95 protein-coding genes, 2 tRNA genes, 2 pseudogenes and 1 riboswitch (1 of these 100 running past the window's edge) are annotated in these 115,343 nt (G+C 62.4%); of the genes and pseudogenes, 31 read left to right on the top strand and 68 right to left on the bottom strand.

Annotation, left to right across the window (positions count from 1 at the left end):
- From livM to ACK59Z_RS04420, 3 genes are all read right to left on the bottom strand, one after another.
- A protein-coding gene (gene livM, locus ACK59Z_RS04430) for a high-affinity branched-chain amino acid ABC transporter permease LivM (protein ID WP_108191650.1) crosses the window boundary here: on the bottom strand, window positions 1–1,075 show its 5' portion. 227 nt of this gene lie to the left of the window's left edge; the window shows 1,075 of its 1,302 coding nt (coding positions 1–1,075); the start codon lies at window positions 1,073–1,075; the stop codon falls past the left edge of the window.
- Window positions 1,076–1,077: 2 nt separating this feature from the next.
- Window positions 1,078–1,992, bottom strand: coding sequence for an ABC transporter permease subunit (locus ACK59Z_RS04425; protein WP_003249590.1), 915 nt, complete (start codon window positions 1,990–1,992; stop codon window positions 1,078–1,080).
- Between the two features lie 154 nt (window positions 1,993–2,146).
- On the bottom strand, window positions 2,147–3,283 hold the full coding sequence (locus ACK59Z_RS04420; protein WP_019752617.1) for a branched-chain amino acid ABC transporter substrate-binding protein: 1,137 nt from the start codon (window positions 3,281–3,283) through the stop codon (window positions 2,147–2,149).
- 511 nt (window positions 3,284–3,794) lie between these two features.
- Between ACK59Z_RS04420 and pncB the strand changes: the two genes are divergently transcribed.
- Window positions 3,795–5,000: a nicotinate phosphoribosyltransferase gene (gene pncB, locus ACK59Z_RS04415; RefSeq protein WP_064613810.1), complete on the top strand. Its 1,206-nt coding sequence runs from the start codon at window positions 3,795–3,797 to the stop codon at window positions 4,998–5,000.
- A gap of 3 nt (window positions 5,001–5,003) precedes the next feature.
- Window positions 5,004–5,831 (top strand): ammonia-dependent NAD(+) synthetase, encoded by an 828-nt coding sequence (gene nadE, locus ACK59Z_RS04410; RefSeq protein WP_003249583.1) that lies wholly within the window; start codon window positions 5,004–5,006, stop codon window positions 5,829–5,831.
- Window positions 5,832–5,933: 102 nt separating this feature from the next.
- On the opposite strand, the gene azu is transcribed toward nadE, so the two are convergent.
- Window positions 5,934–6,383: an azurin gene (gene azu, locus ACK59Z_RS04405; protein WP_003249580.1), complete on the bottom strand. Its 450-nt coding sequence runs from the start codon at window positions 6,381–6,383 to the stop codon at window positions 5,934–5,936.
- Window positions 6,384–6,733: 350 nt separating this feature from the next.
- Here azu and ACK59Z_RS04400 point away from each other — a divergent pair, with 350 nt between their 5' ends.
- The gene (locus ACK59Z_RS04400; RefSeq protein ID WP_003249578.1) at window positions 6,734–7,321 is read left to right on the top strand and encodes a TIGR00730 family Rossman fold protein; all 588 of its coding nucleotides are present in this window, start codon (window positions 6,734–6,736) and stop codon (window positions 7,319–7,321) included.
- 137 nt (window positions 7,322–7,458) lie between these two features.
- On the opposite strand, the gene ACK59Z_RS04395 is transcribed toward ACK59Z_RS04400, so the two are convergent.
- Window positions 7,459–9,759: a YgiQ family radical SAM protein gene (locus ACK59Z_RS04395; RefSeq protein WP_003249577.1), complete on the bottom strand. Its 2,301-nt coding sequence runs from the start codon at window positions 9,757–9,759 to the stop codon at window positions 7,459–7,461.
- A gap of 178 nt (window positions 9,760–9,937) precedes the next feature.
- Window positions 9,938–10,120 (bottom strand): annotated as a pseudogene (locus ACK59Z_RS04390) (DUF3077 domain-containing protein); the annotation flags it as partial.
- A gap of 630 nt (window positions 10,121–10,750) precedes the next feature.
- Here ACK59Z_RS04390 and ACK59Z_RS04385 point away from each other — a divergent pair.
- The gene (locus ACK59Z_RS04385) at window positions 10,751–11,905 is read left to right on the top strand and encodes a YcaO-like family protein (RefSeq protein ID WP_003249575.1); all 1,155 of its coding nucleotides are present in this window, start codon (window positions 10,751–10,753) and stop codon (window positions 11,903–11,905) included.
- A gap of 1 nt (window position 11,906) precedes the next feature.
- On the top strand, window positions 11,907–13,562 hold the full coding sequence (locus ACK59Z_RS04380) for an ATP-binding cassette domain-containing protein (RefSeq protein ID WP_047604666.1): 1,656 nt from the start codon (window positions 11,907–11,909) through the stop codon (window positions 13,560–13,562).
- Window positions 13,563–13,586: 24 nt separating this feature from the next.
- Here the strand turns inward: ACK59Z_RS04380 and dnaB are convergent, their stop codons facing one another.
- From dnaB to rnr, 7 genes are all read right to left on the bottom strand, one after another.
- Window positions 13,587–14,984: a replicative DNA helicase gene (gene dnaB / locus ACK59Z_RS04375; RefSeq protein WP_003249571.1), complete on the bottom strand. Its 1,398-nt coding sequence runs from the start codon at window positions 14,982–14,984 to the stop codon at window positions 13,587–13,589.
- 113 nt (window positions 14,985–15,097) lie between these two features.
- Window positions 15,098–15,544 carry a 50S ribosomal protein L9 gene (gene rplI, locus ACK59Z_RS04370; protein WP_003249568.1) on the bottom strand — a complete coding sequence of 149 codons (447 nt, stop codon included), beginning with the start codon at window positions 15,542–15,544 and terminating at the stop codon, window positions 15,098–15,100.
- Window positions 15,545–15,564: 20 nt separating this feature from the next.
- Window positions 15,565–16,428, bottom strand: coding sequence for a hypothetical protein (locus tag ACK59Z_RS04365; protein ID WP_409292473.1), 864 nt, complete (start codon window positions 16,426–16,428; stop codon window positions 15,565–15,567).
- 33 nt (window positions 16,429–16,461) lie between these two features.
- Entirely contained in the window at window positions 16,462–16,692 is a 231-nt protein-coding gene (gene rpsR, locus ACK59Z_RS04360; protein ID WP_003249563.1) for a 30S ribosomal protein S18, read from the bottom strand.
- A gap of 28 nt (window positions 16,693–16,720) precedes the next feature.
- Window positions 16,721–17,146 carry a 30S ribosomal protein S6 gene (rpsF, locus tag ACK59Z_RS04355; RefSeq protein WP_003249557.1) on the bottom strand — a complete coding sequence of 142 codons (426 nt, stop codon included), beginning with the start codon at window positions 17,144–17,146 and terminating at the stop codon, window positions 16,721–16,723.
- Window positions 17,147–17,436: 290 nt separating this feature from the next.
- Window positions 17,437–18,183: a 23S rRNA (guanosine(2251)-2'-O)-methyltransferase RlmB gene (gene rlmB / locus ACK59Z_RS04350; protein ID WP_010955473.1), complete on the bottom strand. Its 747-nt coding sequence runs from the start codon at window positions 18,181–18,183 to the stop codon at window positions 17,437–17,439.
- Window positions 18,180–20,753, bottom strand: coding sequence for a ribonuclease R (rnr, locus tag ACK59Z_RS04345; RefSeq protein ID WP_003249552.1), 2,574 nt, complete (start codon window positions 20,751–20,753; stop codon window positions 18,180–18,182). Before rnr ends, rlmB begins: the two co-directional genes overlap by 4 nt.
- A 272-nt stretch (window positions 20,754–21,025) precedes the next feature.
- Between rnr and ACK59Z_RS04340 the strand changes: the two genes are divergently transcribed.
- From ACK59Z_RS04340 to ACK59Z_RS04325, 4 genes are all read left to right on the top strand, one after another.
- Window positions 21,026–21,112: transfer RNA gene (locus tag ACK59Z_RS04340), tRNA-Leu, on the top strand.
- Between the two features lie 88 nt (window positions 21,113–21,200).
- Window positions 21,201–21,287 (top strand) — tRNA-Leu (locus tag ACK59Z_RS04335).
- A gap of 243 nt (window positions 21,288–21,530) precedes the next feature.
- Complete coding sequence (locus ACK59Z_RS04330) at window positions 21,531–22,544, top strand: extracellular solute-binding protein (RefSeq protein WP_003249550.1); 1,014 nt, start codon at window positions 21,531–21,533, stop codon at window positions 22,542–22,544.
- The gene (locus ACK59Z_RS04325) at window positions 22,544–24,109 is read left to right on the top strand and encodes an iron ABC transporter permease (RefSeq protein WP_003249548.1); all 1,566 of its coding nucleotides are present in this window, start codon (window positions 22,544–22,546) and stop codon (window positions 24,107–24,109) included. Before ACK59Z_RS04330 ends, ACK59Z_RS04325 begins: the two co-directional genes overlap by 1 nt.
- 84 nt (window positions 24,110–24,193) lie before the next feature.
- On the opposite strand, the gene ACK59Z_RS04320 is transcribed toward ACK59Z_RS04325, so the two are convergent.
- From ACK59Z_RS04320 to ACK59Z_RS04255, 14 genes and pseudogenes are all read right to left on the bottom strand, one after another.
- Window positions 24,194–24,661, bottom strand: coding sequence for a DUF2867 domain-containing protein (locus ACK59Z_RS04320; protein WP_004577528.1), 468 nt, complete (start codon window positions 24,659–24,661; stop codon window positions 24,194–24,196).
- 184 nt (window positions 24,662–24,845) lie between these two features.
- The gene (locus tag ACK59Z_RS04315; protein ID WP_374755435.1) at window positions 24,846–25,550 is read right to left on the bottom strand and encodes a methyl-accepting chemotaxis protein; all 705 of its coding nucleotides are present in this window, start codon (window positions 25,548–25,550) and stop codon (window positions 24,846–24,848) included.
- 201 nt (window positions 25,551–25,751) lie between these two features.
- Window positions 25,752–25,964, bottom strand: a pseudogene (locus ACK59Z_RS04310) (methyl-accepting chemotaxis protein); the annotation flags it as partial.
- A 1,157-nt stretch (window positions 25,965–27,121) separates the two neighbouring features.
- Window positions 27,122–28,414: an adenylosuccinate synthase gene (locus tag ACK59Z_RS04305; protein WP_003249542.1), complete on the bottom strand. Its 1,293-nt coding sequence runs from the start codon at window positions 28,412–28,414 to the stop codon at window positions 27,122–27,124.
- 56 nt (window positions 28,415–28,470) lie between these two features.
- Window positions 28,471–29,658, bottom strand: a complete 1,188-nt coding sequence (locus ACK59Z_RS04300) for an ATP phosphoribosyltransferase regulatory subunit (protein ID WP_003249540.1) — start codon at window positions 29,656–29,658, stop codon at window positions 28,471–28,473.
- 301 nt (window positions 29,659–29,959) lie between these two features.
- On the bottom strand, window positions 29,960–30,829 hold the full coding sequence (hflC, locus tag ACK59Z_RS04295) for a protease modulator HflC (RefSeq protein ID WP_003249538.1): 870 nt from the start codon (window positions 30,827–30,829) through the stop codon (window positions 29,960–29,962).
- Complete coding sequence (hflK, locus tag ACK59Z_RS04290) at window positions 30,829–32,010, bottom strand: FtsH protease activity modulator HflK (RefSeq protein ID WP_003249536.1); 1,182 nt, start codon at window positions 32,008–32,010, stop codon at window positions 30,829–30,831. The genes hflC and hflK overlap by 1 nt, the downstream gene beginning before the upstream one ends.
- A gap of 96 nt (window positions 32,011–32,106) precedes the next feature.
- Window positions 32,107–33,408: a ribosome rescue GTPase HflX gene (gene hflX / locus ACK59Z_RS04285; RefSeq protein WP_003249534.1), complete on the bottom strand. Its 1,302-nt coding sequence runs from the start codon at window positions 33,406–33,408 to the stop codon at window positions 32,107–32,109.
- A 12-nt stretch (window positions 33,409–33,420) separates the two neighbouring features.
- Complete coding sequence (hfq, locus tag ACK59Z_RS04280; protein ID WP_003249532.1) at window positions 33,421–33,681, bottom strand: RNA chaperone Hfq; 261 nt, start codon at window positions 33,679–33,681, stop codon at window positions 33,421–33,423.
- Window positions 33,682–33,775: 94 nt separating this feature from the next.
- Window positions 33,776–34,747, bottom strand: a complete 972-nt coding sequence (gene miaA, locus ACK59Z_RS04275; protein WP_004577530.1) for a tRNA (adenosine(37)-N6)-dimethylallyltransferase MiaA — start codon at window positions 34,745–34,747, stop codon at window positions 33,776–33,778.
- 1 nt (window position 34,748) lies between these two features.
- Window positions 34,749–36,647: a DNA mismatch repair endonuclease MutL gene (gene mutL, locus ACK59Z_RS04270; protein WP_409292471.1), complete on the bottom strand. Its 1,899-nt coding sequence runs from the start codon at window positions 36,645–36,647 to the stop codon at window positions 34,749–34,751.
- On the bottom strand, window positions 36,647–38,077 hold the full coding sequence (locus ACK59Z_RS04265; RefSeq protein ID WP_003249525.1) for an N-acetylmuramoyl-L-alanine amidase: 1,431 nt from the start codon (window positions 38,075–38,077) through the stop codon (window positions 36,647–36,649). Before ACK59Z_RS04265 ends, mutL begins: the two co-directional genes overlap by 1 nt.
- 11 nt (window positions 38,078–38,088) lie before the next feature.
- Complete coding sequence (tsaE, locus tag ACK59Z_RS04260) at window positions 38,089–38,562, bottom strand: tRNA (adenosine(37)-N6)-threonylcarbamoyltransferase complex ATPase subunit type 1 TsaE (protein WP_003249523.1); 474 nt, start codon at window positions 38,560–38,562, stop codon at window positions 38,089–38,091.
- On the bottom strand, window positions 38,550–39,410 hold the full coding sequence (locus tag ACK59Z_RS04255; RefSeq protein ID WP_003249520.1) for an NAD(P)H-hydrate dehydratase: 861 nt from the start codon (window positions 39,408–39,410) through the stop codon (window positions 38,550–38,552). Before ACK59Z_RS04255 ends, tsaE begins: the two co-directional genes overlap by 13 nt.
- Window positions 39,411–39,475: 65 nt before the next feature.
- On the opposite strand from ACK59Z_RS04255, the gene queG reads away from it, so the two are divergent.
- Window positions 39,476–40,540 carry a tRNA epoxyqueuosine(34) reductase QueG gene (gene queG, locus ACK59Z_RS04250; protein ID WP_004577534.1) on the top strand — a complete coding sequence of 355 codons (1,065 nt, stop codon included), beginning with the start codon at window positions 39,476–39,478 and terminating at the stop codon, window positions 40,538–40,540.
- 140 nt (window positions 40,541–40,680) lie between these two features.
- Here the strand turns inward: queG and ACK59Z_RS04245 are convergent, their stop codons facing one another.
- Together ACK59Z_RS04245 and orn are read right to left on the bottom strand one after the other, a co-directional pair.
- Window positions 40,681–41,292 carry a trimeric intracellular cation channel family protein gene (locus tag ACK59Z_RS04245; RefSeq protein ID WP_003249516.1) on the bottom strand — a complete coding sequence of 204 codons (612 nt, stop codon included), beginning with the start codon at window positions 41,290–41,292 and terminating at the stop codon, window positions 40,681–40,683.
- 91 nt (window positions 41,293–41,383) lie between these two features.
- Window positions 41,384–41,926, bottom strand: coding sequence for an oligoribonuclease (gene orn / locus ACK59Z_RS04240; protein ID WP_003249514.1), 543 nt, complete (start codon window positions 41,924–41,926; stop codon window positions 41,384–41,386).
- A gap of 151 nt (window positions 41,927–42,077) precedes the next feature.
- Here orn and rsgA point away from each other — a divergent pair, with 151 nt between their 5' ends.
- Window positions 42,078–43,109 (top strand): small ribosomal subunit biogenesis GTPase RsgA, encoded by a 1,032-nt coding sequence (gene rsgA, locus ACK59Z_RS04235; protein WP_003249512.1) that lies wholly within the window; start codon window positions 42,078–42,080, stop codon window positions 43,107–43,109.
- A 307-nt stretch (window positions 43,110–43,416) separates the two neighbouring features.
- Here the strand turns inward: rsgA and motB are convergent, their stop codons facing one another.
- Both motB and motA read right to left on the bottom strand, forming a co-directional pair.
- A complete protein-coding gene (gene motB / locus ACK59Z_RS04230; protein ID WP_003249509.1) occupies window positions 43,417–44,457 on the bottom strand; it encodes a flagellar motor protein MotB in 1,041 nt (346 codons plus the stop codon).
- 3 nt (window positions 44,458–44,460) lie between these two features.
- Complete coding sequence (gene motA / locus ACK59Z_RS04225) at window positions 44,461–45,312, bottom strand: flagellar motor stator protein MotA (protein ID WP_003249507.1); 852 nt, start codon at window positions 45,310–45,312, stop codon at window positions 44,461–44,463.
- 130 nt (window positions 45,313–45,442) lie between these two features.
- Here motA and ACK59Z_RS04220 point away from each other — a divergent pair, with 130 nt between their 5' ends.
- Genes ACK59Z_RS04220 through asd form a run of 3 tightly spaced genes read left to right on the top strand, consistent with a single transcriptional unit; the run spans window position 45,443 to window position 48,705 of the window.
- Window positions 45,443–46,978 carry an HDOD domain-containing protein gene (locus ACK59Z_RS04220; protein WP_003249505.1) on the top strand — a complete coding sequence of 512 codons (1,536 nt, stop codon included), beginning with the start codon at window positions 45,443–45,445 and terminating at the stop codon, window positions 46,976–46,978.
- 44 nt (window positions 46,979–47,022) lie between these two features.
- Entirely contained in the window at window positions 47,023–47,832 is an 810-nt protein-coding gene (locus ACK59Z_RS04215) for a rhodanese-like domain-containing protein (protein ID WP_185279771.1), read from the top strand.
- 9 nt (window positions 47,833–47,841) lie between these two features.
- On the top strand, window positions 47,842–48,705 hold the full coding sequence (asd, locus tag ACK59Z_RS04210) for an archaetidylserine decarboxylase (protein ID WP_003249501.1): 864 nt from the start codon (window positions 47,842–47,844) through the stop codon (window positions 48,703–48,705).
- A 76-nt stretch (window positions 48,706–48,781) separates the two neighbouring features.
- Here asd and serB read toward each other — a convergent pair whose 3' ends face one another.
- The gene (gene serB, locus ACK59Z_RS04205; RefSeq protein WP_003249498.1) at window positions 48,782–49,996 is read right to left on the bottom strand and encodes a phosphoserine phosphatase SerB; all 1,215 of its coding nucleotides are present in this window, start codon (window positions 49,994–49,996) and stop codon (window positions 48,782–48,784) included.
- Window positions 49,997–50,130: 134 nt separating this feature from the next.
- Here serB and ACK59Z_RS04200 point away from each other — a divergent pair, with 134 nt between their 5' ends.
- Window positions 50,131–51,588 (top strand): AhpA/YtjB family protein, encoded by a 1,458-nt coding sequence (locus ACK59Z_RS04200; RefSeq protein WP_108191655.1) that lies wholly within the window; start codon window positions 50,131–50,133, stop codon window positions 51,586–51,588.
- Window positions 51,589–51,850: 262 nt separating this feature from the next.
- Here the strand turns inward: ACK59Z_RS04200 and ACK59Z_RS04195 are convergent, their stop codons facing one another.
- From ACK59Z_RS04195 to ACK59Z_RS04155, 9 genes are all read right to left on the bottom strand, one after another.
- Entirely contained in the window at window positions 51,851–52,561 is a 711-nt protein-coding gene (locus ACK59Z_RS04195; protein ID WP_003249494.1) for a membrane integrity-associated transporter subunit PqiC, read from the bottom strand.
- A gap of 172 nt (window positions 52,562–52,733) precedes the next feature.
- The gene (gene parC, locus ACK59Z_RS04190) at window positions 52,734–54,992 is read right to left on the bottom strand and encodes a DNA topoisomerase IV subunit A (RefSeq protein ID WP_003249492.1); all 2,259 of its coding nucleotides are present in this window, start codon (window positions 54,990–54,992) and stop codon (window positions 52,734–52,736) included.
- A gap of 10 nt (window positions 54,993–55,002) precedes the next feature.
- A complete protein-coding gene (locus ACK59Z_RS04185; RefSeq protein ID WP_003249490.1) occupies window positions 55,003–55,521 on the bottom strand; it encodes a TIGR02281 family clan AA aspartic protease in 519 nt (172 codons plus the stop codon).
- Entirely contained in the window at window positions 55,518–56,504 is a 987-nt protein-coding gene (locus ACK59Z_RS04180; protein ID WP_019752632.1) for an esterase-like activity of phytase family protein, read from the bottom strand. Before ACK59Z_RS04180 ends, ACK59Z_RS04185 begins: the two co-directional genes overlap by 4 nt.
- Entirely contained in the window at window positions 56,501–58,405 is a 1,905-nt protein-coding gene (parE, locus tag ACK59Z_RS04175; RefSeq protein ID WP_003249486.1) for a DNA topoisomerase IV subunit B, read from the bottom strand. Before parE ends, ACK59Z_RS04180 begins: the two co-directional genes overlap by 4 nt.
- A 35-nt stretch (window positions 58,406–58,440) precedes the next feature.
- On the bottom strand, window positions 58,441–59,049 hold the full coding sequence (locus ACK59Z_RS04170; RefSeq protein ID WP_003249484.1) for a YqiA/YcfP family alpha/beta fold hydrolase: 609 nt from the start codon (window positions 59,047–59,049) through the stop codon (window positions 58,441–58,443).
- Window positions 59,050–59,290: 241 nt separating this feature from the next.
- Window positions 59,291–60,091 (bottom strand): 3',5'-cyclic-AMP phosphodiesterase, encoded by an 801-nt coding sequence (gene cpdA, locus ACK59Z_RS04165; protein ID WP_409292466.1) that lies wholly within the window; start codon window positions 60,089–60,091, stop codon window positions 59,291–59,293.
- Window positions 60,092–60,176: 85 nt separating this feature from the next.
- Window positions 60,177–60,629: a DUF1249 domain-containing protein gene (locus ACK59Z_RS04160; protein ID WP_003249480.1), complete on the bottom strand. Its 453-nt coding sequence runs from the start codon at window positions 60,627–60,629 to the stop codon at window positions 60,177–60,179.
- Window positions 60,620–61,237: an NUDIX domain-containing protein gene (locus ACK59Z_RS04155; protein ID WP_003249478.1), complete on the bottom strand. Its 618-nt coding sequence runs from the start codon at window positions 61,235–61,237 to the stop codon at window positions 60,620–60,622. The genes ACK59Z_RS04160 and ACK59Z_RS04155 overlap by 10 nt, the downstream gene beginning before the upstream one ends.
- A gap of 185 nt (window positions 61,238–61,422) precedes the next feature.
- On the opposite strand from ACK59Z_RS04155, the gene ACK59Z_RS04150 reads away from it, so the two are divergent.
- Window positions 61,423–62,169 (top strand): RsiV family protein, encoded by a 747-nt coding sequence (locus ACK59Z_RS04150; protein WP_003249476.1) that lies wholly within the window; start codon window positions 61,423–61,425, stop codon window positions 62,167–62,169.
- On the opposite strand, the gene cytX is transcribed toward ACK59Z_RS04150, so the two are convergent.
- Window positions 62,138–63,421, bottom strand: coding sequence for a putative hydroxymethylpyrimidine transporter CytX (cytX, locus tag ACK59Z_RS04145; protein ID WP_003249474.1), 1,284 nt, complete (start codon window positions 63,419–63,421; stop codon window positions 62,138–62,140). The two genes, ACK59Z_RS04150 and cytX, sit on opposite strands and share 32 nt — an antisense overlap.
- Window positions 63,422–63,586: 165 nt before the next feature.
- Window positions 63,587–65,467, bottom strand: a complete 1,881-nt coding sequence (gene thiC / locus ACK59Z_RS04140; RefSeq protein WP_003249473.1) for a phosphomethylpyrimidine synthase ThiC — start codon at window positions 65,465–65,467, stop codon at window positions 63,587–63,589.
- 153 nt (window positions 65,468–65,620) lie between these two features.
- A riboswitch (TPP riboswitch) is annotated at window positions 65,621–65,727 on the bottom strand.
- 160 nt (window positions 65,728–65,887) lie between these two features.
- On the opposite strand from thiC, the gene ACK59Z_RS04135 reads away from it, so the two are divergent.
- Window positions 65,888–67,321 (top strand): TolC family outer membrane protein, encoded by a 1,434-nt coding sequence (locus ACK59Z_RS04135; protein WP_003249472.1) that lies wholly within the window; start codon window positions 65,888–65,890, stop codon window positions 67,319–67,321.
- A gap of 114 nt (window positions 67,322–67,435) precedes the next feature.
- Here the strand turns inward: ACK59Z_RS04135 and waaA are convergent, their stop codons facing one another.
- Window positions 67,436–68,707: a lipid IV(A) 3-deoxy-D-manno-octulosonic acid transferase gene (gene waaA, locus ACK59Z_RS04130; protein ID WP_003249462.1), complete on the bottom strand. Its 1,272-nt coding sequence runs from the start codon at window positions 68,705–68,707 to the stop codon at window positions 67,436–67,438.
- Between the two features lie 11 nt (window positions 68,708–68,718).
- Window positions 68,719–69,609 (bottom strand): LysR family transcriptional regulator, encoded by an 891-nt coding sequence (locus tag ACK59Z_RS04125; protein WP_003249460.1) that lies wholly within the window; start codon window positions 69,607–69,609, stop codon window positions 68,719–68,721.
- A gap of 86 nt (window positions 69,610–69,695) precedes the next feature.
- On the opposite strand from ACK59Z_RS04125, the gene ACK59Z_RS04120 reads away from it, so the two are divergent.
- The 4 genes from ACK59Z_RS04120 (at window position 69,696) to ACK59Z_RS04105 (ending at window position 73,128) form a co-directional block, all read left to right on the top strand.
- A complete protein-coding gene (locus ACK59Z_RS04120; RefSeq protein ID WP_004577390.1) occupies window positions 69,696–70,028 on the top strand; it encodes a multidrug efflux SMR transporter in 333 nt (110 codons plus the stop codon).
- An 88-nt stretch (window positions 70,029–70,116) separates the two neighbouring features.
- Window positions 70,117–71,292, top strand: coding sequence for an FAD-binding oxidoreductase (locus ACK59Z_RS04115; RefSeq protein WP_003249456.1), 1,176 nt, complete (start codon window positions 70,117–70,119; stop codon window positions 71,290–71,292).
- The gene (locus tag ACK59Z_RS04110) at window positions 71,289–72,101 is read left to right on the top strand and encodes an aldo/keto reductase (protein WP_003249454.1); all 813 of its coding nucleotides are present in this window, start codon (window positions 71,289–71,291) and stop codon (window positions 72,099–72,101) included. Before ACK59Z_RS04115 ends, ACK59Z_RS04110 begins: the two co-directional genes overlap by 4 nt.
- A 58-nt stretch (window positions 72,102–72,159) precedes the next feature.
- A complete protein-coding gene (locus ACK59Z_RS04105) occupies window positions 72,160–73,128 on the top strand; it encodes a metal ABC transporter ATPase (RefSeq protein WP_409292463.1) in 969 nt (322 codons plus the stop codon).
- Window positions 73,129–73,209: 81 nt separating this feature from the next.
- Here ACK59Z_RS04105 and hldE read toward each other — a convergent pair whose 3' ends face one another.
- The 3 genes from hldE to ACK59Z_RS04090 all read right to left on the bottom strand — a co-directional run bounded on the left by hldE (window position 73,210) and on the right by ACK59Z_RS04090 (window position 77,761).
- On the bottom strand, window positions 73,210–74,631 hold the full coding sequence (gene hldE / locus ACK59Z_RS04100) for a bifunctional D-glycero-beta-D-manno-heptose-7-phosphate kinase/D-glycero-beta-D-manno-heptose 1-phosphate adenylyltransferase HldE (RefSeq protein WP_003249449.1): 1,422 nt from the start codon (window positions 74,629–74,631) through the stop codon (window positions 73,210–73,212).
- Between the two features lie 130 nt (window positions 74,632–74,761).
- Window positions 74,762–76,570, bottom strand: coding sequence for a lipid A export permease/ATP-binding protein MsbA (gene msbA / locus ACK59Z_RS04095; protein ID WP_003249447.1), 1,809 nt, complete (start codon window positions 76,568–76,570; stop codon window positions 74,762–74,764).
- A 15-nt stretch (window positions 76,571–76,585) separates the two neighbouring features.
- On the bottom strand, window positions 76,586–77,761 hold the full coding sequence (locus ACK59Z_RS04090; RefSeq protein ID WP_004576601.1) for an O-antigen ligase: 1,176 nt from the start codon (window positions 77,759–77,761) through the stop codon (window positions 76,586–76,588).
- A gap of 100 nt (window positions 77,762–77,861) precedes the next feature.
- Between ACK59Z_RS04090 and ACK59Z_RS04085 the strand changes: the two genes are divergently transcribed.
- Window positions 77,862–78,467 (top strand): hypothetical protein, encoded by a 606-nt coding sequence (locus ACK59Z_RS04085; protein ID WP_003249444.1) that lies wholly within the window; start codon window positions 77,862–77,864, stop codon window positions 78,465–78,467.
- Window positions 78,468–78,470: 3 nt separating this feature from the next.
- On the opposite strand, the gene ACK59Z_RS04080 is transcribed toward ACK59Z_RS04085, so the two are convergent.
- The 9 genes from ACK59Z_RS04080 to putP form a co-directional block, all read right to left on the bottom strand.
- Window positions 78,471–79,562 carry a glycosyltransferase gene (locus tag ACK59Z_RS04080; protein WP_409292461.1) on the bottom strand — a complete coding sequence of 364 codons (1,092 nt, stop codon included), beginning with the start codon at window positions 79,560–79,562 and terminating at the stop codon, window positions 78,471–78,473.
- 37 nt (window positions 79,563–79,599) lie between these two features.
- The gene (locus ACK59Z_RS04075; RefSeq protein WP_033725379.1) at window positions 79,600–80,373 is read right to left on the bottom strand and encodes a glycosyltransferase family 2 protein; all 774 of its coding nucleotides are present in this window, start codon (window positions 80,371–80,373) and stop codon (window positions 79,600–79,602) included.
- Window positions 80,374–80,438: 65 nt separating this feature from the next.
- The gene (locus ACK59Z_RS04070; RefSeq protein WP_003249439.1) at window positions 80,439–81,395 is read right to left on the bottom strand and encodes a glycosyltransferase; all 957 of its coding nucleotides are present in this window, start codon (window positions 81,393–81,395) and stop codon (window positions 80,439–80,441) included.
- Between the two features lie 48 nt (window positions 81,396–81,443).
- Entirely contained in the window at window positions 81,444–82,847 is a 1,404-nt protein-coding gene (locus tag ACK59Z_RS04065; protein WP_108191658.1) for a PIG-L deacetylase family protein, read from the bottom strand.
- The gene (locus tag ACK59Z_RS04060) at window positions 82,844–83,740 is read right to left on the bottom strand and encodes an antimicrobial resistance protein Mig-14 (protein WP_108191659.1); all 897 of its coding nucleotides are present in this window, start codon (window positions 83,738–83,740) and stop codon (window positions 82,844–82,846) included. The genes ACK59Z_RS04065 and ACK59Z_RS04060 overlap by 4 nt, the downstream gene beginning before the upstream one ends.
- Complete coding sequence (locus ACK59Z_RS04055; RefSeq protein ID WP_108191660.1) at window positions 83,740–84,870, bottom strand: glycosyltransferase; 1,131 nt, start codon at window positions 84,868–84,870, stop codon at window positions 83,740–83,742. The genes ACK59Z_RS04060 and ACK59Z_RS04055 overlap by 1 nt, the downstream gene beginning before the upstream one ends.
- Entirely contained in the window at window positions 84,854–86,611 is a 1,758-nt protein-coding gene (locus ACK59Z_RS04050) for a carbamoyltransferase (RefSeq protein WP_003249431.1), read from the bottom strand. The genes ACK59Z_RS04055 and ACK59Z_RS04050 overlap by 17 nt, the downstream gene beginning before the upstream one ends.
- A 192-nt stretch (window positions 86,612–86,803) precedes the next feature.
- Window positions 86,804–87,640 (bottom strand): 23S rRNA (adenine(2030)-N(6))-methyltransferase RlmJ, encoded by an 837-nt coding sequence (locus ACK59Z_RS04045; protein ID WP_003249430.1) that lies wholly within the window; start codon window positions 87,638–87,640, stop codon window positions 86,804–86,806.
- A gap of 106 nt (window positions 87,641–87,746) precedes the next feature.
- Window positions 87,747–89,225 carry a sodium/proline symporter PutP gene (putP, locus tag ACK59Z_RS04040; protein WP_003249420.1) on the bottom strand — a complete coding sequence of 493 codons (1,479 nt, stop codon included), beginning with the start codon at window positions 89,223–89,225 and terminating at the stop codon, window positions 87,747–87,749.
- Between the two features lie 355 nt (window positions 89,226–89,580).
- Between putP and putA the strand changes: the two genes are divergently transcribed.
- Entirely contained in the window at window positions 89,581–93,534 is a 3,954-nt protein-coding gene (putA, locus tag ACK59Z_RS04035; protein ID WP_409292457.1) for a trifunctional transcriptional regulator/proline dehydrogenase/L-glutamate gamma-semialdehyde dehydrogenase, read from the top strand.
- A 564-nt stretch (window positions 93,535–94,098) separates the two neighbouring features.
- On the opposite strand, the gene ACK59Z_RS04030 is transcribed toward putA, so the two are convergent.
- A complete protein-coding gene (locus ACK59Z_RS04030; protein WP_108191662.1) occupies window positions 94,099–94,782 on the bottom strand; it encodes a hypothetical protein in 684 nt (227 codons plus the stop codon).
- A 142-nt stretch (window positions 94,783–94,924) separates the two neighbouring features.
- Here ACK59Z_RS04030 and ACK59Z_RS04025 point away from each other — a divergent pair, with 142 nt between their 5' ends.
- The 7 genes from ACK59Z_RS04025 to yccS all read left to right on the top strand — a co-directional run bounded on the left by ACK59Z_RS04025 (window position 94,925) and on the right by yccS (window position 106,144).
- Window positions 94,925–96,727 carry an acyl-CoA dehydrogenase gene (locus tag ACK59Z_RS04025; protein ID WP_409292455.1) on the top strand — a complete coding sequence of 601 codons (1,803 nt, stop codon included), beginning with the start codon at window positions 94,925–94,927 and terminating at the stop codon, window positions 96,725–96,727.
- 31 nt (window positions 96,728–96,758) lie between these two features.
- Window positions 96,759–98,201 (top strand): TldD/PmbA family protein, encoded by a 1,443-nt coding sequence (locus ACK59Z_RS04020; protein ID WP_409292453.1) that lies wholly within the window; start codon window positions 96,759–96,761, stop codon window positions 98,199–98,201.
- Window positions 98,201–99,520, top strand: coding sequence for a TldD/PmbA family protein (locus tag ACK59Z_RS04015; protein WP_409292451.1), 1,320 nt, complete (start codon window positions 98,201–98,203; stop codon window positions 99,518–99,520). Before ACK59Z_RS04020 ends, ACK59Z_RS04015 begins: the two co-directional genes overlap by 1 nt.
- Window positions 99,521–99,629: 109 nt before the next feature.
- Window positions 99,630–101,057 carry a multidrug transporter subunit MdtD gene (gene mdtD / locus ACK59Z_RS04010; RefSeq protein WP_003249408.1) on the top strand — a complete coding sequence of 476 codons (1,428 nt, stop codon included), beginning with the start codon at window positions 99,630–99,632 and terminating at the stop codon, window positions 101,055–101,057.
- 112 nt (window positions 101,058–101,169) lie between these two features.
- Window positions 101,170–102,507: an ATP-dependent RNA helicase DbpA gene (gene dbpA / locus ACK59Z_RS04005; protein ID WP_230065385.1), complete on the top strand. Its 1,338-nt coding sequence runs from the start codon at window positions 101,170–101,172 to the stop codon at window positions 102,505–102,507.
- Between the two features lie 121 nt (window positions 102,508–102,628).
- Window positions 102,629–103,810 carry an NAD(P)/FAD-dependent oxidoreductase gene (locus ACK59Z_RS04000; protein ID WP_014859625.1) on the top strand — a complete coding sequence of 394 codons (1,182 nt, stop codon included), beginning with the start codon at window positions 102,629–102,631 and terminating at the stop codon, window positions 103,808–103,810.
- Between the two features lie 150 nt (window positions 103,811–103,960).
- Entirely contained in the window at window positions 103,961–106,144 is a 2,184-nt protein-coding gene (gene yccS / locus ACK59Z_RS03995) for a YccS family putative transporter (RefSeq protein ID WP_003249401.1), read from the top strand.
- A gap of 18 nt (window positions 106,145–106,162) precedes the next feature.
- Here the strand turns inward: yccS and ACK59Z_RS03990 are convergent, their stop codons facing one another.
- The gene (locus tag ACK59Z_RS03990) at window positions 106,163–106,900 is read right to left on the bottom strand and encodes an ABC transporter substrate-binding protein (RefSeq protein WP_003249400.1); all 738 of its coding nucleotides are present in this window, start codon (window positions 106,898–106,900) and stop codon (window positions 106,163–106,165) included.
- Between the two features lie 153 nt (window positions 106,901–107,053).
- On the opposite strand from ACK59Z_RS03990, the gene ACK59Z_RS03985 reads away from it, so the two are divergent.
- Window positions 107,054–107,506: a GNAT family N-acetyltransferase gene (locus ACK59Z_RS03985; protein ID WP_108191666.1), complete on the top strand. Its 453-nt coding sequence runs from the start codon at window positions 107,054–107,056 to the stop codon at window positions 107,504–107,506.
- 116 nt (window positions 107,507–107,622) lie between these two features.
- On the opposite strand, the gene ACK59Z_RS03980 is transcribed toward ACK59Z_RS03985, so the two are convergent.
- The 9 genes from ACK59Z_RS03980 to ACK59Z_RS03940 form a co-directional block, all read right to left on the bottom strand.
- Window positions 107,623–107,919: a helix-turn-helix domain-containing protein gene (locus tag ACK59Z_RS03980; protein WP_003249396.1), complete on the bottom strand. Its 297-nt coding sequence runs from the start codon at window positions 107,917–107,919 to the stop codon at window positions 107,623–107,625.
- 12 nt (window positions 107,920–107,931) lie between these two features.
- Window positions 107,932–108,432: a M48 family metallopeptidase gene (locus ACK59Z_RS03975; protein WP_003249394.1), complete on the bottom strand. Its 501-nt coding sequence runs from the start codon at window positions 108,430–108,432 to the stop codon at window positions 107,932–107,934.
- A gap of 39 nt (window positions 108,433–108,471) precedes the next feature.
- Window positions 108,472–110,598 carry a bifunctional diguanylate cyclase/phosphodiesterase gene (locus ACK59Z_RS03970; RefSeq protein WP_108191667.1) on the bottom strand — a complete coding sequence of 709 codons (2,127 nt, stop codon included), beginning with the start codon at window positions 110,596–110,598 and terminating at the stop codon, window positions 108,472–108,474.
- Window positions 110,599–110,810: 212 nt separating this feature from the next.
- Window positions 110,811–111,875, bottom strand: a complete 1,065-nt coding sequence (gene fba / locus ACK59Z_RS03965) for a class II fructose-bisphosphate aldolase (RefSeq protein WP_003249389.1) — start codon at window positions 111,873–111,875, stop codon at window positions 110,811–110,813.
- Window positions 111,876–111,975: 100 nt separating this feature from the next.
- Window positions 111,976–112,305: an MliC family protein gene (locus ACK59Z_RS03960; RefSeq protein ID WP_004576614.1), complete on the bottom strand. Its 330-nt coding sequence runs from the start codon at window positions 112,303–112,305 to the stop codon at window positions 111,976–111,978.
- A 160-nt stretch (window positions 112,306–112,465) separates the two neighbouring features.
- Window positions 112,466–112,717 (bottom strand): hypothetical protein, encoded by a 252-nt coding sequence (locus tag ACK59Z_RS03955; RefSeq protein WP_003249384.1) that lies wholly within the window; start codon window positions 112,715–112,717, stop codon window positions 112,466–112,468.
- Window positions 112,717–113,880, bottom strand: coding sequence for a phosphoglycerate kinase (locus ACK59Z_RS03950; protein WP_409292447.1), 1,164 nt, complete (start codon window positions 113,878–113,880; stop codon window positions 112,717–112,719). The genes ACK59Z_RS03955 and ACK59Z_RS03950 overlap by 1 nt, the downstream gene beginning before the upstream one ends.
- A gap of 12 nt (window positions 113,881–113,892) precedes the next feature.
- Window positions 113,893–114,954 carry an erythrose-4-phosphate dehydrogenase gene (gene epd, locus ACK59Z_RS03945; protein ID WP_004576615.1) on the bottom strand — a complete coding sequence of 354 codons (1,062 nt, stop codon included), beginning with the start codon at window positions 114,952–114,954 and terminating at the stop codon, window positions 113,893–113,895.
- 190 nt (window positions 114,955–115,144) lie between these two features.
- Window positions 115,145–115,343 (bottom strand): transketolase-like TK C-terminal-containing protein (locus tag ACK59Z_RS03940; protein WP_409292444.1); only part of this gene is annotated, 199 nt, incomplete at its 5' end.

Below are 115,343 nucleotides of genomic sequence, written 5' to 3'. Positions count from 1 at the left end.
ACTCGAAGAAGGTGAATGAAGACGGGTTGACGAAACCCTGGTAGGTGGCAAAGAACACCCCGGCCAGGCCGGCGGTAGAGGCGCCAAGGGTAAACGCCGAGAGCTTGACCAATACGTGGTTCAGGCCCATCGAACGGCAAGCGATCTCGTCTTCGCGCAGCGCTTCCCAGGCCCGGCCGACCGGCATGCGGGTCAGGCGGTGCTTGATGTACAGCACCGCCAGTACGACCATGAACAGCACCGCATAGATGAACACGAACTTGAGGTTGGCGTTGTATTCGAAGCCGAAGAACTCATGGATCGGCACCCCACCGTCCTTGGCGCGGCGGCCGAACTCCAGGCCGAAGAAGGTTGGCGATGGCGCCGGCATGCCGTTGGGGCCACCGGTGAACGACAGCCAGTTGTTCAGCACCAGGCGAATGATTTCGCCAAAGCCCAGGGTCACGATCGCCAGGTAGTCACCGTGCATCCGGAGCACCGGGAAGCCCAGGATGCACCCCGCCAACGCCGCCGCGATGGCCGCCAGCGGCAGCACGCTCCAGAAGCCCAGGCCAAGGTATTGGTACCCCAGCGCCAGGCCGTAGGCACCGATGGCGTAGAACGCTACATAACCCAGGTCGAGCAGGCCGGCCAGGCCCACCACGATGTTCAGGCCCAGGCCCAGCAGTACGTAGATCAGGCCAAGAATGACCACGGTCAGCAGGTACTTGTTGGCGAAAATCGGGAAGACGATGGCAATCACCACCAGCGCCGGGATGATGTAGCGTAGCCGCGACACATAGTTCGGCGCGCGCACATGCACGCCCGAGCCGCCACTGTCGAAGCCCTCGAGCATGCGCCGCCCGGCAGCGGTCTGCACGTACAGGCTGAGCAGGAAACGCCCGAGCATCACTCCGCCGACCAGCCAGGCAACCCGACGAGGTTCGGCGTTGAAGGTATAACCGTCGAGCACCACGCCGACGATCGGGCCGAAGACAATCAGCGCCAGCAAGCCGGCAACGATGGTCTCGAGCAGGCTGCGCTTGAGATCGAAACCTTTGGTTTCAGAGGCAGAGGCAATTTTGGCAATCGACATGTTCACACCTTAGCCACGAGCGGGCGACCCAGCAGGCCTTGTGGGCGGAAGATAAGGATCATCACCAGCAGCGAGAAGCTGAACACGTCCTTGTAGTCGGAGTTGATCAGGCCGGAGAACAGCGACTCGGAAATACCCAGGATGATCCCGCCGAGCATCGCGCCAGGCAGCGAGCCGATGCCACCGAGCACAGCGGCGGTGAACGCCTTGATACCGATGATGAAGCCGGCGTAGAAGTCGAAGGTGCCGTAGTTCATGGTGATGAGCACGCCGGCCAGGGCGGCCATCACTGCACCGATGACGAACACGTAGGAGATTACCCGGTCGGTGTTGATACCCAGGATCGAGGCCATCTTGCGGTCTTGCTGGGTAGCACGGCACATGCGGCCGAGCTTGGTGTACTTGATCACGTAGGTCAGCAGGCCCATGCCGACAAAGGCCGCCACCAGGATGAAGATCTTGGTATAAGTCAGTTGCACGAAGCCGGACCCGACTTCGACACGCATAGCACCTTCCAGTAGGGTTGGCACGCCTTGCTGGCGGGCGCCCTGGCTGATCTGTGCGTAGTTCTGCAGGATCAGCGAAATGCCGATGGCACTGATCAGCGGTGCCAGGCGGGTGGAGTTACGCAGCGGTTTGTAGGCGATGCGCTCGATGGTGAAACCATAAACGCCGGTGACGACGATGGTGAACAACAAGGTGCCCAGCATCAGCAGGGGGAACGATTCGACACCGAAGTAAGCCAGCAATGCCAGGCTGATCGCCGCGAGGTAAGCGGAGATCATGTACACCTCGCCGTGCGCGAAGTTGATCATGCCGATAATGCCATAGACCATTGTGTAGCCGATGGCGATCAGGCCATAGACCGACCCGAGGGTCAGGCCGTTGACCAGTTGCTGCAGGAAAATACCATCCATAACGCAATCTCACCTGATTGAGATTGCACGAGCGCCGACCACGGCGCGGGCCACCTGTGCGGGGCCCTCGCAGCGCAGAACTGTGCAGATCTACGAATAAAGACAGGTACCGCGGGGCTTGGGCCCGAGCAACCGCCCGGGCCGCGGGCCGTTGTTATTTTTGTTTTTCCAGCTGGTGGTATTTACCGGTCTTGTCCCACTGGTAGACCACGTAGTCGGACACGGTCAGGTCGCCCTTGCTGTCCCACTTCTTCTCACCCATGACGGTCTGCACCGGGTTGGCCTTGAGCCACTTGGCAGCGTCTTCGCCCTTGTTCGACTTCGCGCCATTGAACGCGGCAGCCAGAGCCTGCAGCGAAGCGTAGGCGTACAGGGTGTAGCCCTCAGGTTCGGTGCCCGCCTTGCGGAACTCCTCCACCACCGCCTTGCTGTCTGGCAGCAGGCGCGGGTCGGCACCGAAAGTCATGTACACACCGTCAACGTATTGCGCGCCGCCGGCGGTAGACACCAGCTCGTCGGTGACGATGCCATCATCGGACATGAACTTGACGTCCTTCAGGCCCTGCTCGCGCAGCTGGCGTACCAGCGGGCCGGCTTCCGGGTGCAGGCCGCCGAAATAGACCACGTCGGCACCGGTAGAGCGGATCTTGGTGACCACAGCGCTGAAGTCTTTCTCGCCCCGGGTGAGGCCTTCGTACAGCACAGGCTCCACGCCGCGTTTCTTCAGCTGAGCCTTGGTCGCGTCAGCCAGGCCTTGGCCGTAGGTGTCCTTGTCGTGCAACACCGCGACCTTCTTGCCCTTGAGCACGTCGACGATGTAGTCGCCAGCGACGATACCCTGCTGGTCGTCACGGCCGCACATGCGGAACATGGCGCTCAGGCCGCGCTCAGTGACCTGTGGGTTGGTGGAGCCTGGGGTGATGGCGATTACGCCCGCCTCGTCATATACCTCGGACGCCGGGATCGTGTTGGAGGAACAGAAGTGGCCCACTACGCCGATCACCTTGTCCTGGTCGACCAGTCGGTTGGCCACGGCCACGGCTTGCTTCGGCTCACAGGCGTCATCGCCTTTGACCAGGACGATTTTCTCGCCATTCACGCCACCGGCGGCGTTGATCTTGTCGGCCGCTGCCTGCGCACCTTTCATGTACTGCTCGCCAAACGCTGCGTTGGCACCGGTCATTGGGCCCGCTACACCGATCTTGACGTCGGCCTGAACATACGAAGAAACACCCAGCGCCGTAGCTACGGCCAGAGCCAGGAAACCTTTCTTGTAAAACGTCTGCGACATGAGGTGGTGCTCCTAGAGTTTTTTTGGTTGGCACTACAACTACTCAGCCCTGTGCTCAGAGCAAGGGCCGTGCCATCGGTTTTGTCTTCCGGGAAAACACACTGTGCAGGGTGCCTGTAGGCGACGGGCGGCCTTTTCTTTATTGAGCGTGCAACCGTCTGCCACGCGGCAGGCGCCACCACACGTACAGACAAGGAGCAACCGTCGAGTGCCATCATTGCAACCCTGGCAAGTGTTTACGTGCAACCGCCCTGTAACAGCGGACGTCACCGAACTGCACACCGCTGGTGCGCGACTGCTACAGGCGGCACCGTTTCAAGGCTAGCTGGTGCACGGAAAAACACCTCTGTTTTGGCTGTTTCGGCCTCTTCGCGGGCACGCCCGCGCCTAAAATAGGAACAAGGCCCCGCACCGTGTAGGGGCGGGCTTGCCATGAAGAGGCCGGAACAGCCACACAAGGGGTAAAAGGCTGGCACAATGGCCGCCAATCGCCGCTTCCGGAGCCCCCTTGATGAGCGAAAGCGCATTCGCCGAGCGCATCGTGCACAACTTGCTCGACACCGACTTCTACAAACTCACCATGATGCAGGGAGTGCTGCACAACTACCCGGACGCCGACGTCGAATGGGAATTCCGCTGCCGCAACGGTGAGGATCTGCGCCCCTACCTCGGCGAAATTCGTAATGAGCTCGAACGGCTTGGCGACCTCACCCTGGACGATGGCCAGCTGGCCTTCCTCGAACGCATCAGCTTCCTCAAGCCCGACTTTTTACGCTTTCTGCGACTGTTCCGCTTCAACCTGCGCTACGTGCACGTCGGCATCGAAAACGACCAGCTGTTCCTGCGCCTGAAAGGTCCGTGGCTGCATGTGATCCTGTTCGAAGTGCCGCTGCTGGCCATCATCAGCGAAGTACGCAACCGCAATCTGCACCCGCACATGCGCCTGGCCGAGGCGCGGGATCAGTTGTACCGCAAGTTTGACTGGCTGCGTGCACATGCCAGCGACGACGAGCTGGCCGAACTGCAGGTGGCCGACTTCGGCACCCGCCGGCGCTTTTCCAGCCGCGTGCAGGAGGAAGTGGTAAGGGTGCTGCGCGACGACTTCCCCGGCCGTTTTGTCGGCACCAGCAACGTCGACCTGGCATGGAAACTGGATATCAAACCGCTGGGCACCATGGCCCACGAGTGGATCATGGCCCACCAGCAGCTCGGCCCCCGGCTGATCGACAGCCAGATCGCCGCGCTGGACTGCTGGGTACGCGAGTACCGCGGCTTGCTCGGCATCGCCCTGACCGACTGCATCACCATGGATGCCTTCCTCGGCGATTTCGACCTGTACTTCGCCAAGCTGTTCGACGGCCTGCGCCATGATTCGGGCGAGCCGGTAGCCTGGGCGGAAAAGGCCATTGCCCATTACCAGAAACTGGGTATCGACCCGATGACCAAGACCCTGGTGTTTTCTGACGGCCTCAACCTGACCCGCTCGCTGGAAATTTTCCGCGCCCTGCGCGGCCGCATCAACGTCAGCTTTGGCATCGGCACCAACCTGACCTGCGACATCCCTGGTGTGGCACCCATGAGCATCGTGCTTAAAATGACCGACTGCAACGGCGCGCCGGTGGCCAAGATCTCTGACGAAGCCGCCAAGACCCAGTGCCGCGACGAGAACTTCGTCGCCTACATGCGTCACGTATTCAAAGTCCCCAGCAAGGAGTAACCCATGCAAGCGGTTCAGCAAGAGATTGCCCAGGCGCTGAAGGTACAGCCGCCGTTCGCCGACGCGGCAGCGCTCGAGGCCGAAGTCGCCCGACGGGTGGCGTTCATCAAGGACTGTCTGGCCAATGCTCGACTCAAGACCTTGGTGCTGGGCATCAGCGGTGGCGTCGACTCACTGACTGCCGCCCTGCTCGCCCAGCGCGCCATCAACGAGCTGCGCGCCGAGACCGGCGACAAGGCCTACACCTTCATTGCCGTGCGCCTGCCGTACCAGGTACAGCATGACGAGCATGACGCCCAGGCATGCCTGGATGTGATCAAGGCAGATGAAGTTCACACGGTGGATATCGCCCCGGCAGTGCGTGCATTGGCAGCTGAAGTGGCGGCGTTGAAGAATGGCTCGCCGACGTTGGTGGACTTCGTGGTTGGCAACGTCAAGGCACGTACCCGAATGGTCGCCCAGTACACCATCGCTGGCGCCCGCGCAGGTCTGGTGATCGGAACCGACCACGCCGCCGAGGCGGTGATGGGCTTCTTTACCAAGTTTGGTGATGGTGCCTGCGACCTGGCGCCGTTGAGTGGGCTGGTGAAGAATCAGGTGCGGGCGATTGCGCGCAGCTTCGGTGCGCCGGAGTCACTGGTGGAAAAGGTGCCAACGGCCGACCTGGAAGACCTGGAGCCGGGCAAGCCGGACGAGGCGTCACATGGCGTGACCTACGCGCAGATCGATGCCTTCCTGCATGGGCAGCCGGTTGACCAGGCAGCGTTCGACATCATCGTCGCCACCTACCGCAAGACCCAGCACAAGCGCGAACTGCCGTTCGCTCCTTGATAAGTGGCCTGCAGGAGCGGGTTCACCCGCGAATACGAGGGTGAACCCACCGACGCATTCGCGGGTGAACTCGCTCCTGCAGGGTTCGCCGTCAGCCTTTGATTACTTGACGATGACCTTGCCTTTCATCATCGAGATGTGGCCCGGGAAGGTGCAGAAGAAGCTGTAGTCACCACCGGCTTCCAGCTTGGAAGTGTCGAACTTCACTTCGGTTTCTTTCTCAGGCGCGCCGATCATCTTGGTGTGGGCGATGATCGCGGCGTTGTCAGCCTTCAGGTAGTCCTTATCCAGACCCTGGCTCATGCCTTCGGTGGCAATGGCCTGCATGTCGGCAGTCTTGCTGATCACCAGGTTGTGGCCCATGACGTTCTTCGGCAGGTTGCCAGAGTGGGTCAGTTTGACGGTGAATTCCTTGCAGCTCTTGTCGACAGTGAATTCCTTGCTGGTGTAGGACATCTGGTCAGTCGAGTCGACAGTGACCGAGCATTCGGCTGCGAAGACAGAAGCGCTGGCGAGGGTCAGCAGGGATACCGCTACAGCTTTCGCAAACATCATGAATCTCCTTGGCAGGGTTTTATCAATTGCGAGACTGCCTGAAACCGTTCAGCCCCTTGCTGATATGGGTCAAGGGGGGTGTCAAGCGGTCAGCCAGTAGAATTGTTCAATGGATTGTATACAACCAATCTAAGGGCACATCATGCCCTTTTATTAGACGATGGGACAACCTCTCATTTAGGAGCAATACCAAATGCCCATCTCCAACTTCCTCAATAGCCTGCTCGCTGCCTACGCCCACGGCGCCACAGGAGCCATCTGCGAATTCTCCCGACCAGAATGAACCCGGCCTTGGAAGCGACGGGCATGCGCCGTACCCTGTGCGCCTGAGTGACAGGAGATGAGCAATGCCCGTACGTTCCGTTTGTGTGTTCTGCGGCGCCAGCATGGGCGCCAACCCTGCCTACCGTGAAGCAGCCGTCGCGCTAGGCCAGGCCATTGCCCGCCGTGGCTTGACCCTGGTGTATGGCGGTGGCGCGGTCGGCTTGATGGGCGTGGTGGCCGACGCGGCCATGGCGGCCGGCGGCGAAGTGGTCGGGATCATTCCGCAGAGCCTGCTGGACGCTGAAGTCGGCCACAAAGGCCTGACCCGCCTGGAAGTGGTGGATGGCATGCATGCGCGCAAGGCCCGCATGGCCGAGCTGAGCGATGCCTTCATTGCCTTGCCGGGAGGGCTGGGTACGCTGGAGGAACTGTTCGAAGTGTGGACCTGGGGGCAACTGGGCTATCACGCCAAGCCACTCGGGCTACTGGATGTGAACGGTTTCTACGACAAGCTGGGCGGGTTCCTCGACCATATCGTCGAAGAAGGCTTCGTGCGCCCGCAACACCGGGCGATGTTACTGCTGGGGCAGCAGCCGGACGAGCTGCTGGACGGGATGGACAGCTTTGTGGCGCCGGTCGCGCCTAAGTGGGTCGACAAGCAGCCTGATTGAAGCTGAGACTTTTGGGACCGCTTCGCGGTCCTTTCGCGACACAAGGCCGCTCCCACAAAAGCACTGCGTACAGCCGATCAATATGGGAGCGGCCTTGTGTCGCGATGGGCTGCAAAGCAGCCCCAATAGTCGATCAGTTAACGCGGAATGACAGGCTGACGCGGCTTCTTGTTGCCCTTGCCGCCCTTGCTCGCCTCTTTGCGCTCCTTGGCCGCCTGCTGGTTGCGCGCAAACGCTTCGGCCTTGGCCTTCTCGCGCTTGTCCCACGGCTTGCTGCCATCGCTGCCACGCGGCGGCAGGCCGGTGTGCTGGGTCAGGATCTTCTGGTCCTTGCCCACCTTGTGGCTCCCCGCCGGGGTCGAGTTCTTGCGGCGCGCGCTCTGGTAGCTGTCGGTCTGCGGCTGGTGCGCCGGAATCAGCTGGTGCTTGCCCGGCCCGATCAGGTCGGCGCGCCCCATACGCTGCAGCGCTTCACGCAGCATCGGCCAGCCCTTCGGGTCGTGATAGCGCAAGAACGCCTTGTGCAGACGGCGTTGCTCGTCGCTCTTGACGATCTCCACCCCTTCGCTCTTGTAGGTCACCTTGCGCAGCGGGTTCTTGCCTGAGTGGTACATGGCCGTAGCCGAGGCCATTGGCGACGGGTAGAACGCCTGTACCTGGTCGGCACGGAAGCCATTGCCCTTCAGCCACAGGGCCAGGTTCATCATGTCTTCGTCGGTGGTACCGGGGTGCGCGGCAATGAAGTACGGGATCAGGTACTGCTCCTTGCCCGCTTCTTTCGAGAATTTCTCGAACATGCGCTTGAAGCGGTCATAGGTGCCGATACCCGGCTTCATCATCTTGTCCAGCGGGCCACGCTCGGTGTGCTCCGGGGCAATCTTCAGGTAGCCGCCAACGTGGTGGGTGACCAGTTCCTTGACGTACTCCGGTGATTCCACCGCCAGGTCGTAGCGCAGGCCGGAAGCAATCAGGATCTTTTTCACACCCGGCAAGGCACGGGCCTTGCGGTACAGCTCGATCAGCGAGCTGTGGTCGGTATTGAGGTTTTCGCAGATACCCGGGAATACGCACGACGGCTTGCGGCAGTGCTTCTCGATTTCGGGGCTTTTGCAGGCGATGCGGTACATGTTGGCAGTCGGCCCGCCAAGGTCCGAGACCACGCCGGTGAAGCCCGGCACCTTGTCACGCATCTCTTCGATTTCGTGCAGGATCGACTCGTGCGAGCGGTTCTGGATGATGCGGCCTTCGTGCTCGGTGATCGAGCAGAAGGTACAGCCACCGAAGCAGCCACGCATGATGTTCACCGAGAAACGGATCATCTCGTAGGCCGGGATGCGCTCCTTGCCATAGGCCGGGTGCGGCACACGGGCGTAAGGCATGCCGAACACGTAGTCCATTTCCTCGGTGCTCATGGGGATGGGTGGCGGGTTGAACCACACATCCACTTCACCATGCTTCTGCACCAGCGCGCGGGCGTTGCCCGGGTTGGTCTCCAGGTGCAGCACGCGGTTGGCATGGGCATAGAGCACCGGGTCGTTACGCACCTTTTCGAACGATGGCAGGCGGATCACCGACTTTTCCCGGGTCACGGCCGGGCTGTCGAGAATTTGCACCACCTTGGCTTCGTTCGGGTCTTCCTGGTCGCCCTTGGCCTGCTCGATGGCGCAGGCCTGGGTGTCCTGGGTGTTCACGTACGGGTTGATGATCTTGTCGACGCGCCCCGGGCGGTCGATACGGGTGGAGTCGATCTCGTACCAGCCCTGCGGGGTATCGCGGCGCACGAAGGCGGTGCCGCGCACGTCGGTGATGGTCTCGATCTTCTCACCGTTGGACAGGCGCTGGGCCACCTCGACCACCGCACGCTCGGCGTTGCCGAACAGCAGGATGTCCGCGCTGGCGTCGATCAGGATCGAGTGACGAACCTTGTCCTGCCAGTAGTCGTAGTGGGCGATGCGGCGCAGCGAAGCCTCGATGCCGCCGAGCACGATCGGCACATGCTTGTAGGCCTCCTTGCAGCGCTGGCTGTACACCAGGCTGGCACGGTCCGGACGGCTGCCGGCCAGACCACCCGGGGTGTAGGCATCGTCGGAACGGATCTTCTTGTCCGCGGTGTAGCGGTTGATCATCGAGTCCATGTTACCGGCGGCCACGCCGAAGAACAGGTTCGGTTCGCCGAGCTTCATGAAGTCGTCTTTCGACTGCCAGTTCGGCTGGGCGATGATGCCCACGCGGAAGCCCTGGGCCTCCAGCAGACGGCCAATGATGGCCATGCCGAACGACGGATGGTCGACGTAGGCATCACCGGTCACGATGATGATGTCGCAGGAATCCCAGCCGAGCAGATCCATCTCCTCCCTGCTCATTGGCAGGAAAGGTGCTGGCCCGAAGCATTCGGCCCAGTACTTGGGATAGTCGTAGAGTGGTTTGGCTGCTTGCATGTCAGTGACCGGTTCTGGTGTGCAGGGAAATCGCGGGCGCGGAATATAGCACAAATTTTGACCAAATCCGACTGGATTCGTGGGGATTGGTGGGCGGGGCGACGGTTGGGGGATGGACGTGGCAGGTGGTTGGCTTGAGGGGTGTAGTGGGGTTGCCAGGTGTTCGACAGAATCCTTGCAGCGCCTTGGCCATCGCACTCAGGTAATGGGCAGCCCAGATCATCATCGGCTTCTCATCCATCAACCCAGTGATGGTCAGTTCGCGCACATAGCCCATCAACTCCGAAGACTGCTCGCGGGCGTCTCTACACTGGATCCCGGGCTCGATGCGGAACAACGGGTGGGGTAAACCCGCTCCCACAGGTACGGTGCAACTCTTGAAGCCTATGGTGAACCTGTAGGAGCGGGTTCACCCGCGAAAGGGCCAGCCCAGGCAACACATCAACGAATCTTTACAGCAGGCCCCTGCCCCTGCATCGGGTTGTCTTCAAGAAAAGGGGATCGTGGGGTGGATCGGGGCAAGGCGATTACTCACAGGAATACCTGAGCCTGCTTACACCAATGGCGATCGCGCCCCCTGCTGAGCGATCGCAATTCCTTCAGATTTTTACTGAATGTTTAGCCTACCCCACCCTGAGAAAGTGCTAACCAGCTAATTATTGGTGCTTTTTTCTTTATCTCTTAAGAATTGTAGGAATCGACCTTCTAGTCTTAGTAAAAAATCCTACATTAACTTTCCTCAACAAATCCCGAGAAGTTCTTGAACCCCCAAAAAAACAAGTGCTACAACAATGACGCGCTGAAAGGCGCACTCAAACCAACTCTATAGGAGCACTAGCCATGGGACGTCGTCGTTCTGAAATCCACACTCTGCAGATCCCACGCGTGATGAGCTACACATTCACCGAGTCCGAGGTTGAATTTCTCAATCTTCTGTAAGTGACAAACCAGAAGGGGCTTAGCCCCTTCTGGCTCTACCAAGGAGCAGAACATGATTACCGAACGCGAGCTGAACATAGAAGAGGCCTACAACCGGCTGACAAGGCTGCATCATCACTTAGGGCTTCAATCGAAAACAGCACTATCAAAAAAGAGTAGCCTGGTCGCCACATGCCACTTATACGACAGCGCCTACAAAGAAGTTTCTTGCGGGGCAGGAAAAGGGGAACATTGCGAACTAGGAGCCCTTGCTGAGAGCCTAGAGCACTACTTCGTCGACAAGAGCACTCCACCACTCATCGAAAGCGACCAAATTTTGCAATCGATAGCCCCATTTGACGATTGGCTCCTAAAATCCATTCCCCCGGATTGCCGAATACCTTATTTCAGTCTTCAGGCATTGAACAGCTACGACGAAATAGCCATTCCCGCGATATTGATAGCACCTTCCTCCAGAAACATTGATGAAATCGAAAAAACTGCAGCGGGCTTTCTTTCCAAATACTCGACCAACTCTGGTACAGCACTTGGCTGCACGGAGAACGAGGCTCTGCTCCACGCCATCAATGAAGCTATCGAACGTCACGCACTTTCTATGTACTACCTATCACTTTGCGGCCTGACTTCCCCACCCAAACTTTACCAACCTTCGAGTTCTTTTCTGGAAGAAACATTTGCCCATGATACCGAGCTTCTCCGTCGGGCCAAAAAACTAGAAATATACTTGACGCACGACTTTTACGAAGTTTCATTTTGCATTGCTGTTTCTCGTAGTAAAAAAGAAGGTGCACTCAGCAGCATTGGCTCCGGCAGCTCCATCAACCCCTCCATTGCAATGTACCGCGCCGTAACGGAGCAGGTTCAGTGCGAGCAGCTTTCTGGGGCCACAGAAAAACAAGAAGATCTCTCTGCTGAAAAAATGCTTACTCATTCAACCCGCCTTTCAGCACTTATACACCCATGCCCCACATATGCTGTACCCGCCTTTCACCCTCCGCATACCGATCTCAGCGTGCGCGGGCAAGTCAAGCGAACACTGATCAACCTGGAAAAACATAATAAGGTCGCATTCTATCGCACACTTTATGAGCACCCGAATCTCGCTACGGTTGTTCAGGTGTTCATACCCGGACTTGAACGCTTCCACCTGATCAGATCAGGTATTCCAGTCGCGCCACAGCGTGCACTCAAAGGCATAAGGCAATGACATGCAAATCTATAGAGGAATTCTCGCCGCCCTCGGCGCGACACTGCTCCTGAAAATCACGACCGTCGTACCTGCTCTAGTCTTGGCCGACATCATTGACAACCTGGCCACCTCAGCCGCGTCTTCCCAGCTTCTGCTCGGAGCTTTCATATGCCTCGTCGCATTACAAGCCTCAATGACCCCTCTACAAGCCTGGTGCCTGGCGCGGCTTTGCCAGGAACGCGTGAAGCAACTTTCCATCCGCTGGTGCCGCGAATTGCTGGACAAGCGCTTCGAGGCCTATGGACAACTCCATGGCGGAACACTGGTAAAAGTACTGGATAGGGGCATTACTGCACAGGAGCGGTGGTTAGGCTTTTTGATTGGCTCGGCATGGCCGGTGCTAGCCGAAGCTGCAGTGCTGATAACGCTCTTCGCTTACCTGGGGGCTACTTCGGTATTGATCGGCCTCATCCCTTTGAGCCTGGCCTACCTGTGGGCCAACGATCGCCTCGTGCGCTGGCGCCGGCCACATATCGAGGCAGTGAACGCGCGCGAGGATGAACTGGCGGAACAATGGGTCGATACCTTCGCCAGCGCGGCAACGGTCAAACTGGAAAAGGCCGAGGATGCCGCAATGCTCCCGGTCAACCAGACACTTTCGCACTATGCCGACTCAGCAGTGCAGGTAGCTCACAGTGGGGGTTGGATTCAGAGCCTGCGTACCCTGTTCATAGGCCTGGGCAGTGGCGGTTTGCTCATGTGGGGTATCCATGATCAGGCTCTGGCAACACCGCAATTGAGCCTGGGCGAGCTGGTTGCTCTCTTCACCTTGGTGAGCGGATTGCTGGCAGGGGTTGCGCAACTTGCTGAGGCCTGGCGATTGCTAGACCAGTTTCGGCTAGACAAACGCAAACTCGAACACTGGCTCCAGCTCCCCTCGTTCGGCCCAGCATGCACTACTGAGGCGAAGTCCCAAGACAAGGACGCTGGCCTAAGCATCGCCCCGTGCCAGTTGAGCGCTCGAGATACTGTACAACTTCACATCGAAGAACCCTTGGTACTGCACAAAGGAGAACGGGTCGCACTGATCGGGCCCAGCGGATGTGGTAAATCGACACTTCTGCATACGCTGGCGGGAACGATATTCCCGTTGCGCAAGGATGTGCACCTGCACGGCAGGTGCCTGGCGTCGCTCGACGCTAGTGAACAATTCAGTCGATTACGACTCTGCCCTCAGGATGCGCATTTCATACCCGGCCCCCTGCCCCGCGCGGTGCTGTTCGAGCAAGCTCATGATCGCGCTCAAATCGAACGATGGCTTGAACGGTTGGGCCTGAGCAAAGACTGGTACGAACTTGATCTGGATGCACGCGCAGAATCGATATCGGGCGGCGAAGCACGCAGGCTGACGCTGCTACGCCTTCTTAATCAGCCTGGGGAATTCAATTTCTTTGACGAACCCACAGCCGGGCTCGATGCCGCGTCGGCAGAGCGTACCTGGGACCTGTTGTTCGAAGCATTTGAAGGGCGAGGGCTGATTTGCGTGACGCATGATCAGAGCGCACTGTCGCGGTTTGACCGGGTGATCACCCTGAGCGAGGGGCGGATCATCAGCCAAGGGCAAACGAACATCGCTCAGATTTCTGAGCTAGTAGGCGCACCGCAAACCTTGTAGGTGCAGCCTTGCTAGCTCAATGGGTTATTCATCATCATCGAAGTTGTACATCCCCGGCGCCAAGTTCTCGAACCGGGTGTACTTGCCGATAAACGCCAAACGCACGAAGCCGATGGGGCCGTTACGCTGTTTGCCGATGATGATTTCCGCCACGCCCTTGTGCTCGGTCTCGGGGTGGTACACCTCGTCGCGGTACACGAACATGATCACGTCGGCGTCCTGCTCGATTGCACCAGATTCACGCAAGTCGGAGTTCACCGGGCGTTTGTTCGGGCGCTGTTCCAGCGAGCGGTTCAGCTGCGAAAGGGCAATGACCGGGCAGTTGAATTCCTTGGCCAGGGCCTTGAGCGAGCGGGAAATCTCGGAAATTTCGTTGGTACGGTTGTCACCGGCCGACCCCGGAATCTGCATCAGCTGCAGGTAGTCGACCATGATCATGGCGATCTCGCCATGCTCACGGGCCAGGCGGCGGGTACGCGCGCGCATTTCCGAGGGGCTGATACCCGCTGTATCGTCGATGAACAATTTTCGGTCGTTGAGCAGGTTCACTGCCGAGGTCAGGCGCGGCCAGTCGTCGTCATCCAGCTGGCCGGAACGGACCTTGGTCTGGTCGATACGCCCCAGGGACGAAAGCATACGCATGATCAGCGACTCACCTGGCATCTCGAGGGAGAACACCAGCACCGCCTTGTCGGTCCGCAGTACGGCGTTTTCTACCAGGTTCATGGCGAAGGTGGTCTTACCCATCGACGGACGGCCGGCGACGATGATCAGGTCGGCTGCCTGCAGGCCGCTGGTCTTCTCGTCCAGGTCGGTGTACCCGGTGGAGATACCGGTGATGTCACTGTCGGAGTTGAACAGCGTATCGATGCGGTCGATGGCCATGGTCAACAGCTCGTTGACGCCCACCGGGCCGCCGGTTTTAGGCCGCGCCTCGGCGATCTGGAAGATCTGCCGTTCGGCATCGTCAAGAATCTCGGCAGCGTTGCGCCCCTGCGGGTTGAACGCGTTGTCGGCGATGTCGGTACTGATGCTGATCAGCTGGCGCAACGTGGCCCGCTCGCGAATGATCGCGGCGTAGGCCTTGATGTTGGCCACCGAAGGGGTGTTCTTGGCCAGCTCGGCCAGGTAAGCCAAACCGCCGATCTGCGAGGACAGGCCTTCCTTGTCCAACTGCTCGTGCAGGGTCACCACGTCGAATGGCTGGTTGGCGTCGGCCAACTTGTGCACAGCGCGGAAGATCAGCCGGTGGTCATGCCGGTAGAAATCGCCGTCCGACACCTGGTCCAGCACCCGCTCCCAGGCATTGTTGTCCAGCATCAGGCCACCGAGCACGGCCTGTTCGGCCTCGATGGAATGCGGCGGTACCTTCAGGGCTGCGGTTTGCAGGTCAAGCTGTTCGGAGGTGGTGATCTCGTTCATGGCCACGAAAGAATTCTGGAGGATGAAAAAGACAAAGGGCACGGCCTGTCGAAAACAGGACCGTGCCCGATGTTAACCGCCTGACTCGCAAGGAGCCAGCCAGTTAGCGCAGCTTAGGCAGCTACGACGACCACGCGTACGGTGGCTTCAACGTCGCTGTGCAGGTGCACGGCTACGTCGTATTCGCCAACCTGACGGATGGTGCCGTTCGGCAGACGAACTTCAGCCTTGGCCACTTCAACGCCGGAGGCGGTCAGGGCGTCAGCGATGTCGTGGGTGCCGATCGAACCGAACAGCTTGCCTTCGTCGCCAGCGGTGGCAGTGATGGTCACTTCCAGCTCGGCCAGTTGGGCAGCGCGGCTTTCAGCCGAAGCTTTCTTGTCAGCGGCTGCTTTTTCCAGCTCGGCACGACGCTCTTCGAACGCAGCCAGGTTGGCGGCGTTGGCAACGGTGGCCTTGCCGAATGGCAGCAGGAAGTTACGGCCGTAACCAGCCTTAACTTTTACTTTGTCGCCCAGGTTGCCCAGGTTAGCGACTTTTTCCAGCAGGATCAGTTCCATTTGGTAAAACCTCTTAACTTTTAACCTTCACCGTTCGCGGAGTCTTTCCCCGGAGGGGACTTGCGACCGCGAAAATCAATCAGGCTGTCGACAATGGCCAAAACCATCAGCAACGGATAAATCAGCTGCATGATCAGCGGTAGCGTCACGTACATCCCCACCAGCCAGAAACCGGCCAGTCGGCCCTGTGCCACCAGCCCGTGCATCAAGGCGATGCCGGCCAGCACCAGTACCAGGCTGGAAGCCGATGCCAGGATGATGAACTGCGGGCCGATAAACGGCGCCACCACCATCACTGCCAACAAGACCGCCATGGTCTGTTTCGGCAACTTCAGTTCGCGAAACTCGCGACCGAAGCCTCCAGGGTTGTACAACGCTGCCTGCCAATAGCGCGCCAGCATCAACGCCAGCACACTGAACAATTGCACCGTCACTGCTGTGGAAGCGACCAGCACAGGGCGGATCAGCTCACCGGAGAGCACCGGTTGCCCTTCGATTTGCGGCATGGCTTCGGCAAACGCCTTGGCCAGCACATCGAAGGTTTGCGCCAGCGCCAGATCAAGCACGAGGCTGAAAGCCACGGCGAACACGGCACTGGCGAGCAACACCCGGCTCCAGGGATGCTCGGCACGCAACATGGCGGCCAGGGCCAAGGCACCCGCAATCACCAGAAAGGTGATGGGATCGCCCATGACCCACACGGCCAGCCCGGCCAGCAAGCCGCCGGCGATGACCGATGTAGCATCCTTGAACCCACGCCGCAGCAGCACAAGGCTGCCGGCAGCGGCACTCAACCAGAACAGCAGCGGCAGTACCGCGCTGATGACCACCACCAGGGTGGCCTGCACACGACCGCGCATGATGAAACTTGCTAACGCTCGCATGCTAATCCCTTACTGCTTGTCGACGACCCGGTCTCAGCGGCCGTGGCTGTCGGTGTAGGGCAGCAGGGCCAGGAAGCGGGCGCGCTTGATAGCGGTAGCCAGCTGACGCTGATAACGAGCTTTGGTACCGGTGATACGGCTTGGAACGATCTTGCCGGTTTCGGATACGTAAGCTTTCAGGGTGTTGAGATCTTTGAAGTCGATCTCTTTCACGTCTTCAGCAGTGAAGCGGCAGAATTTACGACGACGGAAGAAACGTGCCATTTAATAGGCTCCTCTAAAGGTCCGTGGATTACTCGTCAGCGTTATCGCTGGAGTCGCTGTCATTGCTGTCGTCGCCTTCGGCGGAGTCAGCATGCTCAGGACGCTCGCGACGCTCACGGCGCTCGCTGCGGTTCTCTTCAGCCTTCAGCATCTCGGACTGGCCGGTAACGGCTTCGTCGCGACGGATGACCAGGTTACGGATAACGGCATCGTTGTAGCGGAAGTTGTCTTCCAGCTCGGCCAGGGCCTTGCCGGTGCATTCAACGTTCAGCATCACGTAGTGAGCCTTGTGAACATTGTTGATTGCGTAGGCCAGTTGACGACGGCCCCAGTCTTCCAGGCGGTGGATTTTGCCACCATCTTCTTCGATCAGCTTGGTGTAACGCTCAACCATGCCGCCGACTTGTTCGCTCTGGTCCGGGTGAACCAGGAAGATGATTTCGTAATGACGCATGAATGCTCCTTACGGGTTAGTAGTCTGCCAGTGAATCTGGTCAGACAAGGAGTGAATGACACTGTATGTCTTGCACGGAGGGGAGGCACATGAGCGCCTGCCAGCTCGGCAAGGGGCGCAATTGTAGAGAAGCCGGGGCGCACAAGCAAGGTGATTGGTGAATATTTGAACAGCCTGAAACATATTCACAGGCTGCGGGCCTCTTCGCGGGTGAACCCGCTCCTACAGGGGAACGCAATCACCCTGTAGGAGCGGGTTCACCCGCGAAGAGGCCGGATCAGGCCTGAGAATCAGCGCTTGACCTGACGCTGACGGACGGCTTCGAACAGGCAAACCCCGGTCGCCACCGACACGTTAAGGCTGCTGACGCTACCTGCCATCGGCAACTTCACCAGGAAGTCGCAATGCTCACGGGTGAGCCGGCGCATGCCCTTGCCTTCCGCCCCCATGATCATCACCAGTGGCCCGGTCAGGTCTTGCTGGTAGATCTCCTGCTCGGCCTCGCCAGCGGTACCCACTACCCACAGACCACGCTGCTGCAACTTCTCAAGCGTACGCGCCAGGTTGGTCACAGCCACCAGCGGAATGACTTCTGCTGCACCACAAGCCACCTTTCGCACAACCGGCGTCAACGTTGCGGACTTGTCCTTGGGCACGATCACTGCCGTGGCACCGGCCGCATCCGCGGTACGCAGACAAGCGCCGAGGTTGTGCGGGTCGGTCACGCCGTCCAGCACCAGGATCAGCGGCGGCGTTTCTGTGCGCTCAAGCAGCTCTTCGAGCATCAGTTCGCCCCACACCTGGCTCGGACTGACCTCGGCTACAACGCCTTGGTGCACACCTTCGACCCAGGCATCCATCTCACGGCGCTCGGCCTGGCCGACCGGCACGCGGTTTTCCGCGGCCAGCGCCAGCAAGGTTTCGAGGCGTGGCTCACTGCGCCCTTCCGACAGCCAGATCTGCTTGACCCGCTTTGGATGGTGCTGCAGCAATGCCTGCACGGCGTGTACGCCGTAGATCTTTTCCAGCTGACTCATGAATTGCTCTTGTTTTTGCGTGGCGCGCCGGATTTCGGCGGGCCTTTACGGTGCTTGGTCGGTTTGCCGGACGGCTTGCCACCTTTCTCCGATTTGCTGCCAGCACTGCTGCGCGCGTCGGTCATCAGCGCTTTTTTCATCTCGCGGCTTTTACGCACTTCAGCGTTTCGCTGCACAGCATCCTTGGGGAAGTACGCTTCGGACGCTTCGCTTTTGCGGCTGCGCGGCTTGGGCGTGGCTTTCGCTTCGGTTGCTGGCTGCTGCTCGGCTTTTTCGGCAACTGGCGCGGCGCCACGCTGCTTGCGGCCGATCGGTGCGGCGAGGGTCTTTTCCGACACTTCGAAGTCGATCTTGCGCTCATCCAGATCAACACGCATGACCTTGACTTCGATGGTGTCGCCCAAGCGGAAGCTGCGACCGGTGCGCTCGCCAGCCAGGCGATGGTGTACCGGGTCGAAGTGGTAGTAGTCACCTGGCAACGCACTGACGTGCACCAGGCCCTCTACATAGATATCGGTCAGCTCGACGAACAGGCCGAAACCGGTCACCGCCGTGATCACACCCGGGAAGGTCTCGCCCACGCGATCTTTCATGAACTCGCACTTGAGCCAGTTGACCACGTCACGGGTGGCCTCGTCGGCCCGGCGCTCGGTCATCGAGCACTGCTCGCCGAGTTGCTCCAGGGTGTTTTCGTCGTACGGGTAGATACGCGCCTTGGGGATGCTCATGGCGCCGGCACGCTTGACGTGCGGGGTATCGACCTTGGAGCGGATGATGCTGCGGATGGCGCGATGCACCAGCAGGTCCGGGTAACGACGGATCGGCGAGGTGAAGTGGGTGTACGCCTCGTAGTTCAGGCCGAAGTGGCCGTTGTTCTCGGTGCTGTACACGGCCTGGCTCAGCGAGCGCAGCATCACCGTCTGGATCAGGTGGAAGTCCGGGCGACCGGCGATGCTCGCCAGCAGGGCCTGGTAATCCTTCGGCGACGGGTCCTTGCCCTTGTGCAGGCTCAGGCCCAGCTCGCCGAGGAAGGCGCGCAGTTTTTCCAGGCGCTCCGGCGGCGGGCCATCGTGCACGCGATACAGGGCCGGCACGCCGTGCTTCTGCAGGAACTCGGCCGTGGCCACGTTGGCCGCCAGCATGCATTCCTCGATCAGCTTGTGAGCATCGTTGCGCACGGTCGGGCGGATTTCGGCGATCTTGCGCTCGTCGCCGAAGATGATGCGGGTTTCCTGGGTTTCGAAGTCGATGGCGCCACGTGTGTGACGCGCCTCCACCAGCACCTTGTACAGGTTGTACAGGTTCTTCAGGTCGGGCACGACTTCCTTGTATTCCTCGCGCAGCGCCTTGCCCTCACGGGTACGCGAGTGCTCGAGCATGCTGCTGACCTTGTTGTAGGTCAGGCGGGCATGGGAGTGGATCACGCCTTCGTAGAACTGGTAGTCGACCATCTGGCCGGCTTTGTTCATGGTCATTTCACAGACCATGGCCAACCGGTCGACATGCGGGTTCAGCGAGCACAGGCCGTTGGACAGCTCTTCGGGGAGCATCGGCACCACGCGCTCGGGGAAGTAAACCGAGTTGCCGCGCTGCTGGGCTTCGACATCCAGGGCAGAGCCCAGACGCACGTAGCTGGACACGTCAGCGATGGCCACGTACAGGCGCCAGCCACCGGAGAACAGACGCAGCTTGCCCAGCGGTTCGCAATAAACGGCATCGTCGAAGTCGCGGGCGTCTTCACCGTCGATGGTGACGAACGGCAGATGGCGCAGGTCGACACGCTTCTCTTTGTCCTTCTCCTCGACTTCGGAGCGGAACTTGCGTGCCTCCTTGACCACATCATTGGGCCAGACGTGCGGAATGTCGTAGCTGCGCAGGGCAACGTCGATTTCCATGCCCGGCGCCATGTAGTTGCCGATGACCTCGACCACATCGCCTTGCGGCTGGAAGCGCGGCGTTGGCCAGTGGGTGATCTTGATCTCGACGAACTGGCCGATCTTGGCACCGCCGTTACGCCCGGCGGTCACCAGCACTTCCTGCTGGATCTTCGGGTTGTCCGGGGTTACGTAACCGATGCCGCCTTCTTCGAAATAGCGGCCGACCACGCTTTCGTGGGCACGGGAGATGACTTCGACCAGCACGCCTTCACGGCGGCCACGGCGGTCGACACCGGAGACGCGGGCCAGGCCACGGTCGCCGTCGAACACCAGTCGCATCTGCGACGGGCTGAGGAACAGGTCTTCGCTGCCGTCATCGGGAATAAGGAAGCCGAAGCCGTCGCGGTGGCCGGAGACGCGACCGCAGATCAGGTCCAGCTTGTCTACCGGGGCATAAGTGCCGCGCCGGGTATAGATAAGCTGGCCATCGCGCTCCATGGCACGCAGGCGGCGGCGCAGGGCTTCGATCTGGTCTTCTTCATACAGACCGAACTCTTTTGCCAGCTCCTCGCGGGCAGCAGGTTCGCCTCGGTCGGCGAGACGCTGCAGGATCAGCTCACGGCTGGGAATGGGGTTGTCGTATTTTTCCGCTTCGCGAGCGGCCTCGGGATCGAGGGATTGCCAATCGGCCATCAGAAGGGGTTCACCTTGGGGTATATAGATATGAATTCTGGCATAGGCGTATTGAAACCGGAAATGTCTGCCTTGGACAGCCCCCGCTGCAGTGCATAAACAGCAGAAATAGGCTTGTGGAATCAACAAGTTGAATTTTTTGAATTTTTTTTCGATTGGGGGCTTTACAGCCTTGGGGAGCGTCCGTATAGTGCGCACCACAACGACGGACAACCCCGAAGTTGTAGTAGAGATGAACGACGCTGTAAAGCATCAAGTAACCTCGAATGTGTGCCCAGGTGGCGGAATTGGTAGACGCGCTGGTTTCAGGTATCAGTGACCGCAAGGTCGTGGAAGTTCGAGTCTTCTCCTGGGCACCAAGTATTTTCAAGTAGCAGATGACCAAGGATCTGTTACTACTGTGTGAAAGCGAACGATAGTCGCCTTCTGCAGATGATGTAAAGCTTTGCCCAGGTGGCGGAATTGGTAGACGCGCTGGTTTCAGGTATCAGTGACCGCAAGGTCGTGGAAGTTCGAGTCTTCTCCTGGGCACCATACAAAAACCCACTAGCTTGCTAGTGGGTTTTTTCTTGCCTGCGATTTTTGTGCCCCCTCCCCCGATACCCGCACATCGTAGGAGCGGGTTCACCCGCGAAGAGGCCCGTACAGGCAACACACGCCCAGCGCCCCCCCTTGCACCATGGTCTGACCATGAATTTCTCGTCACCCGGCCACTTGAGAAACAATTTCGTTTACCATTGTTTCCAAATATGTAGCCGTAAGCGAGGAAGTACCCGCATGACGATCCGCCCGCAACCGCTGATGCGTACCCTGGCCGCCGCAGTGCTGAGCCTGGTCATCGGCGCTCCGGCCGCCATGGCAGACGCACCGGTCACGCTGACCATGTACAACGGTCAGCACAAGGAAATCGGCGAAGCCATTGCCAAGGCCTATGAGGCCAAGACCGGCATTCACATCGACATCCGCAAAGGCAGCAGCAACCAGCTGGCCAGCCAGATCATCGAGGAAGGCGACCGTTCGCCAGCCGACATCATCTATACCGAAGAGTCCCCGCCCCTGAACAACCTGGGCGAGCTGGGCCTGCTGGCCAAGATTGACGACGCCACGTTGAACATGATGCCCAAGGAGTACGTTGGCGCCAACGGCACCTGGATGGGTATCACCGCCCGTACGCGCATCGTGGTGTACAACCCCAAGAAAGTCGACGAGAAAGACCTGCCAACCACGGTGATGGACTTCGCCAACCCTGAGTGGGAAGGCCGCGTCGGCTACGTCCCTACCAGCGGTGCGTTCCAGGAGCAGGCCGTGGCCATCCTGAAGATGCACGGGCGTGAAGCCACCGAAGAATGGTTGACCGGCCTGAAAGCCTTCGGCAAGACCTACACCAACAACATGGTCGCCCTGAAAGCCGTGGAAAAAGGTGAAGTGGCTGCGGTACTGGTGAACAACTACTACTGGTACGCGCTTGAACGCGAACGCGGCAAGCTGGACACCAAGCTCTATTACCTGGCCGACGGCGATGCTGGCAACCTGGTCACTATCTCCGGCGCAGGCGTGGTCAAGGCCAGCAAACACCCGAAGGAAGCCCAGGCCCTGCTCAACTGGATGGCCAGCGAAGAAGGCCAGCGCGTGATCACCCAGACCACCGCCGAGTACCCGCTGCACAAGGGTATGGTTTCTGACCGGGGCCTGAAGCCGTTCGACGAACTGCGCCCGCCGAAGATCTCGCCAGCTGACCTGGGCAATGCCGAGGAAGCCATCGAACTTGAGCGTGAGGTCGGCCTGCTCTGATGACTGCCGCCCTGTCCGAACCGGTGCCGGTACGCTTCGTACCGCGCCGCAAGCGCCCTTCCATCTGGGTAGTGCTGCCTGTGCTGTTCCTTGTGGCAATGAGCTTGCTGCCACTGGCTTATGTCGCCATCAAAGCCTGGGAGGCCGGCTGGCGCGAAGCTTTGCACCTGCTGTGGCGGCCCTTTGTCTGGGGGCTGATGCGCAACACCCTGATGCTGATGGTCGGGGTGACGCTGACCTGCATGGTGGTCGGCCTGGCACTGGCCTGGCTGCTGGAGCGCAGCAACCTGGCCGGCCGCCGGTTGTGGGGCGTGGTGCTGTGCCTGCCATTCGCCGTGCCGTCGTTCGTCAGCAGCTTCACCTGGGTGTCGCTAAGTTCGGACTTTGAAGGCCTGGGCGGCGCGATCATGGTCATGGCCCTGTCCAAATACCCACTGGTGTTCCTGCCCGTTGCCGCGACCCTGCGCAACCTCGACACGTCGCTGGAGGAGTCGGCACGCACCCTGGGTTGCAGCCGCTGGGGGGTGTTCAGCAAAGTCACCCTGCCGCTGCTGTGGCCGTCGATGCTCGGCGGTGCGCTACTGATTGCCCTGCATATGCTGGTGGAGTTTGGCGCATTGTCGATCCTCGGCCTGCAAACCTTTACCACGGCGATCTACCAGCAGTTCGAACTGGAGTTCAGCAACGCCAACGCGGCCATGCTGTCTGCCGTGCTGCTGGCGATGTGCCTGGCAATGCTGTGGCTGGAACTGCGGGTGCGCGGTAAAGCCCGCCATGTACGCATCGGCCAGGGCGTAGCACGCCGTGCGCAACCGGTGCGGCTGCGCGGCTGGGCGGTGCTGGCGCAGCTGTTCTGCGTGGGCCTGGCGGTGCTGGGCAGCGGCATTCCGCTGGCGATGCTCGGTTACTGGCTGAGCGTGGGTTCGTCGGCGGCATTCCCGGTGGCGGCCATCTCGAAGGCGTTGTTCACGTCGCTGTCGGTGTCGCTGGGCGGTGCCGGCTTCTGTGTGCTGCTGGCTCTGCCTATCAGCTTCCTGGTGGTGCGCTACAAAGGCCGCCTGGCGATTTGGGCCGAGCGTCTACCCTATCTGCTGCACGCCCTGCCCGGCCTGGTGATTGCCCTGACGTTGGTGTTCTTCGCCCTGCACTACGTGCCGGCGCTGTACCAGACCACGGCCTTGCTGCTGTTGGCCTATGCGCTGCTGTTCCTGCCGTTGGCGCAATCACCGGTGCGCACCGCGCTGAACAAGGCTTCGCCGACGCTGGAAGAAGCCGCGCGCACGCTTGGCGCGAGCAGCTTTGCCGCGTTCTGCCGGGTGACCTTGCCGATCATCTTCCCGGCCATGGCGGCAGCCTTTGCGCTGGTGTTCCTGGATGCCATGAAAGAGCTGACGGCTACCCTGCTGCTCAGCCCGACCGGCATGACCACCTTGGCCACCGAGGTGTGGGCACACACAGCCAACGTCGAGTTCGCGGCAGCGGCGCCTTATGCTGCGTTGCTGATCGTGGTGTCGGGGTTGCCGGTTTACTTGCTGACTACGCGGATGTATCTGAACAAGGCATGAACTTCTTCGCGGGTTTGCCCTCAGGTACAGCACCGGTCTCAGGGCCTGCGCTTTACCTGTGGGGGCTCGCCGGTGATCAGGCCATCAGATGTTACGCAGCATGCGCCGCACAATTGGCCCGTGGGCCTTGCCGACCGGCAACATGTAAAGCCGGCCGAAGGTGTTGAAGCACTGCACCGAGGTGGTCACGCCCAAGCGCTGACACCCCTCCCCCTGATCATCTAGATCCACACTCACCATTACAGCCAGATGCGTATCACGCGAGGTCAGGACCAATTGCTGGTCGCTGATGGCCTCGACAGTGAAGAAGTCCAGGCGCTCACCGACGGCTGGCACATGCGTTGGATCGCCGCGAGTGAAGCCGTGGATATCGGCGACATTGAAACGGCGTGAGATAAAGTCGCGAATGCGGAAAGCCCGGGCCAACCAGCCGGGGACGTCCGAGGTCATGGCGCAGTAGGCTTGCAGGGCGGTCATCGGGTCAGTGAGCTGTACGCTGTCACTGTGCAGGAAATTCAGGTCGGCCTGGGCAGCGATTAGTTGGGCGGACATGAGCAACTCCTTTTGTCATGTGTCGCCGACAGCATAGCAACGCCGCTCAGGCGTGGGAGCGGCCTTGTGTCGCGAAAGGGCCGCATAGCGGCCCCGGCAATTTCCGCGTTTATGCAACAAACTTGGGGCTGCTATGCAGCCCTTTCGCGACACAAGGCCGCTCCCACAAAGGACCGCGCAGGATTCAGGCCCGGAACTGGCCCAGGCTGGCCCGCAGCTGCGCCGCCAACTCGTCCAGCACCTTGCTGCTGGCCGTAGTCTGCATCACCACCTCAGCCGAACGCTCAGCCTGAGCATGGATAGTCTCCACTCGCCCACGCACTGCCTGCGCGCCATTCGCCTGCTGCTCGGCCGCACGGGTGGCCAAGCCAATGGCCGCATGCACCTGCTCCACCGCCGCCTGCACTGACTGCTGCCGACGCTCGTTGTCACGCAGCACCAGCAAGCCTTCGCTAGCCTTGAGCCCAGCCTGGCTGATGGTGGCCACAGCTTCCTTGGCGCCCTTCTGCAATGCTGCGATGTGCGCCTGGATATCGCCCGTCGAGCTTTGCGTCTTGCTCGCCAGTGCCCGTACCTCATCGGCCACCACGGCAAAACCACGCCCGGTTTCACCCGCACGGGCTGCCTCGATGGCAGCGTTCAGGGCCAGCAGGTTGGTCTGTTCGGCAATCCCGTGAATCACCGTCAGCACCACTTCGATCTGCTCGCTCTGCTTGGCCAAGCGCTCGATCACCTGAGAGCCGGCATCCACCTGCCCGGCCAGGTTCTCGATCAAACCCGCCAGTTGGGTCGAAGTGCGGCTGTTTTCATCCGTGGCCTGGCGGATATCCACCACCTGCTGCAACGCCGCCTGCATCGCATGGCTTTCGGCCTGGGCTTCGTCGGCCATGCTCGACAGGTCGCGCAGGCTCGCCGCTACTTCGTCGCGCTGCAACGCGGCGGCAGCATCGGCACCGGCATTACGCTGGGCCATCGCGCCAATCTCGACACCGGTGCGCTGCGCCACTTCACCCGCCTCGCGCACAATCGGCTGTAACTTGTCGACAAAGCGGTTCACTGCTGAGGCCATGTCGCCGATTTCATCTCGGCTGTCGAGCGGCACGCGCTTGGTCAAGTCACCTTCGCCGGCTGCCAGGTCATCGAGGGCGGTAATCAACAGGCGCAGCTTGCTCAGTACCCGTCGACCAAGCACCAGGGCCACCACCAGCAGCACCCCAAGGCCGACCAGCACCAGGCCCAGACCGATACGCCAGCGCAGCTCTGCAGCGGCATCGCGCACAGCTTGCGCGGTATTGGCCTGCATGGCGGCAGCACTGCCCTGCGCCTTCTCCAGGCGCTCACGCAGGGTTTTGCCGCTGTCGGCTGCGGCACCCACCAGGCTGTCGCCAACCAGTTGCTCACCGCTGGCAATCAGCGCCGCGAAGCGCTGGTCCAAGGCCTTGAGCTCCTGGTCGATGCCCGCCGTGGAAACCCCCATCACCACCTTGCCGATTTCTGCGCCATTGGGGTTGATCGAAGCTTCGACAAAGTACACCGCCGGGTCTTGTCGGGCGGCATTGATCACCTTGTCCAGCGCACGCTCGCCCTGGCCCTTGTCCATCAAAGCCTGGTTGATCGGGTTTTGCCGGTTCAGGTAACGGGTCAGGTGCTGGCCCTGTGCATCGTCGTAAACCACGAACAGCACGTTGGGGTTGCGCTGGGCACGCCGGGCAAAGTCGGAGAGCACTGGCACATCGTTGTCCCAGATCGCCCGCGGGGCAACCGAAGCCAGCAGTTCGGCCATGTCGTTGGCGGAGTCCTTGAGGTTCTTCTCCAGGGTGCTGCGCAGTTGCTGCTGTTCGCTTTGCAGGCGCTCCGACAACCCTGCGCTCAGGCGCTGGCGGGTACTGCTCGACAGGCCGTCGAGCCCAGAGCGCACATCTTGCCCGGCTTGCTCCAGATCGCTTGCGAGTTGGCGACTGTCATTACCCAGTCGCTCGCCAAGGTCAGCCTCCAGGGCGGTGACTGTGCTTCGGGTGAGCGCAACGGCAACCAGCACCTGCACCAAAAGAGCGATACCAAGGGCAACAAACACAGGCCGCAAGAGGCGGCTTCGTAACAGTGAGAGGATGGCAGACACGGTGTAACCCTCGTGTTTTCTGGCGCCACTATTTTGATGGCATCTACAGAAACTTCTTACAGCAAGGGTTGTGCCGTAGGCAGCGGGGAAATGCGCCAAGGTCTAGCAACGGGGTTTCGTGTGCCGGCCCATTCGCGGGTAAACCCGCGCCTACAACGGCCTGCGCCCAACCGCCGTTGTGTGCCCACACCCAACCAGTGTAGGAGCGGGTTTACCCGCGAATACGGTAGCGGCGGCAACGGTGGATTGCCGGTGGATATTGGCCAGCACAGACATGCCCACAAATGAAAACGCCGCGGCCCTTCTCAGGGCCGCGGCGTCAGATCAGCCTGGAGGGCAGATCAGGCGAACGGATGACGCAGCACGATGGTCTCGTTGCGGTCCGGGCCGGTCGAAATGATGTCGATCGGCGCGCCAACCAGCTCTTCGATGCGCTTGATGTAGTCACGCGCAGCTTGCGGCAGCTCTTCCAGGGTTTTCACACCCAGAGTCGACTCGCTCCAGCCTGGCATCTCTTCGTACACAGGCTCCAGGCCAATGTAGCTGTCGGCATCGGAAGGCGCGTCGATGACGGCACCGTTCTCGTTCTTGTAGCCAACGCAGATGTTGATGGTTTCCAGGCCGTCCAGTACGTCCAGCTTGGTCAGGCAGATGCCCGAGATGCTGTTGACGTCGATGGCGCGACGCAGGATCACGGCATCGAACCAGCCGCAACGACGGGCACGGCCGGTGGTGGAGCCGAACTCGTGGCCACGCTTGGCCAGCGTAGCACCAGTCTCGTCGAACAGTTCGGTCGGGAACGGACCGGAACCTACGCGAGTGGTGTAGGCCTTGGTGATGCCGAGGATGTAGTCGAGGTACATCGGGCCAACGCCGGAACCGGTGGAAATACCGCCAGCCGTGGTGTTGGAGCTGGTGACGTACGGGTAGGTACCGTGGTCGATGTCCAGCAGCGAGCCCTGGGCACCCTCGAACATGATGTCCTTGCCGGCGCGACGCAGGTTGTGCAGCTCGGCGGTGACGTCGAGCATCATCGGCTTGAGCTGTTCGGCGTAAGCCATGCACTCGTCCAGCGTCTGCTGGAAGTCGATGGCTGGCTCTTTGTAGTAGTTCACCAGCTGGAAGTTGTGGTAATCCAGCAGCTCACCCAGCTTGGCGGCGAAACGCTCGCGGTGGAACAGATCACCCACGCGCAGGCCGCGACGTGCCACCTTGTCTTCGTAAGCTGGGCCGATACCACGGCCGGTGGTGCCGATCTTGGCTTCGCCACGGGCTTTTTCGCGGGCCTGATCCAGGGCCACATGGTACGACAGGATCAGCGGCGCAGCCGGGGAAATGCGCAGGCGCTCGCGCACCGGTACGCCTTTCTCTTCCAGCTTGGTGATTTCACGCATCAGTGCATCCGGGGCAACGACCACGCCGTTACCGATCAGGCACTGTACGCCTTCACGCAGGATGCCGGATGGAATCAGGTGCAGAACGGTCTTTTCACCGTTGATCACCAGGGTGTGACCCGCATTGTGGCCACCCTGGTAGCGCACTACGGCGGCAGCATGTTCGGTCAGCAGATCGACGATCTTGCCTTTGCCCTCATCACCCCACTGGGTGCCCAGGACGACGACATTCTTACCCATTACATTGGTCCTCATTCACGCAAACTTGGTTGCCGGCCTGTTGCCGACGCAGAAACTCACTGGGCCAGCGGCAGAACCTGCCAGCGCCCGTCTTGCTGAATCAATTGCCGATCACAATCCGCCTCGAGAGCAGCACTCAACGGCTGGCCAGGCAGAGCCTGAACCACACGCTGGCCCTCGTTGCGCAACTGGCAGACTTGCTGCCAGAGGGCCGCATCGCCACTGTCCGGCATCCAGATGCCGCCAGTTGGCAATACGACCTCCGCTCGCCCCAGTGTGACCAGGGTCTTCAAATCCGTGGAGAAACCCGTGGCCGGGCGCGCCCGGCCAAAGTCGGCGCCGATATCGTCGTAGCGCCCGCCCTGGGCGATCGATTGGCCTTCGCCTGGCACGAACACGGCGAACACCACGCCCGTGTGATAGTGGTAACCACGCAGCTCGCCGAGGTCGAAGTACAGCGGCAGGTCCGGGTAGCGCGACGCCAGGCGATCAGCGATCGCCAGCAGGTCGTCCAGCGCCGCCAGCACGCTGGCCGGGGCGCGACCGAGGCGCACGCGGGCTTCAGCCAGTACTTCACGACCACCGCACAGCTCGACCAGGGCGCGCAGCATGTTGCCCAGGTCTTTCGGCAGGTCGGCGGTCAGCGCCTGCACTTCATCGACAGCCTTGCGTTGCATGGCGTCGAACAGCTGCTGTTCGACCGCGCCAGACAGGCCGGCGGCACGGGCCAGGCCGCGGTAAATACCGACGTGGCCCAGGTCCATGTGCACATCCGGCACATCGGCCAGTTGCAGCGTGGCGAGCATCAGGCTGATGACTTCAACGTCGCTGGTAGGGCTGGCATCGCCGTACAGCTCGGCACCCAGCTGGATCGGGCTGCGCGAGGTGGACAGGGCACGCGGCTGGGCGTGCAGCACGCTGCCGGCATAGCACAGGCGGCTCGGGCCCTCACGGCGCAGTGTGTGCGCATCGATACGCGCTACCTGCGGGGTGAAGTCGGCGCGGAAGCCCATCAGGCGGCCGGACTGCGGGTCCACTACCTTGAAGGTGCGCTGATCCAGGTCCTGGCCGGCGCCGGTAAGCAGCGACTCCAGGTACTCGATATGCGGGGTGACGACCAGTTCGTAGCCCCAACTCTGGAACAGGTCCAACACCTGGCGGCGCGCGATTTCGATGCGCGCAGCCTCAGGTGGCAGTACTTCCTCGATGCCATCTGGCAGCAGCCAGCGGTCTACCGTTGCCATTACGCCATTTCCCCTCTGGTCCGGGCGGCTTGCCAGCAGGCAAACCGTCAGAAAAGCCGGTATCGCGCACAGCAGCGGGCAGCACTGATCCCAGCGCAGCCACCGTACCCGACACCCTCAAATTGCCTTGCGAGCTGACCAAACTGTCAACCGGCGCTGTGCCAATCAACCTTGCAGACGCAAAAAAGCCGGGAAATTTCCCGGCTGCCTCATCATACACCCCTTTTCATTCAGGATGCACCCCGCCTGGTGCATTAGCTGCCAGGCGGGGTGCCGCTGCATGAAAATCAGGGCCTGAGCATCACGGTCTGCTCTTGTCCAGGTAACGGAAGAATTCGTTCTTCGGGTCCAGGACCATCACGTCGCTCTTGCTCGAGAAGCTCTCGCGGTATGCCTGCAGGCTACGGTGGAACGCATAGAAATCAGCGTCCTGGCTGTAAGCCTTGGCATAGATAGCGGCCGCTTGGGCATCGCCATCACCACGGGTTTCTTCTGCTTCGCGATAAGCCTCGGCCAGCAGCACACGGCGCTGACGGTCGGCATCGGCACGGATACCCTCAGCCAGCTCGTTACCCTTGGCACGGTGCTCGCGGGCTTCACGCTCACGCTCGGTGCTCATGCGGTCGAACACGCTGCGGTTGACTTCCTTCGGCAGGTCGATGGCCTTGACGCGCACGTCGACCACCTCGATGCCCAGTTCCTTGCTCGCCATGCGGTTCAGCGATGCAGTGATGTCAGCCATCAGTGCATCACGTTCACCGGAAACCACTTCGTGCAGGGTACGTTTACCGAACTGGTCGCGCAGGCCACTTTCCAGACGACGCGACAGACGCTCGTCGGCGATCTGCTTCATGCCGGACGTGGCGGTGTAGAAGCGTTCAGCGTCCTTGACGCGCCACTTGGCGTAGGCGTCGACCATCACCGCTTTCTTTTCCAGGGTCAGGAACCGCTGGGTAGGCGCGTCGAGTGTCATCAGCCTAGCGTCGAACCTGCGCACCTGGTTCACGTACGGAATCTTCACGTGCAGGCCTGGCTGAACATCCGCCTGGACCACCTTACCGAAACGCAGCAGTACCGCCCGCTCGGTCTGGGACACGATGTAGAAGCTGTTCCAGGCCACAATGGCCAGGACCACGGCGGCGATCAGGGCGATCAGCGATCTATTGCTCATCAGCGGCTCTCCCTAGTACGCAGCGGCTGCTGTTGCTGTTGCATGTCCTGCGCGGCACGAGCGGCCGCATCGTTAGCCGATGGCGACGCGCTGGTGGTTGGCACGGACGGCTTGCGGCTGCCTTCGACCATCTTGTCCAGCGGCAGGTAGAGCAGGTTGCTCTGCCCGTCCTTGGTTGCCACCATGACCTTGCTCGAGTTGCTGTAGACCTCTTGCATGGTCTCCAGATACAGACGCTCACGGGTTACGTCAGGTGCCTTGCGGTACTCGGCAAGCAGCTTGGTGAAGCGGTCTGCCTCACCCTTGGCGCGGGCAATGACTTCGTCGCGGTAACCATTGGCATCCTCGATGATGCGCTGGGCCTGACCACGGGCTTCCGGCACCACGCCATTGGCATAGGACTCGGCCTGGTTGCGGGCACGCTGCTCGTCTTCGCGGGCGCGGATCACGTCGTCGAAGGCTTCCTGCACTTCACGCGGGGCTGCCGCGCTCTGTACGTTGACCTGGGTAACGGTGATACCGGTGCGGTAGTTGTCGAGGAAGCGCTGTAGGCGTTCGCGGATATCCACGGCCATCTGCTCACGACCCTCGGTCAACACCTGGTCCATCGAAGTGGAACCCACCACGTGGCGCAGGGCGCTGTCGGTCGCGTGCTGCAAGCTCACCTCAGGCTGGTCGACGTTGAGCACGAAGTCCTGCAGGTTGCTGATCTTGTACTGGACGGTCAGCGGCACCTCGACGATGTTCTCGTCTTCGGTCAGCATCTGGCCCTGCTTGGTGTAGGCACGCTCACGCGTGACGTTTTCCATGTACTTGCGATCAATCGGCGGGAAGTAGATGTTCAGGCCGGGACCGACCGTCTCATAGTACTTGCCGAAGCGCAGCACAACCGCCTGCTCCTGCTCGTCGACCACATACACGGCGCTGTACAGCCAGATTGCAGCCAGCACCGCCAGGCCGATGCCCAGCAGGCCCAGGCCACCGCCCTTGCCGACATTGCGATCACCGCCGCCACGTTTCTTGCTGCCGCCGAACATGCCATTCAGGCTGTCCTGCAGTTTGCGGAAGGCCTCGTCCAGATCCGGTGGACCTTTCTTGTCACCACCGCCGCCACCGCCACCGCGGCGGCCGCCCCAGGGATCCTGATTGTTCGAGTTGCCACCCGGCTCGTTCCAAGCCATAGCGCTCTCCATCTGATAAAGCAAAGACGCGCCCACGGCGCGCCGTCCAATGCTACAGAATGCCTGTCACTGCTGCCCGGCGACCTCGACGAGCATTTATTGCAAAGTGTGTTGCTGGACAAACACTTGCGGCTCCATGCCTTCGCGGCTGACCAGGCGATTCAGTTCGACCATGGGCAGTCGCACGCTCAGCAGGCTGCGCCCTTCTTCATCATGCTCTTCACTCTGCACGGCACCCAAGGCAAAGAATTGCGCGCGCAAGCGGGCAAAACGCTGCTCCAGGCACAGGGTACCGACAAACAGATCATCCCCCAGCAACTCGGCAACCGCCTGGCCAACCAGCTCCAGGCCACGCCCATCGCGTGCCGATACCCAGACCCGTTCCGGCTTGCCATCGGCATTGCGCTGGATCTGTGGCTCGACATCTTCGAGCAAGTCGAGTTTGTTGTACACCTCCAGGATCGGCAACCCCTCGGCACCAATCTCGCCCAACACCGCCAGCACCTGCTCGATCTGCTCCATGCGCTCTGGCTCATGGGCGTCGATCACATGCAGCAACAGGTCGGAGTTGCTCGACTCTTCGAGCGTAGCCCGAAATGCCTCGACCAGCTTGTGCGGCAGATGGCGAATGAAGCCTACGGTGTCGGCCAGCACGATCGGCCCCAGGTCGTTGAGCTCGAGCCGGCGCAGGGTCGGGTCGAGGGTGGCGAACAACTGGTCCGCGGCATACACCTCGGATTCGGTCAGGGCGTTGAACAGCGTGGACTTGCCGGCGTTGGTATAACCCACCAGCGACACCGAGGGGATATCCGCGCGCTTGCGCCCGCGACGCGCCTGCTCACGCTGGCTGCGCACTTTCTCCAGGCGTGACTTGATCTGGCGTATACGCACCCGCAACAGGCGGCGGTCGGTTTCCAGCTGGGTTTCACCCGGGCCGCGCAGGCCGATACCACCTTTTTGTCGCTCAAGGTGAGTCCAGCCGCGCACCAGCCGCGTGCTCATGTGCTCCAGCTGGGCCAGTTCGACCTGCAGCTTGCCTTCATGGGTACGCGCCCGTTGGGCGAAGATATCGAGGATCAGCCCGGTACGGTCGAGCACACGACACTCGAACACACGTTCAAGGTTGCGCTCCTGACTGGGCGTGAGGGTGTGATTGAAAATCACCAGGTCTACCTGTTCGGCATGGACCAGGTCGTGCAACTCTTCGACCTTGCCACTGCCAATCAGGTATTTGGCGGAAGGCTGATGCCTTGTCACCGTGACCAGCGAGACGATGTCGGCACCGGCCGACAATGCCAACTCCTGAAACTCCTGCGGGTCTTCGCGCGCCTCAGGGTTCTGACCTTCCAAGTGAACGAGCAACGCCCGCTCACCACCACCGTGGCGCTCAAAGAACAATGCAGGCTCCTATCAGGCGTTGCCTGGCTCGCTGTCGCCGTGCTCGCTGTCGGTCGGGCTTGGCAGGCGGACCGGACGGGCCGGAACTACGGTCGAGATGGCGTGCTTGTAGACCATCTGGCTGACGGTGTTCTTCAGCAATACCACGAACTGGTCGAACGATTCGATCGAGCCCTGCAGTTTGATACCGTTGACCAGGTAAATGGATACCGGGACCTTTTCTTTTCTCAAGGTATTCAAGTAAGGGTCTTGTAGCGAATGCCCTTTTGACATATGCCGCACTCCTGTAAGGATAAATAATAGAAAATCAATAAAAACGATAAATTAGGCCGCCCCTTCGCAAGAATAGACGGCAATCAGCAGGGACTCAGCTCAATATGGAGATGGCCCCAAGGTATTTCAAGGTGCGGGACAGATTGTCGCAGGCCAGGCTGTCAAGCCAGTGCACGTCAGGCCAGCCACGCAACCAGGTGAACTGCCGCTTGGCCAGCTGCCGGGTAGCAATGATACCGCGTTCACGCATCTCATTCTCAGTCAGCTTGCCATCCAGGTAATCCCACACTTGCCGATAACCCACTGCCCGTATAGACGGCAGCCCGGCGTGCAAGTCACTTCTGGCTCGCAGCGATCGGACCTCGTCAACGAAGCCCTGTTCCAGCATCTGCGAAAATCGTAACGCAATTCGCTGATGCAAAATGTGACGATCTGTAGGAGCAATCGCCAAACTGGCGACAGTATAGGGCAAATGTCCGCCGGCGCCTGCGTCTGCGCCGCGACTTTCCGCGAATTGACGCCGACGATGAGCTGTCATGCTCTCGCCGCTCACCCGGTACACCTCCAAGGCCCGGATCAACCGCTGCGGGTCATTGGGGTGGATACGTGCCGCGGACTCCGGGTCGACTTCGGCCAACTGCCGGTGCAGCTCGGCCAGGCCCAGGGCTTCAGCCTGCGCTTCCAGTTCGGCGCGCACCGCCGCATCGGCGGCCGGCATATCGGCCAGGCCATCGATCAACGCCTTGTAATAGAGCATGGTGCCGCCGACCAGCAGCGGGATCTTGCCGCGCGCGGTGATCTCGGCCATGGCCTCCAGCGCGTCGGTACGGAACTGCGCGGCGGAATAGCTCTGCGCCGGGTCGCGAATGTCGATCAGCCGGTGCGGGTGGGCAGCGAGGACTTCTTTCGACGGCTTGGCCGAACCGATATCCATGCCACGGTACACAAGTGCCGAATCGACGCTGATCAGTTCACACGGCAGCACCGTGGTCAGTTCGATGGCAAGGTCGGTCTTGCCGGCCGCCGTCGGACCCATCAGGAATATTGCAGGGGGCTTGCCGCTCATTTCATCGACCGCGCAGGAAAAGTTTGTCCAGATCGTCCAGGCCCATCTGAGTCCAGGTAGGACGGCCATGGTTGCACTGGCCGCTGCGCTCGGTGTTTTCCATGTCGCGCAGCAGGGCGTTCATCTCGGGAATTGCCAGGCGCCGGTTGGCGCGCACGGCACCGTGGCAGGCCATGGTACCGAGCAGTTCGTTGAGATGCGCCTGAATGCGATCACTGGTGCCGTACTCCATAAGGTCGGCAAGCACGTCCTGCACCAGGCGGTTGGCTTCAGCCTGCTTGAGCAAGGCCGGGATCTGGCGAATCGCCAGGGTCTCAGGGCCCAGGCGCTGCAATTCGAAGCCCAGCCGCTGAAACCACTGTGCATGCTCTTCGGCACAGTCGGCTTCACGCTGGCTAAGGGCCAGGGTCTCCGGCACCAGCAGCGGCTGGCCACTCAGGCCCTCGCTGGCCATGGCCACCTTGAGGCGCTCGTACATTATCCGCTCGTGGGCAGCGTGCATGTCCACCAGCACCAGGCCAACAGCGTTCTCGGCCAGGATGTAGATACCCTTGAGCTGCGCCAGGGCATAGCCTAGCGGGGGAATGTCGCCTTGGCTTTCGGGCAGTGCCGTCGCAGGCGCAGCACCGGTGTCCAGCGGCTTATAGAACTCGCGGTACACCGCCTGTGCCTCTGCGGCCGGCAGCGGCTGTGAGGGACGTGGGGTGTATTGATACTGGTAACCGGCGCCACTGCCACCATTGGAAAACGACTGTTGCGGGGCTCGAGGCTGTTCAAGCACCGGCGAGGCCAGGCGCATTTCACCCTGGGGCCCGAACTCACCGGCCTGCGGGCCCGTGGGACGAACCAGCTCAGGTACGGCAGCAGGTGCGGCCAGCTGGTCTTCCGGACGTACATCGGCCAAGGCACGGTGCAAGGTGCCATACAGGAAGTCATGCACCGAGCGCCCTTCACGGAACCGTACTTCATGCTTGGTAGGGTGCACGTTCACATCGACGCCGTTGGGCTCCAGCTCCAGGAACAGCACGAACGTGGGGTGGCGGCCGTTGAACAGCACGTCCCGGTAGGCCTGACGCACGGCATGGGCGACCAGTTTGTCGCGCACTGCCCGGCCATTGACGAAGAAGTACTGCAGGTCTGCCTGGCTGCGCGAGAACGTCGGCAAGCCGACCCAGCCCCAAAGGCGCAGGCCGTTGCGCTCGACGTCGATCGGCAGTGCCTGCTCCATGAAGCCCGGGCCGCAGATGGCACCCACCCGCCGTGCACGGGCGGTTTCGTCGTGGGCCTCGTGCAGGCTGAGGATGCTCTTGCCATTGTGGCGCAGGTGGAAGCCGACATCGAAACGGGCCAGCGCCAGCCGCCGGATCACTTCCTGCAAGTGATCGAATTCGGTTTTCTCGGCTTTGAGGAACTTGCGCCTGGCCGGGGTATTGAAGAACAAATCGCGCACTTCCACCGAGGTACCGACCGGGTGCGCCGCCGGCTGCACGCGCGGCGTCATGTCACGGCCTTCGGTTTCGACTTGCCAGGCCTCACTGGCACTGGCGGTACGCGAGGTCAGGGTCAGGCGCGCCACCGAACTGATCGAGGCCAAGGCCTCGCCACGGAAGCCCAGGCTCAATACCCCTTCAAGGTCTTCCAGCTCGCGGATCTTGCTGGTGGCGTGTCGGGCCAGGGCCAGCGGCAGGTCGTCGGCAGAAATACCGCTGCCATCGTCCCGCACCTTCAGCAGTTTGACGCCGCCCTGCTCGACTTCGATATCGATGCGCCGGGCACCGGAGTCCAGGCTGTTTTCCAGCAGTTCCTTGGCTACAGACGCCGGCCGCTCGACAACCTCGCCGGCGGCAATCTGGTTGGCCAGCCGCGGGCTGAGCAGCTGAATTCGCGAACCGCCACTCATCATTGCGCGGCCAAGGTTGTGGCGGGTACATCGAGGCGCTGGCCAACCTTCAGCTCATCGGTCTTCAGGCTGTTGATGCTGCGCAGGCTGGCCACGCTGACCTGGTAACGCACGGCGAGCATTGCCAGGGTTTCGCCAGGGCGCACGGTGTGTTCACGCGGGCCGGCGGCGATCTTGCCGGTGTCACGCAGCCAGGCAATGTAGGTGCCAGGTGGTGGGTTCTGCTGGAAGTACTGGTGCACCCCAGTGCGGATCGACCGGGCCAGCGCCTGCTGGTGGCTGGAGGAGGCCAGTTTGGCTGCTTCGTTGTTGTTCGAGATGAACCCGGTTTCAACGAGGATCGACGGAATATCCGGCGACTTCAGCACCATGAACCCGGCCTGTTCCACACGCTGCTTGTGCAACGAAGTGACACGCCCCATGTTGCCCAATACCTTTTGCCCCACGTTGAGGCTGGAGCTGAGCGTAGCGGTCATCGACAGATCAAGCAGCACGCCCGCGAGCATGCGGTCCTTGTCGTCGAGGCTGACATTACCCGCACCACCGATCAGGTCAGAACGGTTTTCCGTGTCGGCCAGCCAGCGCGCCGTCTCGGAGGTGGCGCCACGATCGGACAGGGCGAACACCGAGGCGCCAAAGGCTGCGCGCGACGGGGCCGCGTCGGCGTGAATCGAAATGAACAGGTCGGCGCCTTTCTTGCGGGCGATTTCCGTACGCTTGCGCAGCGGGATGAAGTAATCACCGGTGCGGGTCAGCTCTGCACGGAAACCTTTTTCGCTGTTGATCTGACGCTGCAGCTCCTTGGCGATCTGCAACACGATGTCTTTTTCGTGCTGGCCACGCGAGCCGGAAGCGCCAGGGTCTTCACCGCCGTGCCCGGCATCGATGGCAACCACGATGTCACGCTTGCCACTGGGTACCGGTGGCAGCTTGATCGCCGGCTGGGTCGGCGTTACTGGCACCGCGGGCGTTGTCGCAGGCGTTTGTACCGGGGCCGGCGCAGGTGGCGGCGTGCTGGCCGCGATAGCGTCAGCCTCCTGGTCATACAGGTCGACCACCAAGCGGTTGCCGTACTGTGCGTTGGGCGCCAGGGTGAAGCTTTTCGGGGTAACCGACTTCTTCAGGTCGACCACAACCCGAAGGTCGGTTGGCGTACGCTGAGCCGAACGCACACTGCTTATCGGCGTGTTGGAGGTGGCCACATTCAGTGGCGCGGCCAATGTTGCGCCATTGATGTCGATGACCAGGCGATCGGGTGCGCTCAGGGTGAAGACACTATGCTGCACGGGGCCAGACAGGTCGAAGACCAGCCGCGTGTTGTCCGGTGCGCGCCACAGGCGCATGCTCTTGACTTGAGTGACGGCCAGAGCCTCAACGGTCACCGTTGTCAGCAGCAGCCCAACGATGGCGACCAGTGCGCGTATGCGCATACCTACCCCACTTACTGTTTATAGTGTTCGGCCAGTGCCACGCACCAGGCCTCGCCGCGAGCCCCCTGCGGCGAAAGGTTCAGCGAGCGTCCACTCGCTTGGGGGCTTATGGTAATGGTCAGGTCAGGCTTTGGCAAAACGCCCGCACCCTTTTGTGGCCATTCGAACAGGCACAGCGGGTCGCCCTCGAAATAGTCACGAATGCCCATGAACTCAAGCTCCTCCGGGTCGACCAGGCGATACAGGTCGAAGTGAAAGGCTCGGACCTCGCCGATTTCATAGGGTTCGACCACGGTGAACGTCGGGCTTTTCACAGCCCCAGTATGGCCCAGACCGCGGATCAGGCCACGCGACAGGGTTGTTTTACCCGCGCCCAGGTCGCCCTCAAGGAAAATCACGCCGCGACCGCCGGTCACCTCGGCCAGTGCTGCACCGAATTTGACCGTGGCCTCTTCATCGGCCAGAAACAGATTTAAGCCAGACACGCAGAATGCTCCTCCAACAACTCACGAATGACCGGCGCCAGATCACTGGCCGCCAGGCCTCTACCTTTTTTCCCAAGGCGCTCGCCGGCACAGGCGTGCAGCCACACCCCCAGGCAGGCTGCGCCCCAGGCATCCAGGCCTTGGGCCAACAGGGCTGCCAGCACGCCAGTCAGCACATCGCCCAGGCCGGCGCCGGCCATCGCCGGGTGCCCGCGCTCGCACAACGCCAGCTGCCCGCTCGGGGCTGCCACCAGTGTGCCAGCACCTTTGAGTACACAGACGCTGTTATAACGCCGCGCCAGCTTGCGAGCAGCGCCAGGGCGGTCGGCCTGCACGGCCTCAGTGGCAATGCCCAGCAGCCGCGCCGCCTCCCCCGGGTGCGGAGTAAGGATGCTGCCACTGGGCAGGGCCAGCGGGGTTCGCGCCAGCAAATTCAAGGCATCGGCATCCCACACTTGCGGCCGCTCGGCGTTGGCCACCGCCGACAACAGGCTGCAGCCCCACGCCGCCTGCCCCAGGCCGGGCCCGACCACCAGGACCGAGGCGCGCTCCAGCACACCCATCAGTTGGTTGGCCGAACGGACACCCAGGCACATGACCTCGGGCAGGCGCGCCAGGCTGGCCGACACGTGCTCGGGCCGGGTTGCCACGCTGACCAGCCCGGCACCGCAACGCAGGGCGGCTTCGGCACTGAGCAACACAGCGCCTCCGGTACCCAGGTCGCCACCGACCACCAGTACATGGCCAAAGTCGCCTTTGTGGGCATGCGCCTGCCGTGCCGGCAGGCGGGCAACCGTCACGCTGCTGAGCAATTGTGGGGCATTACTGGGGTGTTTGGTCTGCGGCATGGGGTCAAAGGCTCCAATGTCTGGCAGAATTATACGCACCTGAGCCCGTATTGCCTTGCCCATCCATGTCCGCCTCTATACCTGACCTCGCCCAACTGGCCCAATCGATCAAGATTTGGGGCCAGGAACTCGGTTTTGCCCATGTTGGCATCGCCGGGGTCGACCTTGGCGAACACGAACACCACCTGCAGCGTTGGCTCGACGCCGGTTATCAGGGTGAAATGGAATACCTGGGCGCCCACGGCAGCAAAAGGTCACATCCCGACCAGCTGATCCCCGGCACGGTACGCGTGGTCTCGCTACGTATGGACTACCTGCCCGGCGACACGCAGATGGCGCAGCGCCTTGCCCAGCCCGAGAAGGCCTACGTGTCACGCTACGCGCTTGGCCGGGACTACCACAAGCTGGTGCGCAAGCGCGTGCAGTTCCTCGCCGACCGCATCCAGGAAGCCATCGGCCCGTTCGGCTACCGCGCCTTTGTGGACAGCGCCCCGGTACTTGAAAAAGCCCTGGCCGAACAGGCTGGGCTGGGCTGGATCGGCAAGAACACGCTATTGCTCAACCGCAAGGCGGGTAGCTACTTCTTCCTTGCCGAACTGTTCGTCGACCTGCCGTTGCCGGTGGACGAAGCCACCACCAGCGAGCACTGCGGGCGTTGCCAGGCCTGCCTGGACATCTGCCCGACACAAGCGTTTGTCGGGCCCTATGTGCTGGATGCGCGACGCTGCATCTCATACCTGACCATCGAGCTGAGGGGCGCGATCCCTGTCGAGTTACGCGCAAAGATGGGCAACCGAGTGTTCGGTTGCGACGACTGCCAGATCGTCTGCCCCTGGAACCGCTTTGCCAAGCACAGTCAGGAGCAGGATTTCCAGCCACGGCATGGGCTGGAAAATACCGACCTGGCGGCGATGTTCCTGTGGGATGAACGCACCTTCCTGCGCAAGACCGAGGGCGGGCCTTTGCGGCGTGCGGGGTACGAGCGGTTCTTGCGCAACCTGGCGGTGGGGTTGGGCAATGCGCCCTCCACGATTCCAGTGATCGAGGCGCTGAAGGCCAGGCGTGACGATGAATCGGAATTGGTGCGCGAGCATGTGGAGTGGGCGCTGGCCCGACACGGAGCTCAATAGCGACCAGCCTCAGAGCATGCGCCCTCCTTGTGGGAGCGGGCGCGCCCGCGAAGCAGGCAACACAGGGAATGGCACCGGCTTCGCCGCTGTTCGCGGGCACGCCCGCTCCCACATGGGCCATGTTGCGCTTGTAAATTGCGTCACTGCTGGTCGTTGTAGTGGAACTTGGGCATTTCCCAGTGGAAGCGTATCGCCAACAGGCGCACCAGGAAGCCGCCAAACAGAGTCAGCAACATCGCCTGCTCCGCCGGCACCTTGAAATACACGCATCCCAGATAGAACCAGGCCGCCGCAAATGACACGCTGGCATACAGCTCACGGCGGAACACCAGCGGGATGTCGTTGCAGAAGATATCCCGCAGGATCCCGCCGAACACCCCGGTGATCACCCCGCTGATCGACGCCACCAGCATGCCCTGCCCCATCTCCAGCGCCGTCATGCAACCTATCAGGGTAAACGCCACCAACCCCAGGGCATCGAGCACCAGGAACAGCGAGCGAAGGCGGCGCATCATTGGCGCGATGAAAATGGTCAGCAGCGCCGCAAAACTGGTCAGCACCAGGTACTCAGGGTGCTTCACCCAGGTCAGCGGGTAGTGCCCGAGCAGCACATCACGCACCGAGCCACCCCCAAGCGCAGTGACGCAGGCGATCAGCACCACGCCAAACCAGTCCATGCCGCGACGCCCGGCAGATAGCGCGCCAGTCATGGCTTCGGCGGTAATGGCGATAAGGTAGAGCATCAACAACATGGTGCGGGTCCGTGCAGGAAAGGCGCGCAGTCTAACCAGTTGCCCAAGGCACCAAAAGGGGGCGCAGATACAATATCTGCGCCGTTTCGACTCACAGCTTGATGAAGTGCTCGCGATAGTGACGCAGTTCGGCGATCGATTCGCGGATATCGTCCAGCGCCAGGTGGGTATTGCCCTTCTTGAAGCTGTCACGCACGTCCGGCGCCCAGCGCGCGGCCAGCTCCTTGAGGGTGGAGACATCCAGGTTGCGGTAGTGGAAGTAGTTTTCCAGGTTGCGCATGTGGCGGTAAAGGAAACGACGATCCTGGCAGATGCTGTTGCCGCAGATCGGCGACTTGCCTTTAGGCACCCACTGCTCGAGGAAGGCGATGGTCTGTGCCTCGGCTTCGGCCATGCTGACCTTGCTCTCGCGCACGCGCTGGGTCAGCCCCGAAGCGCCATGGGTGCGGGTGTTCCACTCGTCCATGCGCGCCAGCACTTCGTCACTGTGGTGGATGGCGATCACCGGGCCTTCGGCCAAGGTATTGAGCTCGCTGTCGGTGACGATGGTGGCCATTTCGATGATGACGTCGCTGTCCGGATCCAGGCCGGTCATTTCCAGGTCGATCCAGATCAGGTTCTGTGGGTTTTGCATGCAGGGGCTCCTCATATAGGCGGTCATATTAGCCTAGTGGCCAAGGCACGCCCATTCACGGCACAAAGGTGAGCAGAATAGTCCAGCGGCTGGCGTGCTAAACTGCCTGCCGTTTTCAATGCCCACGCCGGGCCTCTCTTACGGTACCCTCATGGCCAAACGCCAGCTCAATCGCCGCCAAAACTGGCGGATCGAAAAAATCCAGGGCGAGCGCGCCGCTCGCGCGGCCAAACGCGAGCAGCATGCACTGCAGGAACTGGAAGGTGGCGACCTGGGGCCGGAGCAACTGGGCCTGGTGATCGCGCACTTCGGCGTGCAGGTAGAAGTTGAAGCTCAGGATGGCGAAACCGCAGGCCAGGTGTTCCGCTGCCATTTGCGCGCAAACCTGCCAGCACTGGTCACCGGCGACCGTGTCGTGTGGCGTGCGGGTAACCAGGGCATCGGCGTAATCGTGGCGCAGATGCCGCGCAGCACCGAGCTGTGCCGGCCGAACAACCATGGTCAACTCAAGCCGGTGGCAGCCAACGTCGACCTGATCGTGATCGTGTTCGCCCCGGCGCCGGAGCCGCACCCGAACCTGATCGACCGCTATCTGGTAGCGGCCGAGCACGCCGGCCTGCGCCCGCTGCTGCTGCTGAACAAAGCCGACCTGATCAACGACGAGAACGGCCCCGGCCTGCATGCGCTGCTGGAGGTCTACCGCGAACTGGGCTACCCGCTGCTGGAAGTTTCGGCACACCACGGCGATGGCATGCAGCGCCTGCAGCAACAACTCGACGGCCATATCAGCGTGTTCGTCGGCCAGTCGGGGGTGGGCAAGTCGTCGCTGGTCAACAGCCTGCTGCCAGACGCTGGCACCCGCGTCGGCGACTTGTCGGAATGGTCAGGCCAGGGTACCCACACCACCACCACGGCGCGGCTTTACCACTTCCCCAACGGCGGGGACCTGATCGACTCGCCGGGTATCCGCGAGTTCGGCCTTGGCCATGTCAGCCGCGACGACGTGGAGGATGGCTTCATCGAGTTCCGCGACCTGTTCGGCACCTGCCGCTTCCGCGACTGCAAGCATGACCGCGAACCGGGCTGCGCCCTGCTCAAGGCGCTGGAAGAGGGGCGCATCAAGCCGCAGCGCATGAACAGCTACCGCTCGATCATCGCCAGCCTGGCAGAAGACAGCTACTGAAACGCTCGAAATGAAAGTTGCCGCGCCCCCTTGTAGGAGCGGGTTTACCCGCGAATACGGTGGCGACTGCAACGGTGAACGGCGGGTGGAAATTGGCCAGCAGGTCCGGCCCTTTCGCGGGTGAACCCGCTCCTACGACGGCCTGCGCCCAATCACCGATGCGTATGTAGGAGCGGCTTTAGCCGCGAACACCGGCAACGCCGGTGCCATTCACCGCACTGGCGGCTTCGCGGGTAAACCCGCTCCTACAGTGATCGCGCCAACGTTCAGGTGGTGGGTAGCACAGTTGCCCACCCCAAAAAGCCGCTTACTGATCCTTGGCTTCATCCATCTTCAGCGTGCCATCTTCAAAGATGTTCAGCTTCTGGCGCAGCTCGCGCGGTTGCATCGGTGCCTGTTCAGTTGCCCCTGGGTCAGCCGGTGCCGAAGCCCCTGGCGCAGCACCACTGGCTGGCGCTGCAGGTGCCGTTGGCGCAGCTGGCGGTGTTTCCGGCGCACCCTGCTCACCTTCGATATTGCGCTGGGCTTTCTTGGTCAGCACGATGATGTCGATACGGCGGTTGACCGGGTTGAACGGGTCCTTGCGGTCGAACAGTGACGACGAGGCGTACCCCACGACCCGTGCCACCTGGCCGTCGGGGTAACCACCCGCCACCAGGGCACGCCGCGCGGCGTTGGCGCGGTTGGCCGACAGCTCCCAGTTACCGTACTCGCCAGTGCCAGCATACGGCTTGGCATCGGTATGGCCGCTGATGCTGATCTTGTTCGGCACCGCCTTGATGGTGTCGGCCATGGCCAGCAGGATATCTTCGAAGTAAGGCTGCAGGCGCGCGCTACCGATGTCGAACATCGGTCGGTTCTCAGCATCCATGATCTGGATGCGCAGGCCGTCCTGGGTGATCTCGAACAGGATCTGGTCCTTGAACTTCTGCAGTTGCGGGTTCTCTTCCACCTTGTTCTGCAGTTCCTGCAGCAACAGCTCCAGACGCTCGCGCTCGACCTGCTCGGCCATGGTCTCGACCTGGTCCTTGTTCAGCTGAGTGGGGGACTGCTGCGTCGGCTCGGTCTTCACTTCCGGATTGATGGTTTTGTCCGGCGCCATCTCCGGGGAACCCCCCAGGTCGATGACATAAGGCGTGCCACTCTCGGAGAAACCAATAGGGTCCTGGAAGTAGCCGGCAATGGCGATCTTCTGCTCAGGCGTGGCCGTGGACAACAGCCACAGCACCAGGAAGAACGCCATCATCGCCGTGGCGAAGTCGGCAAAGGCGATTTTCCAGGCGCCACCATGGTGGCCGCCGCCAAAGCGCTTGACGCGCTTGACGATGATGGGCTGATTGTTCTCCATGACTCAGCGACCGCGAACCGCTTGTTCCAGTTCGGCGAAGCTTGGGCGGTGCTTGGGGTACAGCACCTTGCGCCCGAACTCGACCGCCAGCGAAGGTGGCATGCCCGACGCCGAGGCCACCAGCGAAGCCTTGATCGATTCGTAGAGGTTCAGTTCTTCCTTGGCATCGTGCTCCAGGCACTTGGCCAAAGGGCCGAAGAACCCGTAAGCCGCCAGAATACCGAAGAAGGTACCCACCAGCGCCGCACCTACGTGCATGCCGATAGCCGCCTGATCGCCATCGCCCAGCGAGGCCATGGTCACCACGATACCCAGTACCGCCGCAACGATACCGAACCCGGGCATACCGTCGGCGATGCCGGTCACCGCGTGGGACGGGTGCTCCAGCTCTTCCTTCATGCTCAGCAGTTCCATGTCGAACAGGCCCTCGAGTTCGTGCGGGGCCATGTTGCCGGTGGACATGATGCGCAGGTAATCGCAGACGAAGGCGGTCATGCGCTCATCGGCCAGTACCGTCGGGTACTTGGCGAAGATCGGGCTGGCAGCGGCGTCCTCGATGTCGGCCTCGATGGCCATCATGCCTTCGCGACGGCTCTTGTTGAGGATTTCGTAAACGAGGCCCAGCACCTCCAGGTAGAAGGCATGGCTGAAGCGCGAGCCGAACATCTTCATCGACTTCTTGATGACGTGCATGGTCATGTGGCCAGGGTTGGCCTGCAGGAATGCACCAAAGGCCGCACCGCCGATGATCAGTACTTCGAACGGCTGGATCAGCGCTGCGATCTTGCCGTGGGAGAGCACGTAGCCGCCGAGCACGCTCGCGAATACGACGATGATGCCGATAATTTTAGCCATAGGTTCAAAGCACTTGCTGTCGTGGTCAGGGGAAGAGACGGGAGCTTTAAAACTCTTCTTCTACTTATCGGCAGAACTGCGCCAGACTATAGCCACTCAATGCGAAAAGCCAGTTCGGACTGATGTCAAAATGCCAATTGAAACCAAGGTGCCCACTCAGGCCCCGCGTACGCTAGAGGCCTGGGTAAAGCTGCTCGAGAGTGTTCGCATCCCCGTGCCGAAGCACAGCTACGACCGGGTCATGGCTGCCATCCACGATAGCCGTCGCTCGCTGCGCGATATCGCCGAACTGATGCAGGATAGCCCGGCACTGGTGCTGTCAGTGATGCGCGAAGCCAATCACCCCACCAATGCCAGCCTCGCCGAACCCGCCGAAAGCCTGGAAGTCGCCCTCAACCGCCTGGGCCTGGAGCGCAGCGAGCAGCTTCTCAAACGCCTGCCGGCACTGCCCGTGGAGGAAATTCCGCCGGTATTGTGCCAGTTCCAGATGATCAGCCAGCATGCGGCACAGCAGGCCAGCGGCCTGTTCGCCAGCCGCCTGGCACGGCTGTGGCAAGAGATTCACTGGGGCAGCCTGCTGTTCCTGTCGCCACTCTGGCCACTGGCACTGGCCTACCCCAAGCTGCTCGACACCTGGGAGCTGCGGGTTATCCACAAAGGTGAAGACGCCGCCCACGTCGAGGAAGAACTGTTTGGCGTGCGCATCATGGCGCTGTGCCAGACCATGGCCGAGTATTGGCGCTTGCCCCAGTGGGTCACCCAGGGTTATCGACTGCTGCTGGAAGAGCGCGAGCAACTGGCCCAGGTGCTGAATATCGCCCGCGACGAAGACCTGCTCAGCCAGCAACACCGCCTGGACGCCGAGCCCGGCCTGCGGCGCTGGTTCAACCAGCCGGCCAATACCGTACTGCTGGCCAACAACCTGGCCCTGGCGGCACAGGTCGGCTGGGACAACCCGCACCTGCTGCGCTGGCAACTGCTGACCGCGCTGTACCTGCAAACCTCGCTGGAAGATGTGCAGCAGCAGGTGCACCAGCAGGCTGCCGCCAGCGCCCGCCGCCACGCTCGGCATGCCCTGTTCCACCCGGCCGAGGCCTTGATCTGGCCGTGGCACCAACGCCGCCCTCACCCGGACATGCTGGCCCCGCCACCGCCCAGCAGCGACGACCTGGCACGCTGGCGCACGCTGTGCCAGCACCTGCTGGCCCAACCCAGCCCGTTCACCAACACCGTGCACCTGGCCACGCAGGCTCGTGAGGCCCTGCTGGCCTGCGGCATGCAACGCATCATGCTGCTTAGCCTGGACAAGGCCAGTGACTACCTGCGCGTGCAGCAAATTGCCGGCCTGCCCAAGGAGGCCGGGGCTCTGGCCCTGCAGGTATCGCAGAACAAGCTGCTGCAAAAGCTGCTGAGCCAGGCCGGGCAGTTGCGCATCACACCGGAAAACCACAGCCAGTTCTCGGCGCTGTTGCCCGCCCCGCTACGCACCTTGTTCCGCAGCGAACATGTACTGCTTCGCTCGCTGGCTGCGAACGACCAGGTGCTGATGCTGTTGGTGGCCGACCAGGGCTGCCGGCCTTTGGCCGATATCAGCGTGCAAGCCTTCGGCAAGACCGCGCAATGCATCGAGCGGGCCTTGTCGGTGTTTACCAACCGCAAGGGTTGAGCCTTGCGCTACAATCGCCCTTCTTTCCACACTGGAGACCGTGGATGACCGACTTTTCCGGCCTGCCCCTGGTGATCGAAGCTGCAGACCTGCTGCCACGCCTGGATTCGCCGCAGCTGATCCTGGTCGACCTGAGCAGCGCCAACCGCTATGTCAGCGGGCATATCCCCGGCGCGCGCTTTGTCGAAGGCAAGCGCACCCAGCTCGGCCAGCCCCCGGCGCCCGGCCTGCTGCCAGCCCTGGGCGAGCTCGAAAAACTGTTCAGCGAACTCGGCCACCGCGCCGATGCCGTGTATGTGGTGTACGACGATGAAGGCGGCGGCTGGGCCGGGCGCTTCATCTGGCTGCTCGATGTCATCGGCCACAAGCGCTACCACTACCTCAATGGCGGTATCCAGGCCTGGCCGGCAGACAAGCTGTCCACCGCAGTGCCTGCCATTGGCAGCGCCCCGGTGCACCTGCACATAGACAGCGCACCCACTGCCACCCGCGAGTACCTGCAAAGCCGCCTGGGCGCCGATGACCTGGTCATCTGGGACGCGCGCGGCCCGCAGGAATTCAGCGGCGAAAAAGTGCTGGCAGCCAAAGGCGGCCACATCCCCGGCGCGATCAACTTCGAGTGGACCGCCGGCATGGACTTCAACGACCACCTGCGCATCCGCCAGGACATCGCTGAAGTCCTCAAGCAACTGGGCATCACCCCTGACAAGGAGGTGATCACCCACTGCCAGACCCACCGCCGCTCCGGTTTCACTTACCTGGTGGCCAAGGCCCTCGGTTACCCACGCGTCAAGGCCTACGCCGGCTCGTGGGGCGAATGGGGCAACCACCCGGACACGCCTGTAGAAGTCTAAGGAACCTGCATGAAATCCCGTCTGTTCATCATCAGCCAGTACCTGCTGCCGCACCACCTGCTGTCGCGGCTGGCCGGCTGCATCGCCGAGTGCCGCGTGCGCTGGTTCAAGAATGCCTTCACCGCATGGTTCGCCAAGCGCTACCAGGTGAACATGAGCGAGGCGCTGGTCGAAGACCTGAGCGCTTACGAGCACTTCAATGCGTTCTTCACCCGCGCCTTGAAACCTGGTGCCCGTCCGCTGGACGAAACCCCGGGCGCCATCCTGTGCCCGGCCGACGGTGCGGTCAGCCAGCTTGGCCCGATCGAGCACGGTCGTATCTTCCAGGCCAAAGGCCACGGTTTCAGCGCGCAAGAGCTGCTGGGCGGTGATCCGGCCATGGCCGCGCCGTTCATGGGCGGCGAGTTTGCCACCATCTACCTGTCGCCCAAGGACTACCACCGCGTGCACATGCCGCTGGCCGGCACCCTGCGCGAAATGGTCTATGTGCCGGGCCGCCTGTTCTCGGTCAACCAGACCACCGCAGAGAATGTCCCCGAGCTGTTCGCTCGCAACGAGCGCGTGGTCTGCCTGTTCGATACAGAGCGTGGGCCAATGGCTGTGGTACTGGTCGGCGCGATGATCGTCGCCTCGATCGAAACGGTATGGGCCGGGCTGGTCACGCCGCCCAAACGTGAGCTGAAGACCTTCCGCTACGACGAAGCCAGCCGCACGCCGATCCACCTGGAGAAAGGTGCCGAACTAGGCCGCTTCAAGCTGGGTTCGACCGCCATCGTGCTGTTCGGGCCGGAGCAGGTGAAGTGGGCTGAGAGCCTGGGTGCGGGTTCTGCAGTGCGCATGGGGCAGCAGCTGGCGGCGCCTGTGCAGGCTTGATTCGAGCCATATGAAAAAGGCCCTGCATATGCAGGGCCTTTTTCGTTGGGCCGCCATGCGGCCCCGGATTCGCGGATCAGCCGCGGGCGTCGCGATCACGCAGGCCCAGCAGATACAGCACCCCGTCCAGCCCCAAGGTGGAAATCGCCTGCTTGGCCGACTGGCGCACCAGCGGCTTGGCACGAAACGCCACGCCCAAACCGGCCAGCGACAGCATCGGCAGGTCATTGGCACCATCGCCCACGGCGATGGTCTGCTCCAGTTGCAAGCCTTCGTCACTGGCCAGCTTCTTCAACAAATCGGCCTTGCGCTGGGCATCGACAATCGGCTCAACAGCCACGCCCGTCACCTTGCCATCGACCACTTCAAGTTCGTTGGCGAACACATAGTCGATACCCAGGCGCGCCTGCACCTGACGAGCGAAATAGGTAAAGCCACCGGACAGAATCGCGGTCTTGTATCCCAGGCGCTTGAGCTCGGCAAACAGGTTCTCGGCACCCTCGGTCAGGCGCAGCGATGCCCCGATCTCGTCCAGTACCCCCACATCCAGGCCCTTGAGCAGCGCCATGCGCTCTTTGAAGCTGGCGCGGAAGTCCAGTTCACCGCGCATGGCGCGCTCGGTGATCGCCGCCACCTGCTCACCCACACCCGCCGCCTTGGCCAGTTCGTCGATGACTTCGGCCTCGATCAGCGTGGAGTCCATGTCGAACACCGCCAGGCGGCGGTTACGGCGGAACAGATCGTCCTTCTGGAAGGCGATGTCGACGCTCAGCTCTTCAGCCAGGGCAAAGAAGTCGGCACGCAGGGCCTGGGCATCGCTCGGCACACCGCGCACGGAGATCTCGACGGCTGCCTTACCCTTGTCGGTTTCGGCATCCAGTGCCACCCGGGCCGACAGGCGCTCGATACGCTCGATGGTCAGGCCGTACTGGCTGATCACCGCACTCACCCGCTGCAGTTGCTCGGGAGTAATCTTACGGCTGAGCAGGGTAACGATGTGGCGCGCTTCGCCATGCCCATCAGCCCAATGCTGGTAGTCCGCCTCGGAAATCGGCGTGTAACGGGCCTGCAGGTTCAGTTCGTGGGCTTTAGCCTGCACGCTTTGCAACAGCGCGGTAGCCACTTCGTTGTCCGGGATGTCGACCAGGATGCCAAACGACAAGGTGCCGTGCATGACCGCCAGGCCGATGTCGAGGATACTCACACCGCCCTGTAGCAGGACGCCGGTGATAGCCGCAGTGAGACCGGGACGGTCCTCACCGGTGATGTTGATCAGGACGATTTCGCGCACAACCTGGCTCCGACTTCGATGAAAAATGCGCATTCTACCGATTTTCCATGACCATCGGGCGCCAACGATACTTTGCCGACAAAACCCGGCTCGCTATACTCCCCCCACTTTCATGCCATTAAGAGCCGAGCTCTGTGAACCGGCCCACGCCAGTCAAACCAGACAATTTCTTCCTGATGATCTATCGCGCCCTGAGTCAACGTCGCGTGCCGCTGGCACTGCGCATCGCCTGCACCAACATTTTCCTGGTGGCGCTGGCGCTGGTGATCTACGCCTGCGTGATGGGCCTGCAGTTCAAGCAGGCCATGCATGAGCAGGCCGATGCCTTGGGCCAGAGCCTGACCACCCAGACGGCCACATCGGCCACCGAGCTGCTGGTGTCCAATGACATCCTCAGCCTCAACGTGCTATTGGGCAACCTGGTTAAAAACCCGCTGGTGGCCCATGCCGCAATCTACAGCGTGGATAACCGCATCCTCGCCGAAGCGGGCCAGCGCCCGCGCAACAGCCTGCTGGGCGAGGCCGAAGGCCTGTACCAGACCAAAATCACGTTCCAGGACGTGACGGCCGGGCAGCTGCGCATCAGCCTGGACATGAGCCAGTTCCAGCAACCGATGCTGATCAGCCTGCAGAGCATGGGCATTCTGGCCGCTATCCTGCTGGCCCTGGCCTTGGCCCTCAGCTTGCGTCAGGGCCGCTTCATCACCCTGCCACTGCTGCAACTGCGGGTATGGCTGCGCGACCCGCAGCCCTATACCCCGGCCACCGACCGCCAGGACGAAATTGGCGACATCGCCCGCCAGCTGCATGCACGCCTGGCCCCGCCTCCGCCCCCGGAGCCGGAGCCTGAGGAAGAAGACGACGAGCAGTTCGACGACCTGCCCGCCGCTGCCCCGGCAACCAAGGCCGTACCGCGCGCCAAGGCTGCCCTGGAAGACGAGGATGACGACGAGGCCTTCGCCGGCCTGCTGGACGACGACACTGCACCCAAGGCCGCCGCAGAGGTCGAGTCCGACGAGCCGCAGTACAGCGCCGTACTTGCCGTGCAGCTGGGCTCGCAGGAGCAACTGCGTCGCCTGCCACGCACACGCCTGGCCGAGCTGACCGAGCGCTACCGCGATTGCCTGGAGCACGCAGCCTCGCTCTACGACGGTGAAACCCACACGCTGAACGACGGCAGCACCTTGGTGCTGTTCCACAGCCGCGAGTGTGGCGAGGACTACCTGACCAACGCCATTTGCTGTGGCGAACTGTTGCGCGCCCTGGGCCACGCCCTGCAGATCGAGGTAGCCGACAGCGGCATTACCCTGCAACTGCAGCTAGGCCTGGTCTTGGGCAACGACCTGCATGGGCTGGAACTGGTTGACCTGTTGATGGCCGAGAAGGTCCAGGATGCCCTGGCACTGTCGCAGCACAGCCGTAACCTGTTGCTGGTAGAGCGGCAGATCAACGATGACGCCCTCATTCGCCAGCGTGCGCGTATTCGCCCGATCGCCAGCCCCGAAGGCGCCTGCTGTGTGGAGCGACTGATGGAGCCCTACCCGTCAATGCTGGAACGGCAACTGGCACGCATGCATGAGCACCGCGCCTGACAGGCATACGCTGCATCTACAGCGCATGTCTTGAGCCAGGCTGGTTTCCTTGCGATCACGTGCCTGGCGCAAGATCCAGCCAATAGCGCCCCCCGGTAGGAGCGGGTTTACCCGCGAATACGGTGGCGGCGGCAACGGTGAACGGCGGATGAAAATTGGCCAGCAGGGCCTGCCTCTTCGCGGGTAAACCCGCTCCTACGAAGACCGGCAGATACAAAAAAGCCCGCAGCGAATGCGGGCTTTGTCGTATCTGGCCGTTTGATCAGAACCGATAAACTTCCATATCGGTGCGAATCGGCGAGGCCATCGGGATTTTGGGTTTCTCCGGCCCCTTCTTCACCTGCGTCGGTGCAGCGGGCTTTTTCGGTGCTTCTTCGGCAATCGCCGGCTGGTTGGCCAGCGGCTTCACCGCCGTGCTCAGCTGTTCCGCCAGCTTCTGCAGCAGTTGGCCCTGAGCCTGCACCTGCGACGACTCACTGCCCTCGTGCTGCTGCTCGAGGTGAATGATACGGTTGTCACGCACACGGCCACGGCGGTCAAGCAGACGCCACTGGGCATCCAGGATGGCCGGCTGGTTCTTGCCCGAGTCCAGGCGTGTAATCGACAACAGCACTTGCACGTCCGGGCTGAAGCCTGCGGTCGCCGGGGCCAGTACTACGCGTTGGCTGTCCAGGCGCCAGGCCAGTTGACGCACCAGCAGCTGGTCGATATCCGATGAAAGGCTGCCAGCCCAACGACCGTCGGTCGCCGCGCTCAGGCTGCCATCAGGTTGACGCTGCAGAAACGTCTCACGCTGAAGGTAATCGGCCACCGATACCGGGCCGAGTACCACGGCCATGCCCGCACTCTGCGACGGCTGGCCAGGATCACCACTGTCTAGCTGATACAGGGCAACCGGCTGATGCATGGTGCACCCGCCAAGGCCCAGCAGGCCAGTCATCAACAGCGCAAATGGAAGGCGCAGAAATTTCATCATCCCATCCAGGCGGCTGCCACAAGGCACACCGCAGTGATACATGTAGATTCAAACGGGCACACGGCCACGCCGGCACCGCAAGGGGCATATCATCCGCGAAATAACCGTCCGACTCCAGCATTTCTGCCCGAAACGGCGTTGAAATTGCCGTTCCAGACATTACAACCGGTTATGTCGGCACTTCCACCTGCAACCCATCGACGCGCTGGAACCCGCGTGGCAGCTTGCTGCCGCGCCGACCGCGCTCGCCCTTGTAGTGCTCCAGGTCGTCCGCCTTCAAAGACAGGGTACGCTTGCCGGCTTGCAATACAAGGGTCGCGCCTTCGGGAATCACCGCCAGATCGGTAACAAATTCTTCACGGCTGGCCACCCGGTCACCCGGCACGCCAATGATCTTGTTGCCCTTGCCTTTACCCAGCTGCGGCAAGTCGCTGACCTTGAACACCAGCAAGCGGCCTTCGGTGGTCACGGCCGCCAACCAGTCCTGCTCGCGATCAGCCACTGGACGCGGGGTCATGACCTTGGCCCCGTTGGGCAAGCTGAGCAGGCCTTTGCCGGCCTTGTTCTTGGCCTGCAGGTCTTCACCCTTGACCACGAAGCCGTAACCGGCATCCGAAGCCACCACGTACAGCGCATCGTCGTCAGGCAACAACACACATTCGAAAGTCGCCCCCGGTGGCGGCGTCAGACGTCCAGTCAGCGGCTCGCCCTGGCCACGCGCCGATGGCAGGCTGTGGGCCGCCAGCGAGTAGCTGCGACCGGTGGAATCGATAAGCACGGCAAACTGGTTGGAACGCCCAGCCGCAGCAGCCTTGAAACCGTCGCCGGCCTTGTAGGAAAGGCCAGTGGCGTCGATATCGTGGCCCTTGGCGCAGCGCACCCAGCCCTTCTCCGACAGCACCACGGTGACGGGCTCGGTCGGCATCAGCTCGTTTTCCGACAGCGCCTTGGCTTCGGCACGCGCTACGATCGGCGAGCGACGATCATCGCCATAGGTTTCGGCATCCTTGATCAGCTCGCTGCGCACCAGCTTGCGCAGTTTGGCCTCGCTCCCCAGCAAGGCCTGCAGCTTGGCTTGCTCCTTCAGCAACTCATCCTGCTCACCGCGGATCTTCATCTCTTCCAGGCGCGCCAACTGCCGCAGGCGGGTCTCGAGGATGTAGTCAGCCTGGATCTCGGTCAGCTCGAAACGTTCGATCAGGGCCTGCTTGGGGTATTCCTCAGTACGGATGATGTGGATCACTTCATCCAGGTTGAGGAATGCGGTGAGCAAACCGTCCAACAGGTGCAGGCGCCTCTCGACCTTATCCAGACGGTGCTGCAGGCGGCGACGAACGGTATTGGTGCGGAACTCCAGCCACTCCACCAAGATGGTTCGCAGGTTTTTCAACTGCGGCCGGCCGTCCAGGCCGATGATATTCACGTTGACCCGATAGGTGCTTTCCAGGTCGGTGGTAGCGAACAGGTGCTGCATCAGCTCGTCGACATCGACGCGGTTGGATCGCGGGATGATGACAATACGGCACGGGTTCTCGTGGTCCGACTCGTCGCGCAGGTCGGCGACCATCGGCAGCTTCTTGGCCTGCATCTGCGCGGCAATCTGCTCCAGCACTTTGGCCCCGGAGACTTGGTGCGGCAGCGCAGTGACGACGATATCGCCATCCTCGACGCGGTACACGGCACGCATGCGGATCGAGCCGCGGCCGCTTTCGTACATCTTGAGAATTTCAGCCCGCGGCGTGACGATCTCCGCCTCGGTCGGGTAATCCGGCCCCTGGATGTGCTCGCACAACTGCTCGATGGTTGCCTTGGGCTCATCGAGCAGTCGCACACAGGCACTGGCCACCTCTCGCAGGTTGTGCGGCGGCACGTCGGTGGCCATGCCCACGGCGATACCGGTGGTACCGTTGAGCAGGATGTTGGGCAGGCGCGCAGGCAGCACGGCCGGCTCCTGCAATGTGCCGTCGAAGTTCGGCACCCAGTCGACGGTGCCCTGGCCGACTTCGCTGAGCAGCACTTCAGCGTAGCGTGACAGCCGCGCCTCGGTGTAGCGCATGGCGGCGAACGACTTCGGATCATCCGGCGCACCCCAGTTGCCCTGGCCATCGACCAGGGTGTAGCGGTAACTGAACGGCTGCGCCATCAGCACCATGGCCTCGTAGCAGGCCGAATCGCCATGGGGATGGAACTTGCCGAGCACGTCACCGACGGTACGTGCCGACTTCTTGTGCTTGGCATCGGCATCGAGCCCCAACTCGCTCATGGCGTAGACGATGCGGCGCTGCACCGGCTTCAGGCCGTCGCCGATATGCGGCAAGGCACGGTCCATGATCACGTACATGGAGTAGTTGAGGTAGGCCTGTTCGGTGAAGTCAGCCAGCGAGCGGCGTTCTACGCCGTCCAGGCTGAGTTCCAGTGAGTCGCTCATGCGGGCCTCGTCATTTCAGGTTCTGGCGCAGCAGCATGGTGCCACCGCGCTGGGTAAATTCAAGTTGTTGCAGGGCACTCATGCCCAGCAGTACGGTGGCCCCATCCAGGCCCGGCACCACGATGGCGCGTACGTTCTGCAGGCGGATATCGCCCAGTTGCAGGCTGGTCAGGCGCGTGCGGTAACCTTCAGTACGGCCATTGGCGGTGCTCAGTAGCACCGGGCTACCGCGCTCCAGGCTCAGTTCATGAGCCAATGCCTCCGGGATCGCCACATCGGTGGCGCCGGTGTCGAGCATGAAATGCACCACCTGGCCGTTGATGGCACCATCCACCACGAAGTGGCCCTGGCCATTACTCAGCAGGCGCACTTCGATAAAGCCTTGACCATGTTCGGATTGCACCTGGCTGTTGGGATTACGCTGGCTGTCTTCCCACTGGCCGAAAAAACGCGTGGCAAGAAACAGCGCCGCCGCCCAAGCGACGATCATCAGCAACTTGCCCGCGCGCTTGCCCGGCGCCTGGCTCATGGTTTGGCGCTCCAGCCGCCTTCAGGTGCGTCGAAGCGCCAGACGACCGGGCGGGTTTCACCATCGGCACGGGCGCCGTTGTTGTTGTCCAGGCCAATCCAGGCGCCCTTGGCATCGATCACCAGTGCTTCGGCCAGGCCAAACGGCTGCGCGTAGCGCCGTGACTCGACCAGCGCATCAGCAGCGAACGACCAGCAACGCTCGACCTTGCCACTGTCGACATCACGTCGGCACACCCGGTAGGCGTTGCGTTCGAGGGTAAACAGCTTGCCCTCGAACCAGGCCAGGTCAGCGAAGTCGCGCGACAGGGCCCTGGCATTGGGCATCTGCGCGGGTTGCATTTCGACCCCCGCCTCGCTCAGCAGCACGCAACCACGCCCGCAGGTCCAGACCGACTGCTGGCGCTCGATAGCCAGCAGGCCACGGCGCTCACGCTCGGCAGCCAGCCACAGGCGGTCACCCGCGGGGTTGATCGCCAGGCCTTCGAACAGGGCATTGAAGTTCAGCAGCATGCCGCTTGCCCGGGCCTGGCGCACCATGGCCGAGTCGATCCTCAACCAGTCCGGCTCGCCTTCCAGCGGCAATTGCAGCACCGCGGCATGCGCCTCGCTGACCAGATAGAGGTTACCCGCCTGATCACAGGTGATACCTTCAAAATCCAGCTCGCCACCGCGAATGTACGATGCCGCCCAATTGCGCGACTTCAACCCCCATGGGAGGCCGCTTTCCGGGACAGCCGGCGGGGTGAAGGTCAGCGGCTGCGCGCGCCAGGTAGGGTTCTGCTGATCGAAGCGGTAGATACGGTCGTCGTCACGGTCGGACACGCCCCACAACCCGCCCCGGCATTCCACCAGCCCCGACAGGTTGCCACCGCGCATACCGTCGATCGGGTGCTCGGCTGTCATCTTCAGCTCTGGCCAGTTGCCCGCCAGGGAAGGCAGGGCAACCAGCGCCAGGCAAACGGCAAGTACTTGCCGAATCAAACCATGACCTCGGCCAGGTTGCCCTTGGTTTCCAGCCAACTCTTGCGGTCACCGGCGCGCTTCTTGGCCAGCAGCTTGTCCATCAGCTCGCAGGTGGCTTCTACGTCGTCCAGGGTCAGCTGCACCAGGCGCCGGGTGTTCGGGTCCATGGTAGTTTCGCGCAACTGCGGCGGGTTCATCTCGCCCAGGCCCTTGAAGCGTGTTACCTGCGGCTTGCCGCGCTTCTTCTCGGCCACCAGGCGGTCGAGGATGCCGTCACGCTCGGCTTCGTCGAGGGCGTAGTAGATTTCCTTGCCCAGGTCGATGCGGTACAGGGGCGGCATGGCCACGTAAACATGCCCAGCTTCGACCAGTGCCCGGAAGTGCTGAACAAACAGCGCACACAGCAGCGTGGCGATGTGCAGACCATCGGAGTCAGCGTCGGCGAGGATGCAAATCTTGCCATAGCGCAGCTGCGCAAGGTCGGTTGCCCCCGGATCGACGCCAATGGCCACGGCAATGTTGTGCACTTCCTGGCTGGCCAGGACTTCGCCACCATCTACTTCCCAGGTGTTGAGGATCTTGCCGCGCAGCGGCAGGATGGCCTGGAATTCCTTGTCCCGCGCCTGCTTGGCCGAACCACCGGCCGAGTCACCCTCGACCAGGAACAACTCGGCACGCATCGGGTCCTGGCCCGCACAATCGGCCAGCTTGCCGGGCAATGCCGGGCCCTGTGTGATGCGCTTGCGCTCGACCTTCTTGCTGGCCTTGAGGCGGCGACCGGCGTTGCTGATGGCCAGTTCTGCCAGTTGCATGCCCAGCTCGGGGTGGGCGTTGAGCCACAGGCTGAAAGCATCCTTGACCACACCGGAGACGAACGCGGCGGCTTCGCGCGATGACAGGCGCTCTTTGGTCTGCCCGGAGAACTGCGGGTCCTGCATCTTCATCGACAGTACGAAGGTGATGCGCTCCCAAACGTCTTCCGGCGCCAGCTTCACCCCGCGCGGCAGCAAGTTGCGGAACTCGCAGAACTCACGCATGGCATCCAGCAGGCCCTGGCGCAGGCCGTTGACGTGGGTGCCGCCCTGGGCGGTGGGGATCAGGTTGACGTAGCTTTCCTGAATGCTGTCGCCGCCTTCGGGCAGCCACAGCAAAGCCCAGTCAACCGCTTCCTTGTTACCCGCCAGGCTGCCACAGAACGGCTCGTCGGGCAGGCGCTGGAATTCGTTGACCGAGTCGACCAGGTAGGAGCGCAGGCCATCCTCGTAGTGCCATTCCACCTTTTCGCCGCTGGCCTTGTCCTCGAAGCTGACCAGCAGCCCCGGGCACAATACCGCCTTGGCCTTGAGCACGTGCTTGAGACGGCTGATGGAAAACTTGGGCGAGTCGAAGTACTTCGGGTCTGGGCTGAAGTACACGCTGGTGCCGGTGTTGCGCTTGCCGACCGAGCCGACCACTTCCAGCTCGCTGGCCTTGAAGCCATCGGCAAAGGTCATCTGGTATTCATTGCCGTCACGCTTGACGCGCACACGCACCTGCGTCGACAGGGCGTTGACCACCGAGATGCCCACCCCGTGCAGGCCACCGGAAAACTGATAGTTCTTGTTGGAGAACTTGCCGCCGGCGTGCAGCTTGGTGAGGATCAGCTCGACCCCGGACACGCCCTCTTCCGGATGGATGTCCACCGGCATGCCGCGGCCGTCGTCGCTGACTTCCAGCGAGTGGTCGGCATGCAGGATGACCTGCACCGAACGCGCGTGACCGGCCAGTGCTTCGTCGACACTGTTGTCGATGACTTCCTGGGCCAGGTGGTTGGGGCGGCTGGTATCGGTGTACATGCCCGGCCGCTTGCGGACCGGATCAAGGCCCGAGAGGACTTCGATGGCGTCTGCGTTATAGGCGCTAGCGCTGGGATTGGCCATAGGGTCTCGTCGTCAGTCTGGTGAATGCAAAAAAGTCAAAATACAGAAAAATCGAGCGCCGCATACTGCCCACGGGCAATGCCGGCGAAGGCCAGCAGTGCCGGCAGGCGCTCGGCGAAGCCCTGGAAGCTGTGGTCGCCACCGGCCTGGATACGCAGGGCACAAGCACGGTAATAGCGCTCGGCGTGGCGATAGTCCAGGGTTTCATCGGCGGTCTGCAGCCACACTTGATAGCGGTCGGCATCGGCCGGGGCCGCGACTTCCAGTTCGGCCAGGGCCTGAACGTGATCGTGGGTCAGCTCCCAGGTTTCACCGCTGTAATGGTTGCGCTGGGTGCCCAGGTAACCGTCGAAATGCTTGTGCGGGGTTACCGCCGGGTTGACCAGAAGGGCCTTGAGGCCATGGCGCTCGGCCAGATGGGTGGCATAGTAGCCGCCGAGCGAACTGCCCACCAGCAGTGGCGCACCCAGTTCGGCGATGGCCGCTTCGAGCTGGACCATGGCTTGCCGTGGGTGGTGGTGCAGGGCCGGCACTCGCAGCTGGTCGGCCAGGCCGAGCTGCTGCATGACTGCCTCCAGCTGACGCGCCTTGGTCGAAAGCGGCGAGCTGTTGAAGCCATGGATATAGAGGATGGAACCCGACATGCTGCCCCCGGAATCTGTGGCTTCGCGCCTGATAATGCGGGCGCAGGGACGCGCAGTGTAGCGCGTTCGCCGGGTTTTGGCGCCGCACAGGGGTTTTAGCAACACATTCTTCAACAGCTTTGAGAGTGCCGGGGGCGCTTTGCGCCCCTATCGCGACACAAGGCCGCTCCCACAGGGGTACGCGATCTCCTGTGGGAGCGGCCTTGTGTCGCGATAGGGCTGCGCAGCAGCCCCAAAATCATCAATAGCCAGGGCTATCGAAGTCGAGCTGCACCTCGAAATCCAGCGCCCGCTCCACCCCGGTTTCCAGCCGCCCGTCGGCATGCAGGCGCAACCAGCGGTACCCCGGATGCTCTTCGCTCACCTGAAAGTCTTCGCTGCGCGCCGCGAACTGAATGCAGGTCGACGGCGTGGCCAGCAGGCGCCGCCCCCCTCGGACCTCATCCCATTCCTGATGCACATGCCCCCATAGCAAAGCCCGTACCTGTGGATATCCTTCAACGATATCGAACAGCGCCTGGACATTGCGCAAACCGATCGGCGCGATCCAGGCGCAGCCGATGTCCACCGGCTGATGGTGGAAGCACACCAGGCAATGCCGCTCGCCAGCCTCTTTCAAGGCGGCTTCCAGCACGGCCAGCTGGTCATCTTGCAGAAACCCGTGGGTAGCACCGTGCACGGCGGTGTTGAGCATGACCACCCGCCACGCGCCGATATCAGTCACCGCCTGCACCAGTTCCGGCGCCACCTGCGCCATCACCTGAGCCTCGTCATGGTTGCCCGGCAGCCAGCGCGTGGGCACGGCAAACGGTGCGGTCAGCTCACGAAACGCTTCATAGGATGCCACGCTGGCATCCTGGGACAGGTCGCCCGTGCACAGCAGCAAGTCGACAAGCGGCTGCTCACGCCGCACCTGGGCCACCACGTGGCGCAGGCTGTCTCGGGTCTTGAGGCCCAGCATGCTGCCAGCCGGGTCGGCGAACAGGTGGGCATCGGTCAGTTGCACCACATGCACGGGGCGGGATTGGTCTGGCGGCGACAACGGCCATCTCCTCGAATGGATTCAGCGGGAATTATGGCTGTGCGACGGTGACGAGCAAACACCCGCAACCGACTTACGTCACAATTCAGCGAACACTTGCCAGCTCGTGGCCGCAGGCCAGGCAGTGGCTGAGCCATTCACCCAGGAACAGGTTGAGCTGGGCCTTTTCGTCCGGCTGGTGCATGGCATCGTTCGGATACGGGTAGATGCTGCGCAGGCGCCGGGTGTGTTCGGCGCTGACCACTTCGGCCATGCGCGCATCGTGATACACCTGCACTTCCAGGTGTGGCACTGGCAACCAAGGCAGGCTGTGTTCCTGGCGCACATGCAGGGTGGTGGTGTACGGGCAGGCCAGCACCACGTCGAGCACCAGCACGCCAAGCATCTGGTCACCCTGGGTCATGCCGATGCGGCGCGAGCTCTGGGTGGTGCGCATGTCGGGCAACAAGCGCATCAGCCGGGCGTAGTTGGCCTCGCAGGCTGCCTGCAGCCCGACCAGGTCGACTCGATAGCGCTCGCGCAGCAGGTTCACTTCCACATACCTCTTACTTCGTCACGGTTCAGCGCCAGCCATTGCAGGCCAATGATGGTGGCCGCATTGCAGATGCGCCCGTCGCGCACCGCCTGCAGGGCATCCTCGAACGCCCACACGCGTACGCGAATGTCTTCGCCCTCTTCCTCCAGGCCATGCAGCCCTCCCGCGCCCTCGCTGCTGCAACGGCCGAGGAACAGGTGAACGTATTCGTCACTGCCGCCGGGCGACGGGAAGTAGCGGGTCATCGGCCACAGGGCGCTGAACGTCAGGCCTGCTTCTTCTTCAGCCTCGCGATGGGCGACTTCCTCGGGCTGCTCGTCTTTGTCGATCAACCCGGCAACCATCTCGATCAGCCAGGGGTTGGCGACCTTGTCCAGTGCGCCCACGCGGAACTGTTCGATCAGCACCACTTCATCGCGCGCAGGGTCGTACGGCAGCACGCATACCGCATCGTGGCGCACAAACAGCTCGCGACTGATCTCGCGCCCCATGCCCCCGGCAAATAGCTCGTGGCGCAGGCGTAACTTGTCGAGCTTGTAAAAGCCCTGGAAGCAATTGGCCCGCTCGATGATTTCGAAGCCCTTGGGCACAGCGTTCAACGCGTCTGACATGGAAATCCTCATTACCTCAAATACTGCTTCGCGCCATCCTACTCCGCACGCCTGTTGGTTTCACCCCTTTCCAGCAACCGCTGGCGCACTCGGGACAGCAGCCCTTCACTCTGTTAGCTTAGTGGCGAACTGAAGGCCGCGCAGACGGTCAAAGGCCGACTTTTCCCTGTTCTGCAAGGATCATCATGACACTTGTCAAACTGACTTCCGTGGCCGTGCTGGCACTCGCTCTGGGCGCCTGCCAGAGCCTGTTCACGCCCAACTACCGGGCCCCGCTCGAGGTCAAGCGCGACGCCTGGGAGCATGTCAAACCCGGCTGCAGCGAGAGCGACTGCCCGCTGGTGAACATCGACATGATCCACTTCCCGGCCCTGCCCAAGCTCGACGGCATCGTCGAAAAACGCCTGCTGCAACTGACCGAAGACAATCAGCATGGCACCGCACCAGCCACCCTGCAGGCCTACGAACAGCAATATCTGGCCAGTGCCGACAAACGTAACAGCAGCTACTTGCAAGCCAAGGTACGCGAGCAGCATGACGGGCTGGTGATCATCGAGTTGTCCAGCTACCTGGACAGCGGTGGCGCCCACGGCATGCCCGGGCGCGGCTTCATCAACTATTCACGCAAACTGGACAAGGTGCTGACCCTGCAGGACATGCTGGTGCCCGGCCAGGAAGACACCTTCTGGAAAACCGTCGAAGAATCGCACCGTGCCTGGCTGATGAGCGTGGGAATGGACAAGGATGCCGAGTTCGTCAAGACCTGGCCGTTCAAGAAATCGCCGCACGTCGCCCTGACGTACGGCGCGGTAGTGGTCAAGTACGAGGTCTATGCCATCGCGCCCTATTCCATGGGCCACGTGGAACTGAAGATCCCCTACCCGCGCCTGAATGGCGTACTCAAGCCTGAACTGTTTCCCGGCCGCGGCTGAGGCTTAGCAGCCCATGCAGCACACCTGCCAGCAGCAATGCGGGCAGGGTAGCGCCCAGTTCCGGCGCCTTGGCGGCAATCAGGTGATAGGCCACCGCCCCGGCAAACCAGGCCACCAACGCCTGCCAGTGCAAGCCATTGACCTGCGCTGGCAGACGGCGTCGACGGACCACGTAGTGGTCCATCAGCACCACGCCGAACAGCGGTGCGAACACCGAGCCGATCAGCAACAGGAAGTTTTCGTACTGTGCCAGTGGCGCCAACAGGGCGATCAGGGTGCACAACACGCCGATGGCCAGCGCCAGGTGCTCGACCTTCAGCGGTAGCAGCACACCGGTGGAAACCGCCGCCGAGTGGATGTCGGCGAAGGCCTTTTCCGACTCGTCCAGCAGAATAAGCAGCAGCGGAATCCCCATGCCGGCGCCTGCCAGGGCCAGCAGCAGGGCATTGACTTCGCCACTGGCGGCGAACGCCAGCGTGTACGCCACGCCCAGGCTCATCAGCCAGGTGTTGCCGATGAAGTAGCCAACGACCGTGCCGCCGAACACATGCTTGCCATTGCGGGCAAAGCGCGAGTAGTCAGCGATCAGCGGCAGCCAGGACAGCGGCATGGCGATGACGATATCGAAGCCAACCGCCAGCGACATCGAACCATCCCCGGCACGGTTCCACAGTTCGGCCAGGTCGGCCTTGGCGAACAGGTTCCAGGTCAGCCACAGGCAAGCGCCCAGCAACAACCAGATGCCCCAGGCGCGCAGCACCTTGCGCACGAAGGCCAGTGGCCCGCTGACGGCCAGCAGGGTGGCCAGGGCACCGAAGCACAGCGTCCAGAGCATGGGGCTGTTCCAGGCACTGTCCTCACCGAACGCCCGCGCACCCAGCAAGCTGGCAGCATCGCGCATGACGATGATCTCGAAAGCGCCCCAACCCACCAGTTGCAGCAAGTTGAGCAGCGCCGGCAAGCGCGCGCCATGGCTGCCCAGGCTGAGTTTCAGGGTGCCCATGGCGGACAGGCCGGTGTCGCTGCCGATAACCCCCGCCGCACCCAGCAACAGCACACCGACACCGGTGCCCAGGGCGATGGCCAGCACGGCGCCAGCAAGGCCCAGGCCTGGCGCCAGCATGGCGCCGACCTGCAGCACCATCAGGCCGATGCCGAGGGAAAACCACAGTGAAAACAGGTCGCGAGCACCGAAGATGCGCTGCTGGATGGGGATTGGATGGTCGGGAGAGAACTGGCTGGGTGATGTCATGGTTGGCGCTCGCCGGCAATATTGTTGGTGTTCCTGGCGAGGACTTCGTCCTCGTATCGCGACGCAAGGCCGCTCCCACAAAAACCACGCAGGCTTCGAGGCTTGCGCGGTCCTTGTGGGAGCGGCCTTGCGTCGCGAAAGGGCCGCAAAGCGGCCCCAGCGTGCTTAGACTTTGTGGTACAGCTGGCTGCCTTCCTGGCGAAACCGCTCGGCCTGCTCGCGCATGCCTTGCTCGACCGTCACATCCACGGCCTCGATCTTGGCAGCGTACTCACGCACTTCCTGGGTGATCTTCATCGAGCAGAACTTCGGCCCGCACATCGAGCAGAAGTGCGCGACCTTGGCCGATTCCTTCGGCAGGGTCTCGTCGTGGAAAGCGCGGGCGGTGTCCGGGTCGAGGCCCAGGTTGAACTGGTCTTCCCAACGGAACTCGAAACGCGCCTTGGACAAGGCGTTGTCGCGAATCTGTGCACCCGGGTGGCCCTTGGCAAGGTCGGCGGCATGCGCGGCGATCTTATAGGTGATGATGCCGGTCTTGACGTCGTCCTTGTTCGGCAGGCCCAGGTGCTCCTTCGGCGTGACGTAGCAGAGCATGGCGCAACCGAACCAGCCGATCATCGCCGCACCAATGCCCGAGGTGATGTGGTCGTAACCCGGCGCGATGTCGGTGGTCAGTGGGCCGAGGGTGTAGAACGGCGCCTCGTCGCAGCACTCCAGCTGCTTGTCCATGTTCTCTTTGATCAATTGCATCGGCACGTGGCCGGGGCCTTCGATCATGCATTGCACGTCGTGCTTCCAGGCAATCTTGGTCAGCTCGCCGAGGGTTTCCAGCTCACCGAATTGCGCGGCGTCGTTGGCGTCGGCAATCGAGCCAGGGCGCAGGCCGTCGCCCAGCGAGAAGCTGACGTCGTAGGCCTTCATGATTTCGCAGATTTCGTCGAAGTGGGTGTACAGGAAGTTTTCCTTGTGGTGCGCCAGGCACCACTTGGCCATGATCGAGCCACCGCGGCTGACGATGCCGGTGACGCGCTTGGCGGTCAGGGGCACATAGCGCAGCAACACACCGGCGTGAATGGTGAAGTAGTCCACGCCCTGTTCGGCCTGCTCGATCAGGGTGTCGCGGAACAGTTCCCAGGTCAGGTCCTCTGCCACGCCGTTGACCTTTTCCAGGGCCTGGTAGATCGGCACGGTACCGATCGGCACCGGCGAGTTGCGAATGATCCACTCGCGGGTTTCGTGGATGTGCTTGCCGGTGGACAGGTCCATGACCGTGTCCGATCCCCAGCGGATGCCCCAGGTCAGCTTGGCCACCTCTTCCTCGATCGAGGAACCCAGGGCGCTGTTGCCGATGTTGCCGTTGATCTTCACCAGGAAGTTGCGGCCGATGATCATCGGTTCTACTTCCGGGTGGTTGATGTTGGCCGGAATGATCGCGCGGCCACGGGCGATTTCCTGGCGAACGAATTCAGGGGTAATTTCTTTCGGGATGTTGGCACCGAAGCTGTGGCCGGCATGTTGCTCATTCAGCAGGCCGGCGGCGCGGGCCTCCTGCAGCTTCATGTTCTCGCGGATGGCCACGTATTCCATTTCGGCAGTGATAATGCCCTGACGGGCATAGTGCATCTGCGAGACGTTGGCGCCGGCCTTGGCACGACGCGGGTTGCGCACATGGGCGAAACGCAGCTTGGCCAGCTCTGCATCGTTCAGGCGCTGCTGACCGAAGTCGGAGCTCAGGCCTTCCAGGCGCTCGGTGTCACCGCGGGCTTCGATCCACGCCGAACGCACATCGGCCAGGCCTTTGCGCACGTCGATGATCACGTCGGGGTCGGTGTACGGGCCAGACGTGTCATACACCAGCACCGGGGCGTTGGACTCGCCGCCGAAATCGGTCGGGGTGTCATCCAGGCTGATTTCACGCATGGGGACGCGGATGTCCGGGCGCGAGCCTTCGACATACACCTTGCGCGAACGCGGGAAGGGTTGCACGGACTGCTGATCGACTTGTGCCGATTCGCTGAGGTTGATCGCTTTTTCTTGTTTGGTCATCACAGGCTCTCCTGACGGCTTCCTAGCAGTGGAATGTCGGGGTGAACCTGAAACGCGCGGACGCACCCTCTTTGGGTGCAGTGCCGGACATGGGGGTGCCTGAAGCTGTAGCAGCTGTGACAATCCCGGACCTGGCACAAGAGGCTCCCCGGGAAGGCGAGCAATCTTGTTCCCTACGCAGGCGCTAACCTGATCAGGTTCAACGGGATCCGCACCTCTGCGATCTCAGCCTTTGCTTCAAGGCACCCCGACAAGAACATGCGCAGTCTAGACTGGAGTGGTCAGCAAAGCCAAGCAGGTAAATGCGCGGATGATGAAAGGCACACCGAGCGATTGTTGCCGGGTGCGCATGGCACTACACTGGCCCATCGCTCGATACTCAACAGTTCAGTAATTAAATTTCGTACAAGGATTGCCTCTATGCTGCGCAAACTCTCACTGGCGATAGCCGTGTCTTGTGCGTCCAACGGAGTGGTCTGGGCAGCGGACGTGCCTTCGACAGTCAAAACCGACCTGGTCAGCGTCTACCAGGAAGCAGTGGACAACAACGCTGACCTGGCTGCAGCACGCGCCGATTACGGGGCACGCCGCGAAGTGGTGCCGCAGGCCCGCGCCGGGTTGCTGCCAAACCTGTCGGCCGGTGCCGAGATGATGAACACCCGCACCAAGCTGGACGAGCCGTCCATGACGTCCAATCGCAGCGGCAACGCCTGGAGCGCGACCCTGGCTCAGCCGATCTTCCGCGCTGATCGCTGGTTCCAGTTGCAAGCCGCCGAAGCAGTCAACGAACAGGCAGCACTGGAGCTGTCGGCGACCGAGCAAAACCTGATCCTGCAAACCGCGCAAAACTACTTCGCCGTCCTCCGCGCCCAGGACAACCTGGCCGCCACCAAGGCAGAAGAAGCGGCCTTCAAGCGCCAGCTGGATCAGTCCAACGAGCGTTTCGACGTGGGCCTTTCGGACAAGACCGACGTGCTGCAATCCCAAGCCAGTTATGACACTGCACGGGCCAACCGGATCATCGCCGAACGCCAGGTGCAGGATGCCTTCGAGGCCCTGGTAACCCTGACCAACCGTGAGTACACCTCTATCCAGGGCGTGGTGCATAGCCTGCCGGTACAAGTGCCAACGCCCAACGATGCCAAAGCCTGGGTCGAAACCGCCGGGCGCCAGAACCTCAACCTGCTGGCCACCAACTACGCGGTTTCTGCCGCAGAAGAGACCCTGCGTCAGCGCAAGGCTGGGCATGCACCGACACTGGACGCCGTGGCCAAGTACCAGAAGGGTGACAACGACAGCCTTGGCTTCACCAACCCATCGCAACTGGGGGTGCGCTACAGCGGCGACGTCGAGCAGACCAGCGTTGGCCTGCAACTGAACATACCGATCTACAGCGGCGGCCTGACCAGCTCGCAGGTACGCGAGGCTTACCAGCGCCTGAGCCAGAGCGAGCAACAGCGTGAAAGCCTGCGCCGCCAGGTCGTGGAAAACACCCGCAACCTGCACCGCGCAGTGAACACCGATGTGGAACAGGTACAGGCGCGCAAGCAGTCGATCATTTCCAACCAGAGCGCGCTGGAAGCCACCGAAATCGGCTACCAGGTCGGTACCCGCAACATCGTCGACGTGCTTGATGCCCAGCGCCAGCTGTACACCTCGGTGCGCGACTACAACAATAGCCGTTACGACTACATCCTCGACAACCTGAGCCTGAAGCAGGCAGCCGGCACCCTGAGCCCGCAAGACCTGCAGGACCTGAAGCGCTACCTGAAACCTGACTACAACCCGGACAAGGACTTCCTGCCACCGGACCTGGCGGCAGCAGCGGCCAAGAACTTCGAGCGCAGGCCTTGAGGTAGGGGCTGGACCATTCGCGGGCTCGCCCGCTCCCACAGGGATAGCGCAGCCCTCGAGCCATGCATCCATCCTGTGGGAGCGGGCGAGACCGCGAAGGAGCCAATGCAAAAATCAGCGGATAAGCGCCCCCAGCCCCTCGAGCAATCGCTGCAGCGCCCCCTGATTGGCCCGCATCACCGCCCTGCCCGCCTCGCCCATGCGCTGGGCGTCCTGCGGCAGTTCCACCAGACGGCGCACCGCACCGGCCAGCCCGTCAGCATCATCCACCTGCTGCAACGCACCCGCCTCGCGCAGCATCGCGCTGATTTCGAGGAAGTTGAACACATGCGGCCCCATGAGCACCGGCAAGGCCAGCGCCGCAGGCTCCAACGGATTGTGCCCACCGGTCGGCACCAGGCTGCCACCGACGAAGGCAATGTCGGCCAGGGCATACAGGAACAGCAGTTCGCCCATGGTGTCGCCCAGCAATACCCGCGTTTGCGCATCGACCAGCGTGCCGGCAGAGCGGCGTACGGTGGTGAACTGCTCGCTGCACAGCGCATGCACTGCATTGAAGCGCTCGGGGTGGCGCGGCACCAGGATCAGCAAGGCATCGCCATGCACCTGCAACAACTGCCGATGCGCCTGCAGGATCAAGGCATCTTCCCCTTCATGGGTGCTGGCGGCGATCCACACAGGGCGCTGGCCGCCCCCCCACTGTTCACGCAATGCCCTGGCGCGCGGCAGCAGCTGTTCGTCGATCGTCAGGTCGAACTTGATCGAACCGGTGACTTGCACGCGCTCAGGGCGTGCACCCAGGTCACGGAAGCGCTGGGCCTCGGTTTCGGTCTGCACGGCAATCAGGCTCATCTCGGCCAGCATTGGCCGGGTAAGCCTGGCAAAGCGCCCATAGCCACGGGCCGAGCGCTCGGACAAGCGCGCATTGGCCAGCGCCACCGGAATTCCGCGCCTGGCACACTGGTGAATGTGGTTGGGCCAAAGCTCGGTTTCCATGATGATGCCCAGCTTAGGCTGCACATGATCGAGAAAACGCCCCGCCGCCCAAGGCAGGTCGTAGGGCAGGTAGCAATGCTGCACGCGTGGTTCGTTAGCGAACAGGGCGCGAATGCGTTCAGAGCCGGTAGGGGTCATGCAGGTCAGTGTGATCGGCAGCTCCGGGTAAGCCTTGAGCAAGGCACGCACCATGGGTGCGGCGGCAATGCTCTCGCCCACCGATACCGCATGCACCCAGATACCACCCTGGCGCATGGCCGGCAGCTTGAAAGCAAAGCGCTCGCCGATGCGCTGGCCATAGGCCGGCGCCTTGCGCGCGCGCAGGTACAGGCGCAGCGCAACCAGCGGCAGGCCCAGGTGAAACAGCAAGGTATAGAGAGTTCTGTTCATGGCGGCTAAGTCTACCCGATCGCGCGAAGGTGCACTGCAAAGCGCTCGGCCAGCCACTGCGCGGCCGGGCCCAGAGGTTCATCGCGGCGCCAGGCCAGCTCTGCCACCAAGGCCGGCGGCCGCCAGTCGCTGTCCAGTTCGACCATGTGCGCCTGGTAGGTCGGGTACTGCACCACATGCCGGGGTAACCAGGCCCAGCCCAGGCCGCGCATCAGCAGTTCGGCCATGGCGTAGAAACTGTCGGCACGCCATACCTGCGGGCTGATCGCCTCGCCGCCGGGGTAACCGCTTTGTTGTGGCGTGATCAGCAACTGCCGGTGGCGGGCCAATTGTTGGCGGGTGACCCGGCCTTCGCCCGCCAGCGGGTGGCCGACCGCGCACACCGTGACCATCTCCACGCTGCCCAAGGCACGGCGCTCCAAGGAAGCCGGGATGCTTTCGTGGAGGAAGAACAGGCCCAGATCGGCGCGCCGCTCCACCAGCTTGCGCGCCACATCGCCCTGGGCTCCGCTGGCCAGTTGCACCTCCAGGAACGGGTAGCGACTAGCCAGTTCGTCGAGGCTGTCGATCACCGGCTGATACGGCATGGCTTCGTCCTGCGCGACCCGCAGCAAGGCCTCCTGCCCGCGCATCAGGGCCAGGGCGCGGCCATCCAGGCGTTCGCACTGGCGTAACAATTCGCGGGCGTCTTCCAGCAAGGCGCTGCCGTTTTCAGTCAATTTCGGTTGCCGGCCGCTGCTGCGCTCGAACAGGGTGACCCCTAGGTCGGTTTCGAGCAGCGCGATGGCACTGCTGATCGCCGACTGGGCTTTGTGCTGCTCACGTGCCACCGCGGAGAACGAGCGCAGTTCTGCAACGCGCAAAAAGGTACGCAATTGTTCAAGGTTCCACTGCTCGGCCATCAACCTATCTCCCACATTGATAGGTAATGACTTTACCCCATCCAGGCAACGTCTAGAATGCCCGCTCAGTAACGGAGGATCCCGCCATGAATGCCTACACCTACCTCGCCATTGCCATCTGCGCCGAAGTCATCGCCACCGCCTCGATGAAAGCGGTGAAAGGCCTGAGCACGCCGTTGCCACTGCTGCTGATGGTGGTTGGCTATGGCATTGCGTTCTGGATGCTGACGCTGGTAGTCCGCAGCATTCCGGTGGGGATTGCCTACGCCATCTGGTCGGGCCTGGGGATTGTGCTGATCAGTGTGGCGGCGCTGGTGATCTATGGGCAGAAGCTGGATATGCCGGCAATGCTTGGCATGGCCATGATCGTGGGTGGTGTGGTGGTGATTCAGCTGTTCTCGAAGACCGCTGGGCATTGAGAGCCCGTGTGCGGGGTTCGCCGACGATAGGGCCATCTCAGGTATAGCCTGTATACTTGCCAGCTGTCCCAGTCTTCGAGGTACCGCCATGCCATCTGCCATTTCCACTGACGTGCTGATCGTCGGCGCCGGGGTCGCAGGCCTTTGGCTCAATGCCCGCCTGCGCCGCCTGGGCTACTCGACAGTGCTGGTGGAGCGCGCCAGCCTTGGCGGCGAGCAGACCATCAAGTCGCAGGGCATCATCCACGGCGGCACCAAATACGCCCTGCACGGCGCCCTGACCGGTGCCTCGGAAGCCATCGCCGACATGCCGCGCCGCTGGCGCGAGGCCTTGGCCGGCAACGGCGAACTCGACCTCGGGCGTACCCGCCTGCTCTCCGATGCCCACTACCTGTGGTCGCCGGGCACCTTGGCCGGCAACCTCACAAGCTTCTTCGCCAGCAAGGCCGTGCGCGGCCGGGTCGACCAGGTCAAGGGTGACCAGCTGCCACCGGCACTGCAGGACCGCGCGTTCAAGGGCAAGGTGTATCGCCTGGCGGAACTGGTGATCGATGTCCCGAGCTTGCTGGCCAACCTGGCCGAGCTGGCCGGCGAGTCCTTGCTGGCAGGTGAACGCATCGAACCCTTGCGTGAAGGTAATGCGTTGGTCGGCCTGCGCGTGGACGACCGGGAAATCCGTGCCCAGCGCATCGTATTGAGTGCCGGAGCCGGCACCGAAGGCTTGCTGCAGGCGCTGGGCCTGGATCAGCCGGCCATGCAAACCCGCCCGCTGCACATGGTCATGGCCAAGGGCCCGAACCTGAAACCTTTGTACGCCCACTGCCTCGGCGGCGGGCCCAAGCCGCGGGTAACGGTGACCACCCATCCGGCAGCCGATGGCCAGTGGGTCTGGTACCTCGGTGGGGACCTGGCCGAAGCCGATGGCGTGGCGCGCGAGCCTGCAGCGCAGATTGCTGCAGCGCAGAAGGAAATCGCCAACCTGCTGCCCTGGGTCGATCAGAGCCTGGTGCGCTGGGCCACACTGCGCGTCGACCGCGCTGAGCCTGCACAATCCGGCCTGGCACGCCCGGACAACGCCTTCCTTGCCGACCAGCAGCGCCTGCTGGTGGGCTGGCCAACCAAACTGGCACTGGCACCGGACTTCAGCGACCGGGTAATCAGCCACCTGGAGCGCGACGGCATTCGTCCACAAGCACAGGCCGACCTGGCCGACCTCCCACGCCCTCCACTGAGCGTACCGGCCTGGGAGCAGTTGCTGCCATGAGCCTGCCAACCCTGCACGCATTCCATCGCCCGCTGGGCAGCACCGGCCTCACGGTCTCTCCACTGGGCCTCGGCACGGTCAAGCTGGGCCGCGATCAGGGCGTGAAGTACCCCACTGGCTTCACGATCCCCGGCGATGAGGAAGCCCGCCTGTTACTGGCCCAGGCCCGCGAGCTTGGCATCAACCTGATCGACACCGCCCCGGCCTACGGCCGTAGCGAAGAACGCCTGGGCCCGCTGCTGCGCGGCCAACGTGATGAATGGGTAATCGTCAGCAAGGTCGGTGAAGAGTTCGAGGAAGGCCTGTCGCATTTCGACTTCAGCGCTGCCCACACCCGCCGCTCGGTGGAGCGAAGCCTGCGCCGGCTCGAAACCGACCGCATCGAACTGGTGCTGGTGCATTCCGACGGCAACGACCTGGCCATCCTCGAACAGCAGGAGGTCTACCAGACCCTGGCCGAACTCAAGCAGGAGGGCAAGATCCTCGGTTTCGGGCTGTCCGGCAAGACCGTCGCCGGCGGCCTGAAGGCACTGGAGCAAGGCGACTGCGCCATGGTCACCTACAACCTCAACGAACAGGCAGAACGCCCGGTGCTGGACTACGCTGCCGAACACGGCAAGGCCATCCTGGTAAAGAAGGCCTTGGCGAGCGGGCATATCTGCCTGGCCCCGGGCGTCGACCCGGTGCAGGCCAGCTTCGAGCTGCTGTTCGCCCACCCGGGTGTCAGCAGTGCTATTGTCGGCACCATCAACCCGTTGCACCTGGCCCATAACGTGGCCACCGTCGCCCGTATCCTGGGCCAGCATTGAGTTACCTCAGGCTCCCGATTCAGGGACTGGAGACTGACCCGACGCAAGGAGGAGCCTCGTGGCGCGAACGCTGATCCGCAAGAACCCGAGCAACTTCAAGACACTGCCACTGCATGTCGAGGCCACGCCCGAAGGCTTGATTTACCAAAGCATCGGCATGCCGCTGAACTTTGCCCAGACCCAGCAACGGCGCAAGGCCATCCAGTTACCCGATACACAACACTTCGTGGTCGAACTGGCCAACCTGGGCGTGTCAGTGCGCCTCACGCTGCATTGGCAGAGCCGCGATTACTGGGTACTGGTGCGTCAGCGCCGACAAGACCGTGGCGATGTGGTACTGAAACTGATTTCCGGTTATGTACCGGCGCAGGAGCTGAACCTGCCGCTGCACACGGCCGTACAGGAAGTGGCCGAGGAGTGCCTGCTGGAAACCCCGGAAGGTTGGCTGGGCGGGCGCTTCAACGACACCTGGCTGCCCATCCCCTACGCCGCCGCCCTGCACTACCGCGAAACACCCCACTTCGTGCTGGCTCCGGAGTCCGGTGCCGCACGCCCGGTGCATTGCGGCAAGCTGATGCTCCTGGAGCGCCCACGGGCCTATGTGCACCTGCCCACCGCTTCGCTACAGCTGATCTATGACATGCGCCTGCAAGTGCCCCGGGACGCCAAGAAACTCAGCTTGTTCCACGTTGACGAGCGGCTGGAGGGCGACCAACTGGTGGCGCGGCTCAACCGCAAACGCCCCGACCTGTACCTGATGCCATTGAAGGACGGCCAGCCACTGGCAGAGCTGTACACGCTGAAAAAGGATGAGCTGGTGCCGGCGAGTACGCGTGGGCTGTACCTGGCAGAAAGTTTTGCCCGGCAGGAAGGCTGGGTGGTGGCAGATGAACGGGTACGCTGGAAGGATTGGGTGAAGCAGCAGGGGTTGGTGGAAAGCAAGCCCGCAAGGGCGTCGCACTTGCAACGGTTTGGCGACAAGGCGCGAGCGCTGCTGGAGCGGGCGCGGACCTCGCTGAACAAGTGACATCCCGGGAGCTTTCGCCTGCTTGCTGGGGCGGGTAAACCCGCCCCAGCCGAGGGCCGCCGCAACGGCCCCAAGGTCAGATCAGTTCTTGCGAATTTTCTCGACAATCGCCGTGGTCGAGCTGTTCTCGACCAGCCCCAGCACCTTCACGGTGCCGCCATAGCCCTTGACGATATCAGCGCCAACCACTTGGTCGATGCCATAGTCTCCACCCTTGACCAACACATCCGGCTTGACCTGGCTCAGCAGGTTTTCCGGGGTGCCTTCCGGGAAACTGATCACCCAGTCCACCGCGCCCAAACCGGCCAGCACGGCCATACGCCGGTCAACGCTGTTGATCGGCCGGCCCGGCCCTTTCAGGCGGCTGACCGAAGCATCGTCGTTTACCGCAACGATCAGGCGATCACCCTGAGCCCGCGCCTGTTCCAGGTAGGTGACATGCCCGGCATGCAGGATGTCGAAGCAGCCATTGGTAAAGACGATCTTCTCGTTGTGCGCCCGCGCGTCATCAATGGCCAGCAGCAGTTGCTCAAGGCCCAGCACGCCGCGTTCGGAGCCTTCCTCACGCTGGATGGCCCGGCGCAGCTCAGGGGCGCTGATGGCAGCCGTACCCAGCTTGCCGACCACAATGCCCGCCGCCAGATTGGCCAGGGCCACCGCATGGGGCAGGTCCTCACCCGCGGCAATGGCTGCGGCAAGGGTGGAGATGACAGTATCGCCGGCACCGGTCACATCGAACACCTCGCGTGCCCGTGCAGGCAGGTGCAACGCAGGCTGACCAACGCGCAGCAGGGTCATGCCATGCTCGCCGCGTGTGACCAGCAGGGCGCCCAGGTCCAGGTCCTGCAGCAACTGCAAGCCCTTGGCGACCAGTTCGGCCTCATCGACGCAACGGCCAACGATGGTCTCGAACTCGCTGAGGTTCGGGGTAATCAGGCTGGCGCCACGGTAGATGGAAAAGTCCTTGCCCTTGGGGTCGGCCAGCACCGGAATGCCCTTGGCCCGCGCCGCCTGGATCAGGTTTTGGTGGTTCTTCAATGCACCTTTGCCGTAGTCGGACAGGACCAGCACCTTGACGCCTTCGAGCAGGCTGTCGACCTCCGCGCCCAGCGACAGTGGGTCGGTGGCGAACGGCTCTTCGAAATCGATACGCAGCAGCTGCTGGTGACGGCTCATGACCCGCAGCTTGACGATAGTCGGCTGGTGCGCGATGCGCTGGAATACCGAACGGACACCGGCAGCCTGCAGGCTGTTGGCCAGGCTGTCAGCAGCCTCATCCTGGCCGGTGACGCCGATCAGCGAAGCCGGCGCGCCCAGCGCAGCAATGTTCAAGGCAACGTTGGCCGCGCCGCCGGGGCGATCCTCGATTTGATCGACCTTGACCACCGGGACTGGCGCTTCAGGCGAAATACGCGAAGTACCGCCATGCCAGTAGCGGTCGAGCATGACATCGCCGACCACCAGTACCGGGGCTTGATCGAAACGCGGCATGGACAACTTCATGGGCAACCCATATGGAAATAATGAACAGGGGCAGGATATTAGCACAGGGTAGTCAATGGCTTTATGGCCAGATCATCCCTGGAAAATTCCCGTGACAATCGGGGCCATAACGGCCCCGATCAAGGAGGGTTCAGGTGATATCGGCCTTGGCCGGCTCATCCAGCCCCATGGCATGCAGACGGGCATAATGGCCATTAGCCGCAAGTAGCTCGGTGTGAGTACCGCGCTCGACCAAGCGGCCCTGGTCCATCACCAGGATCTGGTCAGCCTTCTCGATGGTCGACAGGCGATGGGCAATCACCAACGTGGTACGGCCTTGCATCACGTGGTCCAGGGCGGCCTGGATATGCCGCTCGGACTCGGTATCCAACGCCGAAGTCGCTTCGTCGAGGATCAGCAACGGCGCGTTTTTAAGCAGCGCACGGGCAATTGCCAGGCGCTGGCGCTGGCCCCCGGAAAGCAGTACACCGTTCTCACCCACTTCGGTATCGAAGCCCTTTGGCAGCCGGTCGACGAATTCCTTGGCATAGGCATCGGCCGCGGCGGCTTCGATGTCTGCGCGCGGCGCGCCGGCCAGATCGCCATACGCGATGTTGTTGGCCACGGTGTCGTTGAACAAGGTGACATGCTGGGTGACTTGCGAAACATGGCGACGCAGGTTGCGCAGGCGATAGTGCTCGATCTCCACGCCATCGAGCAGGATCTGCCCCTTGTCGTGGTGATAGAAGCGTGGAATCAGGGCCGCCAGGGTAGACTTGCCACTGCCGGAGCGGCCGACCAGGGCGATCATCTGCCCGGGCTCGGCGACAAAACTGATGTCGCTCAACACTTCACGCTCGGTACCCGGGTAAGTGAAGCTCAGGTTGCGCACTTCCAGGCGCCCTTCCACGCGTTCCTTCTCGACCGTACCAGTGTCCACTTCAGGCGCTTCGTCCAGCTGCTCGAAGATGCTTTCGGCACCTGCCAGGCCCTTCTGGATGGTCGAGCTGACTTCCGACAACTGGCGAATCGGCTTGGGCAGCAGGCCGGCAGCAGTGATATAAGCCACCAGGTCACCGGCAGTGGACTCACCGCGCAGGAACAGTACCAGGAACATCAGCGCAGCCATGGCGCTGTAGATCACCAGCTGAAGCATCGGCGTGTACAGCGAGCCGGTCTTGGTCATGCGCAGTTGCTTGTCGGTGTTGCTCTGGCTGGCCTGGCCGAATCGCTGCTGTTCGTAAGCCTCGCCACCGAAGCTACGGACCACGCGGTAACCCTGGATGGTTTCCGAGGCAACGTGGGTGACGTCGCCCATGGCTACCTGGATCTTCTTGCTCTGCTTGCGGAATTTCTTGCTGGCGATGCTGACCATAACCGCGATCACCGGCAAGATGGCGACCATCACCAGGGTCAGGTGCCAGTTCATCCAAAGCAGGTAGGCAAACAGGAACACCACGGTCAGGCCTTCGCGGATTACCACCTTGATGGCGTCGGTAGCGGCGCCGGTGACCATGGTCACATTGAAGGTAATGCGCGAAATCAGGTGCCCGGAGTTGTGGTTGTCGAAGTAGCGGTTGGGCAACACCAACAGCTTGTTGAACAACGCCACCCGCAGGTCATGCACCAGGCTCAGAGAGACCTTGGCCAGGAAGTAGTTGCCGAGGAACGAGCCCAGGCCCTGCCACGCAGCGATCAGGATGATCAGCAGCGGCACCGCCTGCAGCAATTGCAGGTCACGCAGGTAGGGGACGTTGGGGAACAATACCGCTTCGGGGTTGCTCAGCCCATCGACGAAGTACTTGAGAATGCCGGCCAGCATTGGCTGGGTCGAGGCAAAGATCACGAAACCGACAATGCTCAGCAGGAAAATGCCGACATAGGGTTTCACATAGCTCAACAGCCGGAAGTAGATCTTCAGGCTGGAGGTGTGCTCCGCTGGTCGCGGTGTTTCGGCCATTATCGAGCTCGCTGTTCAGGTTGAACCGGCAATTTTACCACAGGCGTCATTTTCGGCACGCCCCCATGGCAGCAACATGGCAAGGCCCACCGGCAGCCAGCTGATGAACCATTCGGCACGTGGCGTACCGGTGAGGCTGGCGGCATCGAACTGCATGGCCAGGGTCGAGTAGACCCAGAAGCCCAGCAGGACCTTGCCGAGCAGGGTGCCACGGGCGCGCACGATTTCGCCCAGCGTGAACAGCCACACCATTACCCACAGCAACATGCCGGGCAAGCCCATCTCAACGGCAACATGGGTGAACATGTTGTGGGTGTGATCGAAGTGCATGCCGACGGCGCTCACTTCGTAAGCAGCCCCCAGACCAAGACCAGTCCAAGGGTGCGCGGCTATCATCTGGACCACGGCATGGAAAATTTCCGGCCGGTAGGACGAGCCCCGTTGGGCGATAACGTCGTACACGGCCAAAAAGGCCAGGCCGGTGGCAAGCAGTGCCAGAACAGAGAACACCCGGCTGTGGCGGTCACGGAACCACAACGGCGCCATCACCACGGTAATCACCAGTGCCAGAACCGCACCACGGCTCTGGCTGAGCATGGCGAAGGCCCCCAGGCAAGCCAGTGCCGCCAGCCACAACACCTGCAAGCCACGCCGCCGAGGTGGCTCGTAGAGCATCAAGAGCACAGCCGAACCAATGACATAGGCCCCCAGGATGGGGTGGGATATTTCGCCGATACCCGCCAGCCTGAACAGCAGAGGCGCACGCTGCACCCCATAGAACTTGATGATGGAGACTAACGCAGCGATGGCCAGCAGCGCGCTGCCAAGCAGCAATAACTGACGAATGCGGGCTTGGCCAAGCTGGGCCAACAGCGGAAACGCCAGCAGGAACACCAGGATGTAGAGCAAGCGCTTGAGCTCGCGCATGGGCTCCTCGGCGGGCGACCATGCCAGGCTCAGGCCGCTCCAGGCCAACAGAAGCAGCACACTCCCCCACAGTGCCGGTTGCCGCCTCCAGGCTTGCACCAGCACACCTCGGGCCGACCAAGCCAATACCAGCGTTGGCAGCCATAAGAACAACACCAGACCTTGCTGATAAACCTTGTTGCTGGGTGCCAGGGCAATCGCCGCCAGGAACCAGACCAGGCCCAAACCTAACCACGCTTGTGCCCAGTTTTTTTGATACAACATCCTTTCCCCCGATGAATCAGAAACACCATCCATGGTGCTACAGCATTATTTTCGGCATTATTGCCGGTCATTTTGATCGCCAGACGACAAGGCTCTATTCATGCAATGCTCCCGGCTCACCCAGGTCGACTTCGATCAGCTGACACTCGGCGCACAGGTGCTTGAGGCAGACAGCCATGGCGCCAAAGTCTACCTGCTCACAGATGGAAATTTCCTCAAGGTTTTTCGTAGGAAGCGGCTGATTTCATCTGCACTGCTACGTCCTTACTCGCAGCGTTTCGTCGATAACGCCGCGCGCCTGGCGCAACTGGGCATCCCTACCCTCGAAGTGATCAGCCAGCACAAGCTCGACCTGCCGGGCCGCACTGCGGTGCTGTATCGCCCGCTACCTGGGCGGACGCTGCTGCAGATGTCGCGCGATGACGGCTTCAGCTGGGACACGTACCTGCCACGCCTGATCGAACTGATCCGCCAGTTGCACCGCAGCGGCGTTTATTTCCGCTCGCTGCACTTGGGCAACGTGGTGGTCACCCCCGACCAGCGTCTGGGCTTGATCGACGTGGCCGACATGCGCTTTCTGCGCCCGCCACTGTCAGCCCGCATGATTCGACGCAATGTGCAGCACATGGTGCGCTATATCGAGCGGGAAAACCTGGGCGACCGGTTCCCCCTTGCCGCCTTCGAGGCAGCCTTGCTGACACGCTGAGCGTCAACTGCGCAACAGGCTCTGCGAGCCGCTGCAGAACGCCTGCCAGGCCTGCTCCGGTGCCAGTGCCTGGCGCTGCTTCGCGGCGATCGTCGATGCACTGAGCACCGCACAGCGCTCGATCGCCTCAGCCCAGGCGCTTTCGTCGGCAACCGGCAGGTAGCCACCCGTGTCGCGCAACTGCTCGCGGAACACCTCCAGGTCGCTGCACACCACCGGTACGTCGGCCATCACCGCCTCTTGCACCACAAGCCCCAGGCCTTCGGAACGCGAAGGTACCAATAGCCAGTCGAATGCCCGATACAGCTGCTGCAGGTCTTCGCGGTGACCGCGCAGATGAACGCGCTCGGCCAGGCCCAACGCGTCGATACGCTGCTGCAGCACGGCATGCTGCGGCCCCTCGCCAATGATCGCCAGCTGCAAGCCCGGTTGCCGTGCACTGGCCCTGGCGAATGCCTCGATCAGCATTTCGAAGCCTTTGCTCTCTACCAATCGCCCTACCGCACCCAGCATCACCTCGGCGCCCTGAGGCAACTTCAGCGCCTGCCTGGCCTGGTCCCGGTTCAGCAAAGGCTCGACGAATGCAAGCGGGTCGAGCGCCATGCGCAGCGTCTGCACCGGCCTGCCCAGGTCACGCTCCAGCGACTCGGCCAACGTCTGTGATACCGCCGCGATACTCAGACGCTCGGACGGAAAACTCTGCAACAAGCGGATATCGCTGGCATGCAGACGCGTCTTGCCATGGAACAGGACCTTGGCACGTACGTGCCCGATGCGCTGCAACAACGGCAGCACCAACCGGGCGACGCCAATACCATCGAGCAGCACCACTTCTGCCCCGGCCTCGGCCAATGCCTTGCGCAAGCGCATACGCAGCCACGGGCGCAGCAAGCGCCACAAGTGCCGCCCTTTGAGCGCACGTGAGGGCATATGCCATTCCCGGGTCGAACCGAGCCCACAGCAGAGCCCGCTCCCCAGCAGCAGCCAGTTACTGATCCGGGCATCGGCACCCGCGTTCGACAAGACCTGCCGGTGCACCTTGTGGATGGACATGTACGGCGTTCCACCCGCCCACATCATATTGACGATGTTCATGGGCCCTCTCCCGCTCAAGTCAGGTGGGACAGCGACTTCATTGAACAAAAATGGTGATTCCCATGCCGATCAAGGCCCCCGCAACCAGCGTCAATGCCAGCTTCAACCGATCACGCTGACGACGCTTGGCCTTACGCTCCACTTCAATGGGCAAGGTCACGTGATTGCCGAATCCAGTGTGCAATACTGCGTCACCCTCCAAGGTGACCGCTGTCAGATTTAACTCAGCGTAGCGGCGGGAAAGCGCCTTTTCTCCAGCATAGGCGGCAAATGGCGCACAGCGCTGGTAATCGCTCAATCGGCGCAGCCCAGGGTTGAGCGAGAACGCCTGCCACTCGGCCTTGTCGGACAGCAGCGGATAGCACGGCACCCCAGCGATCACCTGGCGATCGCCCAAGTGGATGTACGGGCTGTGGATGGCCAGGTCGTGGGCATGGCTGCGCAACCACACCTGCAAGATGTTGGGACTGACATCCAGGATGGCCTGCGAGTCTTCGACAAAGCCTTGGCGATAGAATTGCCAGTCGTCTTCGCAGTGAAAAATGTACGGCGTCTTGACCTGGCTGTAAGCCAGGTCGATAGACGGCAACTGGCCAAGTTTGGGCCGGTTGACGAACACCTTGCAGTACGGCTTCCAGTGCGCCGGCACAGCGGCATGCACAGCATCGTCGCCAGAGTCTTCGGTGATGAATACCTCGCGAATGGGCGCGGTGTTGTAGCGATCGAAACTCTCAAGGGTGTCTTTGAGCAGATCGAACCGCCCACAACTGGTCACGACAAGCGTGACGTCACTCTCATTTGAAAAGCGCACCGGATTCCCTCCGCATTACGACTGTCGGCCTTCAACAACCCGCTCCTGGGCGTGAAAGCTCTTATTTAGATGCCCAGCTTCAGACGCAGCCGCTGCCACGCAGACAGTGGCGGATGGGGCCTGAGCGCAGGGCGCATGTGGTCGACGATGCTACGTCCAACTGCGCCGAAACTAAAACGGGAAACCGCCAGATGGCGGCCATTTTCTGCAATCTGCCGTGCTAGCTCGGGGTTGGCGCGCAAGCGACGGAGTTTTTCCTGAAGGGTCGGGATGTTGTCATAGAACACCACGTTGTGCATGTCTTGCAGGCCCAGCGCACGGTTCTCTTCCTCGCCCTGGTCGTATGCCAGCAACACACAGCCACAGGCCATGGCTTCGAAGTTCTTGATCATGTACTCGCCCATGCCGACATCGGCACTGACGAAGAAACGAATACGGTTGAGCGTGTTGCAGTAGTCCTCACCCGACTTGGTACGGGTTACCAGCAGGTTCTCGACCTGCCCCAACTCGTCCAGCAGTGCCTTGCGGCCACTGTAGGCCACGCTGTTGACGCTGCCGACAAAGGCCAGTTCGATATCACGCTCTCGCCCTTGGTCGGCCAGCAACTGCTCGTCATAGCCCTTGGGCACGAACACCGCGTCAAAACCTTCCTGGCGCAAGCGCTCGCTGACCATGTAGCCGGAGCTGATCACCCGTGCCCATGGCAACTGACGGTAATGAGCGCTGAACTTGCCGGTGTACTTGCACGGGATGTAGTTCTGGTAGGCGTCGTGCTCGAGAATCACCAGGTTCGGCACAGTGCGGATGAAGGCCACCTGACGGATCTCCTGCTTGAAACGCAGGAAGAACACGATGCGGTCATAACGCTCGACCTGCACTTCACGCTTGAAGTAACGGCGCAGGTTGCGCTGATCCTGGCTGGTCAGCCAGCGCAGGTCGCACTCGCAGTTGGCCGCGACGCCATCGTACAGGCGGTCAAGAATCGCCCGCTGTTCCTTCTGCACCAGAAATAGGACTTTCATTGCTTTCCTTGGGCGCTCTGCGCCTTCGCGGTCAACCATGGGGCGTGCTTACAGCTCACGCCGCCAGAACAGTTCGTGTCGGCGCACGGCCTTGCGGAAGAATTCGTTCTCCCCATAAGGCGATGGCTGTCGCCCGGCAAGCCAGCGTTGCAGCAGACGGCGCAGGCGGCGCTTGAACGGTGCCGGCGGCTGCAGGTCGTGCATCATGCCCAGGGCCATGGCCTTGTCGCGCTGGGTCGCGCAGTCCAGCACCAGGCTGCAGGGCGCCCAGGCCTGGGCAGCGCTCAATTGCGGCGGCAAAGCCACGCCATCGCCACTGTCGCCCATCGGCCAGCGGTCGTTATCGTGCAGGTGGTTGGCGTAGCACAGCAAGGTTTGTGGCTGCCAGGCCATACCTTGCAAGGCTTCCAGCACCGCCGCCTGAGCGCAGATATGGTCCGGATGGGGGTCTAGCTGCGGGTGCGGCATCACCAGCACCTCTGGCTTGGCCCGTTCCAGCAAGGCTCGCAGGTCGGCCAGCAGGTTGTGCCAGGTGGGTGCGCCATCACGGTCGCCCGGTAACGGGAACGGGTTGAACTGGCGGAACACGCGGATATCGGCCAGGTCGGCTTCACGTGAGGCCGCTGGCTGGTCGGGGGCGGCCTGCATGGCAGGCAGCTGCAGGCAAAAGTAGCCCAGCTGTATGCAATGCGACTCCGGCACCCCGGCCCAACGCGGCACGGCGATGCTGTCCCAGGCACGCAGGCGCCCCTTCAACCGCGCGGCCTCGGCCTTTGCCAGGCCCATCTGCTGGTAGTGCTCGGCCTCTATCTCACCGGCGGTCAGGGTCACCACCCAGCTTTCGTCGGCCTGGCTGTACAAACCATACGCGGCCAACTCGGCGTCGTCGGCATGTGGCGCGATCACCATCACTCGGCGCCGCTGCAGCTCGACCGAGGGGGTTATCCACAGACGCAGCTGACCCTGCAGCCGGCAATGCCGGCCGCGCAGTCGCAACGTACCGGCCTGCAGTGGCGCAGCAAGGCCGGTCAGGTTAAGGAAGCGCACCCCATCGACGCCACGCTCGAACGTTTGCCGATCGGCCTGTTCGCCAGCCAGCAGCTCGACCCGAGGGTCGAGAAAGCGCCCCAACCAGCTGCTCTTTAGCCGCAGCTCAAGCACCAGGGTTTCGTTGCCCTGCAACGTGCAATCAGCCTTGAGCCAGCCATCGTGCAGGCTGGCAGGAACCTGCCGCACCTGATCGCCGAAGTCGTAGGCATAGTCCTCACCCGGTGCGTAGAACAGGTGGTCGGCAAACCAGGCCTCATGGGCAGCCCAGAGCAGCGGCAACAACAGCAGTGGCAACCACCACCAGCTGAATACACCGAGGGCGACCAGCGCAACCAGGCCCGCCAGCAGCCCTAGGCGTTTGTTGCGCCGGTGGCGCTTGAGCAACTGCTGCTTGCGGCTCACGCTTGATACACCGGCACAGGGTTGCACCAGCGGTCCTTGTACTCACGATCAGCACGGCCGAACGAGAACCGCAGCGGCTTGTTGCGCGCCCGGGCATCTTCCCAGGCGGCCTGGGTATTAAGGAAGCTCAGCACGCTGCCTGGGCTGAAGGCCTTGGTTTCAGGGTCGACGCCGCCATTGATGTACTCGACGCTAATCCATTCCGGTGCTTCGACGCGGTACACCAGCTGGATGGCAATCGGTTTACCGTCCAGCAGCAGCACCGAGCCGATCAGCAGCTCGCGCAAGCGGTCCAGCACATCGGCCATACGCTCGGCACCGGTGGCAGGGAACCCCCAGCGGCGCAGGAACAGGTCGCAGTACATGCTGGCGATTTCCTGAGCACTGAAGTCGCTGATCGGGCGTACCACACCACCCGCTTCTTCCAACAGGCGAAGTTCACGGCGCTGGTTGTAGCGGAACTTCTTCGACAGGTCTTCAGGCGCCCGGGCCATGGCCAACTGCTCCTTCTGCGCCTTCAGGCCGCTGAAGCGGCCCTGGTTCAGTTCGGACAGGTAACGCATTGTATGGCGCAACGGCGCAGCGGCATCAGACGCCGCCGGCAGAATGATCTCGGCATTACCGAGGTCGAACAGGGCCTTCTTGCCAGCACGCTTCAGCACGTCCTTGGACAGCGCCAGATGACGCCCCCAGGCCGGGATGGCGGCTTTCAGCTCGCCAGCCTGGTGCCAGCCCAGGTAACGCACCGGGATCTGTGCCAGGTCCGCCAGTTGCTCGACCACCAGCGGATGGGTGGCAACACTGCCGCCAAAGCGCGCCCACGCCTGGGCATAAGCCTTGGCATCGATAGCTTGCCAACCGCGTTCGCGGAAGGCCTGGATACGATTGAGCATCAGGCCTGCCCCACCAACGCGCGCACCTGTGAGAGTTGCCAGAAGGCCTCGCGCACCGCCTGGTCAGAGAAACGCTCACGCAGGCGCTGCAGCATGTGCCTGGCACAGGCCTGGCGCTGCTCAGCGTCCAGTACGGCCATGTGCTTCAGGCCCTGAGCCAGCTGCGCGGCGTCGCCCAGCGGGAACAGCACGCCAACGCCCTCGACCACTTCGCGGGCACCGCCACAGGCCGTGGCCAACACCGGTACACCGGCAACCATCGCTTCGAGCAGGACCATGCCGAACGGCTCGTGATCGGAACTCAACGCGAACACGTCGAACGCCTGGAAATAACGGCGCGCATCCGGTACCTGGCCAAGAAAGTCGACTTGCCCGGCAATACCAAGTTCGGCGGCCAACGCCTTGAGCTTGGCCTCCAGGCGCCCCTTGCCGAGGATTGCCAGGCGGGCGCCAGCCGGCAGCCCCGGCAATGCCTGGGCAAAACCGCGCAACAGGGTGGCCTGATCCTTATCAGGGTGCAGGCGCCCGACATTGCCGACGATCCACGCCTGAGCATCCAGGCCCAAGGCCTGGCGTGCGTCAGCGCGCGGCACCAGGGCTGCTTGCAGGGCGTCGATGTCGATGCGGTTGTAAAGGGTCTGGATGCGTTCGGCCGGCCACTGCGGCAAGCAACGGCGCATATCGTCACGTACCGCGTCCGAAACACCCAGCAGGCTCAGACGCTTGCCGAACAGGTTCGCGAACAGGCGGCGGCCTTTGCGCTGGTAGTCGCCAAAGGCATGGTGCACACCAATCACCGGCAGGCCGGTCCCCAGCAGGGCAACGTAGATCGGCTTGAAGCGATGGGCGATGCAGAAAGCGAAATTGCGCTCGGCCGCAATGCGCCGCAATGCGCGGATGGCGCCGAGTTTCAGGCCACGCACGGCCTTGGAGCTGAACTCAAGGAACAGCACCTCGTCCGACGCACAGCCAGCCGCCACCTGCGCGTCGGCGGCGCCGGTGAGGAACACCGTAGTCACCCGGTACCCACGCCCCTGAAACAGGCTGGCGTACTGACGGGCGCAGTCCAGGAACGGCCCGTCATAGCCATGGCAGAACTGCAGGATGCGCGGTTCAGAGCGGCTGGTCATACGGGGCCGCGCCGTCCTTCACAACCAGGATGTCTTCCATGATCAGGTACTGCAGGTCCGAGCCGAAGAACATGTTCAGGGCATCGGTCGGCGAGCAGATCATCGGTTCACCACGACGGTTCAGCGAGGTGTTCAGCGACACGCCGTTGCCCGTCAGGTCTTCCAGTGCCTTCATCATGTCGTAGTAGCGCGGGTTGTACTCGCGCTTGAGCACCTGGGCACGCGAAGTGCCGTCCTCGTGCACCACTTCCGGCACGCGGGTTTTCCACTCTTCAGCAACTTCGAAGGTGAAGGTCATGAACGGCGCGGGATGGTCGACCTTGATCATCTGCGGGGCGACAGTGTCGAGCATCGACGGGCAGAAAGGTCTCCAGCGTTCGCGGAACTTGATCTGGTGGTTGATGCGGTCAGCCACGCCTTCCACGCTTGGGCAGCCGATGATCGATCGGCCACCCAGGGCACGCGGCCCGAACTCCATGCGGCCCTGGAACCAGGCAACCGGGTTGCCATCGACCATGATCTGGGCGATCTGCTGCGGCATGTTCTCGAGTTTGCGCCACTTTGGCTGGTTCGGGTGACGGGCGCAGGCGGCGATCACGTCTTCGTTGGAGTACGACGGGCCGAGGTAGACGTGTTCCATCTTCTCGACCGGAACGCCACGGGCGTGGGACACATAGGCAGCGGCGCCAACGGCAGTCCCGGCGTCGCCGGAAGCCGGCTGAACGAACAGCTCTTTCACGTCCGGACGGGCGATGATCTTCTGGTTGAGCTTGACGTTCAGCGCACAGCCGCCGGCGAAGGCCAGCTTGCCGGTTTCACGCAGGGTGTCGCCCAGGTAATGGTCGATCATCTGCAGCGCCAGTTTCTCGAACAGCGCCTGCATGCTGGCGGCGTAATGGATGTACGGCTCGTCGGCGATGTCGCCTTCGCGCTTGGGGCCCAGCCATTCGATCAGCTTTGGCGAGAAGTAGAAGCCCTTGCCCTTCTCTTTGTAACGGCGCAGGCCGATAACGTTGGCGTACTCGGTGTTGATGACCAACTCGCCGTTTTCGAAGCTGGCCAGACGCGAGAAATCATACTTGCTGGCGTCGCCATACGGCGCCATGCCCATTACCTTGAACTCGCCATCGAGCATTTCGAAGCCCAGGAACTCGGTGATGGCACCGTAAAGGCCACCCAGCGAGTCCGGGTCGAAGAATTCCTTGATCTTGTGGATCTTGCCGTTTTCGCCGTAGCCAAAGAAGGTGGTGGCGTACTCGCCCTTGCCGTCAATGCCGAGGATTGCGGTTTTTTCCTTGAAGCCCGAGCAATGATAAGCACTGGAAGCGTGGGCCAGGTGGTGCTCGACCGGCTCGATCTTGACCTTTTTCGGGTCGAAGCCCAGTTGCTCCAGGCACCAGACGATCTTCTTGCGATAGCGCTTGTAGCGACGGTTGCCCATCAGGATGGCATCGAGCGCACGATCCGGGGCGTACCAATAGCGCTTGGCATAGTGCCACCGCGCCTTGCCGAACAGGCTGATCGGGGCGAACGGGATGGCTACCACGTCGACGTCGGACGGCTTGATGCCTGCCTGTTCCAGGCAGAACTTCGCCGACTCGTAGGGCATGCGGTTCTTCGCATGCTTGTCACGCACGAAGCGCTCTTCTTCGGCGGCGGCAATCAGCTTGCCGTCAATGTACAGGGCCGCGGAAGGGTCATGGCTAAGGGCGCCGGACAGGCCAAGAATCGTCAATGCCAAGGGATTAGCCTCTTCATTCGGTAAAAATGCGCCAGCGGCCTCTTGGGCGGATGGCGGCTAAAGGGCGGGATTATAACGCAAACATTGGAGGCACACCGCCCCCTTGTAGGAGCGGGTTCACCCGCGAAGCAGGCAACGCGGTGGATGGCACCGGCGTCGCCGGTGTTCGCGGGTAAACCCGCGCCTACAGGTTTACTCGGCGATCAGCCAGTCCATGCGGTAACTGCCGGCGGTCTGTGCCAGCTCTTTGGCCAGCCATGGCAGCAGCTCCTTAAGTTCATCCTCCAGCCCCCACGGCGGGTTGGCGATGGCCAGGCCAGAGCCGTTCAGCCCCTGAGGGCTGTCCTGGTGATGCACATACAGCTCAACCCGCAACAGTTTCGGCGCGCCAGTGCTGGTCAGGTCCTGGTAATAGCGGGTCAGCGAACGCTGGTCTTTGATCGGGTACCAGATGGCCACAACCGTCTGGCGCATGCGGCCGATCGCCTCTTTCATGGCAGTGGTGCAGCGCTTGAGCTCATCGGCCTGCTCGAACGGCGGGTCGATCAGCATGATCGCGCGCTTTTCCTGCACCGGCAGCAAGGCCCGCGGCACATGCCAGCCTTCACCCAGGTGCACGGTCACGCGCGGGTCTTTTTTCATGTTTTCTTTAAGGAGCGGCCCGTCTTCGGGGTGCTTCTCGTTGAGCAGGGCGCGGTCCTGCTGGCGCATCAGGCGACGGGCCAGTTCGGGCGACCCCGGGTAGTAGCGCAGCTCGCCATCGGCATTCAGGCGCTTGATGATGCGCAGGTAGTCGTCGGCCATGGCCGGCAGGTCATCGCGATTCCACAGGCGGGCTACGCCTTCCAGGTACTCGCCGGTACGGCTTGCCTGATCGCCCTGCAGGTCGTACAGGCCGAGCCCTGCGTGGGTATCGATATAGGCGAACGGCTGCTCCTTGCGCGACATCAGGGCGATGAGGCGGGTCAGCACGATGTGTTTGAGGACGTCGGCGTGGTTGCCGGCGTGGAAGGCGTGACGATAGTTCATGGCAACTCCTGCGAAGGCGGCAAGTTTACCTTGCCTTGCAGGCGGAGTCAGGCCTGGCTGCTGATTGGCGGCACCCGCAAAGCAGGCACCGCCAATTCAACGGGTGTTACTTGTCGGCGTGATACGCCGCATCAGCTGCTTCGAAGCGCTTGACCATCGCCTGCGAAGGGCTGCCCAGCTTGCTCACCAGAACAATGGCGATGCTGGCGAACAGGAAGCCCGGGATGATTTCGTACAACCCGAGGGTGTCGAAGTTCTTCCACAGGATCACCGTCAGCGCACCCACCACGATACCAGCCAGCGCACCGTTACGGGTCATGCCTTTCCACAGCACCGAAATCAGCACCACCGGGCCGAAGGCGGCACCGAAGCCGGCCCAGGCATAGGCCACCAGGCCCAGCACGCGGTTTTCCGGGTTGGAGGCCATGGCGATGGCGATCAGGGCCACGGCCAGCACCATCAGACGGCCGACCCACACCAGTTCGACCTGCGAAGCATTCTTGCGCAGGAAGGCTTTGTAGAAGTCTTCGGTCAGGGCGCTGGAGCACACCAGCAGCTGGCAGCTCAGGGTACTCATGACTGCGGCCAGGATGGCCGACAGCAGGACACCCGCAATCCATGGGTTGAACAGGATCTTGGCCAGCTCGATGAACACACGTTCGTGGTTCTCGCTAACCGGGCCTGCCAGTTCAGGATGAGCCGAGAAGTAGGCGATGCCGAAGAAGCCAACGGCGCAGGTACCCGCCAGGCACAGGATCATCCAGGTCATGGAAATGCGGCGCGCCTTGGCGATGGACTTCACCGAATCAGCGGCCATGAAGCGCGCCAGGATATGCGGCTGGCCGAAGTAACCCAGGCCCCAGCCCATCAGCGAGATGATGCCGATGAAGGTGGCACCCTTGAGCATGTCGAAGTTCGCCGGGTTCACCGCCTCGATAGCGGCGAAGGTCTGGTCGAAGCCACCGGTGGAGATCAGCACGATTACCGGGGTCAGGATCAGCGCGAAGATCATCAGCGAAGCCTGTACGGTATCGGTCCAGCTCACCGCCAGGAAGCCACCCACGAAGGTGTAGGCGATGGTCGCCGCTGCACCAGCCCACAAAGCGGTTTCGTACGACATGCCGAAGGTGCTCTCGAACAGACGGGCACCGGCCACGATGCCGGAGGCACAGTAGATGGTGAAGAACACCAGGATGACGATGGCGGAAATGATACGCAGCAGCCCGGTATTGTCTTCGAAACGGCTGGAGAAGTAGTCCGGCAGGGTCAGCGCGTCACCGTTGTGCTCGGTCTGCACGCGCAGCCGGCCGGCCACGAACAGCCAGTTCAGGTAGGCACCCACCGTCAGACCGATGGCGATCCAGGCCTCGGACAGGCCCGCGAAGTAGATGGCACCGGGCAGGCCCATCAGCAGCCAGCCACTCATGTCGGAGGCACCGGCAGACAGCGCGGTAACCACGCTACCGAGGCTGCGACCGCCCAGAATGTAATCGGAAAGGTTGTTGGTAGCGCGATAGGCGGCGAAGCCGATCAGCACCATTGCTGCGATGTAGATCACGAAGGTGATCGTTAGTGGATTGCCCATGCGTGTGCCCTGGCGTTTGTTTTTATCATGCGCAACCACAGCGATGGCGGTTGCACCCAGGCGGCGAATGCTATGCAACAACGCAAAGAAGGTGCAACCATTTTTCTTTTGCAAGTTGCACCTACCCGTGCATTTTCCGACAAAGCCCGCTTCTTGCTCCTTTCAGGAGCAAAAAACCGAGTTTTCAGAATAAATCGCACCGAAAACGCCCCTTTTCAGGGTATGGGAATAGCTGTCGGACGAGTTGCACCTTCCACACGAAAAATTAGGGTTGCACCTGGTTGCACCCGAATTGTCCTACAGATACTCTTGACGCCAGCTTAGGCCACAACCGTGGCAATAACGAGGATAAGAAATGGCGACTACCACCCTTGGGGTCAAACTCGACGACCCGACCCGTGAGCGACTCAAAGCAGCTGCGCAGTCCATTGACCGCACGCCGCACTGGTTGATCAAGCAAGCGATCTTCAACTATCTGGAGAAGCTCGAGGGTGGCGCCACCCTGACCGAACTCAACGGTCATGTCAGCAACCTGGCCGACGATGCCGGTGAAGTCCAGGCCGACCACAGCCACCAGTGCTTCCTCGAATTTGCCGAAAGCATCTTGCCGCAGTCGGTACTGCGCTCGGCGATCACCGCGGCCTACCGCCGACCGGAGCAGGAAGTGGTGCCGATGCTGCTGGAGCAGGCGCGCCTGAGCGCGCCACTGGCCGAAGCCACCAACAAGCTGGCCGCGGGCATTGCCGAAAAGCTGCGCAATCAGAAAAGCGCCGGCGGCCGTGCCGGTATTGTCCAGGGCCTGCTGCAGGAATTCTCGCTGTCGTCTCAGGAAGGCGTGGCGCTGATGTGCCTGGCCGAAGCCCTGCTGCGTATCCCCGACAAAGGTACCCGTGATGCGCTGATCCGCGACAAGATCAGTACCGGCAACTGGCAGCCGCACCTGGGCAACAGCCCGTCACTGTTCGTCAACGCCGCCACCTGGGGGCTGCTGCTGACCGGCAAGCTGGTCAGCACCCATAACGAGACCGGCCTCACTTCCTCGCTCACCCGCATCATCGGCAAGAGCGGCGAACCGATGATCCGCAAGGGCGTCGACATGGCCATGCGCCTGATGGGTGAGCAGTTCGTCACCGGCGAGACCATTGCCGAAGCCCTGGCCAACGCCAGCCGTTTCGAGGCCAAAGGCTTCCGTTACTCCTACGACATGCTCGGCGAAGCCGCACTGACCGAGCACGACGCGCAGAAGTACCTGGCGTCCTACGAGCAAGCCATCCACTCGATCGGCAAGGCCTCGCATGGCCGTGGCATCTATGAAGGCCCAGGTATCTCGATCAAGCTGTCGGCACTGCACCCGCGCTACAACCGCGCCCAGTACGAGCGCGTGATGGAAGAGCTGTACCCGCGCCTGCTGTCGCTGACCCTGCTGGCCAAGCAGTACGACATCGGCCTTAACATCGACGCCGAAGAAGCCGACCGCCTGGAGCTTTCGCTGGACCTGCTCGAACGCCTGTGCTTCGAGCCATCCCTGGCTGGCTGGAACGGCATCGGCTTCGTTATCCAGGCCTACCAGAAGCGCTGCCCGTACGTGATCGACTACGTCATCGATCTGGCCAAGCGCAGCCGCCACCGCCTGATGATCCGCCTGGTAAAAGGCGCCTACTGGGACAGCGAGATCAAGCGTGCCCAGGTCGAAGGCCTGGAAGGCTACCCGGTCTATACCCGCAAGGTGTACACCGACGTGTCCTACGTCGCCTGCGCCCGCAAGCTGCTGGCCGTGCCAGAAGCCATCTACCCGCAGTTCGCCACCCACAACGCCCACACCCTGTCGGCCATCTACCACATTGCCGGGCAGAACTATTACCCGGGCCAGTACGAGTTCCAGTGCCTGCACGGCATGGGCGAGCCGCTGTACGAGCAAGTGGTCGGCAAGATTGCCGATGGCAAGCTGAACCGCCCGTGCCGCGTGTATGCACCGGTCGGCACCCATGAAACGCTGCTGGCCTACCTGGTGCGCCGCCTGCTGGAAAACGGCGCCAACACCTCGTTCGTCAACCGCATCGCCGACCACTCGATTTCCATCCAGGAACTGGTCGCCGACCCGGTGGCCAGCATCGAGCGCATGGGTACCCAGGAAGGCAGTATCGGCCTGCCGCACCCACGCATTCCCCTGCCGCGCGACCTGTATGGCACCGAACGGGCCAACTCGGCCGGTATCGACATGGCCAACGAACACCGCCTGGCATCGCTGTCCTGCGCCATGCTGGCCACCGCTCACAATGACTGGAAGGCTGCCCCGCTACTGGCCTGCGCCGCCAGCGAGAGCGCTGCCGCACCGGTGCTGAACCCGGCTGACCACCGCGACGTCGTCGGCCATGTGCAGGAGGCCACCGTTGCCGACGTGGACAACGCCATCCAGTGCGCACTGAACGCCGCACCGATCTGGCAGGCCACCCCACCAGCCGAGCGTGCTGCCATTCTGGAGCGCACCGCCGACCTGATGGAGGCCGAGATCCAGCCGCTGATGGGCCTGCTCATCCGCGAGGCCGGCAAGACGTTCGCCAACGCCATTGCCGAAGTGCGTGAAGCCGTGGACTTCCTGCGCTACTACGCGGTGCAGGCACGTAACGACTTCAGCAACGACGCCCACCGCCCACTGGGCCCTGTGGTGTGCATCAGCCCATGGAACTTCCCGCTGGCGATCTTCACCGGCCAGGTGGCCGCAGCCCTGGCTGCCGGCAACCCGGTACTGGCCAAGCCTGCCGAGCAAACCCCACTGATCGCCGCCCAGGCCGTGCGCCTGCTGCTGGAAGCTGGCATCCCAGAAGGCGTGCTGCAGCTGCTGCCTGGCCGCGGTGAAACCGTCGGAGCCGGCCTGGTCGGGGACGAACGCGTCAAAGGTGTGATGTTCACCGGCTCCACTGAAGTGGCCCGCCTGCTGCAGCGCAACGTCGCTGGCCGTCTGGACAACCAGGGCCGCCCGATCCCGCTGATCGCCGAAACCGGCGGCCAGAACGCGATGATCGTCGACTCCTCGGCACTGACTGAACAGGTCGTGATCGACGTGGTGTCCTCGGCCTTCGACAGTGCCGGCCAGCGTTGCTCGGCCCTGCGCGTACTGTGCTTGCAGGAAGACTCCGCCGACCGCGTAATCGAGATGCTCAAGGGCGCCATGGCTGAAAGCCGCCTGGGCTGCCCGGACCGCCTGGCCGTGGACATCGGCCCGGTGATCGATGCCGAAGCCAAGGCTGGCATCGAGAAGCACATCCAGGGCATGCGCGAGAAAGGCCGCCCGGTCTACCAAGTCGCTATTGCCGATGCTGCCGAGATCAAGCGTGGCACCTTCGTCATGCCAACCCTGATCGAGCTGGACAGCTTCGACGAGCTGAAGCGCGAAATCTTCGGCCCCGTGCTGCACGTGGTGCGCTACAACCGCCGCAATCTGGACCAGCTGATCGAGCAGATCAACAACTCTGGCTACGGCCTGACCCTCGGCGTGCACACCCGTATCGACGAGACCATCGCCAAGGTGGTGGAAACCGCCAACGCCGGCAACATGTACGTCAACCGCAACATTGTGGGTGCAGTGGTGGGCGTGCAGCCGTTCGGTGGTGAAGGCCTGTCGGGTACCGGCCCGAAAGCCGGCGGCCCGCTGTACCTCTACCGCCTGCTGTCGACCCGCCCGGCCGACGCCATCGGCCGCCACTTCCAGCAGCAGGACGGCGAAGGCAAGCCGGATCGCACCCTGCACGAACAGCTGGTCAAACCTCTGCACGGCCTGAAGGCCTGGGCCGAGAACAACCAGCTGGCCGACCTGGCCGCGCTGTGCAGCCAGTTCGCCAGCCAGTCGCAGAGCGGCATCGCCCGCCTGCTGCCTGGCCCGACCGGCGAGCGCAACAGCTACACCATTCTGCCGCGTGAGCACGTGCTGTGCCTGGCCGACAACGAAACCGACCTGCTGGCGCAGTTCGCCGCAGTACTGGCCGTTGGCAGCTCGGCGGTGTGGGTTGACGGTGAGCCGGGCAAGGCCCTGCGCGCCCGCCTGCCGCGTGAGCTGCAGGCCAAGGTGAAGCTGGTCGCGGACTGGAACAAGGATGAAGTAGCGTTCGACGCCGTGATCCACCATGGCGACTCGGACCAACTGCGCGGCGTATGCCAGCAGGTGGCCAAGCGAGCCGGGGCGATCGTTGGGGTGCACGGGCTGTCCAGCGGTGATCACCAGATTGCGCTGGAGCGCCTGGTCATCGAGCGCGCGGTGAGCGTGAACACTGCAGCGGCAGGCGGTAACGCCAGCCTGATGACCATTGGCTAATGGCTGAGGGTTGTTGAAGAAGAAGGAGAGCCTCGGCTCTCCTTTTTTATGCGTACATGTCCTGAAGCAGGGGCTGGACTAACAGGTGCTCACCAGAACGTGGTCATGCCAACGGTGACTTGGGTGTCTTCTGTTGTTACCGTTTATCCCCTGGAATTTCTCGGCTGCCTGGGCCGGTCCTTTCGCGGGTAAACCCGCTCCTACACCGGATCAGTGGCGGACACAGGTCGGTGGATGGACACAGGCCGTCGTGTAGGAGCGGGTTCACCCGCGAAGAGGCCGGACCTGCCGGCCAGTTTCTACCCGTCGTTCACCGTTGCCGCCACCACCGTATTCGCGGGTAAACCCGCGAATACACCGGATCAGTGCCGGACACAGGTCGGGGGTTGGACACAGGCCGCTGTAGGGTTTACCCGCGAAAGGACCCGTCCAGACAGACATATAAAATAGCCTTGCAGGAGGCTTCTACCCCAGCATCGTATTGTCTTCAAGGAAAGCGGAAGCGCGGTGTGGATCGGGGACTATCCGGAGCTCCCCTCCGACAGAGCTTCGGCCAAAAATTGCTCAAACCATTGGTGAAAGCGCAATCAAAGCAAACAGCTGTGCTGCCATAAGCGCAATACCCAGCAGCATCCAAAGCCAATTGGCCAGCGTGAACCGGCTGTTGGCCTTCCCTTCTTTGTCACCCGCACAGAAATTGATGCCCTTCTGCATGAACACCAGAATGATCAGCCAAGCTGCCTGAATGGCTAAGCCCGCAAAATAGGCCGGCCACAGCTGGCCTTCCAACACGACGCTGGCAACCACCCAGACAACGCAAAAACCGTAATAGCCCAGCGTGAGCCCCAGGATGGACCACGGATAGGTTTTACCTGAGTCGCGAATATGGTCATTTACCCTTCTCAATAATGGATAGATGAAGAACACTGCAAAAGCGCTTCGCCAGAACGGACTTACGCGCTCTCCCGTTTTCTCTCTATGCAGACTCCAACTTTGATAGAAGCAGTAAACCCAGTAGAAGCCCAAGGTAAAGAAATTCATTACACCAAATTTCATGGGTGAGACTACGAAGAACGGAACCTGGTTGCCGTTGGCCTCAGCCAAGTCAGCGTGGTGGGCATCACTCATCTGAAACGTTTCCTTGTGAACACCAAAACGCACATTCAAGGCCAACTGATATTCGATCCGCAGCAGTCCATTTCCGATCTGGATTGCGGGAAACGTCTCCATATTCTCCCGAGCAGGCATTACACGACCTGACCTTGCGTTGGTTTCACCAATAACCGGCAGGCTTCCCGGCGTTCTCAACCCATATCACGCAAACCTATTAACCTGTCCCCAGTCTCACCACGCTCCTACACTCGCAGCATCCCGCCTCAGGACCGCCACCATGCCCGAGACCTTGCTCAGCCCCCGCAACCTCGCCTTCGAGCTCTACGAAGTCCTTGACGCCGAAGCCCTGACCCAGCGCCCGCGCTTCGCCGAGCACAGCCGTGAAACCTTCGATGCGGCACTGACCACCGCCCGCACCATCGCCGAAAAGTATTTCGCCCCGCACAACCGCAAGGCCGACGAAAACGAACCACGCTACGTGGACGGCCGCGCCGAGCTGATTCCCGAGGTGAAGCCCGCCGTCGATGCCTTCCTCGAAGCCGGCTTCCTCAACGCCAACCGGGACTTCGAGGTCGGCGGCATGCAGCTGCCCAGCCTGGTCTCGCAAGCCTGCTTCGCCCACTTCCAAGCCGCCAACGCCGGCACCACGGCCTACCCGTTCCTGACCATGGGCGCGGCCAACCTGATCGAGAGCTTCGGCTCCGATGAACAGAAGCGCCTGTTCCTGCAACCGATGATCGAGGGCCGCTACTTCGGCACCATGGCGCTGACCGAACCCCACGCCGGCTCGTCGCTGGCCGACATACGCACCCGCGCCGAACCAGCAGGCGACGGCAGCTACCGGCTCAAAGGCAACAAGATCTTCATTTCCGGCGGCGACCACGAACTGTCGGAAAACATCGTGCACATGGTGCTGGCCAAGCTTCCGGACGCCCCGCCCGGGGTCAAAGGCATCTCGCTGTTCATCGTGCCCAAGTACCACGTAAACCCGGACGGCAGCCGTGGCCCGCGCAACGATGTGCTGCTGGCCGGGCTGTTCCACAAGATGGGCTGGCGCGGCACCACCTCGACCGCGCTGAACTTCGGCGACAATGGCCAGTGCGTCGGCTATCTGGTCGGCCAGCCGCACCAAGGCCTGGCCTGTATGTTCCAGATGATGAACGAGGCGCGGATAGGCGTAGGCATGGGCGCGGTGATGCTGGGTTACGCCGGCTACCTTTACTCCCTGGAATACGCTCGCCAGCGGCCGCAGGGCCGGCTGCCAGACAACAAGGACCCACACAGCCCGGCGGTGCCGATCATCGAGCACACGGATGTGAAGCGCATGCTTCTGGCGCAGAAGGCCTACGTAGAAGGCGCCTTTGACCTGGGCCTGTACGCCGCGCGCCTGTTCGACGACACCCATACGGCCGCTGACGAAAACACCCGCAAACTGGCGCAGGACCTGCTCGACCTGCTGACCCCGATCGTCAAATCCTGGCCCTCGGCGTTCTGCCTCAAGGCCAACGAATTGGCGATCCAGATTCTTGGCGGCCACGGCTACACCCGCGAATACCCGGTGGAGCAGTACTACCGTGACAACCGCTTGAACCCGATCCACGAAGGTACCGAGGGTATCCAGTCGCTCGATCTGCTCGGTCGCAAGCTGGCACAGCACAATGGTGCCGGCCTCAAGCAGCTGATCCGCCTGATCGCCACCACCTGCGAACGTGCCAGCCATCACCCGAACCTTGACCCACTGCGTCAGCCGCTGGAGCAACTGGCCAACCGCCTGCAGGGGGTCACCCTGGTCCTGCTCGGTGACCTCGCCCAAGGCAAAGTCGCTGATGCCTTGGCCAACTCTGCCTTGTACCTCAAGGCCTTCGGCCACTGCGTGATCGGCTGGCGCTGGTTGGAGCAGGCGGTTCACGCCGAACTTGGTCTGCTCAAGGGAACCGCTGCTGATCGCGACTTCTACCTCGGCAAGCTGCAAGCTGCGCGTTATTTCCTGACCTGGGAAGTACCGGGCTGCCATAATGAGCTGGCATTGCTCGAGGCACACGACGATACCTGCCTCGGCATGCAAGACGGGTGGTTCTAGGGGGAGCCACCGTGTACACGGAGGCATCCGCATGTTCGATTCCAGCGCCCTGCTGCGCCAGCGCTTTGCTGCGCTGCGCAGTACGGCCGAGTTGTTTTCCCTGCGCCATGTGAAACAGTCTCACCAGGCGCTTTCGGTTCGCCGCAACGTCGCCGAACCACCCTTCTTCAGCCAGGATGAGGGCGCCATGCTCACCGTGCGGGTCAATGGCGTGGAGGCCTACGCTGCCACCGCCGACCTGTCCCAGGCTGGCCTGCAGCGCGCCCTTGAGCAAGCCGAGGCGCTGGCGCGGCAGATCGCCCGGCACAGCCTGCTGGACCTGCGCGAACACGCCGTAACCAGTGCACGCCACGACCATGTTTCGCCCAACTTCGACCAACCCGTGCCCAGCCTCGCCGACTGCCTTGGCCTGCTCGCCGCCGAATCGGCCAGCGTGCCCAAGGACAGCCGTTTGGTGGACTGGCAGGCCAGCCTGGGGCTGAGCCTGGTCGAGCAAACCTACCTGAACTCGGCCGGCGCCGAACTGCGCCATGCCCAGCGCTTCCTGTTCCCGGGCCTGGGGGTGACCGCCAGCGACGGCCAGGACAGCCAAAGCCGCAGCCTGGGCCGCGACAACTTCGGCCAACAGGGTGGTTTCGAGATCATCGAGCGCTGCGGCCTGGTCGGCGCGGCCAGCCGGGTGGCCGACGAAGCACTGCAACTGCTGCTGGCACCGAACACCCCCAGTGGCCCGCGCGACCTGCTGTTGATGCCGGACCAGATGATGCTGCAGATTCACGAATCCATCGGCCACCCGCTGGAGATGGACCGCATTCTCGGCGACGAGCGCAACTACGCCGGCACCAGCTTCGTCAAAGCCAGCGACTTCGGCCACCTGCAGTACGGCTCCAGCCTGCTGAACGTGACCTTCGACCCGACCATTGGCGAAGAGCTGGCCAGCTACAGTCATGACGACGACGGCACCCCGGCCAGCAAAGCATTCCTGATACGCGACGGCCTGCTGCTGCGCCCGCTGGGTGGCGCGCTGTCGCAGTTCCGCTCCGGCCTGGACGGCGTGGCCAACAGCCGTGCCTGCGGCTGGAACCGCGCGCCGATCGACCGCATGGCCAACCTCAACATCGAGCCGGGCGACCAGTCTTTCGAGCAACTGGTCGGAGGCATCGAGCAGGGCATCCTGATGCGTACCAACCGTTCCTGGTCCATCGACGATGCGCGCAACAAGTTCCAGTTCGGCTGCGAATGGGGCCAGTTGATTGAAAATGGCGAGCTCAAGGGCATCGTCAAGAACCCCAACTACCGCGGCATCTCCGCGCAGTTCTGGCGCAACCTGTCGGCGGTTGGCGACCACAGTACCTTCCAGGTGCTGGGCACGCCCAACTGTGGCAAGGGCGAACCCAATCAGGTGGTGCGGGTCGGCCACGCCTCGCCGGCCTGTGTGTTCCGCCAGATCGATGTATTCGGAGGAGACGCCTGATGAAGCACGCGTTCGAAACCCTGGTCGGGGAGGTGCACGCCGCCCTTCAGGCGGGCGAGCAGTTCACCCTCGGTTACAGTGCCGAGCAATCGCAGTTCGTGCGTTTCAACCATGCCAAGGTGCGACAGGCCGGCGAAGTCAGCCAGGCCAGCGCGCAACTGCGGCTGGTGCGCGATGGGCGCCAGGCGGAGCAGCAGGTAACCTTGAGTGGCGACCTGCAACTGGATCGCCAGCGCCTGAACGTTGCGCTCGAGCAGCTGCGCCAGACCTTGCCGCTGCTGGCACTCGACCCTTACCTGCGCCTGGACGAAAACGCCTGGCACAGCCATAGCCTGCAGGAACACCCCCTGCCCGCACTGAACGAAGTACTGGCCCTGCTTGAGCGTGAAGCAGGTGACCTGGACCTGGTCGGCATCTACGCCGCCGGCCCGGTATGCCGCGGCTTCGCCAGCTCGTTCGGCGCCTTCGGCTGGCACCAGGCCAACAGCTTCAACGTCGACTGGAGCCTGTTCCACGATAATGGCCAGGCAGTGAAGGCCAACTATGCCGGCCAGGCCTGGAGTGCCGACGACTTCACCGCACGCCTGCGCCAAGCACGAGAGCAGTTGGGTTTCCTCGGCCGCCCGGCAGTTACCCTCAAGCCCGGCACCTACCGCGCCTACCTTGCACCTGCGGCCATGGACGAAGTCGCCGGCATGTTGTGCTGGGGCGGCTTTTCCGCGCAGGCCCTGGCCACTGGCAACAGCGCTCTGCAGCGCCTGTACAACGGCGATGCACGGCTTAGCCCGCTGGTCAGTTTTACCGAGCAGGTCAGCGGCTCGCTTAGCCCGGCATTTTCCGATGAAGGTGCGCCGCGCCTGGATGTGCCGCTGATCCAGCAAGGCGAGGCCCGGCAGCGGTTGATCAGTGCGCGCAGTGCGGCCGAGTTCGAGCTGCAGGCCAATGGCGCCGACGGCTACGAGTCGCCCTGTGCGCTCAGCCTGGCGCCGGGCAATCTGGCCAGTGCGCAGATCCTTGAGCGTCTAGGCACCGGGCTGTACATCAGCAACCTGTGGTACCTGAACTACTCAGACCTGCCAGCGGCGCGCATGACCGGGCTGACCCGCTTCGCCACTTTCTGGGTAGAAGACGGGCAGATCCAGGGGCCGGTGAGTACCATGCGCTTCGATGACAGCTTGTACAGCTTGCTGGGCAGCCAGCTGGAGGACCTGACCCAAGAGCGCGAGATGATCCTGTCGACCAATACTTATGGACAGCGCAGTACCGGGTCGAGTCATTTGCCCGGGGCACTGGTCAAAGGCCTGACCCTGACATTGTGACTGGACTTGCCGGCCCTTTCGCGGCTAAAGCCGCTCCTACAAGGAACGCGTAACCCTTGTAGGAGCGGGTTTACCCGCGAAAGGGCCGGCACTGACAAACGAGGACGTCATGCCCGAACGCACCCCGCTGGACCCCGTCACCGCCCGCTGGATCCCTTGGGTGGTGGCCATCGCCTTCTTCATGCAGTCCCTGGACGGCACCATCCTCAACACGGCGCTGCCGGCCATGGCCCGCTCGTTGGCCGAAGACCCCTTGCGCATGCAGGGTGTGATCATTGCCTACATGCTCACCGTGGCCCTGCTGATCCCCGCCTCAGGCTGGATCGCCGACCGATTCGGCACCAAGCGCATCTTCTTCAGCGCTATCTTGCTGTTCAGCTTTGGCTCGCTGCTGTGTGCCGCGGCCAACAGCCTTGGCTTCCTGATCTTCGCCCGCGTAGTGCAAGGCCTGGGCGGTGCGCTGATGCTGCCGGTCGGGCGGCTGGTGGTGCTGCGCGCCTACCCACGCAGCGAGCTGGTGCGGATCATGAGTTTCATCACCATCCCCGGCCTGCTCGGGCCATTGCTGGGGCCAACGGTCGGTGGCTGGCTGGTGGAAATCCTCAGCTGGCACTGGATCTTCCTGCTCAACCTGCCTGTCGGCCTGCTTGGCTGCATTGCCGTGTGGAAGTTCATCCCGGACTTGCGCGGCGCCGAGCGCACCACCTTCGACGGCCCTGGTTTCCTGCTGTTCGGCGCAGCGATGGTACTGATCACCATTGCCATGGAAGGCCTGGGCGAGCTGCACCTGCCGCACTTGCGGGTAATGTTGCTGCTGTTCGCCGGCATGGCCTGCCTGGCCGCGTACTGGCTGCGCGCCGGGCGCGACCCGGAGCCGCTGTTCTCGCCAAGCCTGTTCCGCGTGCGCACCTTCGCCATCGGCATCCTCGGCAACCTGTTCGCCCGCCTGGGCAGCGGCGCGCTGCCGTTCCTGGTGCCGTTGCTGCTGCAGGTCGCGCTGGGCTACTCACCCGCCCAGGCAGGCATGAGCATGATCCCGCTGGCGGCGGCGGCCATGCTGGCCAAATCCATTGCCCGACCGCTGATCGAACGGTTCGGCTATCGCATCATCCTCACCGGTAATACCTTGCTGCTGGGCATCCTGCTGGCAAGCCTGGGTCTGGTGGACGAGCAGACCCCTTATTGGCTGCTGTTGGTGCAACTTGGCCTTCTGGGGGCAGTGAACTCCATGCAGTTCACTGCGATGAACACAGTGACGCTCATCGATCTCGACGACGCCAGCGCCAGTAGCGGTAACAGCCTGCTGTCGGTGGTCGCGCAGCTGTCGCTGAGCCTGGGTGTGGCCTGCGCCGGCGCACTGTTGGGCGGCTTTACTGCGGCAGGCAGCGCCGAGGGCGTGGAAACCACCCTGGGCGCGTTCCAGCTGACCTTCGTCACCATCGGTGTAATGGCCATGCTGGCAGCGGCGATCTTCCTGCAGCTGGCGCCGACGGACGGAAGGCGTGCCCGTCGTCCGGAACAACACATGGAGTCGTAGGGCGAATGGCCACGAGGCTGGTAGACTATGCGGCATTTTTCGCTTCGCACCGCAGGCCCGCCTCGTGACCACCGAATCCACCGCCTTTGCCACCTTGCCGCTGTCCACTGCCATGCTGGCCAACCTGGAGGCCCTTGGCTATGCCTCGATGACGCCGATCCAGGCCCAGAGCCTGCCTGTCATCCTCAAAGGCCAGGACCTGATCGCCCAGGCCAAGACCGGTAGCGGCAAGACTGCCGCCTTCGGCATCGGCCTGCTCAACCCGATCAACCCGCGCTATTTCGGCTGCCAGGCGTTGGTGCTCTGCCCTACCCGCGAACTCGCCGACCAGGTGGCCAAGGAGCTGCGCCGCCTGGCCCGTGCCGAGGACAACATCAAGATCCTGACCCTGTGCGGCGGCGTTTCGCTGGGCCCACAGATCGCTTCGCTGGAGCACGGCGCGCACATCATCGTCGGCACCCCAGGGCGCATCCAGCAGCACCTGGACAAAGGCACCCTGGTCCTGGACGGGTTGAACACCCTGGTGCTGGACGAAGCCGACCGCATGCTCGACATGGGCTTCTTCGACGCCATCGCCAGCATCATCGGCAAGACCCCGTCGCGCCGCCAGACCCTGCTGTTCTCCGCCACCTACCCGGCCGGCATCAAGCAACTGGCCGCCGACTTCATGCGCAACCCGCAGCAGGTCAAGGTCGAGAGCCTGCACACCGACAACCAGATCGAGCAGCGTTTCATCGAGATTGACCCGCAGCAACGCCTGGAAGCCGTCACCCGCGTGCTCGGCCACTACCGCCCGCAATCGTGCGTAGCGTTCTGCTTCACCAAGCAGCAATGCGAGGACGTGGTTGCCCACCTGACCGCCAAGGGCATCGTCGCCCAGGCCCTGCACGGCGACCTGGAGCAGCGCGACCGTGACCAGGTGCTGACCATGTTCGCCAACCGCAGCAGCTCGGTGCTGGTGGCTACCGACGTGGCCGCGCGCGGCCTGGACATCGACGGCCTGGACATGGTCATCAACGTGGAGCTGGCGCGTGATGCGGAAATCCACGTGCACCGCGTGGGCCGTACCGGCCGCGCCGGCGAGAAAGGCGTTGCGGTCAGCCTGGTGGCACCGGCCGAAGGCCACCGCGCCCAGGCCATCGAAGCGCTGCAGAAGAGCCCGCTGCGCTGGGACCAGCTGGACAGCCTGAAAAACAAGGGCGGCGAGCCCCTGCTGCCGGTGATGACCACACTGTGCATTGCCGCTGGCCGCAAGGACAAGCTGCGCCCTGGCGACATTCTGGGGGCCCTGACCGGTGATGCCGGCATCCCGGGCAAGCAAGTGGGCAAGATAGCCATCTTCGACTTCCAGGCGTTTGTGGCCGTGGAGCGGGCGTTGGCCAAGCAAGCCATGCAGCGACTGAACAGCGGCAAGATCAAGGGTCGCGCCCTGAAAGTCCGCATTATCTAAAGCCAGGCAAAGCCCCCTGTAGGAGCGGGTTTACCCGCGAACGCGGCAGTAAATGCATCGTCGCATTCGCGGGTGATCCCACTCCCACAGGGTTCAGCATTTCAATCTGAAGGTTCATACCGTGCACTCCACCGACGTGATCATCCTTGGCGCCGGCGCCGCCGGCCTGATGTGCGCCCAGCTCAGTGCCCGTCGCGGCCGCCGGGTGCTGCTGCTCGACCACGCCAACAAGCCAGGCAAGAAAATCCTCATGTCCGGCGGCGGGCGCTGCAACTTCACCAACCTGTACACAGAGCCGGCCAACTTCCTTTCGCACAACGCGCACTTCTGCAAGTCGGCCCTGGCCCGCTACACCCAGTGGGACTTCATCGAGCTGGTGTGCAAGCACGGCGTGGCGTACCACGAGAAGAAGCTCGGCCAGCTGTTCTGTGACAACAAGGCCAGCGACATCCTCGACATGCTGCTGGCCGAGTGCGACGAGGCCGGTGCCGAGATCCGCATGCACACCAGCATCGAACAGATCGAGAAGACCGAAAGCGGCTACCTGCTGCAGACCAGCGGCGGCCAGTTCGCCTGCCAGTCGCTGGTCATCGCCACTGGCGGCCTGTCGATCCCGACCCTGGGCGCCACCGGTTTCGGCTACCAGGTGGCCCGCCAGTTCGGCCACACCCTGCTGCCAACCCGCGCCGGGCTGGTGCCATTCACCATCACCGAGCCCCAACTCAAGGCGATGTGCACCGAATTGTCCGGCACCTCACTGGACTGCACCGCCAGCTGCAATGGCACCAGCTTCCGCGAAAACCTGCTGTTCACGCACCGCGGCCTGAGCGGCCCGGCGATCTTGCAGATCTCGTCGTTCTGGGAAGCCGGTGACACGGTCGAGATCAACCTGCTGCCCGACCGGGATGCGCTGACCTGGCTGCAACAGATGCAGGCCGAGCGCGCCAATGCCGAACTGAAGACCGTGCTGGGCGAGGTGTTCACTCGCAAGCTGGCTAACTTGCTGGCCGAGCAGTGGTTCGAGTCGAAGCCGATGAAGCAGTACACCCCGGCGGAACTGGCGCACATCGCCGAAAAGCTGGCGAACTGGCAAGTGGTGCCAGCCGGCACCGAAGGCTACCGCACCGCCGAAGTGACCCTGGGCGGCGTGGATACCCGCGAGGTGTCGTCCAAGACCATGGAATCGCTGAAAAGCCCCGGCTTGTACTTCATCGGCGAAGTGCTGGATGTCACCGGCCACCTGGGTGGTTTCAACTTCCAGTGGGCTTGGGCATCGGCGAACGCCGCCGCGCAGTTCGTGTAGAGTAGAATCCTTTCAGCAGCACGGAACGCTTCTTGCTGGCCCGTGCTTGGCGCCGTTATTGGGGCCGCTGCGCGCCCCTTCGCGGGCGCGCAGCGGCCCCAATAACCGGCCCTGAAAGGTATTCTTCTGATCACCGCCTGGCAGGCCATCATGTCATCGAGCTCGTTCCGTCAGTCACTGCGTCGCCTGTGGGGCCAAGACAAGTTCAGCTACAGCATCCGGGTCACCATTGCCCTTACCGGCAGCCTGGCCCTGTGCTGGTACCAGAACGAGATGGCCCTGCTGATTCCGCTGTTCCTCGGCATCATCGCCAGCGCCCTGGCCGAAACCGACGACAGCTGGCAGGGCCGCCTCAGCGCCCTGGCCGTTACCCTGGTGTGCTTCGCCATCGCTGCACTGGCAGTCGAGTTGCTGTTCCCCTACCCCTGGATCTTCGTCATTGCCCTGGCCCTGGCGGCCTTTGGCCTGACCATGCTCGGGGCGCTGGGCGAGCGCTACGGCGCCATCGCTTCGGCCACCTTGATCACTGCGGTCTACACCATGATCGGCGTGGACCAGCGCGGCGGCCAGGTCACCGACTTCTGGCACGAACCGCTGCTACTGGTGGCAGGTGCGGCCTGGTACGGGCTGTTGTCGGTGCTGTGGCAGGCGCTGTTTTCCAACCAGCCGGTACAACAGAGCCTGGCCAAACTGTTCTTCGAGCTGGGCAGCTACCTGAAGCTCAAGGCCAGCCTGTTTGAACCGGTCCGCACGCTCGACGTCGAGGCACGGCGCCTGGAACTGGCCCAGCAGAACGGCAAGGTGGTGGCCGCGCTGAACGCAGCCAAGGAGATCATCCTGCACCGGGTGGGCAACAGCCAACCAAACTCGAAGGTAAGCCGCTACCTCAAGCTGTACTTCCTGGCCCAGGACATCCACGAGCGTGTCAGTGCCTCGCACTACCCCTACAACGCACTGACCGAGGCGTTTTTCCACAGCGACGTCATGTTCCGCTGCCAGCGCCTGTTGCGTAAGCAGGGCTCATCCTGCCAGGAACTGGCCCGCTCGATCCGCCTGCGCCAACCATTCGTGCTGGCCAGCGGTTATCCAGAAGCCCTCGAAGACCTCAACGCCTCGCTGGAGCACCTGCGCATCCAGAGCAACCCGGCCTGGCGCGGCCTGTTGCGCTCACTGCGGGCACTCGCCGCCAACCTGGCAACACTGGACCGCCTGCTCAGTGCCGCCAGCAACCCGGACAGCCTGGCCGACGCCAGCGACAGCAGCCTGCTCGACCGCTCGCCGCGCTCGCTGAAGGACGTGTGGACGCGCCTGCGCACCCAGCTCACACCGACCTCGCTGTTGTTCCGCCATGCCTTGCGCCTGCCGCTGGCGCTGTCGATCGGCTATGGCATGGTGCACCTGATTCACCCGACCCAGGGCTACTGGATCATCCTCACCACGCTGTTCGTGTGCCAGCCCAACTATGGGGCCACGCGGCGCAAGCTGGTGCAGCGAATCTTCGGCACTGCCGTTGGCCTGACAGTGGGCTGGGCCTTGTTCGACCTGTTCCCTAACCCGGTCATCCAGTCGTTGTTCGCCGTGGTTGCCGGGGTGGTGTTCTTCGTCAACCGCACCACCCGCTACACCCTGGCCACTGCCGCGATCACCCTGATGGTGCTGTTCTGCTTCAACCAGATCGGCGATGGCTACGGCCTGTTCCTGCCACGCCTGTTCGATACGCTGGTGGGCAGCCTGATTGCCATTCTTGCAGTGTTCCTGTTCCTGCCTGACTGGCAGGGCCGACGGCTGAACAAGGCGCTGGCCAATACCCTGGCCTGCGCCAGCGTGTACCTGCGCCAGATCATGCAGCAGTATGCCCACGGCAAGCGCGACGACCTGGCCTACCGCCTGGCCCGGCGCAATGCCCACAACGCTGACGCGGCGCTGTCCACCACCTTGGCCAACATGCTGATGGAGCCGGGGCATTTCCGTAAGGAGGCCGACGTTGGCTTTCGCTTCCTGGTGCTGTCGCACACGTTGCTCAGCTACCTCTCGGGGTTAGGCGCGCACCGCGACACGGCGTTGCCAGCGGAGGTGCAGGAGCAGTTGATCGAAGGCGCCGGGCAAAGCCTGGCCAGCAGCCTGGACGAGATTGCCAACGGCCTGGCCGCACGGCTGCCGGTGGCGATTCACAGTGATGCCGAAGAGGCGCTGGCCAATGCCCTGGAGCAGATGCCGGAAGATCTGGATGAGCATCAGCGGCTGGTGCAGACGCAGCTGGCGTTGATATGCCGCCAGCTGGGGCCATTGCGGACCCTGGCGGCACACCTGATCAAGGAAAATGCCCCGGCCTGATCGTTTTAGTGCCTGTGCTCAAAAGCCGTACTGACGCAGCAGCCGGGCATAGCTGCCATCGGCCTTCATCGCCGCTATCGCCTGCTCGAAGCGCTCGACGATCCGATCATGCTCCGGGTGCTTCAGGCTGACCAGGACATGCAGGGTGTTCTCCCCCAGCGGCGGATCCACCAGCATCACCCTATCACGCACTTCCTGCGGCTCGCGCTGCAGGTTGTAGCGGGCCACGTACTCGTCCTCCACCGCCAGGCTTACCCGCCCTGCCGCCAACATGCGTACCGCAGAAGAAAAGTTGCGCACCGGCACTTTGTTCAGACGCGGATCCCCGTCGAATTCCGGTGAATAGGTGTAATCACGCACTACCGCAATGCTGTAGGCATAAAGGTCAGACAGACGCGTGTAACTGAATGCCTCGCCCTTACGTTGCAGCAGGCGAATACGATTACTCAGGTAGGCGCTGGAGAATTGCCCGATATTGGCGCGCGAGTCGTTGTACCAGGCATTGATCAGCACGTCGTAGCGCCCTTCACCTACCCCCAGCAATGCACGCGCCCACGGTACCTCTTCATAGCCGCTGGCGTAGCCGGCACGGGCCAGTGCGGTGGTAACGATGCTGGTCGCAAGGCCGCCGCCCGGCATCTTGGCATCGGTGAACGGTGGCCAGTTGTCGGCCACCAGGCGCAGCTTGTCGTGACCCGGGGCAGGTGTTGCCAGCATCGTTGCCAGTAAACCCAGAACATAAAGCAGTGGCCGCATGCTCACGTCCTTTCGCAATGGAGGGCAACACTGCCAGTGAGATTACACAAAGCGGTTGCCGAGGGCAGCGGCCAATAGTGTCATTTAGCCTCTATTTTGGCCGAAGCACATGCAGCATGCGATGATCGAGCCCCATCCAAGGAGTTCGTGCCCATGTCAATCGACTGGCTCTGCAAGCACCACACCGACCTCGGCAAGGAGCAGCTCTATGCCATTTTGCAGCTACGCACTGAAGTACTCGTGGTGGAGCAGCGCCACGCCTACCAGGAAGTCGATGGTCAGGACCTGACTGGCGATACCCTGCACCTCATGGCCTGGCAGGAAGACAAGCTGGTGGCTTACCTGCGCCTGTTGGATCCGCAATCACAAGGTGGGGATGTGGTGATCGGACGAGTGGTGACATCAGCGCAGGCGCGAGGTTTGAACCTTGAAGAAAGCTTGCTGCTCAAGGGGCTGGAGGCGGCGGAACACTGTTGGCCGGGGGTGCCGGTTTATCTGTCGGCTCAGGCGCATTTGCAGGATTTTTATGCCCGCCATGGGTTTGCGGTGGTGAGCGGCGAGTCGCTGGTGGACGGCATCTCGTCTATCGGCATGCGTAGGGGTTGAGTCAACCGTGTGGGAGCGGGCCCGCCCGCGAGGCAGGCACTGAAGGCGATGGCACGGGCTTCGCCCGTGTTCGCGGGTAAACCCGCTCCTACGGGCGACCGCGCAGGCTTTTCAAATCAGGGGTAGCCCAGCACTTCGCGGATTTGCCGCAAGTGACGGATGATCCACTGCTTGTCGATCGCTCCCCAATCATGAATGCGATAATGCCCGGCGTGGTTGCGTGCGCCTTCCTGCTGCTCGAACTCGCAGACGATGTCCAGGTCGGCCAGCGCGGCGATAGTGTCCTGAGCTGTCCGACGGGGCATGCCGGTGGCCTCCATCAGGGCGGGCACGCTGGTCGCGGTCTGGCTATCGATCAGCCAGGCCACGTACAGGCGGCGGTAGAAGCTGCTCTTGGTCTTGCTCACTTCCATGCTGCATGTTCCTTAGAGGTTGCCCGGCAGCTCCCGGTAGGTCAGGTAGACGCGCAGGTCGAATTCCAGTTGGTGATAGTCCGGCTCCATGTGCTGGCAGAGCTGGTAGAACGCTTTGTTGTGATCTCGCTCGCGCAGGTGCGCCAACTCGTGCACAACAATCATGCGCAAGAACTGTGGCGCGGCCTCCTTGAACAGCGAGGCAATGCGGATTTCCTTCTTCGCCTTGAGCTTGCCACCCTGCACCCGCGACACCGCCGTGTTCAAGCCCAGGGCCCGATGCGTCAGATCGAGGCGGCTGTCGAACAATACCTTGTCCAGGTTTGGCGCACTTCGCAGGTACTGTTGGCGCAGATCCTGGGCATAGCCATACAACGCCTTGTCGCTTTGCACGTCATGGCGGTCAGGGTAACGGCGCTGCAGGTATTCACCCAGGCGGTCGCTGTCGATCATCTGCCGCACCTGCGCCTGCAGGTGCGGGGGGTAGGCTTGCAAGTAACGTAGTACGGTCATGGCGCTGTATTCGGCGTAACGAATGCCGATTCTAGCCAATCACGGCCCTGGCCAGGAGAAAATTGCCGGGAAGCCGCTAGCGTCAGCAGCGGTCATCGGATAAGCCACCAGGAAACCCTGAACGTATTCGCAACCATTGGCCTTGAGCCAGGCGGCCTGCGCCGGGGTCTCCACACCCTCGGCGATCACGGTGATACGGTAGTCGGCGCACAGGCCGATCACGCTGCGAACCAACGCAGCATCTACCGCCGAATCGGGCAGACGTGCAACCAGATGACGGTCAAGCTTGAGGGTGTCGATAGGCAGGTCGCGCAGCATGCGCAACGAACAGTCACCCGCACCAAAGTCATCCAGGGCCACCCTCACACCCAGGTCACGCAAGCGGTGTATCTGTTTGACGGCCGCGTCGATGTTATACATCAGCGACGTTTCCGCCACTTCCACCTCCAACTGCGTCGGGACAAGCTGGTAAAGCTGGATGACCCGTTGCAGTTCTTCGACCAGGCCAGGCATGACGAACTGCGCGCGGCTCAGGCTGATGCCAAGCACAAGGTCCGGCGGAAACCTGTCGTACCAGGCCTGCCGCTGCGCGGCCCCCTGGCGGTAGATCCAGCTGGCCAGGCGATTGATCAGCCGCGCTTCTTCCAGCAACGGGATGAACAGCCCCGGCGGCACATCGCCAACGCTGGGGTGCTGCCAGCGCAGCAAGGCCTCGAAACCACGCAGGCGGCCATCGTGGAAGGCGACCTGTGGCTGATACACCAAGGTAAAGTCCTGCTGCTCGATGGCCATGCGCACGCTGTCCTCGAGCATCAATCGCGAGCGCGCCCGTCCGTTGAGTTCCTGGTCGTAGAAGCGGTATTGCTGACGCCCCGCTTGCTTGGCTGCGTACATCGCTGCATCGGCCGAACGCAGCAGGCCTTCAACATTGGCGCCGCAGTCCGGGTAGGTGGCAATGCCGATGCTGACCCCAAGGCACACATCGAGCCCGTCGACCTCATGGCTGATGGAAACACGTTCGAGCAACCGTTCGGCAAAACGCCCGGCCTGCTCCGGGTAGGGCAAGCTGTCAAACAGTGCAGTGAACTCATCACCCCCCATACGCGCCAGCAAGGCCTCACTGCCCAGGCAGTCCTTGAGCTGCTCGGCCACCCAGCGCAACACCCGGTCGCCCGCGTCGTGGCCGAGCGAGTCGTTGATGCGCTTGAAGCCATCCAGGTCCATGTACATCAACGCCTGCGCCTTGTCCGAGCGCTCGTTGCGCAACAGAGCACCTTCAGCCGCCTGGTAGAAACCTCGGCGGTTGAGCAGGCCGGTGAGCGGGTCAGTAATGGCCTGGTATTCCAGCTGCTGGTGCAAGTTACGCACTACCGACATGTCCAGCACGGTCACCACCATGGCCTGTTGGTCGGCCGGCAACGGCGCACAGGACAACGCCACCGGCACAAGCTCCCCCCCTTGGGTCCGCAGTTGGGCATCGTGTACGCGGAAGATCTGCCGCCCCTGGTAGGCCTTGTAGAAGTCCGACTCGCGCCACAGGCTGGTACTGGTCAGCTGCACAACGTCGAGCAATTGGGTGCCCTGCAATTGTTGCACCGGTGCCGCCAGCAAACGGGAAATGGCCGGATTGGCAAAACTGATGATGCCATGGGCATCAACCACCAGAATGCCTTCGGCGGCATTTTCCAGGATGGACGCATTGAATGCCCTGGCCGTCTCCAGCTCGCGACTGAGCTGCTGCAACATGCGCCGGTTGCGCTGCTGGTCGAGCAGCGCCTGGACCTTGGGCTTGAGTATTTGCGGGTCGAACGGTTTGAACATGTAGTCCACGGCGCCGCTGGCGTAGCCTTTGAGCACGGCCGCGTCGGACTGTTCGTTGGCGGTGAGGAAAATGATCGGGGTCAGTCGGGTACGCTGATTGCCGCGCATCAGCCGGGCGACTTCAAAGCCGTCCATTTCCGGCATCTGTACATCCATCAACACCAGATCGACTTCGTACTCAAGCAACGCGCTCAAGGCTTCTATCCCAGAGCTTGCCGTCAATACTTGCCAATCCTGCCGGGCCAGCAAGGCCCGCATGCTGATGAGGTTCTCGGGGTAGTCGTCTACCACCAGAAGAACTGAGCTGCCATCCAGTGGCTGCTGTTGAGGGTAAGCGCCATCCATGCTGCTTCTCTGTTATGTGACCGACTTCAAAATACGGTTGGATCCATTAGTACTCTAGTCCTGAGGCTGCAACACGCAATGCAATCAGAACGCTATCAGTGGTTAAACTGTACGGTAGCCGACTAACGGTAGGTCTGCGGAAATTATGTACAGGTTTCCATCGCCCATAAAAAAACCCGCATCACTGCGGGTTTTTCAGGGTTACCTGTCGATCAGTTGACCTTGGCGGCCAGCTCACCTTTCAGGTAGCGCTGGTACATACCGTCCAAAGAGATCGGCTTGATCTTCGAAGCATTGCCCGCGGTGCCGAAGGCTTCATAACGTGCGATGCACACGTCGCGCATGGCCTTGATGGTTTCACCGAAGAACTTGCGTGGGTCGAACTCGCTCGGGTTCTGCGCCATCAGACGGCGCATGGCACCGGTAGAGGCCAGACGCAGGTCGGTATCGATGTTGACCTTGCGCACGCCGTGCTTGATGCCTTCGACGATTTCTTCGACCGGTACACCGTAGGTTTCTTTGATGTCGCCGCCGTACTGGTTGATGATCGCCAGCCACTCTTGCGGTACCGAGGACGAACCGTGCATCACCAGGTGGGTGTTGGGGATGCGCTTGTGGATTTCCTTGATGCGATCGATGGCCAGCACGTCACCGGTTGGTGGCTTGGTGAACTTGTAGGCACCGTGGCTGGTACCGATGGCGATCGCCAGGGCGTCGACCTGGGTCTTCTTGACGAAGTCGGCGGCTTCTTCCGGGTCGGTCAGCATCTGGCTGTGATCCAGCACGCCTTCGGCGCCGATCCCGTCTTCTTCACCGGCCATGCCGGTTTCCAGCGAACCCAGGCAGCCCAGTTCGCCTTCAACCGAAACGCCGCAGGCGTGAGCCATGGCAACGGTCTGCTGGGTAACGCGGACGTTGTACTCGTAGTCGGTCGGGGTCTTGCCGTCTTCACCCAGCGAACCGTCCATCATGACCGAGCTGAAGCCCAACTGGATCGAGCGCTGGCAGACGTCAGGGCTGGTACCGTGGTCCTGGTGCATGCACACCGGGATGTGCGGGAACTCTTCGATGGCAGCCAGGATCAGGTGGCGCAGGAATGGCGCACCCGCGTATTTGCGGGCACCGGCCGAAGCCTGAACGATCACCGGGGAGTCGGTCTTGTCGGCCGCTTCCATGATGGCGCGCATCTGCTCGAGGTTGTTGACGTTGAAAGCTGGTACGCCGTAGCCGAACTCGGCGGCGTGGTCCAGCATCTGGCGCATGCTAATGAGTGCCATTGTGTATCTCTCTCCCGACAAGCGTCGTTTGTTTCGTGCAAGCCTGCCGCAGGGGCGGTTGCTGTTCAAGTAGTGTGGGCCACCCTCGCGGCCCGGCCAGTCACGGTGCCTTGCAGCCCCGCCCAATCAGATCGTTGGTTGCCACCCAGTACACCAGGCCTTCTTCGCCCTTGGTGTGGAAGGCCAGCATGCCATCGCTGTACAGCGCACCCGAGGCACCCGGTTCAGCCTTGAGCCGGTACACCTGGTCGCCGCCGCCAAGGCGCACGTCAACCTGGTCACGTTGCGCATCGGCGAAGCGCCAAAGCACCTCAGCCTGGGTGTCGCAGACCCAACGGGTCCAGTTGTCTGCCGGGGCCGGTTGCGCCGGCTGCAGCAGTGAGCATCCTGCCAGTGTCGCCAGGGCCGTCACGGCCAAAAGCGCTTTCATTCAGTTTCCTCGATTTGGGGCTGCTGTGCAGCCCTTCGCGGGCTCGCCCGCTCCCACAGGTACAGTGCAGTCTCTGTGGGAGCGGACGAGCCCGCGAAGGGCCGCACAGCGGCCCCTTCTTCAAGACCACAAATCAACGTTCAGGTTGCCTATTACCCGATCAAGGGCAACCCGGCGCCTTGCGCTGGTGGTCTTCGTCGTACTTTTCCAGGCCTTCCGGGCCCACGCGCTTGCCGATGACCGGCACAGTCTCGGCCTGCCAGTCGGACTGATAGCAACCGCCCTTGTGCGACTGCGCCGGGTCGGCATCCGAGGCCGGGCTGCCCGCGCAAGCGCTCAGCAGACCGGCCAGCATCATCACAGGCAATTGTTTGACCACCAGGCCACTCCCTTTGCCAAGCGCCGACGTCATCAGGCCTTGGCCCGCTCTTCCAGGATTGCCACAGCTGGCAGGACCTTGCCCTCGACGAACTCGAGGAAGGCGCCACCACCGGTAGAAATGTAGGAGATTTCCTTGCTGACGCCATATTTGTCGATGGCGGCCAGGGTGTCACCGCCACCGGCGATGGAGAATGCGGCGCTGTCGGCGATGGCCTTGGCCAGTACCTTGGTGCCGTTGCCGAACTGATCGAATTCGAACACACCCACCGGGCCGTTCCACAGAATGGTTTTCGACGATTTCAGCAGCTCGGCGAAATTGGCCGCGGTTTGCGGGCCGATGTCCAGAATCATGTCGTCGGCAGCAACGTCGACGATGGCCTTGACGGTGGCTTCGGCGGTCTCGGCGAACTCCTTGGCAACGACCACGTCGACTGGCAGCGGTACGCTGACCTTGGCCGCGATGGCCTTGGCGGTGTCTACCAGGTCAGGCTCATACAGCGACTTGCCCACCGGGTGGCCAGCAGCGGCCAGGAAGGTGTTGGCAATACCGCCACCGACGATCAGCTGGTCGCAAACACTGCTCAGGCTGTTCAGCACGTCCAGTTTGGTGGAAACCTTGGAGCCGGCAACGATGGCCGCCATTGGTTTGGCGGGGGCCTTCAAGGCCTTGCCCAGGGCGTCCAGTTCGGCAGCCAGCAGCGGGCCTGCAGCAGCGACTTTGGCAAACTTGGCTACACCGTGAGTGGAACCCTCGGCGCGGTGGGCGGTGCCGAAGGCGTCCATGACGAACACGTCACACAGGGCAGCGTACTTCTGCGCCAGCTCGTCGGCGTTCTTTTTCTCGCCCTTGTTGAAGCGCACATTCTCGAACAGCACCAGTTCACCGGCCTGTACCGCGACACCGTCCAGATAGTCGGCAACCAGCGGCACGTCACGGCCCAGGGCCTTGCTCAGGTAATCGGCGACCGGTTTGAGGCTGTTCTCGGCAGAGAATTCGCCTTCGGTCGGGCGGCCCAGGTGCGAGCAGACCATTACCGCTGCGCCCTTCTCCAGGGCCAGCTTGATGGTCGGCAGCGCTGCCAGGATACGCGCATCGCTGGCTACCACACCGTCCTTCACAGGCACGTTGAGGTCTTCGCGGATCAGTACGCGCTTACCTTGCAGGTCGAGGTCGGTCATCTTCAACACGGTCATGAATGCAGTCCTTCAGGGCTGTTTGTTGCGGGTTGGGTGAACGACGTGCAGAAAGTGTTCGGCAACGTCGAGCATACGGTTGGCAAAACCCCATTCGTTGTCGAACCAGGCCAGCAGGTTTACCAGGCGGGGGCCGGAAACACGCGTCTGGCTGGCATCGACGATCGCCGAATGTGGGTCATGGTTGAAATCACAGCTGGCGTGCGGCAGCTCGGTGTACGCCAGCAAGCCTTTAAGCGGACCTTCCAGCGCAGCCTCGCGCAGCACTCGGTTGACTTCGGCCGCACTGGTGTCGCGGGCAGTCTGCAGGGTGATGTCCAGGCACGAGACGTTGACGGTCGGTACACGTACCGCTTTGGCCTGGATTCGCCCGGCAAGTTCCGGAAGCAGGCGCTCGATGCCACGCGCCAGGCCAGTGGACACGGGAATCACCGACTGGAAGGCCGAACGCGTGCGGCGCAGGTCTTCGTGGTGATAGGCATCGATCACCGGCTGGTCGTTCATCGCCGAGTGGATGGTGGTGATCTGCACATATTCGATGCCGAACGCCTGGTCCAGCACACGCAGCAGCGGCACGCCGCAGTTGGTGGTGCACGAGGCGTTGGACACCAGGCGCTCGTTGCCGGTAAGGCAGGCCTGGTTGATGCCGTAGACCACCGTGGCGTCAACGTCGGCCTCGCTGGCCATGGGCTGCGAGAACAGCACCCTTGGCGCACCGGCGTCGAGGAAACGCTGGCCATCGGCACGGGTGTTATAGGCACCGGAACACTCCAGCACCAGGTCGATGCCCAGCGCAGCCCAGTCGATGCCTTCGGGGGTGGCACTGCGCATTACCTTCACGCAATCGCCATTGATGTGCAGACAGTCGCCGTCGACCTTGACCTCGCCGGGAAAACGCCCGTGGGTGGAGTCGAAGCGTGTCAGGTATTCCAGGCTGGCCTGATCGGCCAGATCGTTCAGGGCGACGATCTCGAAACCGGCCTTTGCCCCCCGCTCGAACAGCGCGCGCAGGACACAGCGGCCGATACGGCCATAACCGTTGAGTGCAACTTTGTAGGGACGCGGGTGGGGCATTGGTTGGCTCGCTAACGCATGATGGCTTTGGGGCCGCGTGGCGGCCCATCGCGACGCAAGGCCGCTCCCACAGGGACCGCGCCATCCGGAGGACAGCACCGTTTCTGTGGGAGCGGCCTTGCGTCGCGATGGAGGGCAAAGCCCTCCCCTTGCACGACCTGGAGGGCGTCACTGCCCTCCATTTGTTACATCAGTCTTCCAGCAGCTCTTCGGCAGTACCGAGGATGTTCTCCAGGGTGAAGCCGAACGCTTCGAACAATGCCGAAGCCGGCGCCGACTCACCGTAGGTGGTCATGCCGATGATACGACCTTCCAGGCCGACGTACTTGTACCAGAAGTCGGCGTGGGCAGCTTCGATGGCGATGCGAGCACCGACTTCCAGCGGCAGC

The sequence above is a fragment of the Pseudomonas sp. KCJK9058 genome, from assembly GCF_046230975.1.
GTDB lineage: Bacteria > Pseudomonadota > Gammaproteobacteria > Pseudomonadales > Pseudomonadaceae > Aquipseudomonas > Aquipseudomonas alloputida.
This window is presented reverse-complemented; position numbering and strand designations above follow the sequence as displayed.

What these genes read in the sequence shown, in the direction of transcription:
- motA (WP_003249507.1), bottom strand. Translation starts at nt 45,312, where the DNA reads ATGGCTAAAATTATCGGCATCATCGTCGTATTCGCGAGCGTGCTCGGC.
- cytX (WP_003249474.1), bottom strand. Translation starts at nt 63,421, where the DNA reads ATGACATCACCCAGCCAGTTCTCTCCCGACCATCCAATCCCCATCCAG.
- ACK59Z_RS04085 (WP_003249444.1), top strand. Translation starts at nt 77,862, where the DNA reads ATGCAATGCTCCCGGCTCACCCAGGTCGACTTCGATCAGCTGACACTC.
- ACK59Z_RS03955 (WP_003249384.1), bottom strand. Translation starts at nt 112,717, where the DNA reads ATGACGTCGGCGCTTGGCAAAGGGAGTGGCCTGGTGGTCAAACAATTG.
- ACK59Z_RS04220 (WP_003249505.1), top strand. Translation starts at nt 45,443, where the DNA reads ATGCCAATTGAAACCAAGGTGCCCACTCAGGCCCCGCGTACGCTAGAG.
- ACK59Z_RS04245 (WP_003249516.1), bottom strand. Translation starts at nt 41,292, where the DNA reads ATGTTGTTGATGCTCTACCTTATCGCCATTACCGCCGAAGCCATGACT.
- ACK59Z_RS04385 (WP_003249575.1), top strand. Translation starts at nt 10,751, where the DNA reads ATGATTACCGAACGCGAGCTGAACATAGAAGAGGCCTACAACCGGCTG.
- ACK59Z_RS04265 (WP_003249525.1), bottom strand. Translation starts at nt 38,077, where the DNA reads ATGCGCATACGCGCACTGGTCGCCATCGTTGGGCTGCTGCTGACAACG.
- hldE (WP_003249449.1), bottom strand. Translation starts at nt 74,631, where the DNA reads ATGAAGTTGTCCATGCCGCGTTTCGATCAAGCCCCGGTACTGGTGGTC.
- mdtD (WP_003249408.1), top strand. Translation starts at nt 99,630, where the DNA reads ATGCCCGAACGCACCCCGCTGGACCCCGTCACCGCCCGCTGGATCCCT.
- mutL (WP_409292471.1), bottom strand. Translation starts at nt 36,647, where the DNA reads ATGAGTGGCGGTTCGCGAATTCAGCTGCTCAGCCCGCGGCTGGCCAAC.
- ACK59Z_RS04400 (WP_003249578.1), top strand. Translation starts at nt 6,734, where the DNA reads ATGCCCGTACGTTCCGTTTGTGTGTTCTGCGGCGCCAGCATGGGCGCC.
- ACK59Z_RS04320 (WP_004577528.1), bottom strand. Translation starts at nt 24,661, where the DNA reads ATGTCCGCCCAACTAATCGCTGCCCAGGCCGACCTGAATTTCCTGCAC.
- ACK59Z_RS03950 (WP_409292447.1), bottom strand. Translation starts at nt 113,880, where the DNA reads ATGACCGTGTTGAAGATGACCGACCTCGACCTGCAAGGTAAGCGCGTA.
- ACK59Z_RS04155 (WP_003249478.1), bottom strand. Translation starts at nt 61,237, where the DNA reads ATGTCAGACGCGTTGAACGCTGTGCCCAAGGGCTTCGAAATCATCGAG.
- ACK59Z_RS04090 (WP_004576601.1), bottom strand. Translation starts at nt 77,761, where the DNA reads ATGTTGTATCAAAAAAACTGGGCACAAGCGTGGTTAGGTTTGGGCCTG.
- ACK59Z_RS04185 (WP_003249490.1), bottom strand. Translation starts at nt 55,521, where the DNA reads ATGAGCCAGGCGCCGGGCAAGCGCGCGGGCAAGTTGCTGATGATCGTC.
- dbpA (WP_230065385.1), top strand. Translation starts at nt 101,170, where the DNA reads ATGCTGGCCAACCTGGAGGCCCTTGGCTATGCCTCGATGACGCCGATC.
- dnaB (WP_003249571.1), bottom strand. Translation starts at nt 14,984, where the DNA reads ATGAACGAGATCACCACCTCCGAACAGCTTGACCTGCAAACCGCAGCC.
- ACK59Z_RS04080 (WP_409292461.1), bottom strand. Translation starts at nt 79,562, where the DNA reads ATGAACATCGTCAATATGATGTGGGCGGGTGGAACGCCGTACATGTCC.
- ACK59Z_RS04195 (WP_003249494.1), bottom strand. Translation starts at nt 52,561, where the DNA reads ATGAAATTTCTGCGCCTTCCATTTGCGCTGTTGATGACTGGCCTGCTG.
- ACK59Z_RS04135 (WP_003249472.1), top strand. Translation starts at nt 65,888, where the DNA reads ATGCTGCGCAAACTCTCACTGGCGATAGCCGTGTCTTGTGCGTCCAAC.
- ACK59Z_RS04045 (WP_003249430.1), bottom strand. Translation starts at nt 87,640, where the DNA reads ATGAACTATCGTCACGCCTTCCACGCCGGCAACCACGCCGACGTCCTC.
- asd (WP_003249501.1), top strand. Translation starts at nt 47,842, where the DNA reads ATGAAATCCCGTCTGTTCATCATCAGCCAGTACCTGCTGCCGCACCAC.
- ACK59Z_RS04325 (WP_003249548.1), top strand. Translation starts at nt 22,544, where the DNA reads ATGACTGCCGCCCTGTCCGAACCGGTGCCGGTACGCTTCGTACCGCGC.
- rsgA (WP_003249512.1), top strand. Translation starts at nt 42,078, where the DNA reads ATGGCCAAACGCCAGCTCAATCGCCGCCAAAACTGGCGGATCGAAAAA.
- nadE (WP_003249583.1), top strand. Translation starts at nt 5,004, where the DNA reads ATGCAAGCGGTTCAGCAAGAGATTGCCCAGGCGCTGAAGGTACAGCCG.
- ACK59Z_RS03975 (WP_003249394.1), bottom strand. Translation starts at nt 108,432, where the DNA reads ATGACCGTACTACGTTACTTGCAAGCCTACCCCCCGCACCTGCAGGCG.
- ACK59Z_RS04315 (WP_374755435.1), bottom strand. Translation starts at nt 25,550, where the DNA reads ATGGCCGACGAAGCCCAGGCCGAAAGCCATGCGATGCAGGCGGCGTTG.
- rplI (WP_003249568.1), bottom strand. Translation starts at nt 15,544, where the DNA reads ATGGAACTGATCCTGCTGGAAAAAGTCGCTAACCTGGGCAACCTGGGC.
- ACK59Z_RS03960 (WP_004576614.1), bottom strand. Translation starts at nt 112,305, where the DNA reads ATGAAAGCGCTTTTGGCCGTGACGGCCCTGGCGACACTGGCAGGATGC.
- ACK59Z_RS04120 (WP_004577390.1), top strand. Translation starts at nt 69,696, where the DNA reads ATGAATGCCTACACCTACCTCGCCATTGCCATCTGCGCCGAAGTCATC.
- queG (WP_004577534.1), top strand. Translation starts at nt 39,476, where the DNA reads ATGTCCGCCTCTATACCTGACCTCGCCCAACTGGCCCAATCGATCAAG.
- ACK59Z_RS04125 (WP_003249460.1), bottom strand. Translation starts at nt 69,609, where the DNA reads ATGGCCGAGCAGTGGAACCTTGAACAATTGCGTACCTTTTTGCGCGTT.
- ACK59Z_RS04150 (WP_003249476.1), top strand. Translation starts at nt 61,423, where the DNA reads ATGACACTTGTCAAACTGACTTCCGTGGCCGTGCTGGCACTCGCTCTG.
- ACK59Z_RS04030 (WP_108191662.1), bottom strand. Translation starts at nt 94,782, where the DNA reads ATGCCTGCTCGGGAGAATATGGAGACGTTTCCCGCAATCCAGATCGGA.
- rpsF (WP_003249557.1), bottom strand. Translation starts at nt 17,146, where the DNA reads ATGCGTCATTACGAAATCATCTTCCTGGTTCACCCGGACCAGAGCGAA.
- parC (WP_003249492.1), bottom strand. Translation starts at nt 54,992, where the DNA reads ATGAGCGACTCACTGGAACTCAGCCTGGACGGCGTAGAACGCCGCTCG.
- msbA (WP_003249447.1), bottom strand. Translation starts at nt 76,570, where the DNA reads ATGGCCGAAACACCGCGACCAGCGGAGCACACCTCCAGCCTGAAGATC.
- ACK59Z_RS04395 (WP_003249577.1), bottom strand. Translation starts at nt 9,759, where the DNA reads ATGCAAGCAGCCAAACCACTCTACGACTATCCCAAGTACTGGGCCGAA.
- ACK59Z_RS04255 (WP_003249520.1), bottom strand. Translation starts at nt 39,410, where the DNA reads ATGCCGCAGACCAAACACCCCAGTAATGCCCCACAATTGCTCAGCAGC.
- epd (WP_004576615.1), bottom strand. Translation starts at nt 114,954, where the DNA reads ATGCCCCACCCGCGTCCCTACAAAGTTGCACTCAACGGTTATGGCCGT.
- rnr (WP_003249552.1), bottom strand. Translation starts at nt 20,753, where the DNA reads ATGGCCGATTGGCAATCCCTCGATCCCGAGGCCGCTCGCGAAGCGGAA.
- ACK59Z_RS04060 (WP_108191659.1), bottom strand. Translation starts at nt 83,740, where the DNA reads ATGCTCAATCGTATCCAGGCCTTCCGCGAACGCGGTTGGCAAGCTATC.
- ACK59Z_RS04170 (WP_003249484.1), bottom strand. Translation starts at nt 59,049, where the DNA reads ATGTCGGGTTCCATCCTCTATATCCATGGCTTCAACAGCTCGCCGCTT.
- yccS (WP_003249401.1), top strand. Translation starts at nt 103,961, where the DNA reads ATGTCATCGAGCTCGTTCCGTCAGTCACTGCGTCGCCTGTGGGGCCAA.
- hflC (WP_003249538.1), bottom strand. Translation starts at nt 30,829, where the DNA reads ATGAGCAATAGATCGCTGATCGCCCTGATCGCCGCCGTGGTCCTGGCC.
- parE (WP_003249486.1), bottom strand. Translation starts at nt 58,405, where the DNA reads ATGGCCAATCCCAGCGCTAGCGCCTATAACGCAGACGCCATCGAAGTC.
- ACK59Z_RS03990 (WP_003249400.1), bottom strand. Translation starts at nt 106,900, where the DNA reads ATGCGGCCACTGCTTTATGTTCTGGGTTTACTGGCAACGATGCTGGCA.
- ACK59Z_RS03985 (WP_108191666.1), top strand. Translation starts at nt 107,054, where the DNA reads ATGTCAATCGACTGGCTCTGCAAGCACCACACCGACCTCGGCAAGGAG.
- miaA (WP_004577530.1), bottom strand. Translation starts at nt 34,747, where the DNA reads ATGAGCGGCAAGCCCCCTGCAATATTCCTGATGGGTCCGACGGCGGCC.
- ACK59Z_RS04300 (WP_003249540.1), bottom strand. Translation starts at nt 29,658, where the DNA reads ATGGCAACGGTAGACCGCTGGCTGCTGCCAGATGGCATCGAGGAAGTA.
- azu (WP_003249580.1), bottom strand. Translation starts at nt 6,383, where the DNA reads ATGTTTGCGAAAGCTGTAGCGGTATCCCTGCTGACCCTCGCCAGCGCT.
- putP (WP_003249420.1), bottom strand. Translation starts at nt 89,225, where the DNA reads ATGGGCAATCCACTAACGATCACCTTCGTGATCTACATCGCAGCAATG.
- fba (WP_003249389.1), bottom strand. Translation starts at nt 111,875, where the DNA reads ATGGCACTCATTAGCATGCGCCAGATGCTGGACCACGCCGCCGAGTTC.
- ACK59Z_RS04380 (WP_047604666.1), top strand. Translation starts at nt 11,907, where the DNA reads ATGCAAATCTATAGAGGAATTCTCGCCGCCCTCGGCGCGACACTGCTC.
- orn (WP_003249514.1), bottom strand. Translation starts at nt 41,926, where the DNA reads ATGCAAAACCCACAGAACCTGATCTGGATCGACCTGGAAATGACCGGC.
- hflK (WP_003249536.1), bottom strand. Translation starts at nt 32,010, where the DNA reads ATGGCTTGGAACGAGCCGGGTGGCAACTCGAACAATCAGGATCCCTGG.
- ACK59Z_RS04115 (WP_003249456.1), top strand. Translation starts at nt 70,117, where the DNA reads ATGCCATCTGCCATTTCCACTGACGTGCTGATCGTCGGCGCCGGGGTC.
- ACK59Z_RS04425 (WP_003249590.1), bottom strand. Translation starts at nt 1,992, where the DNA reads ATGGATGGTATTTTCCTGCAGCAACTGGTCAACGGCCTGACCCTCGGG.
- ACK59Z_RS04305 (WP_003249542.1), bottom strand. Translation starts at nt 28,414, where the DNA reads ATGGGTAAGAATGTCGTCGTCCTGGGCACCCAGTGGGGTGATGAGGGC.
- ACK59Z_RS03980 (WP_003249396.1), bottom strand. Translation starts at nt 107,919, where the DNA reads ATGGAAGTGAGCAAGACCAAGAGCAGCTTCTACCGCCGCCTGTACGTG.
- ACK59Z_RS04020 (WP_409292453.1), top strand. Translation starts at nt 96,759, where the DNA reads ATGTTCGATTCCAGCGCCCTGCTGCGCCAGCGCTTTGCTGCGCTGCGC.
- ACK59Z_RS04070 (WP_003249439.1), bottom strand. Translation starts at nt 81,395, where the DNA reads ATGAAAGTCCTATTTCTGGTGCAGAAGGAACAGCGGGCGATTCTTGAC.
- ACK59Z_RS04420 (WP_019752617.1), bottom strand. Translation starts at nt 3,283, where the DNA reads ATGTCGCAGACGTTTTACAAGAAAGGTTTCCTGGCTCTGGCCGTAGCT.
- ACK59Z_RS04330 (WP_003249550.1), top strand. Translation starts at nt 21,531, where the DNA reads ATGACGATCCGCCCGCAACCGCTGATGCGTACCCTGGCCGCCGCAGTG.
- ACK59Z_RS04025 (WP_409292455.1), top strand. Translation starts at nt 94,925, where the DNA reads ATGCCCGAGACCTTGCTCAGCCCCCGCAACCTCGCCTTCGAGCTCTAC.
- ACK59Z_RS04015 (WP_409292451.1), top strand. Translation starts at nt 98,201, where the DNA reads ATGAAGCACGCGTTCGAAACCCTGGTCGGGGAGGTGCACGCCGCCCTT.
- rlmB (WP_010955473.1), bottom strand. Translation starts at nt 18,183, where the DNA reads ATGAGTCAGCTGGAAAAGATCTACGGCGTACACGCCGTGCAGGCATTG.
- ACK59Z_RS04110 (WP_003249454.1), top strand. Translation starts at nt 71,289, where the DNA reads ATGAGCCTGCCAACCCTGCACGCATTCCATCGCCCGCTGGGCAGCACC.
- putA (WP_409292457.1), top strand. Translation starts at nt 89,581, where the DNA reads ATGGCGACTACCACCCTTGGGGTCAAACTCGACGACCCGACCCGTGAG.
- rpsR (WP_003249563.1), bottom strand. Translation starts at nt 16,692, where the DNA reads ATGGCACGTTTCTTCCGTCGTCGTAAATTCTGCCGCTTCACTGCTGAA.
- motB (WP_003249509.1), bottom strand. Translation starts at nt 44,457, where the DNA reads ATGGAGAACAATCAGCCCATCATCGTCAAGCGCGTCAAGCGCTTTGGC.
- ACK59Z_RS04055 (WP_108191660.1), bottom strand. Translation starts at nt 84,870, where the DNA reads ATGACCAGCCGCTCTGAACCGCGCATCCTGCAGTTCTGCCATGGCTAT.
- hfq (WP_003249532.1), bottom strand. Translation starts at nt 33,681, where the DNA reads ATGTCAAAAGGGCATTCGCTACAAGACCCTTACTTGAATACCTTGAGA.
- waaA (WP_003249462.1), bottom strand. Translation starts at nt 68,707, where the DNA reads ATGAACAGAACTCTCTATACCTTGCTGTTTCACCTGGGCCTGCCGCTG.
- ACK59Z_RS04365 (WP_409292473.1), bottom strand. Translation starts at nt 16,428, where the DNA reads ATGCGAGCGTTAGCAAGTTTCATCATGCGCGGTCGTGTGCAGGCCACC.
- ACK59Z_RS03970 (WP_108191667.1), bottom strand. Translation starts at nt 110,598, where the DNA reads ATGGATGGCGCTTACCCTCAACAGCAGCCACTGGATGGCAGCTCAGTT.
- pncB (WP_064613810.1), top strand. Translation starts at nt 3,795, where the DNA reads ATGAGCGAAAGCGCATTCGCCGAGCGCATCGTGCACAACTTGCTCGAC.
- thiC (WP_003249473.1), bottom strand. Translation starts at nt 65,467, where the DNA reads ATGACCAAACAAGAAAAAGCGATCAACCTCAGCGAATCGGCACAAGTC.
- ACK59Z_RS04215 (WP_185279771.1), top strand. Translation starts at nt 47,023, where the DNA reads ATGACCGACTTTTCCGGCCTGCCCCTGGTGATCGAAGCTGCAGACCTG.